This is a genomic window from Rummeliibacillus pycnus (genome assembly GCF_050459865.1).
In the GTDB taxonomy this organism is placed as follows: domain Bacteria; phylum Bacillota; class Bacilli; order Bacillales_A; family Planococcaceae; genus Rummeliibacillus; species Rummeliibacillus pycnus_B.
Genome location: NZ_JBCMNM010000026.1, coordinates 1 through 115,343 on the forward strand (window position 1 = coordinate 1; position 115,343 = coordinate 115,343).

The following is a 115,343-nucleotide window of genomic DNA, read 5'->3' on the forward strand; positions in this document are numbered from 1 at the left end:
CTCAACGCTCGCCCGCGGAAAGCGTAGCTAATTCCACATCATGCAGAAAATATATTAATACTATTAATTTTTGTATGTACACACTTTTTCAGTACCCTCCCGCTTTTCGCTGGAGGCGCCATCCTCCATTCCAATCGAATAAACGTAAACAAACAAAATTCAATAATGAAAGACTAAAACTTGCTAAATATAAGATTTAGTCTTTTCACTATTGACGATGTCATATTAAGTATAATTAATCGCCTCTTATAAAATATATTTTTAAAAATTATCAGTATTTATTCAGATTCATTTCATGATGTTTTTTTACACTGTACTTGAAGGGAGAGGATGAAGGTGAAGAAAAGCATAGGATTGTTTCTATTAATGCTGATTATTGGCACATCGGGTGGTGCTTATACTGCACATGCAGATGACGACCATCACGAATATTACGAAGAACATGAAAATCATGATGAAAAAGACCATGATGACGATGAAAATGAATATGAAAACAACTACGATAGTGGATATTCTGAAGATAATACGTTTACATCCGAACAAGGTCAATGGAATATTTGGACACGATCTCTAGTCCAAAATATTGATTTACTACCTTTTAATGAGGCAAAAAAGGTAACCTTTAAGATTGAAAATAAAGCTGTTGAAATCTACGTTATTCCCAAAAACGGAGAATTATTTGTCCCTGCTCAAAAACTAACGAAAGCTCTAGGGGGACAGTCAACTTATTATGAAACATCGAAGATTTTGGACACAAAGATGAAGGAGCATCAACTTATTTTCAGAGCAAATACAAATGTAGTCTTTGAAAACAAGTTTAAAACACCAATGCCAGCAAAAGCTTTTCATTTTAGTAAGGATATTTATGTGCCAGCAAGTGTCATCTTAAATTCATTTGGCTATTCCATAGATTGGAAAGAAGGACAACAGCAATTTATTTGTCAAATACTATAAGGAGGAATTGAAACATGAAAGATACCAAAAAAGCAAAGTGGCTTATCGGTTCATCTGCAGTTCTTTTATCAGCAGGATTATTGACACAAATGAACGACAAAGGACCTGCGGATGCTAATCACTTATCAAATAGCCAACTATCAAGAATTGATCAATCTAAAATAAGCAAAAAAGAAAAAGAGTTAATTCAACTTGATTGGACGAATTTTGACATAACAACGCAAGCTCCCACCGAAAAACACGATCGTCTAACGAGAAGATCATAAAGGTGAAACAAATGGAATCCACTTCATTGCACATGATGAATACCGACTTTTTTATAGAAGTACCCTCAACTTCTGAAAATTGGAAAGAACCCGTTTCAAAATGGCTTCAGTATGTGGCACAAGAATGGTCGCGCTTTATTCCAAATAACGAATTAGATCAGATTAATCAATTACCGATAGGAAAATCGTTAACAATTAATGCATCGTTGTACGACTGCTTAAAAAAGGCAAATGATTTTTATGAGCAAACAAAGGGGTTTTTTTCACCATATTTAAAAAATCAATTAGAAAAACATGGATACAATCAATCTTTTCCTTTCAATCCAGTTGAAAGTTATAAAGAAAGGTTAGATCTAATAGTGAAAGACCCATTGCTTTTTTTGGGGAACCAACAAATTTATAAAACTTCGAATCAACCAATCGATCTTGGCGGTTTTGCAAAAGGTTATGCTGTGGAACAAATAAAAAAGTGGTTGAAAATACATGGTTTTAGCTATGGAATTGTAGATGGTGGAGGCGATATGGCGATGTGGTCTGATGGGGAAAAAGAATGGTATATAGGCATTGCCGATCCCTTTGACAGAAAAAATATGGGGAGTATTAAAATACAAAATGGTGCTATTGCAACTTCTAACAGAGTATATAGAAGCTGGATTTTTCAGCATAAAGAAAGGCATCATATATTAAATGGACAAACAGGAAAAGTTGCAGAGACCAATATAATACAAGCAACAGTTATTACAGATAGTTTGTACAAATCTGAAGTAGCTGCCAAGTTATGTTTTTTAATGAACGAGCAGCAGCTAAATGAATGGTTAGTAAATAGTGGTTGGCGTGTGGCACGATTTATGGTCGATCAAGATGAGACGACCAAATGGATTAAAATAGGAGATGGAGAACATGTTTAATACTTGGGAATGGATTCGGATATGCGGATTTCTCTCCTATTTCTACTTTACTGTAGCAGTTATTTTTGGCTTATTTCGAAAAACACCTACCATTACAAAGCAAAAAAATCTATTATTTCATTTACATTTAAGTGCGGGTTGGATGGGGTTACTAGCTCTTGCTGCGCATGTTTTATTACTTTTAATTGATCAATATCAACCCTATCGTATAGTAGAGATTCTTGTACCTTTTACAGCCAACTATAAACCGATTTTATCAGCTATTGGAACAATTAGTTTATATGTATTTCTAATCGTAATCATGACTTCTGATCTTTTAATTAGTAAATTGAATCGAAAACTATGGAAATCGATCCATTTTCTTGCACTTCCAGCATGGGTTTTGATCTTCTTACATGGTGTTTTTATCGGCACCGATAGTGCAAATCCTATCATAGAAATATTTTATATTACAACAGGTAGTATCATTATTATTGCAAGCTGTCTCCGAGTCTATGGAACATATACAAAAACAACATCTCAAACTTTAAGCAAAAAAGAGTGAATATATAAGATAATATAGGGTAAATAGTATAATAAAATAAAACCACACCTTATATTTAGAGGATTTGAGTTTGATTATATGTAATCAAACTTTATAATCAAACTTTTATTTGTATATAAAAATACATCCATTAAATCTTTATTGAGATAATGGATGTATTTTTTATTGTGGTCTTTTAATAAAGATTGATAATTAATAATTAAGTTCGATTATTTATAATAAAGTTTGAAAAAAACCTGTATGGAATGCAGTTTTCTTATTCCACAATCGGGCCATATTGTTGAATAACGAGTGTGAGGAAAAATTCATATTGTGAAGATTTTCACTTAAAATAACGGGGCAGTTTAGTTGAATAAGAACAACTGTTAAAATAACAATAAATCAGTTAAAAAAGGTGTTGGTATTTTGGGGAATTACCTGTTGCTTATAGAAGTTTTACCTCATTTGGCAAACAAGATTAAACAGTATTTTATTAGTAAATCTCTATTTGAATTAGCAAACCAAGTTGATAATCTTCGAATTAAGGGACTTTGTGAATGTGGTGAACCTGATTGTGGTTCATTTTATCTTGCAGAATATGAAGAAAATGAGGATAAACTAGAAGGTTTTTCATTTGAAGAAATAGGAACAATCGAAGTTTATGAAGGTAAAATCGGTTTTGTTGAAATCTTTCCAAGTAATTTTGGTTACGAAATACGTTCAACACTAAAGAAAAACAATATATCTTGTTGAGCTTAACGGTTGCGTTAGTTAAAGATGAATTAAGTGATTTTAGGTTTGAGAACTTCTAATAGTTATTCCATTATAGGGCGCTTTTCTAAAATAGGAGAGCGTCTTTCTTCATAAATAGGAACTTAAATAACAATCCACAATTAACTGGATATTAATGTTAAAATACAGATGAGAAAAAAATAAACTTAAATTAATAGGTTAGTCGATTAAGGTACTTTTGACAAAGATATAGGGGGATACTATGAAGGGTACAAAAATCTCGGTAGATACAAATGATCGTCTTAAAAAGATTGAGTATACACATATTAAAACAGGTTCTAAAAAAATTTGCTTTATGTTTTCGGGTAGTGGTTATACCTACGATAAACCCTTGTTTTATTACGCAACAATGGTAATGCTTGAAAATCAATTTGATGTTGTTCAGATTCACTATTCATATAATAAAGAATTATTCGATCAATCATTCGAAGTTATAACTAATAACATCATGAATGATGTTAACCCTGTTATAAGCAATGTTCTTTCTAATTTTCAATATGATGAAACAATTTTCCTAGCGAAATCACTTGGAACAATTCCTGTTATTAATGAAATTATGAAAAGAGAAGTTTTTAATAAGTCGAGGATGATATTACTTACCCCTTTATTGAAACTTGATAGAATATATGAAGAAATTTTAAACAGTAATCATAAAGGATTGTTAGTGATTGGTGACAAAGATCCTCATTTTAACTCTGAACAAGTCGAACATATAGCACAGGAAACTTGTTTTAACATTGAGGTAATCAATGGGGCAAATCATTCGTTGGATAATGTTGAGTATGATACACTAACTACTATTTCATCTTTAATGAAAGTGATGAAAAAACTGAGAGAATTTATTTGATATATAAGGTAATATTAAAACTCCCTTTATGCAACAATCGGGCGCTATCCTTGAATAAGGATAAGCACTTATTTTCATTAAAGGGCGTGATTGTTTAATAAGCGTCTCGGTTCTTATTAAACTCCCATGAAAGAACTTAATCATCTTTCATTTTCTGTGGTGAAGTGCTGATTTTGGTGCTTCATGGGTGGCTAAAGGGGCAGTTTAGTACAAAAAAAGAATAGTTAGTAGTGGTTGCAAAGTAGATGTTAGAAGGCTGTGTCAAATTAATTTTGACACAGCCTTCGGATTTATTTAACGATACTTATCACAAAGCCATCGTACCCTTTATTGCCAACCGTTTGTATAGCTGTAGATTCAATACGAGGTTCTTTTTCTAATATATCCATAAATTTACGTACACCTTGCACGCGGTCATCTGCACTTCTTTCATCAATAACTTCACCGTTTCGAACGACATTATCACTGACTATCAGCGCCCCGTTATTCGCTAATTCTAATGCCCATTTTAAGTAATCGGGATTATTGGGTTTATCTGCATCAATAAAAATTAAGTCAAAAAATATACCTTTTTCTTTAAGGGTAGGCAAGGTTTCTAATGCTTTGCCTACTATGACTTCGACTTTACTCGTACAACATGCGTTCTGAATATTTTTAATAGCTATTTTTGCATACTCTGGTTCAATTTCAAGTGTATATACTTTACCAGTTTCAGGGAGTGCACGTGCAAGCCATATACTACTATAACCACCTAGGGTACCGATTTCTAATATGTTTTTAGCCCCTTTAATTTTAGCCAATAGGTATAGAAGTTTACCTTGTGTTGGTGATACATCAATTTCTGGAATACCAGCCTCTTTATTAGCTTGCAAAACTCCTTCAAGTGTTACATCAGATGGTATTAGTTTATCAATAAAATATTCATCTACATCTTTCCAAACGTTATTTAGCATAATGGTAACCTCTTTTCCATTTTATTTTTATTCTTCCAACAAAAGTGTATGATAAAATGAATAATAATAAAAATATATTATTATTATTCATCCATAACTTTAGGTTATAGATAGGGGTGAAACCATGAATATACATGGATTAAAATTGTTTTATCAAGTAGCGAGTACAGGTAGTTTCACAAAGGCAGCCAAATTGATGTGTATTAGTCAACCTGCAGTTTCTAGTCAAATTAAAAAATTTGAACATGAAATTGGAGTTCCGTTATTTAAGCAACAGGGACGAGGTGTTGTATTAACTGATTTCGGGGAAGCATTAGCAGAAAAAGCAAAAAATCTTGTTACTCTTGAAGAAAATATTGAATCTTTTATTGAGGATTATCGACTTGCCAAGGCAGGAACAATTCAAATTGTTGCTACGTATTTGCCTGCAAATTTTTTAATACCTAAATGGGCAGCTACGTTTAAAAGTGCAAATGAAGATGTCAATTTAGTCATTACAACTGCCAATACGAAAGATGCATTTGAGCAGCTCATACATTATAAAGCCGATATTGCTATTTATGGGGGTGGAGTATCGGAAAGACCAGAGGAAGTAGCGTGGGAAGAGTTATTTGAAGACGAACTTTGGTTTGTTGTATCTACTTCTCATCCGTTTGCTAATAAAACTATTTCGTTAATGGAGATGGTTAAAGAATCATTTATTATGCGTGAAGAAGGAAGTTCGATGAGAGAACATCTTTTTTCTTTATGCAAAACTCACCAAGTAAGATCACCCAAAATCTCACTTCAATTTAGTGGCATTAATGAAACAATTCGTTCTGTAATGGCTGGATATGGTGCAAGTTTTATTTCATCGCTCGCTGTTCGTGAATATGTAGATAATGGCCAATTAGCGAGAGTGTATGTACAGGGTATACATATTAAACATAAAATCGCTATTTGCACAAGAAAAGCTGAGAAGCATAGCTTACTTGTGCAAAAATTTACAGAAATTGCTAAAAACAATCTGTGAGTAAACTCCACCCTTCTGTCGTTAAAGACAGCGACTGTTAAATAAGTAAAAAGAAAAGAATTTAACATGTGATTTTTTTGGTCTCCTAAATCCTTTTACGTTAACAGAGCATTCTTCTTAAACTAAACCAGCTAATAGAAGGTTAATCGTTATTCAATTATAGGGCGCAATTCTTGAAAAAGAATTGTGCCTTCTTTAGCTAAAGGGCCAGATTGTTGAGCAACTCTTTTAAAGAAAATTAGATCTGTAAGTTGGTAGTAACGAGGGTGTTGATCCAACAAGGATTTACGCCTTTATTTGTTGAAGTAAATACACTATAGGGCAGTTTGTTTCATAAGATAAAATTTTTGTCTCGGAGGATAAATGGATAGACATAGAAAAATGGATAAGCATTTTAGTATTAAAGTTAATAGCAAATCAGTAAAAATACTTAAATATAAGAGAGATAGTTACTATGATGACCTTAATAATGAAGAGGTACATATAATTGAGTTAATCACTAAAATACCTACCAATGTATTAGACCATAAGGAAGTTATTATTGATATAGAAGGTGAAATCATAAAAGCTAAATGGGTTTCGCATTTCTCTCAACCAGGGCTACATAGATACAAGTACAGAGTATATAATGCCTTATTTCACTTTCGGATGCTTAACGATCTTCAATAATCGGGCGCGATTCTTCAAAAGCGAAGGATCGCATTTTTTTATTCATGTAAGGTGCAGGTTAGTGAAATCAGTGTTTTGAAACTTTTTTCAAAAATTAATGTCTAAAGAAAAGGGTGAATATTTTGAAAAAGATATTTATAATACTTTCTGTAATTAGTTTTGCATTAGTTGGCTGTTCTCAAGAACCAAAAATACCGAAGGTTGAAGAAGTAGTAAATAACCACGGTGATGTTCAAAATTTGGAGGGTTTAGACAGATTTGTTAAGAATGTAGAAAATCAAAAAGAAACAAAATTAAATTTTATTCAGTATGGGACAGAGGGGCAACGGGGAGTTAGGACATTAACGTTCGATGGAGAACAAGTGATTGTTTTTCATAGTGTTGATGGGAATATTATTGAGGAATACAATTGTAAAAAAATAATAGTTGAAGCAGAAGAAGAGATGAAAAGTTATATTCTTAGCGAATGTAAGGGAAGTTTTAATGGGGATTTTGAGTTACTATCAGTTCCAAATAAATAAAACTAAGATGCTTTAGATGGAGTATATATTTTGCAATTTTCGTGTTTTTCAATATTCAACAAACGGGCGCGTTTATGGAGTAATGTAGGTAGAAAATGATCAAACTTTTTTTAAAAACCAAACTTAAAAACTCAAAAGAAGAATCCATTTTGATCAATCTTTTTTTCAAAATGGATTCTTCTTATTAATCGTAAAATAATGATTTATGAAGTGTTTTGCTCAAACTTTATTTCAAAGCTACATTAATGGATGTATTTTTATATACAAATAAAAAGTTTGATTATAAAGTTTGATTATATATAATCAAACTCAAAACCTCTAAATATAAAGTCTGGTTTTATTTTATTATACTATTTACCCTATATTCCGAGTTTATATTTACTCTTTTTTCTTATCTTCATTCCTCGAAATTGATAATCCACAAAGTTGACACAATAAAATATCTTAAAGTTCCATTAAAAAATGAAATAACCTGAATCACAGTGTTAAATTAAAATAGGGATATATTTGAATCAATTTCATAATGCAAAACTTATATAAAATATACTAACATTTAATGATATTCATTATGGAGCGAAAGACGGCGAGTCCTCGAAAATGCATTCGCATTTTCTTCGTGCGGTGTGAATTCAGGGAAGCTAATTCATTGTCCTACAGGAAAAGCTTGAGCTGAAAACCCTCCAGGAACAATAAAATGGAGAGGACCGAAAAAGTAAAATAGATAAAAATTTATAATAAAAATTTTGTATAGCTATCTATGTTGATGTGGAATTAGCGAAGACTCCTGCGGGAAAGCGAGACAGGTGAGACCCCGCAGTGAAGCACGGTACGGGCTTCCGAGGAGGCTCATCGCTCGCCCGCGGAAAGCGAAGCTAATTCCACATCATGCAGCAAACAGATTAATACTATTTATATGTGTATTTAAAAATACAAAAGTATAATTCCTAATTTACGTTAACAAATTGAAAAATTAAAGAATCCATGATTTTAAACGATTCTTTAATTGTGCACAATAGATAGAAGTTGATACCATTACATTGGCAACTTAAAGGAGTGTTTAAATATGGAAAAACGAATTTTGGTAGTTGAAGATGAACTTCAAATTGCTAAAATATTGAAATTAGAGCTTGAATATGAAGGATATGAAGTAGTAGTTGCGAATAATGGCAAATTCGGATTGGAAGTAGCTCTTAATGGGAAAATTGATTTAATTCTATTGGATATTATGCTACCAGAAATGAATGGAATTGAGGTATTGAGAAGAGTAAGAAAAGAAAATGAGATGATGCCGATCATTCTACTAACAGCTCGTAATATGACAATGGATAAAGTAACAGGACTTGACCTTGGAGCCAATGATTATATTACAAAACCGTTTGAAATGGAGGAATTACTTGCAAGAGTTCGCTCTTGTCTTCGTCAAAGTTCCTTTATCTCTAATAGTTCAAATATTGAAGAATCGATTATGACAGTAAAAGATTTAACCATCAATAATGATACCCGTGAAGTTACAAGAGGTGATTCAGGCATCACTTTGACTCCTAAGGAATTCGACTTACTAGTGTATTTGGTTTCTCATAAAAACAAAATCGTCACAAGGGAAAATATTATTAAAGACGTATGGGATTATGACTATGAAGGCGATACAAATGTAATCGACGTTTATATTTGGCATTTAAGGAAGAAAATCGATGAAGGGTTCGAAAGTAATGCTATTATTCAAACCGTTAGGGGAGTGGGCTACATCGTAAAGGAGAGTTAAGTAAATGAAAATCACTACTAAAATTAATCTGATTACAACAGCATGGATCACTTGTGTATTGGTCATTGTGAATATTGCAGTATTTTATTCTTTTATGAATGTTACTGTGAATGTAGAAGAAAAAATAATGCTTCAAAATGCAGGCGAAATTTTAGAGGATATCAATCACGGTGATTCAGATGCAGTTATAAACGATAAATTATCGAAGTATTTAACAAATGGTTCATTTATTCGAATTATAGATCCTCAATCAAATATTAGTAATCAAGTAACAAACAATAAACAATTAGCGAATAAAATTAAAGGGAAATTCACTGCTAGTAAAGAATCTAAACGATATCTAGTAACACTAGCTCAAGGAGAAGAACAGATTCTTGTAGTAAGGATTCCAATCGAATCCAATGGAAAGGTAATTGAAACGCTAGAAATTGGGGAGAGATTGGTGGGACTTGAATTAGGTAAGGACGTTTTACTTTCTATTCTCGTTCTTTGTACCATTTTTGGAGCAATCATTTCATTACTAGGAGGTAAATGGTTAGCTAGTATCATTATAAGACCTGTATCTCATATGATTAATACAATGGAGGAAATTGAACAAAGTGGTATTACAAAAAGGGTGGTTATTGATCAACAGCCTAAAGACGAATTACAAAAAATGGCTGTAACATTTAATCGGATGATGGATCGATTAGATATCAATCTAGAAAAACAACAACAATTTATTTCTGATGCCTCTCATGAACTTAAAACACCGATTACTGTTATTAAAAGCTATGCAGATTTCTTACGAAGACGTGGTATACAAAATAAGGAAGTAGCACTTGATGCTGTCGAAGTCATTCATTCGGAAGCAACTAGAATACAACAAATGACAGAAAAATTTCTAGATTTAGCTAATACTGAATCAGAAAATGCTTTAGATAAGAAATCAATAGATTTAGTATTGTTAAGCGAAGAAATAGTGAAACAACTTCACAGCACTTATAAGAGAAATTTAGTATTGCATTATGAAGAAAAGCCAATTACGGTTATAGCAGATGAGTTAAAGTTAAAACAGGTGTTAATTATACTCCTTGATAATGCGATCAAATATAGTACAGATCAAATTGACATTTATTTAGAGAAAAAAGAAAACGGCACAGTTATTCGTGTAAAAGACCATGGAATAGGTATTCCAATGGACGAAATTAATAATGTCTTTGAAAGATTTTATCGAGTCGATAAGGCAAGAAATAGAGAAACTGGTGGTACAGGACTCGGTTTGTCCATAGCAAAAAATATTATGAAACAACATAATGGAGAAATTAAAGTAGATAGTGTTGAAGGAGTTGGAACAGAGATGGAGTTATTCTTACCAAAAGATTGATTCCAATGAAGCAAAAAAAACTATTGAAAAGAGCTGTTATTTAAGTGAACTATTTATTAATTTGTGGGGTAATGATTGTAATATTATTCCTTTGTTATGGGCCATTACCTACAGTGCTTATTCGAGTATTTGAGCGAGGTATTTCAAAAAGGATTCCTGAAAAAGGTATGGCCTTAACTTTCGATGATGGTCCAAATGCTGAATATACACCACAGTTGCTCGATTTGTTTAAAAAATATGATGTAAAAGCTACCTTCTTTGTTGTAGGCAGCAACGTTAAAAAGCATCCAGAAATTATTAAACGTATGGCTAAGGACGGTCACACAGTGGGAATCCATCATTATGACCATATTTCAAGTTGGATTATGTCTCCGTTTCGATTAAAGAAACAATTAGAAATGACTGAAAAAGTAATAACTGAATGTACAGGTGAAAAAGTTTCCTTTTATAGACCACCTTGGGGGCATTTTAATGTCTTCACCTTAGCAGTAAGTAAAAGGTATAATAAAATCATGTGGTCAAATATCTTCGGAGATTGGAAAGTAGAAAAAGCTAAACATGGCCTTCTAAACGAATTAAGAAATTCTTTAAAGGAAGGTGCAATTTTCGTTCTACATGATAATGGGGATACTTTAGGTGCTGAAGAACAAGCGCCAGGTTATATGATTCGAAATTTGGAAATTTTCCTAAAGGAATGTAAACAAAAAGACGTACGATTTATTACATTAAAAGAGCTAAAAGAATAGAGGGTGTTATGAGTATAGATACAATTGCACAATATATTGGTTCATATGGTTATTTAATTCTTTTTATCTGCTTATTCTTTGGGATTGTTGGAATTCCTGCTCCAGAAGAATCACTACTGTTTTTAGCAGGTATATTAATTAGCCATCATAAGCTTTCAATGGGACCAACTATTGTCTATACAGATTTAGGAGCTTTTATTGGAATGGTTGCCGCGTACATTTGTGGAAAGTATTTAGGGCTACCATTTGTAAATAAATTTGGCAAATACATTGGTCTATCATATGAAAGATGGAGTAACATAGAAAATAAGTACAAGAAAAGTGCCTACAGAACGATAACATTCGGTTTTTATTTACCAGGCATTCGTCAAATAAGCCCATACTTTGCTGGGATTGCAAAAGTTCCGTTTCTCCGTTTTTTCTTATTTTCCTTATTAGGCAGTACTATCTGGACAATTCCATTTATCTTAGCGGGATATTATACAGCGGAAACGATTTATATCAATCCTAAATACGTACCTTATTTTGGGGTTTTATTGTTCGTGCTATTTTTATTGTATATTTTCATAAAAAAATTGGTTTCCCGAAAATAACAAATGAATAAATCTAACATAAAAAGACGTTCATCAAGTAACCAAATTATCTAATGAACGTCTTTTATTTTGGAATTCAATTTCCAAAGGGATTTTAGTTAGATAATGTTTTGAGTGTAAGCCAAAAATTTTTTACGTAGAGTAACCATAGAAGAGGCACCGAACAGATGGTGAGAAAAAGAACTGAATTTTTATAATGTAAAAAATGTTGTAAATTCACATCTAAACGAAAGCTGAAAGTTAGATTAAAAATAAATTAAAAGAGAAGATTTTTACAATATCAGTGGTATTGTCTAATTGTTAAGTATAAGAATATTATTCTTTAAATTAACAACTAGGAATTGATCATCTTTTCTTAGTGAAAAAGGAGTTAATTAACATGAAAAAGATATTATTCTTTCCACTCTTACAAATGCAATCAGGTCATCATCAAGTTGCAGATGCAATCATGGATATGTTGAAAAATCGAACTGAAGAATATGAATTAAAGAAAATAGATATGATGAGTTATTCAAATAAAGCATTAGAAAAAATCATTTCAAGTAGTTATTTAAAATGGATCCGATATTCTCCAGAAACCTATGACTTTGTGTACAAAAAGCGTTTTTATGGTTCAAAACAAACAAAAAGTTCAAATAAATTTTATCAAGGTTTTTTCATTAAAAAAATGGAGCAATTGTTAGCTGATGAAAAACCAGATGTAATTGTTTGTACACATGGTTTCCCTTCTTTTCTTTTAAGTCATTTAAAAATGAATGGGAAATGTAATGTTCCGGTGATAAACGTTTATACAGACTTTTTTATAAATGATGTTTGGGCGAAGGAAGGCATCGATCTTCACCTTGTTCCAAGTAAAGAAGTAAAAGAAAATTTGATCAAAATGCATAAAATTCCAAGAGAAAAAATTATTGTTACAGGTATTCCAGTACATGAGGAAATTACGAAAACTACTAATAGAGAGATCCATTCAGAAAAACCTCAAATATTGATTGCTGGGGGAAATAGTGGACTTGGTGGGATATTAAAATTATCTACAGAGTTGAAAAAATCCTCACAATTTAATTTCATTGTACTTTGTGGCAATAATCAAAAACTTTATGATGAAATTATTTCATGGGATTTAGAGCATATTAAACCATTACCATATATTTCATCAAGAGAAGAAATGAACGAACTCTATGATGAGGTTGATGCAATTATTACAAAACCAGGTGGAGTTACGATAAGCGAGGTATTGAGAAAAAAACTACCTATTTTCGTTCATTCATATCTACCTGGCCAAGAAGAAATCAATCTAAATTATTTAAAAAAAGACCAACTTGTATTTGAGCTCGTACAAAATAGTTCATTAGAAAATCAATTATGTGCCATTTTAAGGGACTCTAAGAAAATGGAACAATGGCAACAAGCGATAAATCTATTTCAACAAGGCATAGAAATGGAAACTTCAGAACAAATAGTGGATGTAATAAATTGGATTTTAGACAAGGAAACAAATCGTATTCCTATATATTCTGTTGAACCAACCATTCAATTACAAATTGCTAGGGTATAGAGAAGAAAAATAAGGAGTACTCACTATGGGGAAATGATTGCCTATTTGAATCAGACTATTCGAAAAAAATTCAACTTTCGTATCGGACATTTGCGAAGTTCGAATATACTGGTTCTTTTATTTGGGTAACTTTATCCTTGCAGGAAATATATTGGGTACTCATTGGAAATTATTCCAAACAATCATATCAAAGGTTCTCATCATCGGCTGTATCATTGAAATTGTTATAGTAGCTAGGATTATAAATAGAGCGCAAATTAAAAATGTGATTACTCGTCTGATTAATGTACTTCGAAAGCAATTCCGTTTCGTTAAGTAATTTAACTGTTGAGGATGATGAATCATGATGGGATTGAAACAAAGCATACAGAAAATTTTTTAGAGATTAATAAAATAGTAGACATGCTTTACAATCACATCTATGCATTCGGTAACAGAAATTGATGTAATCTGTTATCTACATAGAGTAATTTAAAAGGGGAATATTCATTATGAAAATATCAAATTTAGTAATAAGTAAAATAGAGATTCCGATTCAAGAAGGCACATTAAGATTAATCGATTTTGGAGATGAAACGACTGTTGAAGTGGAAATAAATGTACACCCCACTGTAAGCAATTTTTTAAATTATTTGGATTATCGAAATGAACAAGTTATGTTACTCTCTGAAGATCATGAGACAATTGTTGGTGAATTTGAAATTCATACTGGTAAAGCTGGTATTTTACTTGTAGGAGATTCATGCAAGGTAAATGGAATTGATCAAATAGACGCTATTCCATATGAAAAAAGACCTTATCAAAAAGAAAAAGGTCAAGGGATATCATTAAATGAAGAGCTTCAAGTAAACCACAAACAATTATTCATTCATTTGGCAGAATCAATGTTGAACAATGAAATTCATGATAAGGAAAACCAACAGTTTATCCGTTCACTAATAGAAAAAATGAGAAACCGGGAAGAATTGAACGCTTTTGAGCTGTATTTAAAGGGAGAAATCAGTTATCTAATTGATGAAGTATCTTCATGAAAGTAAAAGAAAAAACACCCCATGGGGATTAATTCTTGAAAGCCAAGTAAAGAATTGATTCCTCTTTTTTATATCCTCGAAACCATCTTCAATTAAGTAATCGTATTAAGAAATTCATTTACCAGGGGCTTCGATTTCATAATTCAAAGATTTGAAAAAAATACGAACATTAAATGAGCCATTGTTATACGCCATATCTATTAGAACATAGTCTTTGAAGCGGAAGATGGCGACTCCTGCGGGAAAGCGAGATAGGTGAGACCCCGCAGTGAACGAAGTGAGCGAGGAGGCTCAACGCTCGCCCGCGGAAAGCGCCATCTGGAGCGGTATACTAAGTATATATTGGAAGTGAAATATTCCCCGAATTATTGAGCTTTTAACTATCGATAATTACGTTGAATAGAGCAATTCAATTTATATATTTTTTAAAAATAAAATTAGAATTTCAGACCTTTTTCAGTTTTAATCGGTATGATAATTATGAAAAAAGGAAGGAGATCATACAAATGCCTTTACATCCATCAATTGTCCATTTTCCAATTGCTTTGTTGGTACTTGGCGCAGTCCTCGAAATAATTAACACGTTTATGAAAAAAGAATCTTTGAACAAATTCGGTACATTTTTAATTATTATTGGTGTACTTTCAGGATTCCTAGCACTTGCTACTGGGGATCAAGCAGAAGAATTTGCATTCCAAAATTGGGGACGAGGTTTACATGATCAAGTAGAAACGCATTCATTATTTGCAGATATCTCGATAATTGTATTTAGTGCTCTAGCTGTTATCAAATTAATATTTAAGCATAAATTTTTCAAGTGGAGACCAAAGCAAATTAAAAACGGCCTTATTTCAACTCTTATTGTTATTCTAAGCGTTGCAGGTATTGTATCATTAACAATTACTGGACATTTAGGCGGTAAAATTGTATATGAACATAACCCTACCGCTGTAGAAAGCTCAACTAAATAAGATAATTAATAAAAGAAGGATGAACCCAAATGGTTGAAGATAACCATTTTTAGGTTCATCTTATTTCTAGTATTGTAGCAACTATTACTTATTTGATGAGACAACTAGAAAGCGTGTTGTTTCTTCTGAATAGTTGTACCAGTAATGCAAGAGGGAAGATTCGAACATTGTTGATTGTCCAGCAGTAAGAGTGATTTCTTCCTCTTCTATTCTTAATGTAAAAGTACCGGATAATACATAAATAAATTCGAAACCTTCATGGGTAAAAGCATTTCCTTCGTTTTCCCCTGGATGAAGTGTCACAAGAATAGGATCAAAGTCTGCACCGTGTACACCATTATTTAAATCTTGATAATGAAACTGTGAAAAGGTAGGGACGATTTCAATAGATTCTTTTTCAAAAAATAGACCTGGACTTACTTGTAAAGCGTCAGAAACTTTACGCAATGATTCAAGAGTTAAATTAGATTTTCCACGTTCTACTTGAGATAAGAAACTAATTGAGAAATCTGTCTTATTTGAAAGCTCCTTCAGCGTTAAACCACGTTCTTTACGTAAATTCTTTAGCTGCTCACCAATGTTAGGTGTATTCAATTGTTTCACTCCCTTGCTATATGTATATTATCCATCTTAAACAACTTAGGGTGAAAATCCAAATCCATAATTTAATTGACAGAAAATTCTCGTTATTTTAAACTGAAATTGAAGTGTCACTTCAATTTTTATTTCACAAAGGGGGAAAACAAAATGAATGCAAAACAAATGCGTAAGATTTGGATTGCTAGTCTAGTTGGAAGTGCAATTGAATGGTTTGATTATTTTTTATATGGAACTGTGGCTGGACTTGTATTTAACCAATTATTCTTTGTCAATGAAGATCCAACGATTGGTTTATTACTTTCCTATGCTTCATTTGCATTGGCATTTTTCATTCGTCCATTCGGTGGCGTTATTTTTAGTCATATAGGGGACAGAATTGGGCGAAAGAAAACATTAGTATTAACATTAAGTTTAATGGGGATTGCAACCTTTGGGATGGGATTACTTCCTACATATCAAGCAATCGGTATTTGGGCACCAATTTTACTTATTACTTTACGCCTTGTTCAAGGATTAGGTATTGGTGGAGAATGGGGTGGTGCCTTACTTTTAGCTGTAGAATATGCACCGAAAGAAAAACGAGGTCTTTATGGGGCGATTCCACAAATGGGTGTCACAATTGGAATGGTATTAGGAACAATTGCATTATCTATCATGACATTACTTCCAGAAGATTCTTTCATTACTTGGGGGTGGCGTGTACCATTTATTTTGAGCGCTTTATTAGTATTCTTTGGTTTATGGATTCGTAAAGGGATTGACGAAACACCATCCTTTAAAAAAGTTCAAGAATCTGGTGATATTCCGAAAATACCATTGGCAGAAACATTACGCTATCATTGGAAAGAAGTTTTAATTGCAATTGGAGCAAAGGTTGTAGAGACAGCTCCATTTTATATATTTGGCACATTCATTGTATCCTACGCTACATCAAACTTAGGATTTTCAAGAACTGCAACATTGAATTCAGTAATGGTAGCAACCATCATTACCACAATCTTAATCCCAATTATGGGAAGTCTTTCAGATAAATATGGTCGGAAGAAATTATATATTGCAGGTGTTATTGGCATGATTCTTTTCGCATTCCCGTACTTCTGGATCATCCAACAAGGCTCTGTAGCTATGCTTGCGATAGCGACAATTATCGGTCTTGGTATTATTTGGGCACCAATAACAGCTGTTCTAGGAACCATGTTTTCTGAGATTTTCAATGCACGTGTTCGTTATACAGGTATTACGTTAGGTTATCAAATTGGAGCTGCCTTAGCAGGGGGAACAGCACCATTAGTTGCAACAGCGTTACTAGTAGAATTTAATAACTCATATGTACCAATTGCACTTTATATTATTTTGACAGCAGTCATTTCACTAGTTGCTATCTTTGCTGTCCGCGATAGAAAATTAGAGCATTTAGACAACGATGTTAATGTACTTGAAAAACAGCTTGATACAAAGGTAAATAATTTACAAAAAGCCAAAGTAAACTAATCACAGCAGGATTCACTAGGAGGTCTCTATGTTAGTATTAGACGAAAAAACAATTATTTCTAATTATGATATGAAAGATGCAATTGAAGCAGTGCGTACTACTTTAAAAGCATTAAAAGCAGGGAACATTCAATCGCCACATCGCACGGTCATTAATATACCAAAAATCCAAGGCTCTGAACTTTACATGCCTTGCGCGAATTTGGAAAAGAGTATGGCTACTATAAAAGTCGTCTCGATTTTTCCACATAATCCAATTGAGGGAAAAGCAACTACACAAGGTATAATGCTTCTTACTGATACAACTGATGGAACACACTTAGCTGTTATGAATGCATCCTATTTAACTAGACTTCGAACCGGGGCATTAAGTGGATTAGCAACCTATTATTTAGCGCGTGAAGATGCTAAAACTCTTGCTGTCATTGGAACAGGAGGCATGGCATTCGAACAAGTATTAGGGGTTTTGGCGGTACGAGAAATTACTAAAATATATCTTTATAATAGAACGATTGAAAAAGCAGCTATTTTCAAAGATAAACTAAAAAAATTTGGCATTACTATAGAGATAGAAATTACCGAAAATGTTGATGCTGCCACTATACATGCAGATATTATTAACTGTGCAACACGTTCTGCAACACCAGTATTCAATGCGGATTATCTAAAGGAAGGTGTTCACATCAATGGTGTCGGCTCGTATTTACCCGAAATGCGCGAGATTGCCAAAGAAGCGATTTTGCAAGCATCTCAAATTATCGTAGATGATCTGGATGGTGTGAAAGTTGAAGCAGGTGAATTCATCGAAGCTGAGCGTAAGGGCATCTGGTCATTTAATCAAGTAAAAGGGGAAATTGCAGACCTCATAGTTGGAGAAATTACAGGAAGAAATAATAAGCAAGAATTGACTATATTTAAATCAGTAGGAGCAGCTTATTACGATCTTGCTGTTGCGATTGGAGTTTATGAAAAGGCAATTGAATTAGATATTGGTACGAAGGTTGAACTATAGAAAATGATGATATGACTAGTGTATGTTTACACAATTTATCAAAAATAGTGAAAAAATGATGGTGAATATCCTATATTCCTGCAATGTTGATTGAATCAAATATGAGTAATTTCTAGTAGTATAAATTAACTTCTTAATATTCATATTAAAAGCCTTAGTAGTGAATAAAAACTCACTCTAGGGCTTTTTTTGATGCACATTTGGTTGGTATTCATATAGTACTTCTTCATTTTCCATTAGTTTGAAGCCATTTCGTCCAGATTCTTTTATTTCGTATAAGAGAGAATCAGCTTTATGTAAGAAATCTTGAATGTCTTTTTGAGATTTTGCTTCACCACGATATGCACCGATACTAAACGTTACCGTGTTGGAAATGCTTGAAGCTTCATTTTGGAGTTCGTATTGATTAATTTCTCGGATGATACGATTATAAATGACGATTATTTCTTCGGGTTTTTTGTCTGGAGCAAGTAAAATAAATTCTTCACCGCCCCAACGTGCTGTGAAGCAATTGGTGGATGATGCAACTTTACTTAAAACAGTTGAAACTCGCGAAAGTACCATATCTCCATATGCATGACCATAGTAATCATTAAATTTTTTGAAAAAATCAATGTCTATCATAAAAACTGTAAGATAAAATGGTAAATTTCTTTTCTCTAAATAATCAACGTATTTATGAAAGCCTCTTCTATTGGCAATATGTGTTAGTTCATCTGTGTAAGAGAGTCTTCTTAGTTCTGCATTTGCTTTTGATAGATCGTATGCTAATTGATTGGCACGATTTGTTTCAAGACATAAGAATTTTTGTTGGTAATAGGATTCTTTAAATTTACGATAATTCATATTTGCAATTAAGGTTAGAATCGGGGTAAGCATGAAGACTAGCAGTAATTCAAAAATATAGTGATAAAAATCTTCTCGCTGATTAAAAAAATTAAGTGCTAATGCTATAATTGCAACGACAAATGGTGCTATAAAATAACGAGTACGCATGACGAAAAATGATGTACATACGACAGCTGCAATACAATAGACAATGGTATGTTGAAAGAATACTAGATCGAGCATTGAAATTCCTAGACTAATCATTAACATCCAACAAACATATAGCGCTACACTTTCTTCAAAATGCTTATAATATTCAATCGATGCATTTGTTTTAAAACGATTTGGATTGGCTAATACAAGAATGATACAGTTCGTTGTAAATAACAATGAATAAGGAATTAAATAGATGCGATAATTATATGTATTTCTATTAGACATCATAAAACTACCAATATTTAATAATACAAAAAAGAAAATGAGCAATAAGAAAATCTTAGATATTAAATACATTCGATTCAAATTTTGTTGAGCCAATTTTCGGTGAAAATTAATATCATTTTCTACAATAATAGGAGGTCCATCCTCATTATGAAACTTGTTTTTCAAAACATACACCTCGACCAGCTATTATCGCATTTAAGATAATACCGTCTTTCTAGAGATAGTAATAATATAATATTCAATTATAATAATATGCTTTAATTGACCTGAAAGGTAGTGGAAGATATTTCATGTTGACAGGAAAAGAGTAATAGGCTTTACAAGTAAATTGGTCATTAGAGAATAGATTGAGGAATAATTTATCTATACATTCATTAGATATAGTCAATTTAATGGAGGTCCTAAATTGCAGATAAATAACATTTAGGAATCTAATTTTGAGAAAAAACGAATACTCTTCTTGACCACGGTTACAATCTTACAATCATTACTAATGACCATATATATTTCCACCACCGATAAAAAAGAGAATTCGTTTTAATAATAACTGGTATTCAAGAACTATTTATTGGGAAATTCACCAAAAGATTCAGTGTAGTTTGGAACATTCAACTACGAATTTTTTTCAACGACAACATAATCTGCAGCGCTCATTCCAGCAATTCTTCCTGTGACAAGTGCAGAAGTGATATTATAGCCACCTGTATAGCCATGTATATCTAAAATTTCACCGCAGAAATATAAACCAGCTTTCTTCTTTGAGGCCATTGTTTTTGGTTCAATTTCTTTGATAGAGACACCTCCACCTGTGACAAATGCTTTTTCAAGAGGTTGTGTACCGTTTACTTTCATTTCAAAACCAACAAGGTTACCTGCAAGATGACGTGCTTGCTCAGCTGAAAGATCTGCGCCTGTCAATGATTCTTCAATATCAGCTCTACCCATTAAGAATAGTAACCAACGTTCTGGCACAAGTCCTTTCCAAACATTTTTTAAAGCTTTTTTTGGTTCCTCTTTTGCCATTTTGAAAATCAATTGAAAAGCAGATTCAGGATTGTAATCTGTTAATGATTGAATTCGTACAGATACAGGGTTACCACCGTTTTTCTTTATTTCTTTAACTACGAATTGACTACAACGTAAGACTGCTGGACCACTCAACCCAAAGTGTGTGAAGAGCATATCCATTTTATGAGTAACGATTGTTTTCCCTTTTTTATTTAGCACGGAAACTTCTGCATCTCGAAGTGCTAAACCTTGCAACTCTTTGTTTCGAATAAACGTCTCAGTTGAAAGCAGAGGAACTTCGGTTGGAAAAAGATCAGAAATGGTATGTCCAGCTTTTTCAGCCCAGGGGTAGCCATCACCAGTAGATCCAGTTTGAGGAACTGCTTTACCACCAACAGCGACTACGACTGCACCCGCTTTGATTTCATTTCCGTCATTAAGGCGAACGCCAATAATTTTCTCATCATTCATTAGTAATTTAGCGACAGGGGTGTTTTGACGAATTTCTACTTTTAAACGATCCAGCTCACGGAGCATTGCATCCACAACATCTTGTGCGCGATTTGAGACGGGGAACATGCGACCATGATCTTCTTCTTTTAATGCAACACCAAGACCTTCAAAAAAAGTAATAATATCTTCATTATTATAAACAGTGAAAGGACTATATAAAAAGCGACCATTTCCTGGTATATGTTTGACAATTTCATCAATTGGTAGACGATTTGTAACATTACAGCGTCCGCCTCCGGAAATTGCTAATTTGCGACCTAATTTATGCCCTTTCTCTAGAAGCAGGACTTTCTTTTTTGCAGTACCAGCAGCGATCGCGGCCATTAGACCTGACGGACCACCGCCGATGACGATTACATCATACATTTAGGGGAACTCACTTTCTGTTTTTAAATTTATTATACACGAAGTACAGAAACTATTTGAGTAATTGAACAACGAGTTGTAAACTAAAAATTAGTTTTATTAGATTTAGAAGGATTGGAAGGGTATTATGTCATCTTTAATGAAAGGGACTGCCATACTAACAATTGGCATGTTTTTATCGAAAGTACTTGGCCTCGTTTACATATTCCCGTTTTATGCCATCATTGGGCAAGAAAACGTGGCATTATATTCGTATGCCTATGTTCCATATACAATTATGCTATCGGTAGCAATCTCTGGTGCACCGATTGCAGTTTCAAAGTTTGTGGCAAAATATAACAGTATAGGTGATTATGAATCAGGAAGAAGACTGGCAAAATCAGGATTAATGATTATGACACTTACTGGCTTTTTATCATTTTTGGCATTGTATCTATTAGCAGATCCAATTGCACATTTAGTGATTAAAGATGAAGAGCAAGTGGTCACTGTTTCACAAATTGCAGGGGTAGTTCGGTGGATTAGTTTTGCTTTAATCGTCGTGCCGTTTATGAGCTTAGCTCGTGGATTTTTCCAAGGTTATGATCATATGGAGCCAACAGCGATTTCTCAATTAGTAGAGCAAGTTGTTCGTATTATCGTTTTATTAATAGGCTCTTTCCTTGTCATGCGTGTTTTTAACGGAACAGCACAAACTGCTATTTCATTTGCTGTATTTTCAGCATTTATAGGAGCAATAGGAGGGCTGATATCGCTTTGGTATTACTGGAGAAAGCTAAAGCCAGAGTTTGACTTAAAGTTACAAAGCAGTGTGTCATCAGGACAATTATCTTATAAAAGTATTTATACAGAAGTAATCACATATTCTATTCCATATGTATTTGTAGGGATTGCGAATCCACTTTTCCAATTAGTTGATATGCTAACATTCAATACAGCTATGTCCAATATTGGTTTAGCTAAAGTATCGGATGCTTACCTTGGTATGTTAAACTTTACTACACAAAAAATCGTTATCATTCCGGTAATGCTTGCAACTGGTTTTTCCATGGCACTTGTACCGGCTATTACAAATTACTATACAAAAAATCAACATGGTGCATTGATGAATGCTATGGATAAGACGTTTCAAGTTTTATTATTTGTTACATTGCCAGCTGTAGTAGGTATTTCATTATTATCAACAGATATTTACCACCTACTTTATTCAGAAGATGCAATGGGCTCTAGCATACTTGCATTTTACGCCCCAGTAGCGATTCTTTTTGCTCTCTTCCAAGTAACAGCTGCTTTATTACAAGGAATAGAATATCAAAAATGGATTGTCTTTAGTTTATTGACAGGAATTTTAGTGAAATTAGCCATTAATATACCATTAATCGAAGCATATGAAACGAAAGGTGCCATTATGGCAACAGCGATTGGGTATCTAATTTCAATTACTATAAATATGATTGTTTTGAGAAAGGCATTAAATTATAAATCGAAAATGGTAATAAGACGTTCAATTCTTATCATAGCATTAACAGTTATTATGGCAGCGTTTGTTATTGTGACACATAAATTATTAGTCATGATGTTTGGTGTTGCCCATACTAAAATGCTAGCTCTAGTATATTTAGTTATATGTATTTCAATTGCTATAGCTGTATATGCTTTCCTATCATTAAGAATTGGACTTGCACAAAAACTGCTAGGTTCTAGAATTACTAAAATCGCAAGCAAATTAGGTTTTAGGGGGTAACTATGCGTTTAGATAAATTATTATCCAATATGGGTTATGGTTCGCGAAAAGAAGTAAAACAACTTTTGAAGATGAAAGCAGTCTCTATAGATGGAGTAATTGCAAAAGATGTATCTCTTCATGTTGACCCAGATAAACAAAATGTCTCTGTTCTTGGTGAGCGAGTTCATTATCAAGAATTCATCTATTTGATGATGAACAAACCTGCAGGTGTCATTTCTGCGACAGAAGATTTGTATGATCAAACAGTTATTGATTTACTTAATCCCTACTATGTACATTTTGAGCCGTTTCCTGTAGGGCGATTGGACAAAGATACAGAAGGGTTTTTACTTATTACAAACGACGGTGTGTTAGCACATAATTTGTTATCCCCGAAAAAACATGTACCTAAAGTCTATTATGCGAAGATTGATGGCAGGGTAACAGAAGAAGATATTGAAGCATTTAATCACGGTGTTATTTTAGACGATGGCTATCATACAAAGCCAGGTAAATTAAAGATATTAAATTCTGGCGAAATATCTGAAATTGAGCTGGAAATCTCAGAAGGGAAATTCCATCAAGTGAAAAGAATGTTTGAAGCTGTCGGTAAAAAGGTAACGTACTTGAAACGATTATCGATGGGGAATTTACAACTAGATGAGGATTTACAACTCGGGGAGTACCGAGAATTATCAGCGGAAGAAATTGAAAGAATAAAATAACTTGTACTCTCACATTTAACATATAACCTTAAATACAACACAAAAAGAATGACCAAGCGACGCAGCATGGTCATTCTTTTATTAACCTATGATAATTTTCGGATTAACATATTAAGACGAATTTGCCACCAGCATATGGCTAGATGATCGTCTATTCAACGAAAAGCGTGAGATTCAACTCGTTGAACCTTTCTATGATGTCATTTTCACTTTCTTACGCGTCGTTGTCCATTTGCCCCGACTTGGACTTTCTACCAAATCGTTAAAGGCTAACACATTCAAATCTCTTTGAATGGTGCGAGGAGTGATGCCGAATTCATCGACTAAATCTTGCGTAGTCACAGTACCATTACTATGAATGTACATATACACATCTTTTATCCGATTGAGCATCCGATCAGTGGTTGGTTTCATTGTTGAACCACTCCTTCATCTTATTTCTCAAGACTAGCGGACGAAAATAATTGTGAGGTATTCAGGCTCCTAATTTAGTTTGCCTTAGACATCCCCTTTTCAATTTTGATTTGCAGACTTTTATTATCTGACAATTCCATTATAGCGAAAACACTTATTAATTTCCATACTTTTGTTTGACTTTTTACGATTGTAACAATATGTTTACATTTAAAAACGAATGATTTAAACTGTGTAGTTGTTTAATGTACGTATATTGGATAATCCTATGTGAAATGTATAAAAGGGTGTAAAATAATAAAGAGATTTATCAAGGAGGAATTTATATATGAATTGGATGAAACAAGCCCAAGAACGCCAAGGTGAGTTAATTGGTAATTTACAAGAATTAGTGCAAATCAACAGTGTGTTGGATGAAAGTACTGCTTCTAGTGATGCTCCATTTGGTGAGGGGCCAAAACAAGCTTTGGACTGGATGCTTCAACAAGGCGAAGAGCAAGGCTTAAAAACAAAAAACATTGATAACATGGTTGGGTATATTGAAATGGGTGAAGGTGAAGAATTAGTTGGAATTCTTTGTCATGTAGATGTTGTTCCTGCTGGTAGTGACTGGGTTCACCCGCCATTTGGTGCTGTTGTAGAAGATGGTAAGTTATATGGCCGCGGTTCAATTGACGATAAAGGTCCAACAATGGCAGCATGGTTAGCGATGAAAATGGTTAAGGATGCAGGAATAAAATTAGATCGTAGAGTACGTATGATTGTTGGCTCTGATGAAGAAAGTGGTTTCCGTTGTGTAAAACGCTATGTTGAAAAAGAAGAAATGCCAACATTAGGCTTTGCTCCAGATGCAGACTTCCCAATTATTAATGCTGAAAAAGGAATCGCCGAACTTTCAATCCGTCAACAAGCAAAATCATCAGAAAACGAACAATTAGTATCATTCCATGCAGGCCACCGAATTAACATGGTACCGGATTTTGCAGAAGCAATTGTACGAAATGTACCAGAAGAATTTGAAATAACTTTTAAATCATACTTAAAAGTAGCTGAATTAGAAGGTACTGTTGAAGAATTTAATAATGGTTATAAACTATCAGTCAAAGGACGCTCTGCACATGCAATGGAACCAAACGCAGGAATTAACGCAGCAGTGAAACTTGCCCAATATCTGAACACAGTATTTACAACACCACAATCTAAAGAATTCACCCAATTCTTAGTAACTGGTTTTGCGAACGAAACACGCGGTCATGCATTAGAACTAGCATTCACTGATGAAATTTCAGGAGATACTACATTAAATGCTGGAGTCGTTTCATTTGAAGAGGGTAAAGGCGGACAAGTAGATATAAGTATGCGCTATTCTGTATCATATCCTTATGAAGAAAAAATTACTGCTGGTGGTTTAGCAGTAGCAAAACTTGGATTTGCACTTGATGTAGTGGATGATTCTAAACCTCACTATGTGGATCCAAAAGAAGAATTAATTCAAAAACTTTCTAAAGTATATGAACGTAATACAGGAGAAAAAGCAGAGCTATTATCTATTGGTGGCGGTACTTATGCACGTGAATTACCTACAGGTGTGGCATTCGGTATGTTATTCCCTGGCGAACCAGACCTAGCTCACCAAGCAGACGAATATGTTGTCGTAGAAAACTTAGTAAAAGCTGCAGCTATTTATGCTGATGCAATTGTCGAATTAGGTACAAAAAAGTAGAATACTCTTTGATATATTTGTAAAAATTTGTTAATATAGAGTGAGTAGCCTCCATGCAACTAATAGATGGAGGCTTTTTAATTTAAGGGTATTTATCTGAGTGGTGCCTATCATTCTAAAGAGTGGCGTAAAAGAACCTCTCAATAATCTCAATCTAAGTCGAAATATTTAAAAAGGAGAATATTAATTTAAAATGTGCAACAAGAAATACATCTGGATTTTTACACTAGCAATTTCATTTTTAATAATCATTAGCATGGACAATGCAACCGAAGCGAAAGCTAAGACTATAGAAAAACCTACATATCAATTAAGCCCAAGTAGTAAGCCAATTGATTCAACATTTTTGAAATTATCTACTTATAATAGCCAAACAAAAAACTATTATATGTTGCGCTCATATCTAGAAAAATTAGAGAAAACAAAAGGCGGTAAACTGATATTAAATAAAGGAACATACATAATTAGTAATGTATTATATGTACCTTCAAACGTTACCATTCAACTTGAGGATGGAGCCAAAATCGTAAAAGGAAAAAGTACAGGTTCTTCAAAAATAAAACCTTCAAAATCCATTTTCCAATTTATTAGACCATCTAAATCGAAGGAAGAGAATGTTTATGGAAAATATGAAGGTGAAAAAAATATCAAAATAATAGGAAAAGGTAATGCAACTATTGACTTGCAATTCGATTTAAAAAGTATAGGAATAATTATAGGGCATAACCAAAATATCGTTATTGACAATATTCAATTCAAAAATATGAATGGTGGTCATTTTATTGAATTAGATGCTTCAAATAATGTGACCATAAAAAATTCTTCTTTTAAATTTTCAAAGCATTTAAAAGGACATGATAAAGAAGGCATTAATATCGATACACCAGATCACTCTACTGAAGGTTGGAGTGAAGCATGGAGCAAATTTGATAAACAACCGAATAACAATGTACTAATAGCAGATAATACATTTAAAGAATTAGACAGAGCAGTTGGCACACACAAATACTCTGGTGGTAAGCTGCATAACAACGTAACTATCCGTCATAATAAAATTCAAAATATGCGCTCTGATGCAATCCGAGTGATGAATTGGTCCAATACGATTATTGAACATAATTCAATTTCTGACGTAGGAAATGGAAAAAATAATTTGCGTGGAATATTAATAAGCGGAGCAAAAAATCCTACTATTCAATATAACGACTTCAATAACGTTGCACGTGCAATGCAATTTATCGTATGGAAAAATAATGGTCCAGGAAGTCAGTACAAAGCAATTTACAATACACTTAGTGACAAGAACAAAAAGGCTCTTAAAACGAACACAGTGAAAAATACAATTGAAAATTTTATAAGAATTACAAACAAATCATTCGGTAACTATTCAAATGCTGAAAAAATATATTTACATGTACAAAATCCACCTTTGTAAATAAAACTAAAAACATGATAATTTCAACAATTTCTAAAGAAGGAGTGATGAATACATGAAGAGAATCGTTAAAATATGCATTTACATAGGAGCGCTAACAATTTTATTTAGTATTTTGGCAATGAAAGATACCGTATTTAATGTGTCTGCAAAGCAAAATACTTATACCATTTCTACAAACACAACACCAATTAATAAAAACATGAAAAAGTATAAGACGTATTCATCTGAAACAAAAAATTATTACACGATTAGATCCTACCTAGAAAAAATGGAAATAGAAGGTGGGGGTACACTGATTTTAAAGAAAGGTACTTATCAGATTACTAATACATTGTTTGTACCTTCAAATGTCACCATACAATTAAATGATGGTGTGAGATTAGAAAAAAGTATGGATACAGGTAATGAATTAAAAGCATCCAAATCAATGTTCCAACTTGTAGCGCCTAGCGTCGTCAAAAATGTTGAAATGATCGATGAATACAGTAGTTCTGAAAATGTAACAATTACAAGCAATGGAAAAGCTACGATAGATTTACAAAACAATGAAAATATCAATGGTATTATTACAGGACATAATAAAAATCTAACCATTAGTAATATTCAATTTGAAAATGCAAATGAAGGATACTTTATCCAATTAGTAGCGACAAAAAACACCAAAATTCAAAATAACAGTTTTACAAATGAATTATCCTCTTCTAAACCAGCGATAAGCATCGAAGCAGCTGACTTTTCATACGGCACTTATAAAGTATCCTGGAGTATGTATGATGAGACCCCGAATACACAAGTTTTAATCGAAAAAAATAAATTTGATGAAGTATATCAAGCCATTAGTTCAAATAACTTTACTGTTGACACATATCATTCAAAAGTAATGATAGTGAACAACTTCATAAAAAATACCGAATCAAATGCAATCGTGATGAAAAATTGGAAATTACCAACTGTCGAAAATAACAAAATTCAATCTGTAAAAAATGATTATGGCATTTATGTAAAGGGTACGTATAAGCCAATCATCCAACATAACCAGTTTGAGGATATGAAAATTGCTGTTTTATTAGAAGCGCAAACTGGTACCAATGAGCCATCCAATGAAAATACTGTTACATTAGGTGTAAAAAAAGCACTTGCGTCAAATGAAGGAAAAGACTTACAGGAATACTACATGCATATCGAATATAAAGCAACTGAACCTGTTGAAAAAATAGAATTTACCGATATGAAAGATCTTGGCAAAGAAGAATATAAAGTAACACCAGAAACAGTCACACTGAATAAAGAATATCTATTGCGTTCATCGTATACGTCTCAAACAAAGCAATACTATGCATTAAGATCTTATATGGAACAACTTGAAAAACAAGGTGGAGGTAAAATAATTTTTACAAGAGGTGTGTATACAATATCAAATGTATTGTATGTACCATCAAACGTAACTTTAGAATTTGAAGATGGCACAGAAATTAATAAAGGAGATGAAACTGGTACTCCTAATATGAGTCCATCTAACTCCATTTTCCAATTAATTCGTCCATCATTATCTAAAAAAGAACGAGTAGTAAGTGGTTATGATGGAGAAAAAAATATCAACTTTATTGGAAAAGGTAAGGTCGTCTTCAATTTGAACTATAAGTTGAGTAGTTTTGCGATCATTATGGGGCATAATAAAAATGTCCATATATCCAATATTCAATTCCGCAATATGAATGCAGGCCATTTTATCGAAATGGATGCATCTGAAGACGTAACCATTTCAAACAACCAATTTGTTGATTCGAAACCGTCTGATCGATACATTAAAGAAGCTATTAATATTGATACACCAGACAAAACAACACTTGGTTGGAGCTCAAAATGGAGCAATTTCGATTGTACAGCAAACAATAGGATAAATATTGTTAATAACAAATTTTTGAATTTAGACCGGGCGATTGGTACACATAAGTATTCAGGTGGACATCTTCATACGAATGTTGTGATTCGTGGAAACACAATAGATACCACCCGTAATGATGCAATTCGAGTAATGAACTGGAAAACACCAATAATTGAAAATAATGTTATACGAAACGTAGCAGTTAATGACCCGAAAAAGAGAGGAATTCTTTCAAGTGGTGCAATAAATCCGAAAATCAGAAATAACACTTTTACAAATGTAGGACGAGCAATTCAATTCATTGCCTGGAAAAATTCCGGGCCAGGGGAACAATATGATGAAATTAAAGATGTGTTAACAGGGGAAGAAAAGGAATTATTGAAAACAAATCAGCTTTACAATACAACTGAAAATTTTATCCGAATTTCTTCTGTATACGCAGTGTATAGCAAACCAGAAAAAATAATATTAAAGCCATTTTAAGTAAAGGATGTGATGAACTTTTTGTTCACCACATCTTTTACTTATGTATAATGAAAAGGAAAGAAGGAGATGAAGTATGTTGGGGAAAATGCTTATTAATAATCGCTTAATTGATAAAGACGAGGTTTCACTTTCAATAAACGACAGAGGTTATCAATTTGGTGATGGTATATATGAAGTGATCAAAGTTTATGAAGGGTCGATGTTTACTGCAACAGAACATATTGACCGTTTATATCGAAGTGCGGATGAGATTCGTCTTGTCATCCCTTATACGAAGGATGTTCTACATAAAATGCTTTATGATCTTGTCGAAGATAATAAATTAACTTCTGGACATGTTTATCTTCAAGTTACAAGAGGAGTGGCACCAAGAAATCATGCTTTTCCAACAGAATTGACAGAACCTGTTCTTATCGCATATACGCAAAGCGCCGATAGACCAGTAAATAATCATCGCTTTGGTGTGAGTACAATCTTTGTAGAGGATATTCGTTGGCTGCGTTGCGATATAAAGAGTTTAAATCTTCTTGGAAATGTTCTTGCAAAACAACAAGCACATGAGGCTCATTGTTATGAAGCCATTCAACATCGAGGAGAAATTGTAACAGAAGGATCTTCGTCTAATATTTACGGGATAAAAGATGGAGTACTGTATACTCATCCAACCAATAACTATATTTTAAACGGGATTACTCGACAAGTTGTGTTGAAATGTTGTCAGGAAATTGGCTTACCTGTTGTAGAGGAAGCTTTCACAAAAGAACAAGCATTACAAATGGATGAGGTCTTCTTATCATCAACGACTTCTGAAATTACCCCAATTATTAAAATTAACGATACGGTGATTCATTCAGGAGAACCAGGTATTTATACACGTAAAATTCAACAAGCTTTTGAAGAAAAAGTACAGCAATTAACCATGTTGTAATATGTACTTTGATGTTTGATATATTATCTTATGGAGAAGTCGCCAACTTCTCCCTTTTTTTCGTCAAATTTCATGGTAAAATAGGAACATAGACCTTTAATAAATAATTTTTTGAAATGATTTTTGGGGGAGGGAAAGTTTTGGCACAGTTAGTTAAGCTACAAGATTATGTATCACGTTATCAAAAAGATTTAAAAAGATACCCAACCCAATTCGTAAGACTAAAAAAAATGCAGTGGACACGTATGAAAAAAGACTGGGAGTCTGGTGAAGAGATCACGGAGTGGGAACATGAAGAGGAAGTTGTTGAAAAAAAACATAAAAGTTTTCTGAAAAGAATATTGCCATTTACTCGCAAAAAGAAAATAGTTCCATGGGAAGAAGAGGACACTGATTTCGGTGATAAACAGGATTTTCTCAACCAAATGAGTGAAGAGAATACTGGTTTTGAACCAAACGAGACTAATGAAGAGGATATTCCAGAAGACTCGAACACATTATTGTTCAAACCAACAATTTTATATTATCCGCAAACAATAGAAGAATTAAAAAGAATGTATATTGATCAACTTTTTCAATTTCAAATTAAATGGGCCAGCTCAACATTACGAGAAAAATCATATGTGGATCCAAAATACTATCGTGATTCATTGCTAAGAGCATTTACACAACGTTTGCCAGATAGCTTCTTACTATTCTATTATCCGATTTTTCAAGTGAAGAAAGCGCCTATTGAAATGGGGATTATTATACTTACACCAACGGATTGTATATGCATTCAAATGTTAGAAGCAGAAGTACAAGCTGTATTTGTTGGAGATGGTAATAGGTTCTGGAAGAAAAAAGTCGGGAAGATTGATAAAAAAGTATTAAATCCAATAATTGGATTAAATCGTATGGAATCCATTGTGACACAAATTTTTAAACAACATGAAATCGATTTGCCTATTAGGAAAGTTGTTCTATCACGCAATGGTTATATTGACTATCCTGGATCAAGTTATGGCGTTGAGTTTATTGATAAAAAAACCTATACAGATTGGTTTGCGAATTTGAAGAAGAACCCTTCTCCGATGAAGCATATGCAATTTAAAGCGGCACAATTTCTTTTAGATAATGTCCAAACTACTTCTTATCATAGACTCGATCAGGATGATGAACCCAATACGCTTTCTGAACAAATAGAATCATTAGAGGAAGAGCGTACATGAAACTACTTTTCATCATAAATGAAAATGCGGGGAATGGATCGGTAATACAAAAATGGAATAAACTTAAATCTAAATTATCAGTACCTTATAAAGTAGAATTTACGGAATACCCATGTCATGCCACAGAAATCGTAAAGAAACACGCAAATGAGGATGAACAACCTCTTTTAGTAATAGCTATCGGCGGAGATGGTACAATACATGAGGTGATTCAAGGTGCCGTCTACTTCTCTCATACGATAGTTGGAGCAATTGCAGCAGGTTCAGGCAATGATTTCGGGCGAGGCTTCGAAAATTTTAATTCTGTTGAAGAGATTGAACGATTCTTGCAACAACCTATAACACAAGTTGAAATGGATATCGGAATTTTGAAAACTGAAGATGACAGAAAATATTTCATGAATAGTGCGGGATATGGTTTCGATGCAACAATTAGTAAACTAGTTAATCATTCAAAAGTTAAAAAGAATCTAAATAAACTTGGATTAGGAAAGCTATCTTACATCTATTTTTTAATCAAAACATTATTTACTTATAATAGATTTACATTAACTTTATTACATAATGGTGAAGAAGAAGTTTTTCATCATGTTTGGTTTGTAGTGGCTAGTAATCAACCCTATTATGGTGGAGGTATGAAAATTTCTCCTAAATCGATTCCGAATGATGGATTAATTGAATTAACAATTGTCAATGAAGTATCACGCTTGAAATTATTATTATTATTTATGACAGTATTCTTTGGACAACATACAAAACTGAAAGCCGTAAAACAATTTACAGCAAGTGAGTTTGAAATAATTATGGATGAGCACATCATTGCGCATACTGATGGAGAATATGCAGGTGAATCTACAAAAGACAAGCCTATTCGTTTCGAATTAAAGTCACAAGCATGGCGATTAGCGAGAAAGTCTTCTTGACTAAGTCATTGCTTTCTTGAATAATTAAATGTTGAATCGTGAAAAAAATTGAAATGAGGAAATACATTGAGAGTTCGTAACAAACCATGGGCAGGAGATTTTATCCAAGAACATCCGGAAATAATCGAGCCAAACCCAGAAAGTCATAAAGGGAAATGGAAAGAGTTCTTTGGAAACGATAATCCATTGCATATAGAAGTAGGTTCAGGTAAAGGTCAATTTATAACAGGCATGGCATTACAAAACCCAGATATCAACTATATTGGTATTGAATTGTTCGATAGTGTCATCGTAACAGCTGCTGAAAAAGTGATAGAGGCTGGATCCCCTAAAAACGTTCGTTTACTATGCGTAAATGGTTCGGATTTAGAAAAATATTTCGCAAAAAATGATGTTGATCGTCTATACTTAAACTTTTCAGATCCTTGGCCGAAATCACGACATGCCAAACGTAGGTTAACGCATGAGAATTTCTTAAAACTATATGAAAATGTTTTAGTAGACAATGGAGAAGTGCATTTCAAAACAGATAACCGTGGCTTATTTGAGTTTTCATTAGTAAGTACGTCACATTATGGCATGAAGCTAAACTATGTATCGCTTGATTTACATGCAGAAATGCCAGAAGATAATGTGATGACTGAATATGAAGAAAAATTCTCTTCCAAAGGTCAACCAATTTATCGCCTAGAATCACAATTCCAAACAAAAAAAGACTAACATGAGAGTTGTCCAATAACTATTTTGGACAACTCTTTACTATGAAATCGAAAATCATGAGTGTTTTATTAGAAGTTAATTAAATGAATTCTTTCTTAATGGCTGTGCTAATATTTCTTTTTCAAATTGTTTCAAGCGCTTTCCAATTTCTTTTTGGAAATCCAATGACAGGTCTTCTGAAATCTCTAACTCTTCAATCGAATTGAGTAGTTCTAAATATTGAATGCATTTTTCTTCATAATCGTTTTTACTCCTCATGTTTCTCCTCACTTAGTTATATAGTTTCGTTGCATTAGTATACCCTTCTATGATTTAAATAAACAGAAAAGGAATTTTGTTGATAAAAGTATTTAATTTATTCTATTATAGAAAATTTTGTCTTTTTATCATATAAAATAGTACAATATTTTTTAAACATGTTACAATTATGTGAAGCATCATTCATTAAATTATAGATGCAATGATTTAAACAAAGGGGGATCTTAAGTATGGATACATTTCAATTTCATGACATGAAACTAACTTGGCTAAATGGGGGTGCCACTTTTTTAGATGGTGGAGCAATGTTTGGTGTAGTGCCAAAGCCATTATGGTCACGAAAATATCCAGTGAACGACAAAAATCAAATCGAATTACGAACAGATCCAATTTTAATTCAATATCAAGGAAAGAATCTACTAATTGATTCTGGTGTTGGTAATGGAAAATTTACGGACAAGCAGCTTCGAAATTTTGGCGTAGCAGAACAATCAGATATTGAAGCTGGCTTAAAAGAGTTAGGTTTAACTACGGATGATATTGATTATGTCTTAATGACACATTTGCACTTTGATCACGCTTGTGGATTAACAAAATGGCAAAATGAAAAATTTGTGTCTACATTTGCAAATGCTGATATTTTTGTTTCACAAATTGAATGGGATGAGATGCGTGAGCCGAATATTCGATCAGCAAATACATATTGGGAAGTCAATTGGCAACCAGTAGTGGATCAAGTGAAGACATTTGATGGACAATTTGAAGTGTTACCAGGAATTTTAATGGTTCATACTGGAGGACATAGTGACGGCCATAGTATTATCCGATTAACACAAAAAGGAGAAACCATTTTACACATGGCAGACATCATGCCAACCCATGCACATCAAAACCCACTATGGGTACTAGCTTATGATGACTATCCAATGACATCCATATTTGCCAAAGAGAAATTAGTGAAAGAAGCGCTAGATAATGGATATTGGTTTAGCTTCTATCATGATGCTTTCAAACGCATAATTAAATGGGATCAAACAGGAAAAGAAGTAATTGATGAATTATCTTGTTCAATCGAATCCCGTACAACAGCCTTATAAAAAGAATATTATCCCTACACAATGTGTGGGGTGTTTTTGTGCTGAAATAGAAAAATCCTCAACTCATCCATAGAATAAGTCAAGGATTAAAATGTTTATCAATCAATTTACTTTTTCTTATACTCTAACCAAATCGACAACAGTTCCCGTTCTTGCATCAGCTGCAAATTCGAAATTTACAGTTTCACCTTGTTCAACTCGAGAAATGCCACCTTTGTAAATAGGAATTTCAATATTTTCTTTGTGGAATGTTTGAGGCTCCATGAAAATCCATGATCCATCAATAGGTCCTTGCGCTTTAAATGCATCTTTAATATCTTCTAAAACGCGATTGGCATTTTTATATGGATTCACCTTTTCACTTACTTCTTTAATGACATATGTTGCTGCAATTCCTGTTACTACTCCTAGTAAGAAATCGTTCAGTTTCATCAAATACGCCCCTTTCTGTATATGAACTTAGTTTACCACATCCATTTAAGAGTGTGACAATAAGAAGGCGTTAAGAGAGGCTTTTTTGTGAAAATACCATTTCGATATGCGAAGTATTGTGGTGGAATTTTTCCACTTTTTTGTCTACAATAGTAGGGAATGCTCTAAGGGAGGCTTATTAATGAGACAAGATACGTTAGAAATGTTTAAGACACTTACAGAATTACCAGGTGCTCCAGGTAATGAGCATGCGGTGCGCGCTTATATGCGACAAGAATTATCAAAATATGCTGACGAAATTGTACAAGACAATTTAGGTGGGATTTTTGGTTTAAAAAAAGGTGACGAAAATGGTCCGCGTATTTTAGTAGCAGGCCATATGGATGAAGTAGCATTTATGGTTACTCAGATTACAGATAATGGAATGATTCGTTTCCAAACACTTGGTGGTTGGTGGAATCAAGTTATGCTTGCTCAACGTGTTGAACTTTATACAACAAAAGGGCCTATTCCAGGCGTTATTTCTTCAGTACCAAAACATTTATTAACAGATGAAATGCAAGCAAAACCAATGGAAATTAGTAATATGCTAATCGATATAGGTGCAGATGATAAAGAAGATGCAATACGAATGGGAGTTCGTCCAGGACAGTCTATTATTCCTGTATGTCCATTCACTCCGATGGCCAATCCAAAGAAAATCATGGCAAAAGCATGGGATAACCGTTACGGCTGTGGTTTAGCAATTGAATTATTAAAAGAATTAAAAGGTGAAAAACTTCCAAATACATTGTATTCAGGCGCCAACGTCATGGAAGAGGTTGGATTACGAGGTGCAAAGGTCTCTGCTAACATGATTAAACCAGATTTGTTCTTTGCATTAGATGCAAGTCCTGCAAATGATGTTTCAGGTGATAAAAATCAATTTGGTCAATTAGGTAATGGTCCATTACTTCGCATCTTTGACCGTACTATGGTAACGCATAAAGGTATGCGGGAATATGTATTAGATACAGCTGAATCAAATAATATCCCATATCAATACTTTGTATCTCCAGGTGGTACAGATGCTGGTAATGTCCATATCTCAAATGATGGTGTACCAAGTACGGTAATCGGTATTTGCGCACGCTATATTCATTCACATGCGTCTGTTATTCACACAGATGATATTGATGCTGCAAAAGAATTAATCGTACGACTTGTAAAAAATGCAGATCGTTCAACATTAGAAACAATCCTTAACAGTTAATTGAAGAGGGTCTGGCATGTGGAGCTAGATAAAAAAATTTGATATATTAAAGGGAGATTTCCACCTGGAAATTTCCCTTAATTTTTATAGTTAGGAAGTGTCAAGATGAAAGTAGGAATTGGTACGACAAATAAAGCAAAAGTAGGTGCAGTACTTACCGTAGTCACTAAACATTTTCATGATATATTGACATTTGAACATATTTCAGTGGATTCAGGTGTTTCTTCACAACCAATGTCAACTGAAGAAACACGAATTGGTGCTATAAATCGTGCTAAAAATACATTGGCAGAAACCAATTCTGATATTGCCTTTGGTTTAGAAGGTGGCGTCACAATGATTGGTGACACGATGTACTTATGTAATTGGGGAGCATTAGCTATTACAAATGGACAAGTACTAACTGCTGCTGGAGCTCAAATCCCATTACCAAAGGAAATAGCAGTACAAATAGCCGGTGGTCGTGAGTTAGGACCTGTAATGGACGATTTTGTACATCAATTAGATACTCGTCAAAATGCAGGAGCTATTGGTATTTTCACAGATGGTATGATTGATCGAAAAGAAATGTTTGAACACATTTTACTACAGTTAGTTGGACAATATTTTTTCTATGAAAAATACGCAAAATAACCAGATAGTTCAGGATAGTTGCAAGGACCCATCAGGCATCTTACAATAAAGCTAGTCCAGATTGAATAGAGGAATTACATATGCTCAGTCATACCAAGCTAGCCTTTTTGAGTGTGTTGTTGATGAATATTGCAGCATGTGCCAATCAATAGATTCTCAAATGTTGTAACGATTTTCAGATGCAAATACTGTGTCTTCGAACATTTACAATTTTATCCACCAGGGACGTACTCGTTATCTATTAAACTGAGCGAATGAAAGAAAGCTAATTGCGCTTTCGATACAATAAAAATACAAGTGAGGCTATGAAAATGGAAAGTTTAAATTCAGTGGAACAATATAACTCATTAAAAAAACAAGGAAAACATGTCTTCTTATTTACAGCTGGATGGTGTCCAGATTGCCGATTTATCGAACCATTTATGCCTGAAATTGAAGAGAAATTTAGTGAATACACATTTATGTCTGTAGATCGTGACCAATTCATCGATTTATGTGGAGAACTTGATGTTTATGGTATCCCAAGCTTTATTGCTTATAACAACGGAGAAGAAACTGGACGTTTTGTTTCAAAAGATCGCAAAACACAAGCAGAAATTGAAACATTTTTACAAGCTCAATAATTAGTAAATAGAGGAGTGAGTTACCAGATGAGCGCACAAGAATTAGTCAATATTTTAAAAGAGCGTCTAGGAGAAGCTCACTTTGAATGGAAACTAGATTCAAAAACAAACAAATTAAGATTAGAGCATCTTGAAATTGGAAAAGGTATGGATCTTTTTTTAGGGGATGTTCTGACAAAGTATGATACACGTAAAGAAAAAGCAATTGATGAAGTGGTCTATACGATTGAGCAAACCTTTGCAGCGATGAAAAAGGAAAAAGAAACTGGCTTTCAAGAGTTGACGAATATTTACCCTGTTATTCGCTCGGGGTCTTTTTCGAAAAAATCAAAAGAAGGGCATGCCTTTATCACATCAGAACATACTGCTGAAACGCGAATTTACTATGCTTTAGACCTTGGAAATACCTATCGATTAATCGATGAAGAAATGGTTAGAAAACTTCAATTATCGGTTGAACAGATGAAAGAATCTGCACGTTTCCAAGTACGTAAGTTGCCAACTAATGTTAAAAAAGATGAAGTTGCAGGGAATGTCTTTTACTTTTTAAATGAAAATGATGGCTATGACGCAAGTCGAATTTTAAATGATGCCTTTTTAACAGAAATGCGTGGTAAAATTGAAGGTGACATGACCGTTTCGGTACCTCATCAAGATGTACTGATTATCGGTGACATTCGCAATAATACAGGTTATGATGTATTAGCTCAAATGACTATGCACTTCTTTACAGTAGGAGCAGTGCCAATTACATCACTGTCCTTTGTTTATGAAGAAGGTCGTTTAGAGCCCATCTTTATCTTAGCGAAAAACAGAGTGAAAAAGGAGCAAGAAAAACAATGATCGTATCGTATAACAAAGCGCATGTAGGTGACGTTTTACTCGTCCAGTTAATTACAGAAGCGATTGTCAAAACGGAATTAGAAAGACATGGAGATTTAGTATTACTTAAAGAGGAAGCAACAGGTGAAGTGAAAGGTTTTAACCTTTTTAATGCTAGTCAATATGTAACTATTGAAGAAGTTGGAAATATTGAAATAACAAAAGAGCTTATTGCAAAATTAGAAGAAGCCATTGCGAAAAATGGTGCAACATTAAGTCTAGATGTTGACTTATCACCTAAATTTGTAGTTGGTTTTGTTAAAGAAGTTGGAGAACATCCAAATGCTGACAAACTACATATTTGTAAAGTTGATGTCGGTGAGGATCAATCATTACAAATAGTTTGTGGTGCTCCTAATGTTGCAGAAGGACAATATGTAGTTGTTGCTAAAATTGGGGCAGTAATGCCATCAGGTATGGTAATCAAAGAATCTGCATTACGTGGAGTTGATTCTTACGGTATGTTGTGTTCAGCACGTGAATTAGCTATCCCAAATGCTCCTCAAGTTAAAGGGATTATGATTTTAGATAATGATGCAGAAGTAGGTTCAGCATTTAAATTTTAAACTAAATATTTTTAAATAATGAAATACAACAAACAAAAAAGTGTCTTACTTACAAAAAGAGTAAGACACTTTTTGTATATTTCAATAGAAATACTAAATCCCTCATACTAAATGACTCTTTCAGGATAGTGAAATATTCCCGCAGATTTTTTCGAATTAACAAATTCCAAGTAAAAAAATAAGGATATCTGACAGAATCGTCTCAAACGCATTGCATGAAAGCCTTTATTACTGCTAAAATGGAGGCAATGATTTAGAAAAGAGTGGTGCGTAATATGAGTTGGTATAAAAAAATCATCTCTCGAGTTTTAGGCGACGAGATCGAAGAAACTTCAACAACAAATAATGCTAATTACAATGACAACAAAGAACAACTATATAAATCATTTGATGAATTTGAAAATGACTATGAAGAAGAAATTCCATATATAGATGATCAATATGAACAACAACCAAGACAACAAGTACATAGTGCTGAACCCAATTTTTTGCGTAAAAGAGAATCATTTAAATTTCCAATGATTCCTGATGAAAATAATAGAAAAGAGCAGAGGATAAGCCCTACTGAACGAACTGACATTGAATCGCAGAATAGAAGCGTAGATCTACCTGAATGGATGCAAAGTGAAGAATCAATTCATCCTGTTCGACAACAGCAATCATCACAGGCTCTATATCAGGAACCACTACAGCCTACAAACCGGCGCCCAGAGCAGTATTCTCCATTTGCCCGAGAACCACATGGCTTAAAAGGGGTAGTGGAAAAGCCGAGTAGGGAAAACTATAATCCATTTAATCCGAGTGGAACAAAAAATGTAAAACCTCAAAGGAAGAATGCGAAACCAAGTGTGGAGCCAAAAATAAAACCAAGTACGAAATCAACCACAAAACCTAATACTAGGGTTGCTGATGATCAGGTAAAAGAATCAATTGTACCAATAAAGAAAAAATTTGTACCTACAGAAGTTCCTTCACCCATTTATGGCTTCCAAAAACCGCCTAAACGAGGGCGAAATATTTTTGACTTATTAGACGAAAAAGAGAAGGAAATAGACAAAAGTAGTGAACAAAATAGCTCAGAACAAGCTGCATTTGAAGAGGTAGCTGCTACAACTCTACAAATAGAAAATAAAGTAGTGGCATCATCTATTCTTACAAGTTCTCATAATAGTTCAGACGTATCCAGTGAAAATATAGAAACGATATCAGTAAATGAAAGCGTTACGAAAGTAGTAGATGACATTTTAATTTCTAGACAAGATGATGAAAAAACAGTTGAACAAATAAAAGAAATTGAAACCGACCAAGTAGTACAAATGGAAGAAAAGGATGGACAGGTTCAAAATGAAGAGGTTCAACATATAGTTGAAGAAACAACTGAATTTCATCCTCAGTCTCAAATTCTTATAGAAGAAAAGGTGGTTGAAGAAGAACCGTTTGATGAAGCGTTGGATTCGACGTCGATTACAGTTCAAAGTGCTATAGAAAACAGTGTTGAAGCTGCTAATCCTATTTCACTATCAATCAATCCAGAAGAAAAAAATACAAGTGTTAAAGAAGGATTATCGGAAATAATTTCTGAAGCAGATGAAATAATGAAAGAACTAGATGGAATGATTGAAGAAGAGTTAAGTTTAGAAACAGAACTCTTAGTTGATGATCATGACCATCATGTGGAAGAAATTTTTGAAGATAATATAACTAATGCAGAAAAAAGCGAAATAAAAAGCGATTCTGAAAATAGGGAAGAACAACAAGAAGAACTTAAACAAACTGGAAGTCGAGTACCTTTTAATGTCGTAATGTTAAAATCTGATAAGAAAAAAATGGAACAATCCATCACTCAGGCCATCGCATTACCTGGTACAAAATCTTGGGGTATAGCTTACACACCCCCAGTTGCTAGCTCACCCGTCATTGAAGAGAATCATACTTCAAATGATGAACATAAGGATTCTTACATCGCAGAGCAAGGAATCAACGAAAATGATGTCATGCAAGATGACGAATCAGCGGCTACTACGATAGAACCACCTTCAATGCAAATAGAACAAGAAGAACATGAGGAACAAGAAGAACAAGAAGAACAAGAAGAACAAGAAGAACAAGAAGAACAAGAAGAACAAGAAGAACAAGAAGAACAAGAAGAACAAGAAGAACAAGAAGAACAAGAAGAACAAGAAGTACAAGAGGAACAAGAAAAACAAGAGGAACAAGAAGAAAATCTAGATACTTTAGAACAACAAAGTAATATTATAGAAGAACAAAAACCATCTATTTTAAATGAGCACCTTGAAGAAGCTCTTACTTATCTTGAACTTCCAGAAGAACAAACAGAGGATTTTGAATGGATGGATGCACAGGGTGAAAAATTGATTGAGGCATTATCTTATTTCCAAATTGAAGGGGAAATTGTACAAATCGTTCAAGGACCAGCAGTAACCCAATTTGAGATCACTGTTGGACACGGGGTTAAGGTAAGTAAAATACGAAACTTAGCTGATGACTTAAAATTAGCACTTGCTGCAAAAGACATTCGTATTCAAGCACCAATTCCAGGGAAAAGTTCAATCGGTATTGAGATACCAAATCGTACTTCTCGACCTGTCAGACTTTCAGAAGTGGTGACCAGTGAATCTTTTGTTGATTCCAAATCACCTCTTGAAGCGGCACTAGGATTAGACTTAACTGGGGAACCTGTTACTATTGATTTACGTAAAATGCCACATGGAATGATTGCTGGAGCTACTGGTTCAGGAAAATCTGTGTGTATAAACTCACTTTTAATTAGTTTACTCTTGAAAGCTAGTCCGCAAGATGTAAAATTGATGTTAATTGATCCAAAAATGGTGGAACTTGCACCTTTCAATCATATTCCCCATCTAGTAAGTCCGGTTATTACAGATGTCAAGGCAGCGACTGCTGCACTTAAATGGGCTGTAGAAGAAATGGATCGTCGTTATCAACTGTTTGCTCATGTTGGTGCACGTGATATTACTCGTTATAATAAAATGGTAGAAAATGATCGTAAATTCTCTTTGAAAATGCCTTATCTTGTAATTGTGATAGATGAATTAGCAGATTTAATGATGATGTCTCCACAAGAAGTGGAAGAGTCGATTTGCCGTATTGCACAAAAAGCTCGTGCATGTGGTATTCATCTTGTATTAGCAACACAACGTCCGTCTGTTGATGTCATTACTGGCCTGATTAAATCTAATATTCCAACACGAATTGCATTCTCTGTATCATCAAATGTGGATTCTCGTACGATTTTAGATAGTCAAGGTGCTGAACGATTATTAGGTAGAGGAGATATGCTATATTTAGGTAATGGTATGTCTGCACCAGTTCGCGTACAAGGTACTTACGTCACAGATGAGGAAATTGAAGCTGTGACAAATTTTGTTCGCACACTAGGTGAACCTGATTATATTTTTGAACAAGATGAGCTACTCAAAAAAGTAGATTCTATTGAAGATCAAGATGAACTGTTCGAAGAAGCTTGTCGTTTTATTTGTAGTGAAGGTTCAGTATCAGCATCATCTCTTCAACGAAAATATCGTATTGGTTATAATAGAGCAGCTAGATTAGTGGATATGATGGAGGCTCAAGGGTTTATATCAGAATCTAAAGGAACAAAGCCAAGAGACGTATTTTTAACAGAACAAGATATAAATGAAATATTTGGTTCTAACAACGCATAAATTTTATGGATTTAAGCATATTTTCTCTAATTTAAGTAGAAAATAATAAGGAATTAGTGTTTATTTTAGAACAGGGAAAAATCGTGCTATAATGGTAGATGTTTTAATTTAGAAGATAAAGAATAGAACTTACTATATTCGTAGTTTGAAAACAAAGGTAAGTTTCATAGGTTAGGGTAAACCAATCAATGGATATTCGAGTCATTGATAAAGTCTAGTGACAACTCAAAAACTTGAAGAACAAGAGGGTTTGCTTGATTGGATGTGCTTATGAAGCTAATCTAATCAAGAAGTCACCGTTTAAAGGTGAGCAGTTCATAGATTTGATTATTCAAGGGTAAGGAAACTTTCCCAGGAGGTTTCAACATGACAGTTTATCATTTTACAGGAATTAAAGGTTCAGGAATGAGTTCACTTGCTCAAATTTTATTTGATTCAGGAGAACAAGTACAAGGATCAGATATAGAAACATATTTTTTCACTGAAGAACCACTAAGACAACGTAACATTACAATTTTGCCATTTAACGAAGATAATATTAAACAAGGTATGACAGTTATTGCAGGAAATGCTTTTCCTGACAGCCACCCAGAAATTGTGTACGCTAAAGAATTAGGCGTTGAAGTAATTCGTTATCACGAATTCTTAGGTAGCTATTTAGAAAAATTCACCTCTGTTGCTATTACAGGTGCTCACGGTAAAACTTCTACTACAGGTTTAATGGCTCATGTATTAGAAGGTGCTAATCCTACATCATACTTAATCGGTGATGGTACAGGTGGCGGCGCTAAAAATGCACAAAATTTTGTTATGGAAGCTTGTGAATATCGTCGCCATTTCCTTGCATATCATCCAGACTATGCAGTTATGACAAATATCGATTTCGATCACCCAGACTACTACAAAGATGTAGAGGATGTTTTTGATGCATTCCAATCAATGGCACTTCAAGTTAAGAAAGCTATTATTGCATGTGGTGATGATGGGCATTTACAAAAAATTAAAGCAAACGTTCCAGTAGTATACTACGGTTTTGGAGCTGAAAATGATTTCGAAGCACGTAATGTGGAAAAAACGACATCAGGTACTTCATTTGAAGTTTATGTTCGTAACGAGTTTTATAACAAATTCTTTATCCCAATGTTCGGTGACCACAATGTGTTAAATACTTTGGCTGTTATTTCACTTTGTCATTATGAAGGACTTCCAGCAGAGCTAATTCAAGAACGCCTTCATACTTATCATGGTGTAAAACGTCGCTTTACAGAAACAGATTTTGGTGAACGTACATTAATCGATGACTATGCACATCACCCAACTGAAATTAGTGCAACGATTCAATCTGCACGTCAGAAGTTCCCAGATCGTGAACTAGTGGCAATTTTCCAACCACATACTTTTACTCGTACACAAGCTTTCTTGCAAAACTTTGCAAATAGCTTAAGTCAAGCTGATTGTGTATATTTATGTGATATTTTCGGATCAGCACGTGAAAAAACGGGTGCTTTATCAATCCAAGATTTAGCTGATTTAATTGAAGACAGTCAATTATTATCAATGGATCGTATTCCAGAATTACTAGAACATAAAGATTCTGTGTTCTTATTCATGGGAGCTGGAGATATTCATAAATTCCAAGAAGCATTTGAGGAATTATTAAAAGTAAAATAGAGTGACAATGGTCATCTATTAAGCGAAACTGTAGAAAACAAATTGTTATATGTTTTCTACAGTTTTTTATTAATTTCTATGTTAAATTAGAATTGTAGCCAATTTTTTTAGTAAAACTCATTAACTCAATATGTACTTCTAAGAATTAGCATATTACAAAGATTAAGCATACATACTACATGAATTTTGGAATATTAATTAGAAGAATATTTCAAGGAATCAATTTCATCATGCAAATATAAAATATCAATTTTTATTAGTGTTTTATTGGGATAATATTTACTATGGCAGGATATAGAAAAAATTTGTAGAATGTAATTAGGTAAGTGATGTTTAAATACACTTATTTTGTGGAAAAATCCATATAGAGAGAATGGGGGTATTAAAAATGATAGTTATTCTATACATTGCAGCACTGGTAGCCGCTCTTGGTTTTCTAGTATTATGTATAAGTTTAGCAATGACATTGAATTCATTGAAAAAGACAATGAACAATGTTGCAAATACAATGGCGGGCATTGAAGGCCAAATGGAAGGAATCACTCGAGAATCAACAAGCCTATTAGAAAAAACAAATACGCTTGCTGATGATATTCAAGAAAAGTCTCAACAATTGAATTCAGTAGTGAATGCTGTTAAAGGTTTTGGGGATTCTGTAAATGGATTAAGTGATTCAGTGAAGAATGTAACTTCATCTATTAATACAAATGTAACGAAAAACAGTGATCAAATTGCTCAAGTAATCCAATGGGGAAATGTATTTATGGGAATTCGTGAAAAGATGAAAAAGCAAAAAGCCACTGAATTCGATACAATTGACCAGGATGCACCAATGAAAAGAAAACGTAAATAATAAGGGGGTACAAGCATGGTACAACAAAAACCAAATTACAGTGAAGTTAGAAATGTAGGCTATGAAGAAAACGGCCAAACATATTTACCACAAACATATGAAAGACGATCTGAATCTTTATATTCAAATGATGATGGAAGCGTTAATATAAAAGATTTTATTATCGGTGCTTTTGTTGGGGGAGTAGTTGGCGCAGCAACTGCATTATTCTTAGCTCCAAAGGCTGGGAAAGAATTGCGTAGCGATGTAGCTGTTCAAGCAAGTCAACTAAAAGAAAAAAGTGCTGGCTTTACTTCATCAGCAAAAGAAAAAACAGTGGAACTATCTAAAAAGGTTCAAGCGCAATCTGGTCAATTGGTTGATAAAGTGAAATCTTTAAAATCAACTACAACTCCTCCATTTGATGATGGTACTGTTTCATATGAAGGTGAAGAACCATTAGATATCATGGAAACAATGGAAAAAACAATTGCTGAATACGAAGCTGAAAACAAAGAACATACAACTGTCAGCGCTGCAATTGAAGAAGCTTTAACAGAAACAACTGAAAAAGAAGAAAAAGAAACAAATTAATACAAAGGAAAAAAGCACTACAGAGAATACTCTGCAGTGCTTTTTCTATGGAGTTATGGTAGCAGGGATAAGATGGATTGTTAGTTGATCCCCACCAAATATTTCAGCATCAAATTGAGAAGGTTCACCATTTCGCAATATTTCAAATGTACCTTTGAAATTTGTAGGTAATTGCCAATTTGAGAAACGGAAGACATCTTGATAAATCCAGTTAGATACTTCAGCTACTAAAAACTGAATTTGATCTTCACTATGAATTACTGACATTACATTTGCGTGCTGGCCGTTTACTAGTAAATCGAAGCATTGTTTTTTTAACTCCAATTGTTCATTTTGGAATGATATGAAGATTCGATTTTCTATTAACATATTTAAATGTTCAGCTATTTCACTTACAGTTGGATTACTTCGATAGTGAATACTAATCTTATCTCCATTCTGTATTTGGAAATAAGGTTTCACAGGTTGATTGTTTACGAGAATTTCGTTATTGAAAATTGGTAATTGTATAGCTTTACCATCTATTGAAATTGAAAATGGTTTAAGCTGATCTAGTATTTTTTCTTTCCCTAACCATTTTAAAATTTGCTCTACATTCTTTGCTGTTTCTATTTTTAAATCATCACCATCTTGAAGCTCAGTATCCAATTCAGCAGGTTGTCCATTTAATGTTAATCTTGGCCCAATTGAAAATAGTTGGTCATTAACGTATATATTACATTTTTCTTCATATTCGATCATTTCTTGAATGGTTGCCTTTGCCGGTTCACCATTGATTCCTTCAATCAGTTCTATTACATCGCCGTTTTGAATAGAATGTGTAGTTGTAGTTTTTTCTCCGTTTACAAAAATTTCGGTAGGGCTGCCATGTCCACCAGGTACGAAGATATCTTGCCCATTCACTTTAACACACATAGCCAATCCAGGTTTTCCATATAATTTATTAATACTAACATTTGCTGCTAATAGTGCATCTGCCACAGTCATTTCTTTTAATTCGAAAAGTCGAATGATTTGATTATTTACTTTTACAGCCATGTATTTGATCGGTGAAGTTTTTGCGGAAATAGCAATACCAATTGGCGTGACAAGTTCAGGTGAAGCTGGAACATAATCTTCACGAGTAAGTTGTTGGATTGCATCGATTCCTCGAACTGCTGCGCGATTTTTTGGGATTTCAAGCGCTTTACATATTTCATCTGTAATTTCTGGAGTTAAACTGCCTCCACCTACAAGTAAAACTGCTTTTGGCGCTACATTGCTATTCAGACGGAGAATTTCATTGCCGATTGCTGTTGCAAGAGATGTGACTGCAGGACGTAAAACATCTATTATTTCATTTTTAGAGAAAAGTTGCTCAAAACCCAAAATATCTGAGATGGTAATTTCCTCGTTTGTAGACAAGTCACGTTTTACTTTTTCTGCAACGGGGAAATCTAATAGATAGTGATCACTTAATGCCTCTGTAATTTCATCACCAGCTGTTGGTACCATTCCATATGCTGTTACAGTTCCCTTATTTGTAATTGCAATATCGGATGTTCCAGCACCGATATCTACAAGTGCAATATTTAATCGACGCATTGTCGAAGGAATTAAAGCATTAATTGCTGCAATAGGTTCTAACGTTAATCCTTCCATTTCCAAATCAGCACGTTTTAAAGCTGCTAGTAGCGATTCTACGACGACTCTTGGTAAGAATGTAGCAATTACCTCTACTTCTACTTCCTCGCCCTGTTGATCCATTAAACTCCCAATTTCTTCATTATCCAATCGGTAGTATAAAACAGAATAACCAACGCAATAATAATGATTACCGTTATTGTTTTCTTTATGTTCAAGTAATTGTTGTTGTGCCTTTTGTACAGCTGCTAATTCTAAGCGATTAATATCATCTTCTGTAATTGCTGGGCGATTTTTAATATCTAATGTAACCGACGCTTGTTCCGTTTTTAAAGCCCTTCCGGCAGCTGCTACACTAACTGAGTGAAGAGGGCCATGTTTTTCTTCTAATTGTTCTTTAATATGTTGGATGACTGTAGCAACGTGAAGTATATTATGTATTTGGCCATCTACCATAGCGCGTTCCTTGTGTTCTTCTGCAATTAAATCTACTACATGGAACTGGTTATCTTGTTCCTCTAAAATAATACCAACAACAGAACGAGTTCCTATATCCAATGCAAAAAGCTTTGAAGCCACATTTACACAACCTTTCTAGCATAAAATAAGTACACTAACTTTATCGCGTTGAAGCGCTAAAGAAAAAATGCGTGACATTCATGGTGGAATTGATTATAATGTTCCTAATATCATAAAATGTATCATAGTTTTCAGACTTCTGAAAGTACCTGATACGAGGAAGAGAGGAGAAACGGCAATGAGTCATCAAAATTTAGATCACTTACGTGGCCGCGTCGATGAATTAAACCTTGAAATTTTACGTTTAATCAACGAACGTGCTGAAGTAGTACAAGAAATTGGAAAAATCAAAGAGAAACAAGGTGTCAACCGTTATGACCCTCTTCGTGAGAGACATATGTTGAATCTATTGAAAGAAAATCATCAAGGTCCGTTAAGTCAAGGTACAATTGAACACATTTTCAAAGAGATTTTCAAATCGGCTTTAAAACTACAAGAAACAAATCATAAGAAAGAATTATTGGTATCACGTAAACGTAAACCTGAAGATACAATTGTTACAGTAAACGGTGAACCAATTGGTAAAGGAGCACCTTCATTTGTCTTTGGTCCATGTGCTGTAGAGTCTTATGAACAAACAGCTGCTGTAGCAGAATCTATTCAAGCGAAAGGCTTAAAATTAATGCGTGGGGGTGCTTATAAACCTCGTACATCACCATATGATTTCCAAGGTCTAGGTCTTGAAGGATTGAAAATTCTGAAAGAAGTTGGACAAAAATTTGGTTTAGGTATTGTTTCTGAAATCGTTACACCATCTCACTTAGAAGAAGCTTTAGACTACATTGATGTAATTCAAATCGGTGCACGAAATATGCAAAACTTTGAATTATTAAAAGCTGCAGGTGCTACAAATAAACCAGTGTTATTAAAACGTGGGATTGCTGCAACAATTGATGAATTCATCAATGCGGCTGAGTACATTATTTCTAAGGGGAATGACCAAATTATCCTTTGCGAACGTGGTATCCGTACTTATGAAAAAGCAACACGTAATACATTAGATATTTCGGCTGTTCCAGTTTTAAAACAAGAAACACATTTACCAGTCTTTGTAGATGTAACTCACTCAACTGGTCGTCGTGATTTACTTCTACCTTGTGCAAAAGCGGCTATTGCAATTGGTGCTGATGGTGTTATGGCAGAAGTTCATCCAGATCCAGCAGTTGCATTATCTGATGCTCAACAACAAATGAGTATTCCTCAATTTGATGATTTTTATAATCAAATCCAAAATTTCATGAAAAATTATCAAGTTCAAGCGTAAATTTAATAAATGACTTTATAGGTGACGATTCGAATTACCAGAATCGTCACTTTTATTTTCTTGAAAATCGCTTCCAATTTATCGTATCATTAAAAGAAGATAAGAAAAGGGGTGTCATCAAGTGACCGTAACAATTTATGATGTTGCACGAGAAGCAAATGTTTCAATGGCAACGGTTTCTCGCGTTGTGAATGGAAATCCAAACGTTAAACCAACTACAAGAAAAAAAGTGCTCGATGTTATTGCACGATTAGAGTACAGACCTAATGCGGTCGCTCGTGGCTTAGCAAGTAAGAAAACGACAACTGTTGGCGTTATTATTCCAGACATTTCAAATATTTTCTATGCAGAATTAGCTCGTGGTATTGAAGATGTTGCGACAATGTATCATTATAACATCATTCTTTCAAATTCAGATCAACGAGAAGAAAAAGAATTACAACTATTGGACAATATGTATGGAAAACAAGTAGATGGAATCGTAATGATGAGTGATCAAGTAAATGAAGAATTACAAAACAAAATGAGTCACTCACCAGTTCCAATCGTTTTGGCAGGTTCTATTGATGAATCAAAGACAGTGTCTTCAGTGAATATAGACTATTTACATGCTGCATATGAAGTAGTTAAACGATTTATCGATAATGGTCATAAACGAATAGCCTATGTATCTGGACCATTTACATCTACCATTAATAAGAAATATAAATTTGAGGGCTATAAAAAAGCATTAGAAGAAGCTGGTATTGAATTAGATGAAAATTTAGTAATTGCTTCTGAGGATTCTTATGATAGTGGACTAGAGGACTTTAATACTCTAAATAATCTTACAGAACCACCTACAGCATTTTTTGCAGGTAGTGATGAGTTAGCAATCGGCATTATTCATGGTGCACAAGATTTGGGTAAAAAAATTCCTGAAGATTATGAAGTCATTAGTTTTGAAAATACAAAATTAGCGCGTATGGTACGCCCGCAACTAACGAGTGTTGTACTACCACTTTATGATATTGGTGCAGTTTCAATGCGTTTGCTAACAAAATATATGAACAAAGAACATGTAAATGAAGCAAATGTTATTTTACCACATCGTATAGAAGATAGAAATTCAACAAAATAAAAAAAAGACTGTTTCATTTTCCATTTACTAATGGGAAAGAATCAGTCTATTTTATTTTTATACTAAAATATCACTTATCAGTATAAATTGAGGTTAAAGTTTTTTAGTAAAACATATAATCCGATTTGCCTCTGTAAATCCTAATTTTAAGTGCATGACTAGACTTTCTTCGTTATGTAATTCGCAATCACTTGCAAATTCCATACATCCTTTTTGTTTTGCCCATACTTCACAATGAGTTACTAGTAATCTTGCATAGCCTTGCTGACGAAATGATTCTTTAACAAAAAGTCCTTCTAAGTAACCTACTGGATTAGATTCCGTTCCTTCAACATAATCATTTCGTAATTGACATTGTGCAAAGCCAATCGCTTCATCCTTATAGAAAGCCAAAAAAATTGCTGCATCTTTAGAAGAAATATATTGTCGCATATCAATTGTAAATTTCTCTATAGAATTATTTGGCCAAAGAAGTAATGCTAAATCTGCAGCAATATTAGCTTCCTTTATTGTTGCTTGTTTGAGCATAAAATTGCTCCTTTTAAATTCATTTCTTTATGATAAGTTTAAATAAATGTCTGGTTGTCGTACTTAAATCGATTCTCTTTTTTCTGATCGAATTTGATATAATGCTTTCTCGAGAACTTGATGATTTTTTTCCGTGATTTCAGCTTTTCGAGGTATGGGCTCATAAAGTTTTTCGGGATCCATCCAAGTAGGAATGAGTGTCACTGGTGCTTCTTGTTGCCATTTATCAATCCAATTTTCAGGAAGTTTCCCTGTTGGTACTGGCTGATCAGTCATCTCTGTCCAAATTAATGACCATGCACGAGGTACCACTCTCCAAATATCATAACCGCCGCCACCAACTGCAATCCATTTACCACCACAAAATTCATGAGCAAGTTCATGAGCAAGCTTGGGAATCTCTTTATAAATATTCATCGTTCCATAAAGATGCGTTAATGGATCAAAATAATGAGCATCTGCACCATTTTGAGATAGGATGACATCAGGTTTAAAGAAAGCTGTAATTTCACGAAGGGCGGTTCTATAGACATCTAAAAATGATTCATCTTCTGTGAATGCATCAATTGGAAAATTAAAAGATGTTCCATAGCCTTGTCCACTACCTCTTTCAGTAACAGCTCCTGTACCTGGAAATAGATATCGACCTGTTTCATGAATCGATACAGTGCAAACATTTGGGTCATCATAAAAACTCCATTGTACACCATCACCATGATGTGCATCTGTATCAATATATAGAACCCGTGCGTTATATTTCTTCTGCATATATTTAATCGCTACAGTACTATCATTATAAATACAAAAACCTGAAGCTCGACCTTTGAAACCATGATGAAGACCTCCCCCAAGGTTCAATGCGTGCTGTGATTTGCCTTGCATGACATAGTCACAAGCTGTAAGTGTACCACCAACAATCATTGCACTCGCTTCATGCATATTGGGGAAGATTGGAGTATCTTCAGTTCCAATTCCAAAAGCCTCGCCCTGTTTGCCTGTCAGTTCTCCATGACCTGCTAATTTAACAGCTTCTATGTAACGAAGATCATGCCCCAAAAGTAGCTCTTCTAAGGTAGCTGTCCTTGGCTTTACAATATCCGCTTCGTCTAGTGCATTAATACTTGTTAGAAGGTCTATTGTTAATTGAAGTCTTTTTTGGTTAAAAGGATGAGTATCAGAAAATTTATAGTCTAATTGATCTGCAGAATAAACAAAAATCGCTTTTTTTATTGGCGATTGATGCCCGGCATATTTGGCCATAGCACATCAAATCCTTCCTTGCGTAAATCATCAATGATTGATAGAGGATTCATGATTGTTACACGAATTGATAGAATTTTTTGTTTCTCATCTTGTTTATCAGGATAAACTAACACACTTAAAATACTTGCATGATGGTTTGTGAAAATTTGGGTAATTTCATGAAGTGTACCAATTTTATCGCTAACGCGGATCTCAATTTGAGAACTAGGTTTTGTGGCACCTGTAATTTCAATGTATGCGTACAATAAATCGGTTCCTGTAATTATACCGACTAACTCCCCTCCGCTTACGATAGGCATGCAACCAATCCGGTGTTCATATAAAATCAATGCTACTTCTTCGATAAAATCAAGTGGATGTCCTACAATTGGTTGGGAAATCATCACGGTTTCTAATGTTTGTTCGTATACCCTCTCATCTTTATTTTTTAAAAGAGAGGAAGGGAGTGCGTTTTTCAGATCTCTTTCTGTAATAAGTCCCACTAATTTGTTATGATTATCAGTTATTGGTAAATGTCGAATTTTATGTTCTTTCATAATTTTGACAGCATCTTTTATCGTATGAGATGGCTGCAATGTAATAACATTGGTATTCATTATTTCTTCAACTAACATCATATCACCCCTTCTTTAATCATCAGTACATATAACGATTCATAAAACGTAATTGATCAAACTTTTCAATTGAATCTTGATCGACTCGCCTGCCGATTCTTACCATTAAACAGTTAGCGGGATGAGAGGAAATCTCAGGATCATCCGTTGCGGCTACTTCCAAACCACCAGCTTGCATCATTTTCTCCATTACTTTACGGTATTCCCACACATTAAGACCCGTTCTTTTTAGATCCCAATGCCAGTAATATTCTGTTGTGATCACAATGTAATCTTCCATCGCATCATCCATCATTGATACTTGGAGTATACTTTTTCCCACTCCAGTTCCACGGAATTCATGTGCTACTTCGATAGCGCCTAATTCTATTAAGTTATCCATCTTCCCCTCTGACCAACGTTCCAGAGGATCTGGATAAAGAAAAGTAGCATAAGCAATAATTGTCTGATCCAATCGAGCAATAATCATTCGTCCCTCAGGTAGTTTTGAAATCTCTACAATAGCGGAAAATTGTTGTTCTGGTATACGAAAAGCTGTCAATCCGTCATGAAATTTGAGCTTTTGAAGACTTTCGGTTGCAACAGGGCCTTCCACTATAATTGTTCCGAGGGGAGATTCTAACTTTTTTGAATAATATGTTCGATGATGTTCCATTCATTCACCTCCTCATCCATTTTTAATTTATTATACATGAGCGAAGTAGAAAAAAATCTCCTAAATGAGAAATTTATGTGTATTTATATTATTCTATAAAATTATTAAATTATCTATTAATTTTTGTTATACAATAGATATTAACTGTTATATAATAGATGGTAATAGTTGAAATAAGGGGGTATTGATATTGAGGATTGAACCGTTAGTGGTAACAAAAGGTGAATATCAATTACATGACTATGATGAAGTAAAAGCAACCTTTGATTGGAAGGAGACAGAACAAGCCTTTAGTTGGTCAAGTACTGGTCGAGTTAATATGGCATATGAAGCCGTAGATCGCCACGCTGAATCCGAACTACACAACAAAGTTGCACTTTACTTTGAAGATGGGACGAGAAAAGAATCTTATACTTTTCAAGACGTTAAGAAATGGACCAATAAGGCTGCAAATGTATTTCAACAAGCAGGTTTAGAAAAAGGGGATCGTCTATTTGTCTTTATGCCACGTTCGCCAGAATTATATTTTTCAATTTTAGGTAGTATTAAAAAGGGGATTATTGTAGGGCCGCTCTTTGAGGCTTTTATGGAGGGGGCAGTATATGATCGATTAAGTGATAGCGGAGCAAGTGCATTAGTAACAACACCATCATTATTAAAACGAGTGCCACTAGATCGTCTCCCTCTTCTTAAGACAGTATTTCTTGTAGGTGAAAACATTGAAGAAACTGAACAAATTAAGGATCTTCAAAAACTTTTAATTGAGGCTGAATATGAAACTGAAATTGAATGGGTTAATAGAGAAGATGGTATGGTATTACATTATACATCTGGTTCAACTGGAAAACCTAAAGGCGTATTGCATGTGCACAATGCAATGCTTCAACAATTTCAAACTGCTAAATGGGTGCTTGATTTAAAAGAAGATGATATTTATTGGTGTACCGCAGATCCAGGATGGGTTACTGGAACAGCGTATGGCATTTTTGGTCCATGGTTAACCGGAACAACAGTTGTAGTGATAGGTGGTCGCTTCTCACCACAATCATGGTATAAGGCATTACAAGATTATGGTGTGACGGTTTGGTATAGTGCGCCTACTGCTTTTCGTATGTTAATGGGTGCAGGGAATGATATTCTTAAAGACTATGATTTATCTGCTTTACGTCATGTATTATCTGTGGGTGAACCGCTAAATCCAGAAGTAGTTAAATGGGGAAATCAAGTACTTCAACATCGTATTCATGATACATGGTGGATGACTGAAACAGGTGCCCAAATGATTTGTAACTATCCTTGTTTGGAAATTAAACCAGGTTCTATGGGTAAACCAATTCCAGGTATTAAGGCAGCAATTGTTGACGACCAAGGAAATGAGCTACCACCATTTACAATGGGGAATTTAGCATTTAAAAAAGGATGGCCATCAATGATGCGTCAAATTTGGAATAATCCTGAGCGTTATCAATCCTACTTTTTAACAGGGGAGTGGTATGTATCGGGTGATTCTGCATATATGGATGACGATGGTTATTTTTGGTTCCAAGGGCGAATCGATGATGTAATCATGACATCAGGTGAGCGAGTTGGCCCATTCGAAGTTGAAAGTAAGCTCCTAGAACATCCGCTAATCGTTGAAGCTGGGGTAATTGGTAAACCAGATCCTGTGCGAGGAGAAATTATTAAAGCATTTATTTCTTTAAAAGAAGGGGTTAAACCATCTGCTGAACTTGAAGATGAAATTAAACAATTTGTGAAAACTGGTTTGGCAGCACATGCAGCACCTCGCGAGATTGAATTTAAAGATAAATTACCTAAAACACGAAGCGGAAAAATTATGCGACGTGTTCTAAAGGCATGGGAACTTGATCTCCCAACCGGTGATTTATCTACAATGGAAGATTAGAAAACAAAGCAAGAACTTAATGTTGAACTTATGATATAGGGATGTAGAGAGAAAAGTTCAAATAAAGGGGTATATTTTCAAATATAACAAATAGACATATTGATTTAATGTCTTAGTATAAAGGGGCATCTCAAAGTTTGGGGAGACTGTTGAGATGTCTTTTTTGCTGCCTTTTTTCTTTTTCAATTCGTTCGAGTAGTTGGGAGAATTAAACCAATTATCTATCAAAAAAAGACTGAACTAATTCAGAAATAATTAGTTCAGTCTTAATTGTTCTTTTAATATGTGTTGTCTTTAACGAATAGTAATAATTCGTCCTGTTTTATTTTATATTATTCACTGTTTGATTCAGAATCATTACCATTTCCTGGTTCTCCGTTATTGGATCCACCAGTACCAGAATTACCCGAATTACCTGAGTTACCCGAGTTATTTGAATTGCCTGAGCCATTCGAATTATTGTTGTTCGAATTACCTGAATTTGAATTTCCGGCATTATTATTCGAATTATTTGAGCCGTTTGAGCCATTGGAATTATTCGAATTGTTGTTGGTGTTCTGATTTCCTGAACTATTTCCGGAATTATTTTTTGATTCCTCTTTTTTCTTATCTTTTTCCTTTTGTTTTTGTTTTTCTTTTTCTTTTTCTTTTTGTTTTTCTTTTTCTTCTTTTTCTTTAGCTCCAAATAGTTTTGAATAATCCCCACCAAATGGACTTAGCATACTTTGCTTAAACGCATCTGTTAAACCACCACCGGAGAATGCTGTTTCAGGACCTGGAAGCATGACATTTGCATTAAACAAATCTGTTCGTGCATTTCCAGCACATGCAGCTGTATAAGCGTGACCTGTAATTCCACAGAATGTTTGGCTAACAACACCAGGTGGTTGCTTAAAGGTTTTACCATTTGCAGTTGCCAATTTCGGATTTGTATCATAAACAGCATTCATCAAACGTGCCCACATTAAGTTAATACGCGTACTTGGCTGACCATAAACACCATTTGCTTGATACAACGTTTTGGGTTGATCGTACCCCATCCAAACCCCTAAAGAAATATCGGGATTGTAGCCTACAAACCATACATCATTATATAGTTGAGAAGTACCGGTTTTAGCAGCAAAATCCGCACGGAATTTTAAATTACTATTGGCTGTTGTTCCTGTACCTTGCTTTAATACATCTCGAAGCATATCAGTCGTAATATATGCTGTTTGTTTACTATAGACTTGTTTTGCTTTTGACTTGTGTTTGTAAACTACGTTGCCTTTACTGTCAACTATTTTAGAAATCATATAGGCATCGACGAATTTGCCACCATTAGCGAACGTTGCGTATGCATTAGTGTTTTCTTCTACAGTAACACCATTCTGTAATGCGCCAATTGATGTAGCGTAGTTGGTGTAATCATCTGGAGTTAAGCTTGTAAAACCATTCTTAACTAGTAAGTTTGCTGGTCGACGATTGATGATTTGAGCATATAAACGAATAGCTGGCAAGTTTTGTGAATCCTTTAATGCTTCACGAGCTGAAATCAAACCTCGCTCATCTGTTTCAGTATAGTTAGATGGAGACCACCCAGGTATACTAAATTTCACGTCTGCTACGGGACTACCTGCACCAATGACACCATATTCAATAGCTGGTGCATATACAAGTAATGGTTTCATAGTAGAACCATTAGAACGTTCAGCTTGTGTTGCATGATTCACTTCTACTAAGTCATGATCACGACCGCCGACAAAACTTAAAATTTTACCGGTTTTGTTTTCAATTACAATACTACCAGTTTGAACTGGATCATCAACAGTGCTTACCTTTCCCGTCTCAGGATCAGTTACTTCTCTAGTAAAGGTAGTACCGTAATAAGGGAAATTGTCTTTTACCTTTTGCATTGCATCATACATTTTCTTATCAATTGTTGAGTAAATTTTATACCCTTTAGAACGTAATTCGCGGTCAGCTAAGATTGTATATTTATCTTTAAGTTTCTTTTCATTTTTTAATCGATCCGTATCGATACCATCTTTTTTCGCTAAAATCTCAGCCATAATATCTTTTGCTCGATTTTCAATTTCGTATGTTACATATGGATATTTTTCTTCAGGACGAACTTCTGGTTTACGGAAGTCTTTTATAATATTATATTTTAATGCTTTTTTATATTGTTGATCTGTGATATAACCTGTTTCATGCATTCGATATAAAACCGTTTTCATCCGGTTAACACCTAGTTGAAGACTCTCTTTGTCCTTTAGCACACCTTTTTGTGTAAAAGGTGTATATGCAAATGGAGATTGAGGAATCCCTGCGATGTATGCAGCTTGTGCTAAGTTTAAATCCTTAGCGCTCTTGTTAAAAATCCCTTCGGCAGCAGTCTCAACTCCTGCAATGTTACGACCACTAGAATTTCTACCATATGGAATGACATTTAAATAAGCCTCTAATATCTCATCCTTCGACATAAAGTGTTCCAAACGCATTGCTAAAAGTAATTCTTTTGCTTTACGTTCATAAGAAACCTCATTGGTTAAGATTTGGTTTTTAATCAATTGCTGTGTTAATGTGGATCCACCTGTTTGTGTGTTTGAGTTACTCACATCTTGTAAAACACCACGTAATACCGCCTTTGGAACAATCCCATTATGCTTGTAGAAATATTCATCCTCTGTAGCTATTACGGCATTTATAACATTTGGTGAAATCTTATCCAAGGTCGTTTCTTGTCGTTCAAGGTCGGTCCGCATTTTACCTAGAAACTTATTGCTAGCAAAATAGAGTGTACTGGTTTCATCGTAATTGAAAATCGCACTTCGCATTTCATCACTTGATCGTAATGGTTCATCCTTTACGAGTGAAGCGAAGTAACCAGCACCAATCGAGCCGACAAATATAGTACCCATTGCAACAAAGATGATGAAAATTAAAATTAAATTCCAAATAACACTAGATGTAATGCGAAAATATTTCATCCCTGTTGTTCGTGATAACTCATCGAGCTTTTGATTTATATTGGCTATCCATTCTTTCATCTTTTCGATCACACACGACCATTGTCAAAAATCTATATCTCTACAATAAAGTAATAAAGATAGGATGGTGCGCTCTTGACAATTGGCCTACCTCCTTTATAAGTTTTCGAGGAAATAGCCATTGTTGCATCCGCCAATGGTCTATTTCTATGTGGCTACTAAAGACTAGTAGCATGCGATATCTTAGTTGGTCAAGATCATGGAGTATAAGGTTATTCATGTAGTTCGCTGCTAAGTAGAATAATCATCCAATATTGAGTATGTAACAAACAATCATCATAGCTATTAAAAAATAGAATAGATATATGTTTAAAACTTACCCTTCTTTTGTAGTTTTTATTCTTTTTATGTGGGATATTATCCTCTTTTTAGCTTGTTTTAATTCAAGACAGCAGTATTTGCTTGTAGATCAAATAAAAACAGTGCGGATACTAACAACCTTCTAAAATATTGTCTATTATACCATAATACAAAACCACAATAATAATACTTATTGACAACTATTCAAAATGAAGTACAATAGTCATAATAGTTTCTGGCATTGAAGAATGCGCAGTAGTGAACATATTCCCTGTTTAGAGAGCTAGCGGTTGGTGTAAGCTAGTCATAGTATGGACGCGAATTACACATTTGGAGCGAGAGCGTAGCCGCTGCGATAAAGCGAATGAAGCGGGAGAATATTCTATTCTTCAAGCTGGGTGGTACCGCGTTAAATTTGTAATTAACGTCCCTGCATACTGTTTGCAGGGGCGTTTTTATTTTTGTCTGAAGTGGCTCAATCAGATCCAAAGTGTATTGGAAGGCCTGAATCGAAAGCATCTTAATAACCTTTCGACCGAGGGACTGATTTAGAAAAGAAAACCTAGGTTTGCGATATCCTGTGCATCAACGAGGGTCTAGCAGATGAAGCCGGAAAAATTTTTTAGGAGGAAAAATTATGACAAATGCACTAATTGAAGATTTAAAATGGCGTGGTTTGCTATACCAACAAACGGACGCTGAAGGTATGGAAAAATTATTAAATGAAGAGAAAGTTTCACTATACGTTGGTGTTGACCCAACTGCAGATTCCATGCATATTGGTCATATTGTGCCAATGTTAACTTTACGTCGTTTCCAACAATCTGGTCACCGTCCTATTTTGTTAGTAGGGGGTGCAACAGGTATGATTGGTGACCCATCAGGTCGCTCAACTGAACGTAACCTACTTACTGCAGAACAAATCGACCATAATGTTGCAGGTATCAAAAAACAACTTGAACGCATTTTCGATTTCTCTGGTGACCAAAATGGTGCGCATTTAGTGAATAACTATGATTGGGTAGGAAAACTAAGTGCAATCGAATTATTACGCGACTACGGTAAACTAATCAATATTAACTACATGTTAAACAAAGATACTATTTCATCTCGCTTAGAAACAGGTTTATCTTTTACTGAATTCACATACACATTAATCCAAGGTATTGATTTCAATCATTTATACGATAACTACAATGTACGTATTCAAGTAGGTGGTTCTGACCAATGGGGGAACATTACTACAGGTCTTGAAGTTATCCGTAAAACACATGATGAAAATGCAAAAGCATTTGGTATTACAATCCCATTAGTTACAAAATCCGATGGTACAAAATTCGGTAAAACAGCTGGGGGCGCAGTTTGGTTAGATCCTGAAAAAACATCACCATATGAGTTCTATCAATTCTGGTTAAACACTGCTGATGCAGATGTTGCGAAATACTTGAAAATCTTCACATTCTTAAGTCGCCCTGAAATTGAAGCTTTGGAAGAGAAAGTAGAAACTGAGCCACATTTACGTGAAGCTCAAAAAACATTAGCTGCTGAAATGACAAAACTTATTCATGGTGAAAAAGGGTTAGACCAAGCGCTACGTATTACTGCTGCACTATTCTCTGGTGACCTAAAATCACTTTCAGTAGACGAAATGAAAGTTGCTTTCTCAGGTGTTCCATCTGTAGAAGTGGCAAAAGAAGACAAAAATATCGTGGATCTATTGGTAGAAGCTAATATTTCATCATCAAAACGACAAGCACGTGAAGATGTTACAAACGGTGCGATTTCAGTCAACGGAGAAAAGGTAAAAGAACTTGAATATGTAATCGAGGCAAAAGACCGTATGGAAGATGCTTTCGCAATTATCCGTAGAGGTAAAAAGAAATACCATATGGTAAAATTTAATTAATTTTTGGACTGGGTAGTACATATCCAAATTTGAGTAGCCTAAATATAGTTAGGTTAACCTTGTTAAGGATTCTACTCTCAGAAATATGATGACCATTTAACGACAAACGAAAAAACGCCTATCCTGTTCACAATCAGGAATAGGCGTTTTTTATATTTATCATCTAATAATAAAAGAACAGTTATTTTTCGCTCACCCTATTTATCACTAACCCAGTTAGGAAGTTCTAATTTACTATATTCTTCAGGATGTAGGATCTTCGCTAATTTCAATGCCCCTTCTAACAAACGAGGTGATGGTCTGCAATAAAGCCATTCTTCCATAACATGAGTGCGTTCTTCGCTTATTGCAGAAAGTTCTGGCCAATCTGGTCTTTTCATAATAAGAGAAGGCTTAATTCTATTATAAGGCACCCCAACCCATGCAAGGAAAATATAATCGGGATTACGTAAACGAACGTCCTCCCAATCTGTTTGTACACTAGCAAGTTCTACATCGCGAAAGAGATTATAACCCCCAGCAATCTCACTAATTTCAGTCAGCCAATTTACATTTCCGGGGGTGAAGATTGGATTAGGCCACCATTCCCAATAACAAGACGGAAATGAAGTGCAGCTTTTTGCAATCGATCGCATCTGATTGATAAAATCTTCAAACTGAGAAGCCCTATCTATACCTAGGTCTGGAATATGACAGGCTTGTGCCACAACTCTCAAATCATTGGCGATTTCTGCTAGACTATTAGGATTTAATACAAGATGTGGAATGCCTCGTCGTTCGAGTTCAGCTACATTTTTCTCCATCCCTGGAACACTTAATGAGGCTAATACTAATTCGGGTTCCATTTTTTCAAGGATATCCATATCGATTGATAAATCTGGACCTAATTTAGGTAAATCTGCCACACCAGAAGGCCAATCAGAGAAGTCGTCAACAGCAATAAGGTCATTTTCCAAACCTAAATAAGCCAAAATTTCAGTGTTACTTGGACAAATAGATATTAGTTTCATTAGCTACGCTCCTCTCAAACAAAAATCCATTAGTTATGCGTCATTATAACATAACTAATGGATTTGAAAATTATGACCAACGACTCATGCCGCCTTTAACATTATAAACCTGTTGGAAGCCTGATTTTGCTAAAATACCTGCTGCCCGAGAACTACGCATACCGCTCTGACAAATAACAACGACATCTTTCCCACTGTTTAATGTGCTTAATTTGCCAGGTAGTTGGTCAAGCGGGATATTTTTAAATTCTGGGATATGGCGCGCTTTAAATTCGCCAGGTGTGCGCACATCGATGAATTGTATATTCTTTTTTGATAGCAATTCTTTTAAATCCTGTGTAGAAATATTTTGTACGCCTTTTGCTGTTTTCGTACGGAAGTAGAAAAAGATAACAACAACAAGTAATATAAGTATCCATTCCATAGTTTTAGTCTCCATTCATTGTTGAGAAGTGTTTATATTTTTCAATAATTTTCATAGCTGTATTTGGATCATATCCCAGCACCCATTCACCGTTAATCGATGTTTGAGGCGCACCAAGGCGACCTGTTTGTTGCATTAAGAACTGAGCCATATCAGGATTATGATGAATATTAATGACATCATATTTTATCTTTTGTTCTTGCAAAAAATTTTTCATCAATTCACAATAACCACAGTTAGTAGTTGAATAGATCGTTACATCTAATTCCATCAATTTTTCTCCTTTGTAAATGATTAATAATCTAGAATTAATAGTAGATTCTAAAATTCATTACTTTCCTTTTGTATACCCTGTTAGGTATATTTTTAATATACTACCAGGGGTATTAGATTTCAAGTGTTTTGTTTTTATTCAATTTCCTTGACATGATACCTTAAGGGGTATAATATCGTAACGAGTTCTACGTTATATATAAAAGGAGTGAAGCAAATGGAATATAACGATCAAATTCGCAATCGATTAAAAAGAATTGAAGGACAATTAAAAGGTGTTATTCGAATGATTGATGAAGAAAAAGATTGTAAAGATGTCATTACACAACTATCCGCTTCACGATCAGCAATCGATCGTACAATTGGTCTCATTGTAAGTACTAATTTAGTACACTGTATGTCTAATGAACAACTTCTACAAGATAAAGATAAAGAAACACTCATTAAAGAAGCAGTTGATCTATTAGTGAAAAGCCGATAAAAATAAAGAGAACGTGCACGTAAAGACAAGAGGAGATAATATAGTATGAAAACTATTACGCCTAAGGAAGTATTAAATCTGATTGATGAAGGAAAAGAAATTAATGTCATCGATGTTCGTCAACCGGAAGAAGTAGCAGAAGGGAAAATTAGTATTGCTCAAAATATTCCATTAGGATTACTTGAATTCCGGATGAATGAATTAGATAAAAATCTTGAATATATTATGGTTTGCCGTTCAGGTGGCCGCAGTTCACAGGCAACAATGTTTCTAGAAGACCAAGGATATAAAGTAGTTAATATGGATGGCGGCATGTTAGCATGGGAAGGTCCTATAGAATAAAATGAATGTAGAAGAGGAGTATGCTATTACAGAGCATACTCCGTTTTAATTTAAGGAGATGTTAAAGAAAAATTGTTGACATATTTATCTGCTGTACAAGTAGACTATGTAAACTTCTTGCAGTCTTCTTATTAATAATCGGGTTTAGAAACAATTTAAGTTATAATAAAAAGCGTTAGCGAATAAAGATGCTCGTTGGTTGGTCATTTTTCATTTGCGAGTAGACAGGGAGTGGAGACACGTATACGTTTCGTTAGATGTTTTCAATGTCTTACCCAAACATTTGACTTTTTTCAAAGATCAAAAATAAATTTAACAGTGCTTAATTTAAAAACTATGTCACTTGAGCAATGTATCTTGATTATGTAGGAGAGATTCATTTGAATTTAATTATATTACTTATTCTTTTAGGCCTAATAGGTTCCTTCTTTTCAGGTTTAGTAGGAGTTGGTGGAGCTATTGTTATGTATCCTTTACTCTTATTTATTCCTCCTTTACTAGGATTCGAAAGCTTTACGCCATTAGAGATTTCTGGATTAACATCATTTCAAGTTTTCTTTTCGACTTTAAGCGGTGTCATTACACATAAAAAAGGAGGAGAGCTACAATCGATTCTAATATGGGCTATTGGGATACCAGCATTGATTAGTAGCTTTGTAGGTGGATCAGTATCAAAATTTGTTCCGGATCACTATTTAAATATGTTGTATGGTGTATTAGCAATTGCTGCGGTAGTTTTAATGTTCTTACCTAAAAAAGATAGTAATCATATGGAAATACCTAAAAAACAAAAAATTGTTTTGTCCATTTTATTAGGAACTACAGTTGGGTTTGTAGCTGGAATGATTGGAGCAGGTGGAGCCTTTCTATTCGTTCCATTAATGATCCAAATGATTAAAATACCTACTCGTGAAGCGATGGCAACTTCACTTGCCATCACGTTTTTATCATCTATTGGAACAGTTATTGGCAAAATTTTTACCCATAGCATTGACTATCATTTAGCTATTTGGTTAGCAATTGCTGGTTTAGTTGGTGCTCCAATTGGTGTTCGTATAAGCAAAAAATTGTCCGTGCAAAAGCTTCAATGGATTTTTGCTGCACTTTTAATCATAACTGCAATGAAAATTTGGTGGGGAGTATTGATGTAAAGAAAAAAGCCTAGCCAGGCAGGGGTAGCCTGGCAGGATAGATCCGCTCGAAAGTAATAGGAGAGGGATTGAGGGCTCTAATTGCAAGAAATTCATTGATTAATCAATAGAGATTATCCACCTATCTCCATCGATTGTGATGTTTTGGGCAGCAACAACGTTTATGATGCTGCATTCCACAAATAGTATGGTTCTCGTAGCGTTCATTGACCACGGACTCTGTGTGTGGGAAATAGTGTTGGTGATTAATCATGTGTTTGTTGACCGTAGTAGTATGAGAAGGATGAATATGTGGAACGATTGTGTTGAATTGATTTGTTCTTACAAATTGTTGTGTTGGTGAGATACGTGGTGGATCGTATTGGCTAGGAAAAGTTCTAGGAGGAAAATAATGTGGTTGCATTCCACAGCCAGTTCTGCCGCAGTTTGAATAATCCCAATTTAGATTAGTCATTTTATGACCTCCTTTGTAATAAGATTACTATCATTAATAACATATGAGATTTAAGGACGAGGGAATAGTGATATGCCTACTCGGTCTTAAATTAAACCCGATTCAAGTAGAAATGTGATTATATGTAATAATTCAAAGCAAAAAAGCCATGTAACCGTTGAAATAACGGATACATGGCTTCTGTAGATATCTTTTTGAAATACTCGAAGACTAACGAGAGTAGTATTCGACGATGAATGCTTCGTTGATTTCAGCAGATAATTCGCTGCGTTCTGGAAGACGTACGAAAGTACCTTCTTTTTTGTCAGCATCTAATGAAAGATATTCTGGTACAAAGTTGTTAACTTCGATAGCTTCTTCAACGATAGCAAGGTTTTGAGATTTTTCACGAAGAGAAATCACTTGACCTGCTTTTACGCTGTATGAAGGGATGTCAACGCGTTTGCCATCAACTAAGATATGACCGTGGTTTACTAATTGGCGAGCAGCACGACGAGTGCGAGCTAAACCAAGACGGTAAACTAGGTTGTCTAAGCGAGTTTCAAGAAGGATCATGAAGTTTTCACCATGAACACCACTCATTTTACCAGCTTTAACGAATAAGTTGTGGAATTGGCGTTCGTTCATACCAAACATATGACGAAGTTTTTGTTTTTCTTGTAATTGTTGACCATACTCAGATAATTTTTTACGTTGAGTTGGGCCGTGTTGTCCTGGAGCGTATGGGCGTTTTTCGATTTCTTTACCAGTACCGCTTAAAGAAATACCTAAACGACGAGATAGTTTCCAAGATGGACCTGTATAACGAGACATTTGAAGTCCCTCCTGTTGGTTTTTTATTTGGTATAAAATAAAAACCAGATGTATTTAGCTTAGAAGTCATTTTGTTTTCATGTATGTTCGTTCATGCAGCCGACGAATTACTTATACCCCGTCTACAAAAAATAGAGGAACAAAATGAAACAACAAAACCATACAACCGCTGCGTTTATTTTACACAAGCTACATTTTATCTGTTAGAAGAGGGAGTGTCAAGTTAAATTGCTTTTTATTTATAGTAAATAAATTTCATAGTAATTTATAATGTATTTTGTGTTAATTTAATAAAAAACATGAAATGTTAATAGTGTAAAAGGCTTATTTGGTGTATAATGTAAATAGTAATAAATATTTATATATTGTATCGAAAAGGTGATGGAAAATTGCAAAGTCTACAAATAATGCAAAATATTAAGTGTCAACTGCTTGATTTGTGGATGGATTGTGCTGAAAAGTCAATTGCCGCAATTGAGTATTTGGAACTATTTAAAGGGATAGTATTCCAAGAGTTTGAAATAGAAAACGTAGAATTTTTGAATTTTGAACATGATATGCTTTTTCCACTAACAACTTCCAGTGAGGGATGTTACTTATCTAATGGAATTCCTTATTTGTCTGTTGCACCTTATTTCGAGCATAGACATCAAACTCCAAATTTATTAGTAGAAACATTGAAAGGGAATTTTGAATTTGCAGGAGATGTTCTTGTTTTACATAGGGATAATAGCTCAATTTCAGGGATACTTGTCCTAGAAGAAACAAAATTATGGAAAGCTTTTGCACAAACCCCTTATGTAGAGGAATTGGAAAAACTTCTATCTGATACGGTTAATATGATTAAGTGTAATCGAAAAAATACCTTTGAGAAAAAGCTAAATCGTGAGTTGTTTGAAATGACAGAGATATTTCATTCTACAATGGATGTCAACCATATATTAGAAGCAATGATCCATGGTGTTAAAAGAATCTTTCCAAATTTCAACTCGAAGTTGATTTTATCGAATGACCAAGATCGCAGACATATTGAAGATGTATTTGTCTTTGATTATTTGTTAGAACGACCTTCAACGATCGAAGCATTTGTATCAGGTGAAACGACGATTGAACAGGCAACAGATATTAATCATCGTCTATTAAATGCACCTATTATAGGAAAACAAGGTATATATGGTGTACTCCAAATCTTTGCTCCTGCTGATTATGTATTTAGCTCGAGGGAAAAGAAGTTCATCCAACATTTAGCGCAAACTTCTGGCAATGCACTTGAAAATGCAAAACTTTATCATCAGTCTCATCGACTAGTGTCTGATTTACAGTTGATTAACGAAACGTCACAGAGATTAAATATGAAACTAAACAAAGAAGAAATACTCTCATTTCTTATCAAACAACTAAATAAATCATTTACGCCTTCTGCAATTTGCTTTATGTTAATTGAAAATAATGAGTATCAAAAGGCGAACGGAACTTCATCATTTTTCTATGAGGATGAAGCAAAATTATATAACACCTATATTACAAATCATTTTGAGAATTCTGTAGATCCATTATTTGTAGCAGATTTCGAGAATTTAGTTGATCAAAAAGTAAAATTCAATTCTATGATGGTTGTTCCTATCGTTATTAGAGAAAATGTACAAGGATATTGTGCTATATTGCATAATGAACCTTATTATTTCTCATTTGATAGTTTTAAGTTAATGCAATCCATTATTCGTCATTCTTCCTTAGCCATTTCTAACATTCTATTACGGGAACAGTTGCAAGAAATGGTAGATAGTGACCATTTAACAAAGTTATACGCAAGAAAATATTTAGAGCGCTATGTTGAAAATTCAATGGAAGATGATGATTTCGGGACTTTTATATTATGTGATATTGATAATTTTAAAAAGATTAATGATACATTTGGACACCAAACTGGGGACTATATTTTGAAAACAATAGCAGAACATTTGCAACAAAATATACAAAATGAAGGTATATGTGCACGGTGGGGTGGAGAGGAAATGGCGATTTATCTACCAAATAAAGAATTAGATATAACAATTGAAATGGTTAATCGTATAATTCATATGATTCCTAAAGTAACCACTCCTTCGGTAACTGTATCTTCTGGTATTGCAGTTTGGGAAAAGAATTCAGGAATAACTTATCAAGGATTATTCCAAAATGCAGACATTGCCTTATATGAAGCAAAAAATAGTGGGAAGAATCGCTATTGTTTATTTAACGCAGTTAACTCTTAAACGAATTCAAGTTTTAATAAATAAAAATGGATGTCTGAAAAGTGAGCATACACTTATCCGACATCCATTTTCTGGTTCTATACTAATTATTGAGGTGTCTACGCATTCTAATATGAATTCATGATATATATTATAGATGAATATGTTTAGTTAATACTTCAACAAATTGTTCGAGTCCGATTTGATCTTCTTTTGTGAAACGATTTTTAGTTGGACTATCGATATCAAGTACACCGTAAAGTGCATTATCTACAATGATTGGTACAACAATTTCAGATTGAGACGCACTATCACAAGCTATATGTCCTGGAAAAGCATTTACATCTTCAACTACAAGTGTCTGTTCAGATTGTGCAACAGTTCCGCATACACCTCTTCCAATAGGAATATGGACACATGCAGGTAATCCTTGGAATGGTCCTAATAATAATTCGTTATTTTTCATTAAATAAAATCCACACCAATTGATATTCTCAAGAAATTGGTTGAGTAATGCTGAGGCATTACTTAAATTCGAAATTGTATCCATTTCCCCTTCAAGTAAAGCATCTAATTGTTTAGCCAATAAATTGTATCGTGCAGTTAAATCACCATTATAATTTGTTTTTTGAAACATGATATTACCTCCGTTTTAATCTTCAATTAAAAAAGTTCATCGTAATATTGATGAAGGTCTTCAACTTGATGAGCATCTGACCCAAAAACTAATGGGATATTTAATGATTTTGCATGATTAATATATGGTAAAGGTGGATAAGGCTCTTTACAATATTTTTTTGCAAGTCCAGCACTATTAACATCAAGTTCATTATGTCGTTCTGCCATAAGTTGAAGTATTTCTTTAATGTTGGCATCATCATCAATATGTTCACCATGAGCAAGTTGGAATTTGTGAACAAGTGTTGGATGCCCGATTCGTTTTGGTTTATATTGACCAAGGTCAGCTAAAATGGCTTTTTTTAATGTTGCATAATATAAATCATAAACAGCTTGAACAGAACCAACTTTTTTAGCAAATGTCAAAAAGGATTCGCTAGAATAGTCAATACATGAATATTCATCGTTATATTTTAAGAAATGAACAGATAAAATGGCATCGTCGATTTGTGGACCCACAAGATTTAAAAAGCTAGTCGTTTCTATTTCATATCCAACGATATAATCAACTTCAAAACCAATTCGGATATGTATATCTTCTTTATATTGTGCCTTTAATGTATTTAGTTCATCTAAATAAGCAACTAAAAGATGAGGATCCATTCCACTATCTTTTTCAGGCGTTGGATCGGAAAAGTTGGTAGGTAATGGTGCATGTTCAGTAAAAGTTATATCTTGGAATCCTAATTTAATAGCTTTATTGATATAATTTTCTAAAGAGTCTTTAGTGCCATGTGGACAATACGGGGTATGAATATGACCGTCACGTTTCAACAAAAATCCCTCCAATTTCTTAAAATTTGATTAAATAGTAGATAATTTTTAGATAAATCTCTCATAAAGGTAAACAAAATACCCTAAAACATGGTACTATTAATTTTAACTAGAAGCTGAAAAACTGATTTTGTGACAGGAGGCTTACGATGAAGTATATCATTCCTATCATCATCGTACTATGTGTAATTATAGCAATTGTTTTTGTTTTTCGAAAAAAACATAAAAATGAAATTCAAAGACTTGACCAAAAGAAGCTACAAATTCAAAATAAGCCAGTGTTAGAAGAATTGATGAAAGTTAAGTCATTGAATATGAATGGTCAAACTGAAGAAATGTTTGAACGTTGGCGAAATAAATGGACAGAGTTAATGGATATTGAAATGCCAAAAATTGACGTCCTTTTATTTGATGCAGAAGAACAAGTAGATAAATTTAATTTTGGTAAAGCTACAGAGATTGAAAGAGAAATTGAATCTCTAATTGCAGAGTATGATCATGAAATGGTAAAAATTTTAAAAGAATTAGATGAATTAATCGGTAGTGAAGAAAAGAATCGAATTGAAATTGAACAACTGAAAGAACAATATCGTTCGGCTCGTAAAACGTTATTGGCTCACCAATATTCTTATGGACCAGCGGCAGAACCATTAGAAAAACGATTGGAAACATTTAACCCTCAATTTGAGGAATATGATCAGTTGACTGATTCTGGAAACTATTTAAAAGCAAGAGAAATAGTTGTGAATCTAAACGATGAAGGACAAAATATTTTCAAACTTATCAATGAAATTCCAACGCTATTAACGGAAATTCAACATAAAATCCCTTCAGATATTCACGAAATTCGAAATGGCCACCGTGAAATGGAAGCTCAATCTTATTTTCTGGTCCATCTTGAAATTTTAGAAAAGCTAGATCAAATAGAAGAAAGTTTAGTTGAGTTTAAACAAAAAATAGCTGAGTTAGATATTTCTTTAGTGCAACATCGTGTAAACGAAATAAAGGATGAAATCGAATCATTCTACGATGCATTAGAAAAAGAAGTAATCGGCAAAAAATTTGTTGATGATCATTTTGTAGCAGTAGGTGAACAACTTGATTTTGCCATCGAAGCAACAGAAAAAACTGCTAAAGAAGCAACTGATGTACAAAAAAGCTATCGTCTTTCAGAAAAAGAAGCAGAAGTACCAGCAAGTTGTAAGCAACAACTACTTTCTATGCGTCAACGTTATGAATTATTAGCAGTTGAGGTACAAGAAGAAAAATCTGCATATTCGAGTATGGAAGAAGTATTAAAAGAATTAAAAGGATCCATTGAGCAATTGTTTGAAGAACAAGAACAATTCGCGGATCGCATGAAAAGCTTACGTATAGATGAAAATAAAGCAAGAGCAACCTTAGATAATTTGAAAAAATTACTTCACGATACAGAACGTATGCTACATAAAGCCAATTTACCTGGTATACCTGAAGAAATGGATGCACGCTTAGAAGAAGCAGCGGAGAGAATATTCGTTGTGGTCAATAATCTTCAAGAAATACCATTAAATATGGATACCGTTTACAAAAATCTTGAAATTGCAGAAAAATGCATAGAAGATGTACATAACACAGCAATTGAAATGCTAGAAAATGTACAATTAATTGAACGAATTATTCAATATGGTAATCGTTACAGAAATACAAACCCTGCAATGCATCAACGGCTTTTAGAGGCAGAAGACGCATTCCGTGATATGCGTTATACAAAAGCCCTTGAATATGCCGCAACCGCCGTTGAAGCAGTCGAACCAGGTGCCATGAAAAAGATTCAGGTACTTGCCAAAGATGAGGTTTGACGTTCATAATAAGAAAAGCATTAAGCCACCGCACGGTACTGTGCTGGTGGTTTTCTTTTGGAAGGAAGGAGAAACAATGATTTACTTAGATCATAGTGCTACAACAAAACCAGACCCAGCTGTTTTGCAAACATTTATTCAAGCAAATGAACGATATTATGCAAATCCAGCATCTCTTCATCAAATGGGTGTCGAAGCTAATGCATTATTAACTCGAGCAAGGGAACAAATAGCTGATATAATAAAAACTTCATCAGATCAAATTATTTTTACTTCAGGTGGTTCTGAATCAAATAATTTTGCTATAAAAGGATTTGCAAGAGCAAATAAGCATCGCGGTACGAAAATTCTTGTTTCATCAATTGAACATGCATCTGTATTAGAAAGCGCTAAAGCTTTAGAAAAAGAAGGATTTACCTTTGATACTGTTGACGTTGATGAACACGGTGTAATCGTTTTAGAAGATTTAAAGAAAAAACTAACTAAAGACACAGTTGTCGTAAGTATCATGCATGTGAACAATGAAATGGGTGCAATTCAGCCAGTATCAGAAATCGCGAAAATGGTGCATCAAAATAGTCGTGCATTTTATCATGTGGATGCTGTTCAAAGCTTTGGGAAAATTCCTTTACAATTTAATGAGGAAAATGGTCCAGATGCGATTACTGTTTCAGGTCATAAAATAAATGCATTAAAAGGTTCTGGATTTTTAGCTTTACGTAAACAAGTGAATATTAACCCAATTATCCACGGTGGTGGCCAAGAAATGGGATTCCGTAGTGGAACAGTGGCGGTTCCACAAGATGTGGCTCTTGCAAAAGCGGCCCGTTTAGCAATAGAAAAACAACCACAGAAAGCTTTGCAATATAGTAAATGGCGTGATGAATTACATGAATTCTTTAAACAGTTTCCTTATGTGCATGTTATTTCCAGCAATGAAGGAGCACCACACATTGTTAGTTGTGCAGTACAAGGATTAAAAGGGGAAATACTAGTTAATGCCATGCAACATGAAGGTATTATTATCTCTACTTCTAGTGCATGCTCATCAAAAGAACATACAATCAGCCATGTAGTACATGCAATAAAGGTTGACCCATCTTATGAAAAAGGTGTTATTCGTATGAGTCTAGGTGAAGGAATAACAGATACCGATATTGAAACTTTTAAAACTGCTTTTAGCAAAGTGATGCATCAAGTAAAGGAGATGTAACAACATGAAATGGCATGAAATTTTAATTCGTTACGGAGAAATTACGACAAAAGGACGTAACCGTAAATTATTTATAAATCGTTTGAAAGAAAATTTACGTTATACATTTGCAGATATTCCAAATCTTCGTATTCGTTCAGAAAGAGATCGCATGTATCTAAGTAGTAATGTTGATGCTGAAATGGAAGAACTAATCGAACGTTTACCACATATTTTTGGGATTCATTCATTTAGTCCGGTGGCACAATGTGAACCAACAATTGAGGCGATGAAAGAATTAGCAGTAGAAATTGTAAGGGGAATGGATTATCAAGGGAAAACATTTAAAGTAAATGCAAAAAGATCTTATAAAAAATTTCCGATGGACACATACGAACTTCAACAAGCTATAGGCAGCCATGTATTAGGATCGCTTCCTGGTATGACAGTTCAAATGAAAAATCCGGATATCGAATTGCGCATTGAAGTTCGAGAAAAAGCTGTATATATGATGGTCGAAGTTATTCCTGGTGCTGGCGGTTTACCGATCGGTTCGAATGGTAAAGCATTATTACTTTTATCTGGTGGTATTGATAGTCCAGTTGCAGCTTATTATATGATGAAACGTGGTGTAAGAGTTGAAGCAATTCATTTCTTCAGTCCACCATTTACAAGTGATCAATCATTAGGCAAAGTAAAAGAGCTTTGCGAAAAAATCAGCCGATTTGGCGGGAATATTCGCTTGCATGTAATACCTTTTACAGAAATCCAACAAAAAATTCAAAGTAGTGTTCCTGAAAATGTAACGATGACTTCAACACGACGTATGATGATGAAGGTAGCGGATATTGTTCGTAAAGAGATAGATGCAATGGCAATTGTTACAGGTGAAAATTTAGGACAAGTTGCTAGTCAAACATTAGAAAGTTTAGCAGCAATTAATGATGTAACAACTACTCCTATTTTACGACCGTTAATCACATTTGATAAATTAGAAATCATTGAAGTGGCTCAAAAAATCGGTACTTATGATATTTCAATTCGTCCATTTGAAGATTGCTGTACAGTATTTACACCAGCAAACCCAAAAACAAAACCACGAGTTGAAAAAATGAATTATTACGAAAGCTTTACTGATTTTGATGAAATGATTGAAAGAGCCGTAAAAAATCGTGAAATTCATTCATTTCCTAAAAAGAAAACAGATGAATTTCTAGATTTACTCTAATAGAAGAATATATTTCCTGAATTTTTGTTGTATGTTTTTTCTCCTCCAGCACATTCTATGTTCACAAGGAGGTGATTCACATGGCAAACAACAACACAGGAAGTTCTAATCAATTAGAAGTTCGTGGCGCAAAACAAGCAATTGACCAAATGAAGTACGAAATCGCACAAGAATTTGGTGTACAGCTAGGCGCAGATGCATCAGCGCGTGCTAACGGATCCGTTGGCGGAGAAATCACTAAGCGCTTAGTTGCAATGGCTGAACAACAGCTGAATGGTTATTCAAAATAAAAAATCTTGAGTAATAGTATACTCAAAAAGCAGTAAAAAAACCGGGGGAAAATTCAAATGAGTTTTTCCTCGGTTTTTCATTTTTTTAATGAAGTTATTTTGAATTGAAAAGTTATAAAGCACTTAAAATGAGTTCTCGAAAATTGAAAAGATATAATAAAATAAGATGTATGATTTAATCACTCCAGCACATTCTATATGTACAAGGAGGTGATACACATGGCAAATAACACAGGAAGTTCTAATCAATTAGAAGTTCGTGGTGCAAAACAAGCAGTTGACCAAATGAAGTACGAAATCGCACAAGAATTTGGTGTGAGTCTTGGAGCAGATGCATCGGCGCGTGCTAACGGATCCGTTGGCGGAGAAATTACGAAGCGTCTTGTTGCAATGGCTCAACAACAAATAAGTGGATCAGGAAAATAATTAAATATATAACGAATTAACAAAGCCGGGGGAGAATTTATAAGAATTCTTCTTCGGTTTTTCATTTAAACAAGCCAGTTTAGCTACGAGCGTCAATTTAGTTTTGATTTGTAATATCCTTTGAACACTATTTGATTTAGCCAATTGTTTTTTCATACTACAACCATTATGTAAGCTTTAACATCTATTTATACAAGAAGAAAAATATATCTTTGTAAATTTTTCTTTTTTCATCTAAAGCATAATTAAAAAATCAATTATTTGATATTAGTACCAGGTACTAATAATTGATATTGGCAATTGGTTGTAATTTAGAAATACATTCGATATAATTAATTTGCTATTCCAATTCGTTATTCAAGGGGGATTTTTTATGAAACGAGAGGATTTAATTGCACCTGAAGATTACAACTTAGTGGGGGAAATTGAAAAATTTGCAAAGAATCCAGAAAAACTAGCTATTCTTTTTGAAAATGATCTTGGCAGCAAAGAATCTATCACATATGACGGTTTAATAAGAAGAGCCAATCAAGTGGCAAATGTTTTTGTAAATCATGGTTTACAAAAAGGAGATGTGGTACTTATAATGGTGCCACGTTTAATCGATGCCTATATTACATATGTAGCGGCATTAAAAGCAGGTTTAGTTGTTATTCCAAGTTCTGAAATGTTAAGAGCCAAGGAAATTGACTATCGTATAGTGCATAGTAATGCAAAAGCAGTCATTGCTTATGAACCATTTATTGACCAATTTGATCAAGTGCAACATTTACAAAATGTACAACAATATGTAATCGGACAAGCACATGCACCTTGGATTCCAATGATACAAGAAGCTGAAAAAGAGTCAGAAAAATTTGAAAATGCAAAAACTAAAAGAGAAGATATGGCATTCTTGTCTTATACAAGTGGTACTACAGGAAATCCAAAGGGCGTTGTCCATACACATGGCTGGGCATATGCTCACTTAAATACGGCTGCAGCTCATTGGTTAGGTATTAATGAAGGTGATGTTGTTTGGGCTACAGCAAGTCCAGGGTGGCAAAAATGGATTTGGAGCCCGTTCTTATCAGTTTTAGGTAGTGGAGCAACTGGATTTGTCTATAATGGCCGTTTCGAAGCCGATAAATATTTATCATTACTTGAAAAATACAAAATTCAAGTACTATGTTGTACACCTACTGAATATAGGGTTATGGCTAAAGTCGATCACTTAGAAAATTATAATTTATCATCTTTGCATAGTGCTGTATCAGCTGGTGAACCATTAAACCAAGAAGTAATTAACATTTTTAAACGTGCATTTGATCTTGATGTTAGAGACGGATATGGTCAAACAGAAAATACACTTCTAATAGGAAATTTAAAGAATGTGCCAACAAAACCAGGTGCAATGGGTAAACCTACACCAGGTAATGTCGTTGATGTAATTGATGAAGATGGACAACCTTGTCCTCCAGGAGTAGTTGGAGACATTGCAGTGCATCGTTCGACACCAGCACTATTTAAAGAATATTTAAATGATCCTGAACGTACTGCAAGACAATTCCGTGGAGATTATTACGTAACAGGAGACCGTGCAAAAAAAGATGAAGATGGTTATTTCTTCTTTGAAGGTAGAAATGATGATATCATTATTAGCTCAGGTTATACGATTGGACCATTTGAAGTAGAAGATGCACTTGTAAAACATCCCGAAGTTCAGGAATGTGCAGTCATTGCAAGTCCTCATGAAGTGCGAGGAAATATCGTGAAGGCGTTCATTGTCTTAAAAGATCCTTCAAAAGCATCTGATGAATTAATGAAGGAATTACAAGATCATACTAAGGAGCTAACTGCTCCTTATAAATATCCACGCTCTATCGAGTTTGTAAAAGAATTACCAAAAACATCTTCAGGTAAAATTCGTAGAATAGAGTTACGAGAACTAGAAAAAAACAAACAACATAGTTAAATAGAATTTTAGAATTGATCTAAAAAAACGTAAGAGTGTGAAGTGAATTCTTACGTTTTTTTGTTTGAATCAATTTCATAAATCCATTTTCGGTTTTTAAATACGAGCATTTAAACACATGAACTTTTCACTATTCAGATTTGGATGTAACATTACAAACGGTCTTTCCACGGGCTTGGCTTCAATCTCCTCGCTGAATTAACAGCGCATGAAGGAAATACGAATGCATTTTCGAGGACTCGCCGTCTGCAACGAAACAATAGACAAAATTGGGTATTATTAAATGTCCGTATATTTTAGACATTTACTTTCTCTTCTTAAAAAATTATAATAATTGGAATGATTACTAAAGGAGGGAGAAAACTGTGCAAAATGAAAGAAAAGGTATAATTGCTTCAATTGGAGCATATTTTTTATGGGGGTTATTTCCACTTTATTGGAAAGTGATTCAACATGTTTCAAGTGAGGAAATATTAGCTAGCCGTGTAATCTGGTCATTTATATTAACGTTAATCTTTGTATTGATTTTAAAACAAGGTAGAACATTAATGTCGGATTTCAAAGAATTATGGCATAACAAAAAAGCGTTTTGGTCTTTATTCTTTGCCGCTTATTTAGTTTCGATGAATTGGTTTATTTACATATGGGCAGTAAATCATGATCATATTGTACAAACAAGTCTAGGATATTATATGAATCCAATTATTTCTGTATTATTAGGGATAATATTCTTGAAAGAAAGATTATCCAAATCACAAATTTCCGCATTTTCACTTGCAGCAATTGGTGTGGTTATTTTATTTGTTTCGTATGGGCAAATACCATGGGTGGCAATTAGTTTAGCTTTAACCTTTGGTATTTATGGTTTATTGAAGAAACAAATTGTAATAGATGCAACTCGAGGTTTAGTAATCGAAACGATGTTTATTCTTCCAATCGCTATAATCTACTATGTATATCTTTATTTCCAGGGAAATATGTCGTTTTTACATGTCGATATGAAAACTAATTTGTTTTTAATTGGAACTGGGATTGTAACGGCTATTCCGTTAATTTTATTTGCAACGGGTGCTCAAAATATCCCGTTATATTTAGTTGGGTTTATTCAATATATTGCCCCAACTATGACACTTATTTTAGGGGTAATAGTATATCATGAATCATTTGGCGGAACTGAATTAGTTTCATTCTCATTTATATGGCTTGCTTTAATAATTTTCTCTATTTCCACTATTGCAGAAGTGAGAAAATCACATAGAATTCATCAAGAAGATGAAACATTCGAAAATTTGAATCGTATAAATAATTAATACAAAAGGAGGTTCAATAATGACAGCAAAAAGATGGATAGCTTTAGGAATTGCAGCATTATTATTTGTCGTATCTACCATTGCGAGTATTATGTGGTCTTTCGCAAAGTTAGATTTTAAGAAGAGTATCGATTCTGCGATAAATGTTAGCAGTACATATGAAAGACAGGTACTAGGAACTGGGAATCCTGCAAAGAAAATCGCTGTATTAACTGTTAACGGCACAATCCAAGATACAGGAGATTCATCATCAATATTTAGCTCTGAAACAACATACAATCATCAAAATTTCATTAAACAATTAGATGATATATTAGATGACCACCAAGTAAAAGGGGTACTTTTAAAAGTAAATTCACCTGGTGGAGGTACCAATGAATCCAAACAAATCTATGAAAAACTTAAGCAAATTAAAAAGGAACGAAATATCCCAATCTACGTTTCAATGGGATCAATGGCTGCTTCAGGTGGTTATTATATTTCAGCACCAGCCGACAAAATCTTTGCTGATGAAGAAACAATTACTGGATCAATCGGTGTTATTATGCATGGGATGGATTATAGTAAATTAGCGAAAAAATATGGAATAGAATTTAACACGATCAAGACAGGACCATACAAAGATATTATGAGTGGTTCACGAGAAATGACAGATGCAGAGAAAAAACTACTACAAAATATGGTTGATGATTCATACAACCGCTTTGTTAAAGTTGTTGCTGATGGCCGTGGTATGTCTGTCAAAGAAGTTAAAGCCATTGCTGATGGTCGTATTATGAATGGATCACAAGCAGTAAAAGCAGGGTTAGTTGATGAGTTGGGCTATAGTGAAGATGCACTCTATGCTCTTAAAAAGGAAAATCAACTTGAAGATGCAGAAGTATATGAATATACATCTTCACAAGATTGGACATCTGTGTTCTCTTCGAAAGTCAATACATTATTGGGTGGCTCAGTTGAAAAAGAAGCGATAAGTAAATTGTTATTAAAAAATAGTGCACCACGTATGATGTACTTGTATGGTGAAGAATAAGGAGGGATTAGGACTATGTCAGAAGCAATTGATGTCAGAACACTAAGCCCTGAGCCGATACAAGTTAAAAAGGTTATAGATTATCACTTGAAATCTGCTGGATTTTGGACTAGATTTTGGGCATATTTGATTGACTTAATCATTATTTCATCCTTAACCGCAATTACAGTAAAGCCACTATTTCTCTTTACAGGTTGGGAAGATATTAAGATTATGTATATCGCACCTTATGGCTTTGCTACAGGTATCATTTTTTATGGCTATTTCGTTATTATGACGAAAATCTGGGGGCAAACTGTAGGGAAGATGGTACTTGGTATACGAGTTGTTTCAGAAAATGAGCAGCCTTTAACGTGGGGAACTGTACTATTCCGTGAATGGATTGGTCGATTTATCTCCGTTACAATTAAACTTCTTTATATTGTTACGGCATTTACGCCAAATCATAAAGCGATTCATGATTATATAGCAGATACAAGAGTTGTTCATGAAGGAACTTTTGAAAAAATGGAAAAAGTGATTGCAGTAGAGACAAAAGAAGAACAGACCTCTAATAATGAAATAGTAAATAAAGAGACGAATAATGATGAGCCTTCACAGTTGCAAGAGCCAGAAAGATTCGAGTAATATAATAAACGAGGAGGCGTTGAAATGGTACAAGTAACATTTATTAACAACCCAGTAACATTAGTAGGACCAGAAATTAAAGTAGGTGACAAAGCACCTGACTTTACAGTATTGTCAACAAGTCTAGAAGAAAAACATTTATCAGATTTTGCAGGTAAAACTGTCTTAATCAGTGTCGTTCCTTCATTAGATACAGGTGTATGTGATGCACAAACTCGTCGCTTTAACGAAGAAGCAACAGGTTTAGGTGAAGATGTAGTCATTTTAACTATCTCTTGTGACCTTCCATTTGCTCAAAAACGTTGGTGTGGCGCGAATGGTATCGAAAATATTTATACTTTATCAGATCATCGCAATTTATCATTTGGGGATGCATATGGTGTACATATGCAAGAATTACGACTGCTTGCTCGTTCAATTTTTGTTGTTGATCAAGATGGCAAAATCTCTTATGTTGAATATGTATCCGAAGGTACACAGCATCCAGATTATGACAGCGCATTAGCAGCTGTAAAATCACTTACAAAATAAGCACGATTAACCAATGAACCTATGGGAAACCCACTCGAACCTGAAGAGTGGGTTTCCGTTTTGAAGGAGAACAAAATGGAAAACATTGAAAAGTTATTTTCATTTATAGATGAATATGCAGAAAACATAGCAAAAGAGCATGATTTAACTTACTTAGATAGTGTTCTAGAAACTTTAAATACATGGTTAGATGGTGAAATAAAACCAGTGGGATTCGAACCATCTAAAGAAGAAATAAGAAAAGCAATCCAACTTACCCTTTTAAAAGGGATGCGTCAAAGCGCACAACCGAATCACCAAATGACACCTGATTCACTTGGCTTATTACTTGGCTATTTTGTTGAACAATTTTATGAAGAAGAGTTTAAATCTAATAATAAAATTACAATGTTAGATCCAGCAATCGGAACAGGTAATTTACTTTTAACAGTGATGAATTTAGTAGGAGATAAAATTGAAGGTGTTGGAGTTGAAATAGATGAGTTATTGATTCAACTAGCAGCAGCATCAGCAGAATTAGAAAAACAACCAGTTTCCTTATATAGACAAGACGCACTAGAAAACTTGATGATTGACCCTGCAGATGCGGTTATTTGTGATTTACCAATAGGATTTTACCCAAATGATGAAGTTGTGAAAGAATATGAGGTAAAAGCACAAGAAGGTATGACTTTTGCTCATCATTTATTTATCGAACAATCTCTAAAATACGTTAAAGATGGTGGCTATCTGTTCTTCCTTGTACCAGACCATATTTTTGAATCTGAACAATCCTCATTATTAAACAAATTAATTACACAAAAAGCTTGGATTCAGGCAGTAATTCAATTGCCTGATGAATTGTTCTCAAGTAAAGCTCATGCGAAAAGCTTATTTATCTTACAAAAGAAGAATGAAACAGATAAACCAGTAAAAGAAGTGCTTCTTGCGAAAGTTCCTAATATGAAAAATATGAAAGCATTAGAATTGTTCTTTGCAAAAGTCCGAAAATGGAAAAAAGAAAAGAAGTAATAAAAACAAAAAAGCTTACAGAACAATCATACGTTCTGTAAGCTTTTAAGATTTAATGATGAGTTATACTATTTTTCAACAACTGCTGAATCTGTACGAACAACAAGAACATCACATTTTGCTGAGCGTACAATACTTTCAGAAACACTACCGATTAAGAATCTTTCAACAGCATTAAGACCTGTAGCACCACAGATTATTAGATCTGCTTCCACTTTTTGAGAGACATCTTTTGTGATAATTGTCTTTGGTGAACCATATTCAATTAATACGTTAACGTTTTTAACGCCTGCAGCTTCAGCTTCTTTTTTGTATCCTTCTAACAATTCTTCAGCAAACTCTTGAGCGCGTTCTTGGATTGAACGATCATAAGCTTCAATTGCAGCAAATGAACGAGTGTCAATAATGTTAACTAAGTTAAGAGTTGATTCGTTACGATTTGCTACTGCAATTGCTTTTTTGAACGCATATTCTGCTTCTTTTGAACCGTCTACTGCCACAACGATGTTATTATAAGTTAATGCCATAATGGATTCCTCCTTTTTTATATGTCCATTATAACATTCTTTGTTTATAAAAAAATCCCTTTAATTCCAAGTTTGAAAATTTGTAAAATATCTATGAAACTGCAAATATAAAGGGATTCTGTGTGCTTTTTTAGATAAATTGATTTCCAACATTTTGATAGTGTTATCTTAAAAAAGATAATTTTCCAAATAATCAACAAAATCATTTAAAAATCTGATACAATGAACTTGTTTTTATGTAAGGTAATAAAATATACATAAAAAACAATAGATTACTTTTTTATAATGAGGAGGATGGGGTATGAAAATTGGTGTTCCAAAGGAAATAAAAAACAACGAAAACCGTGTAGCAATGACGCCAGCCGGTGTTGTGAACTTAACAGTGTTTGGGCACGAAGTATTTATTCAGACAGGTGCAGGTCTTGGTTCTGGCTTTTCCGATGAGGATTACAAAGCCGCAGGCGCTCATATCGTAGAAACAGCCGAAGAAGCTTGGAAACAAGAAATGGTGATGAAAGTAAAAGAACCAATTTCTTCTGAATTTGATTATTTTTATGAAGGACAAATTCTTTTCACTTATTTACATTTAGCTCCTGAGCCAGAACTAACTCAAGCTCTGCTAGATAAAAAAGTAGTAGCAATTGCTTATGAAACAGTGCAATTACCAAACCGTTCATTACCATTGTTAACACCAATGAGTGAAGTAGCAGGCAAAATGGCTACTCAAATTGGTGCACAGTATTTAGAAAAACAAGAAGGCGGTAAAGGAATTTTACTTGGTGGCGTGTCAGGGGTGCCACGTGCTAAAGTGACAATAATCGGTGGCGGTATGGCAGGTGCTAATGCTGCAAAAGTTGCAATTGGCATGGGTGCTGAAGTAACAATTATCGATTTAAGTCCAGAACGCTTACGTCAATTAGATGATCAATTTGGACGTGATGTACAAACATTAATGTCAAATCCATATAATATTGCAGAGTCAGTGAAAAATTCTGATTTAGTAATCGGTGCAGTGCTAATTCCAGGCGCGAAAGCACCAAAACTAGTTACTGAAGAGATGATTAAGTCAATGACTCCAGGTTCAGTAGTTGTAGATATTGCGATTGACCAAGGTGGTATTTTCGAATCATCTGATCGTATTACAACTCACGATGACCCAACTTATATTAAGCATGGTGTTGTTCACTATGCAGTTGCGAATATGCCAGGTGCTGTACCTCGTACATCAACAATTGCATTAACAAATAACACAGTGCCATATGCATTACAAATTGCAAATAAAGGCTATAAACGAGCATGCTTAACAAATGAAGCCTTGAAAAAAGGATTAAATACTTTAGATGGACAAGTTACATTTGAAGCTGTAGCAGAAGCTTTGAATTATCCATATGTCTCAGCTGATAGTCTTTTATAAAAAGTATAAGATGTAACTACCTGAAAAACTAATTTCGTTGACCTCTCAAATTTACTTTGAGAGGTCTATTTTATTTATAATGTTAGTTAACCTATTTTCTGAAAAATTTTCCTTCGAATTAGCTTCAAAAATATAAAACCCGCAAACCTTTGATCTGGTTGCGGGTTTCAATGTATCTATGAAATTATTTTGGTTCAATAATTTGTAGTTCTTTAGGGAAGCTTGTTAGCACTTCTACGCCATTCGCTGTTACGTAAACATCGTCTTCGATACGAACGCCTGCTGTATCACCTTTGTAGATACCTGGTTCGATTGTGAAGACCATACCTTCTTTTAGAGCCATTTCGTTTGCACCATGCACAGAAGGGAATTCATGTACTGAGATTCCTAGACCATGACCAAGACGGTGAGTGAAATATTCGCCGTATCCAGCATCACTGATGACATCGCGAGCCACTTTATCTAAATCCATAGCGCGAACGCCTGGTTTTACAGCAGTAATTGCAGATTCATTTGCATTTTTAACAGCTTCGTAAACAGCTTTTTGTACGTCAGAAGGTTCGCCAAATGCTACTGTACGAGTAATATCTGAGCAGTAACCTTCGTAAACAACTCCAAGGTCAAATAATACTAAATCGCCTTTTTGGATTTTTTGAGTACCTGGAGTACCATGTGGTGAAGCGGCATTTAAACCAGTTAGAACTATTGTATCGAATGACATGTATACGCCTTTTTCTTTCATTGCAGATTCGATAGCAGAAAGTACTTCAATTTCAGTTTTACCTTCAGCTAATTCGTTGCAACCAACTTCAATAGCATAGTCAGCTAATTTAGCAGCTTCACGTAATTTTTCTAATTCATCTTCAGATTTTACTAAACGCATATTATTTAATTGTTCGTCTAGGCCAACGAATTTTGTAGTTGGGTAAAAGCCTTGTAGAGCTTCTAGACGTTCAACTGTTAAGTGAGTTTTTTCAATTGCAATACTGTTTAATTGCATATTACGAGCTTTAGCGGTGTTATAGAAAATTTCCCATGCGTTTTCAGTATCGTCATGTCCAACTGTTTCGAATGACCAGCCTGCAGCTTTTGCATCAGGAACTTCCATTTTAGGGCAAATCATAAATGGTTCTGCCTCTTTAAATACCATTACGCCAAGGAGACGCTCATGAGGATCGCTGCTGAAACCTGAAAGATAAAAAACATTATCAGGTGTTGTAATGAATGCAGCATCGATATTTTTTTCTTGTAAATAATTTTGAATAATTTGTACTTTGTTCATAAGTATCCTCCTTAGAATTTCAGAGCTCTTGAAATAACGATACGATAATAAATCTTTAATTTAAGTAACTCTTTTCAACTATAGTCTATCAAAAAAGAGGATAATAAGTAACAATAACGAATAGAAATGATGAAACGATTCATTGAAAGGATGATACTTCATGCAAATTTCTTATCATGGGCACTCAGTTGTGAAAGTTAAAACAAATGGCTATACAATTTTATTTGATCCGTTTATTACAGGTAATAGTCTAACGGATTTAAAAGTGGAAGAGCAAAAACCGGATGTGATTTTGTTGACGCATGGTCATAACGATCATGTTGGGGATACTGTTGAAATTGCCAAACAATCTGGAGCTCTCGTTATAGCACCTTATGAATTAGCTGTGTATCTTTCATGGCAAGGCATTGAAACACACCCAATGCATATTGGCGGTACACATCAATTCGACTTCGGTAAAGTGAAACTAACACAAGCTTTTCACGGTTCATCATATACAACGGATGATCAACAAATCATCTATACAGGTATGCCCTCCGGAATATTACTATTCGTAGAAGGTAAGACGATTTATCATGCTGGAGATACTGCGCTATTTAGTGATATGAAGCTAATTGGGGAAAATCATCCAATTGATGTGGCGTTTTTACCAATAGGAGATAATTTCACAATGGGGCCAGAAGATGCAGCTAGAGCAGCGCAATTTTTGAAGCCAAAAGAAATTGTACCAATCCATTACAATACATTCCCTCTAATAGAACAAAATCCAGAAGAATTTGCTGAAATGGTCTCAACAACTTCCGTTCGTGTGATGAAATCGGGAGATAAATTTGACATTTAATTGAAATAGATGTAAAAATGTTTATTTCAGCATCAAAATACTAAAGAAAATTGATGAAATATGTTACACTTAAGCCAGAATGATGTTGGAAATTAGGTGATTTTTTGGCTACAAAACATGAAAAGATTCTTCAATTTATTGAATCGTTACCTGTAGGCGATAAAATTTCAGTACGTCAAATTGCAAAAGAAATGTCTGTTAGTGAAGGAACAGCTTATCGTGCGATTAAAGAAGCTGAAACAAGACGTTTAGTTAGTACAATTGAACGTGTAGGTACTATTCGGATTGAAAAGAAGAAAAAAGAAAATATTGAACGACTAACATTTGCAGAGATTGTCAATATAGTTGAAGGACAAGTATTGGGCGGTAAAAGTGGACTTCATAAAACATTGACGAAATTTGTTATTGGCGCTATGAAGCTTGATGATATGATGCGTTATACAGATGCAGGTAGTCTCTTAATAGTTGGGAATCGTGAACAATCACACGAGTATGCGCTCCAAGCGGGTGCTGCTGTTCTGGTTACCGGTGGTTTCGACACAACTGAAGAAGCAAAGAAACTAGCGGACCAATTAGAGCTGCCTATTATCTCGACGAGCTATGATACGTTTACAGTTGCAACGATGATTAACCGAGCTATTTATGACCAATTGATTAAAAAAGAAATTTTATTAATCGAAGATATTGTGGTTCCAATAAAAAACACATCTTATTTAAAATCAACGGACACAGTCAAAGATTATAATCTACTCAATTCTGAAACAACCCATGGAGGTTACCCAGTAGTTGATAAACACGACAAAATAGTCGGGATTGTTACGTCACGCGACTTAATCGGAAAACACGACAATGATCAAATTGACCGTTTGATGACACGCAATCCAATTACAGTTTCGATGAAAACAAGTGTTGCAACAGCTGGTCATCGAATGATTTGGGAAGGTATTGATCTATTACCTGTTGCAGATGACCATGGGATTTTGCAAGGGGTTGTTAGTCGTCAAGATGTACTGAAAGCATTGCAAATGGCTCAAAGACAACCACAACATGGTGAAACAATTGATGATTTAGTAAAAAATGAAATGTCAATGGAATCATCAGAAGAAGAAGTAAGTGTACAATTCTCTGTAACTCCTCAAATGACAAATCAATTTGGTGCTATATCATATGGTGCATTCACAACACTAGTTGTCGAATCCGGTTCCTTCACATTGAAAAAGGTAAAACGTGGTGAAAGTGTTTTAGAAAACATGTCCATCTATTTTATCAAACCGATTCAAATGGAAACTTTAGTTACAGTAAAACCACGCATACTAGATATGAGTCGTAAGTTTGCCAAAATGGACTTTGAAGTATTTAGTGAAGAAATGCTAGTGGGGAAAGCTATGGCAACATTCCAATTACTTGAACGTTAATAGGCAATGCATGCAAACACTAAAAAAGTGATGCACATTTTTGTGCATCACTTTTTGTTCAATTCTTCTTCTTCTGCAATATACTGAGCATAATGGTGAACGCGTTTATTATAATTGATGCAAGCAAATAAACCAAAGACAATCATAATCGCGCAAACTACATATGTAAGAACAGTATGATATAAAATTATTTGGTTAATCCCAAATAGAATCAATAGGATACCAAGTGCAACACCTGCACGGTTAGCATACCATTTTTTGCGAATTGGTAAGTTTGTGCGGAATTGTTTTGTTTTAAAATAAAAGTAAAACACAAATGTAATGATGATCAAAAATGCTAAAATAATATTAAAGATATTACTCATGGTGTTCCTCCTAAAAAGCAAATAGGCAAATCTACCTTTATTTTAACGATATTGGTAAAAAAAAGATAGTAGAAACTAGGAGACATTACGGTTAGTAAAAAAACAAATCATTGGAGGGGTATTCTTGAAAAAAGATATAATTGAAACCATTTCATCGTACGAAACGATTATTTTGCATCGTCACGTTCGTCCTGATGCTGATGCTTACGGTTCACAATTAGGTTTACAAGCAATATTAAAAACAACTTTCCCTGAAAAAAAGATATATGCAGTTGGTGAGCATGATTTAGCATTTGATTATTTAGGACACCCTGAAAATATTGCTGATGAAGTTTTTGAGAACGCATTAGTCATTTGTACGGATACTGCAAATACAGAACGTATAGATGACCAAAGATATAACAAAGGGAAATTATTAATCAAAATAGATCATCATCCAAATGATGATGCTTACGGTGATTTGCTATGGGTGAATACAGCCGCAAGTTCATGCAGTGAAATGATTTACGAATTATTTAAAGAGGGACAAGAAACTGCTGGATGGAAAATGGATTCGACGGCGGCACGTTTACTGTTTGCAGGTATTGTTGGTGATACAGGACGTTTCATCTATCCAAGTACAACTGAAACTACATTTAAAGTAGTTGGAGAGCTTATTCAGTATGATTTTGATCGTGCAGCATTATTCGATAGCATGTATGAACTTGATCGTTCTCTATTACATTTACAAGGATATATTTATCAAAACTTCTCTATTGATGAAAATGGGGCAGCTTTCATAAAGTTACCAATAAATATTTTAGAGGAATTCGGAGTTACAGCAAGTGATACTTCAGCTTTAGTTGGATCACTCGGAGATGTCAAAGGGATTAAAGCATGGGTGATGTTCGTAGAGGAAGCGGATCAAATTCGTGTTCGTTTACGTTCTAAAGGACCAGTGATTAATACTTTGGCAAAACAATATCGTGGTGGTGGTCACCCTATGGCTTCTGGGGCTACAATCTATAAATGGGCTGAAGCGGATGAAGTTATAAATATTTTACAATCGCTATGTAAGGAAGCTTAGAAAAGAAAGGAAGAGATAATGATGCAACCCGTATACTCACAAGTTGTTACAGCTGCGGACATGCTCAATAGTACAATTCGTATAAGTGAACTCATTTCCTTCCTTCATCAAGAAAATGCTAAGGCTTGCGCCATTACGAATTCAAAATTGTATGGGGTGCTGCCTTTTTGGCGTACTCTGAAAAAAACAACAATACACCCTGTAATAGGTTTAACAGTCCAGGTGGAATTTTCTGCAGAGGATATCAGAACTCTCGTGTTATATGCTCGAAATTTGGATGGATATCATAATCTATTGAAAATTACCTCGTCAACTTCTTTACGTGACAATGAAACCTTACCACTTCGCTGGCTAGAAGGGTATCACAAAGGCTGTATAGTATTAGTACCAATAACTTCAGATACTTGGCAACAAGATCAAACTTTTAATGCAATAGAAAAACTGCAGAGGATTTTTGGCAGTGATCATTTAATGATGGGGATTGATCGTCCTGGAGGGATCAAACATCATGCGGAAGAAAATATAGTTACATATTGTGAAGAAAATTGTATTAAAATTTGTGCGACACATTTAAGTACTTTTGTTAAGGAAGAACATTCATTTACATTTGAAGTTGCAAAAGCGATATCAACAGGTGCTAAAATGGCAGATCAGGAAAAAATATCTTTGAGAGAAAGTAAGCAATTTTTGCCGACCTCTCAAAATTATAGTGACTGGTTTGATGACCATCCTGATTGGCTAGAAGCGACAGAGGAAATGCTATTATCCTGCCATGTTGAATTAGATTACAATCAATTTTATATGCCGAAATTTCCTGTTCCAGAAGGAAAAAACACATCAGAAATTTTGAAAATAAACTGTTTAGAAGGATTACAGAATCGAATTCCAAATGCAGCAACAGAATATCAAGAGAGGTTGTCCTATGAATTAGACGTAATTACGAAAATGGGCTATGCTGATTATTTTCTAATAGTTGCAGACTATATACAATTTGCAAGGAGTAAGAACATATTAACTGGTCCAGGGCGTGGATCTTCAGCAAGTTCTCTAGTTGCTTATGCTCTTAGAATAACAGATGTAGATCCTCTGAAATATGGTTTATTATTTGAACGATTTTTAAATCCTGAACGTATTACATTGCCTGATATTGATGTCGATTTTGCAGATTATCGTAGACAAGAAGTTATTCAATATGTTGCGGATAAATATGGAGCCAATTACACATCTCAAATCATCACATTTGGAACATTATCTGCGAAAGCAGTAGCTCGTGATGTAGCACGAGTTTTTGGCTTTAGTAATGAAGACCTTGCTCAGATTTCAAAGCTTATACCTGGTAAAGTAGGGATCACACTGCATGAGGCAATAGATCAATCAGAAGCTTTAAGAAGATTTGTCAATTCAAGTGAAATTCGTCAACAGTGGATGCAAGTAGCTATGAATTTAGAAGGGCTACCAAGAAATGCATCTACTCATGCAGCGGGAGTCGTTTTATGTCCAGAGCCATTAGTAAATATCGCACCTATTGAAAAAGGAAATGAAGGACTCTATTTAACTCAATGGCCGATGCAAGAAGTAGAATCTGTTGGTTTATTGAAGATGGACTTTTTAGGATTGCGTAACTTAACGATATTAGAGGGAATTCGTTCGATGATTTACTATGATCAAAAACGATACTTGCAATTTGAGAAAATTCCATTACATGATCAAAAAACATTTGAATTGCTCCAAAGTGGTGATACTACAGGAGTATTTCAATTAGAATCAGACGGTATGAGACAGGCTTTACGTGAGATAAGACCAACTGTATTTCAAGATATTGTAGCGGTCAATGCATTATATCGCCCAGGTCCAATGGATTTTATCCCTGTATATAGTAGAAGGAAGCATGGACAAGAAAAAGTAGAAATGCCACATCCGGTATTAGAGCCAATTTTAAGTGAGACTTATGGTGTCATCGTGTACCAAGAGCAAATTATGCTCATTGCATCACAAATGGCTGGTTTTACAATGGGAGAAGCAGATATATTGCGTCGTGCAGTAAGCAAGAAAAAAAAGGAAGTACTTGATGCTGAAAAAGAACATTTTGTAAAAAATTCTATTGCCAATGGGTTTTCTGAACAAACTGCAGTGGATGTATATAACTTAATCGTTCGGTTTGCAAATTATGGTTTTCCAAAAAGTCATGCAGTAGCATATAGTATGATCTCTTATCAAATGGCGTATTTAAAAGCACATTTTCCTGCCTATTTTTATGCAGCGATGCTGACTTCAACTCTGGGGAACCGTGATAAGTTAAATAAAATATTGCAGGAAGCAAAACAAAAGGGCATTATCCTTTTACCACCTTCTATTAATGATAGCGGGCGATCTTTTCGAGTTCAAAATGGTGCCATTCGATTTGCACTATCAGCAATCAAAGGTGTGCCACAAACCTTTTTGAGTAAAGTAATGGAGATTCGTAAAACGGATCACCAGAAGTGGCAAGATATATTCGATATGGCTCTCGATTTAACAGCAGTACATTTCACTCGTAAAGCTGTAGAACCGTTAGTCAAAGCCGGTGCTCTTGATGAATTTGGAAGAGATAGAGCAGAACTTTTGGCTACGATTGATGCAGCTGTTAAGCATGCGGAACTGTATAGACCAGATGAAGAGGATCAACTATTAGATGATCTATCATTCTTCTTTGGTAAACCTAAGCATGCAAAAGCAAGTCCAATTCCAGAAAAAATTAAATTACAATTTGAAAAGGAAGTGTTAGGATTCTACATTTCTACACATCCGGTACAAAAAGTGAAGCAAGAACAGCAAATTCAGTCAGAAACTGCAGATATGATTCGACATATGACAGGTAGACAATACGTCAAAATGGTAGGGCTAGTAGCTTCTATTAAACAAATCAGAACTAAAAAAGGCGAATTAATGGGTTTTATAGAATTAGAAGATGAGACGGGGAGTATCTCTGTAACTATTTTCCCGAAAGAATATTTAGCGATAGTTGAATGGATAAAAGAAGAACAAATGATGCTTGCTGAGGGGATTGTAGAGATGAGAAATGGACAACCTCAAATTATATTAAAAAAATGTACAGTTATTTCGTCATAAATATAACTAAAAATAAATAGGAAATTTGTCTAAACTGTGTGTCCATCGCACAGTTTTATTATTTTTTACTTTACTAATGAAAACAAATTCTGTATTATATAACTCAAAAGTGGTCAGACCACTTTTGGGCGATATTTTGAACATTGAGGAGACTAAGTATGAGCGTAGAAAAACCTGCTTCGAAAATGTTTATACAGATTGTACGTGAATTACGTGGGATCATTCAGGATGAGAAAATTCCACCTGGAGGTAAAATTCCGTCTGAACGTGTTCTTGCAGAGCGTTTAAATGTTGGACGTTCTTCTATTAGAGAAGCACTACGCAGTCTAGAATTATTAGGCTTGATTGAAACCCGTAGAGGTGGGGGTACCTTTGTAGCGGATTTTCATAATCATCAATTAGTTGAAGTGTTATCAACGTTTATTTTACAAGAGGAAAAGGATTTAAGAAATGTTCACGAAACAAGGAAAATTTTAGAACGGGATGCCATCCGTATTGTGACGGATGATGAAGTGCTTCGGAATTTACCGGTGTGGGAGAGTTTGTTAAAGAATGTGATTGCAGTGGGACGAATTGCACGTGAGGATTTGATGCGGGAAGTTATAATCACATCAAATAATCGACTTGTGCTTAAAATTTGGATACTTTTAAAACAATATGGAAAAGAACCATATAGTGGGCTATCGACAGAAGAAGAGCAGCCATTACTACAAACTTTAATAAGTGAAATAATGCTTGGACATACCAAAAAGGCTATTCGGGCCTTTGAAGATTGGACGAAGTTACTACATAAAGGGAGAGAATAGTTATGAGTATTCGAGATATATTTAAAAAAAATAAACCAAATAAAAATATAACAATTACAAGAGAACAGCATGATGTACCGGAGGGTATCATGACAAAATGTCCAGAATGTAATCATGTCATGCTAACAAAAGATCTACAAAAGAATCAAAAGGTTTGTCCAAACTGTCAATATCATCATAAAATGACTGCGAAGGAACGAATTGATAACTTTTTAGATGAAGGATCATTCCAATCGTTAGATGATCATTTACAAACAGTGAATCCATTAAATTTCCCAGGATACGTTGAAAAAGTCAATTCAGATATAAAGAAAACCGGACTAAATGAAGCTGTTTTAACAGGAGTAGGAAAACTAGAAGAGCAACAAGTTGTTGTTGCAGTAATGGATTCTTTTTTCCGTATGGGTTCTATGGGATCTGTAGTCGGAGAAAAAATTACGAGAGCAATCGAAAAGGCTACAGAGCTTGGCGTTCCATTTATTATTTTTACTGCTAGTGGTGGAGCTAGAATGCAAGAGGGTGTAATCTCACTTATGCAAATGGCAAAAACAAGCGTAGCTCTTGAACGTCATAGTGAAAAGGGAAATCTATTTATTTCTATTATGACTAACCCAACAACTGGTGGTGTTTCTGCTAGTTTTGCTTCAGTTGGTGATATCAATTTAGCAGAACCAAACGCTTTAATAGGTTTTGCAGGTCGTCGAGTAATTGAACAAACCGTTAGAGAAAAACTACCAAATGATTTCCAAACATCAGAATTTTTATTAGCACATGGCCAATTAGATGCAGTTGTATCACGTCATGATATGAGAAAAACAGTTTGCAAAATTGTAAAATTGCATGTAAAGGAGGCTATCTAAATGGTCAAAACATTACCTTTTGAAGAGCCGCTAGTTCAATTACGTTCAAAGATTACAGAACTAAAAGAATTTACATCGAATGCAGATGTAGATTTGACAAAAGAGATTGAACAGTTAGAGCAACGTTTTACAAACCTTGAAAAAGACATTTATCATAATTTGAAACCATGGGATCGAGTTCAAATTGCGCGTCATCCAGAACGCCCAACAACACTCGATTATGTACATCAACTTTTTAATGATTTCATCGAGCTTCATGGTGACCGTAACTTTGGTGATGATGAAGCCATTGTTGGTGGTATCGCTTCTTTTGAAGGAACTCCAATTACAATAATTGGTCATCAAAGAGGAAAAGATACAAAAGAAAATATTCGACGTAATTTCGGTATGCCTCATCCAGAAGGATATCGAAAAGCATTACGTTTAATGAAACAAGCAGAGAAATTTAAACGACCTATTATTTGTTTCATCGATACAAAAGGTGCGTATCCTGGTAAAGCAGCTGAGGAACGAGGTCAAAGTGAAGCAATCGCTAGAAATCTAGTAGAAATGGCTGGATTAAAAGTTCCGATTATAAGTGTAGTAATAGGAGAAGGTGGAAGTGGCGGCGCATTAGCGTTAGGTGTTGCAAACCACGTGCATATGCTAGAGAATTCAACGTATTCTGTAATCTCACCTGAGGGAGCAGCATCAATTTTATGGAAAGATGCAACCCTTGCACAAAAAGCAGCGGAGGCTATGCGAATCACAGCTCCAAATCTAAAAGAAGAAAATATTATTGAAGAAATTATACCTGAAGTATTAGGTGGAGCTCACAAAGATGTTCAAAAGCAAGCACAATTCTTGAAAGAAGTTTTGCTTCATTCTTTAAAAGAATTGAAAAATATGTCAGAGCTAGAATTAGTTGATCAACGCTACAACAAATTTAGAAAAATTGGCGTTTTTTCAGAATAAATGGTGTTCAAAAGAGGTCTGACAAGTTAAAATAATGTTATATTAGGATAAAGGGCTGTTTTAAACGAATGATTACAATCGTTTGAATCAGCCTCTTTCTTTCAGACCATGGGACATTTTGGAATGCCATACATATAAATATGGCACTATACTGAATGTTGGAGTAAAGAAATAATTAATGTAAAAATAATATTTTGTTCGCTATTATATTTTGGAGTGTTCATTTTTTAGGAAACAGTAAAAGGGGAAGGCGCCGAAATGGATAGGTAAATTATTTTGCATTTATTACCTCAACATTAGTCGAAATGGATAAATGTTCTAATGAAGAATTGGCAGGAGGTTTGGTACAGATGAAAAAAATAGGCGTATTAACAAGTGGTGGAGACGCTCCTGGTATGAACGCTGCTGTACGTGCAGTTGTCAGAAAAGCACTTTATCATGGAATTGAAGTTGCTGGCATTTATCATGGTTATCAAGGCCTTATCGAAGGGAATATTAAAGATTTAGGCGTAGGTGATGTGGGTGATATTATTCAACGAGGCGGAACCATGTTATACTCAGCTCGATGCCCTGAATTTAAAACAGCTGAAGGTCAAGAAAAGGCTATCGAACAATTAAGAAAACGTGGAATCGAAGGACTTGTTGTTATTGGTGGTGACGGTTCTTACCGTGGGGCGCTTGAACTAACTAATAAAGGTTTCCCATGTATCGGTGTACCGGGAACAATTGATAATGATATTCCAGGCACAGACTATACAATTGGTTTTGATACAGCATTAAACACTGTGATTGATTGTATCGATAAAATTCGTGATACAGCAACTTCTCATGAACGTTCATTTATCATCGAAGTAATGGGACGTGATGCAGGTGATCTAGCGCTTTGGGCAGGGCTTGCAGGAGGTGCTGAAACAATCATCATCCCGGAAGTACCAAACGATATAGATGGCTTAGTAAAACGATTAGAACAAGGTCATGAACGTGGTAAAAAGCATAGTATTATTATTGTTGCAGAAGGTGTAATGTCAGGCGGAGAACTAGCAAAAATATTAATAGAAAAAGCCAACATTGAAACACGTGTCTCAGTCTTAGGACATATTCAACGTGGAGGTTCACCGACTGCAAGAGACCGTGTACTTGCAAGTCAACTTGGTGCAAAAGCGGTTGAAGTTTTAATGGAAGACCGCGGAGGTGTAGCTATTGGCATTCGTAATCATGAGGTGGTAGACTATGATTTGAAAGAGGCCTTTAACAAAGAGCATAAAGCGGAGTTATCAATGTATAGCTTATCGAAAGAATTATCGATCTAATAAAATGGAGTGGTATATCAATGAGAAAAACAAAAATTGTCTGCACAATTGGACCAGCAAGTGAATCACAAGAAACATTAGTTTCATTAATCGAAGCAGGTATGAATGTTGCCCGCTTGAACTTTTCACATGGTAGCCATGAGGAACATGCAGTACGTATTCAAGCGATTCGTGAAGCAGCGAAAAATACTGGCAAAGTTGTAGCTATTTTACTCGATACTAAAGGACCTGAAATCCGTACACATAATATGGAAGATGGAGCAATTGAACTTGTTACAGGACAAAACATTGATATTTCAATGACAGAGGTTCTTGGAAACAAAGAAGTTTTCTCAATTACTTATGAGAGACTAATCGAAGATGTACAAGTTGGCTCTGTTATTTTACTCGATGATGGGTTGATTGAATTACATGTAAAAGGTATTGATAAACAAGCAGGAATAATTCATACATCGGTTGAAAATGCAGGTGTATTAAAAAATAAAAAAGGTGTTAATGTTCCAGGTGTTTCTGTTCAACTTCCAGGTATTACAGAAAAAGATGCTCAAGATATTTTATTTGGTATTGAACAAAAAGTAGACTTTATTGCTGCATCATTTGTACGTCGTCCATCAGATGTTATGGAAATCCGTAAACTACTTGAAGAAAATGGTGCTACTCATATTCATATCATTCCGAAAATCGAAAACCAAGAAGGTGTCGATAATATCGATGAAATTATCCAAGTATCGGATGGTTTAATGGTTGCTCGTGGTGATCTAGGAGTAGAAATTCCAGCAGAAGAAGTACCAGTTGTTCAAAAAGGCTTAATCCATAAATGCAATAAAGCGGGTAAACCAGTTATTACTGCTACTCAAATGTTAGATTCGATGCAACGTAACCCACGCCCAACTCGTGCAGAAGCAAGTGACGTAGCGAATGCTATTCTTGATGGTACAGATGCAATCATGCTATCTGGTGAAACAGCAGCAGGACTTTATCCTGTAGAATCTGTAAAAACAATGGATAAAATTGCGAGCAGAATTGAAGAAACTTTAGATCATAAACGAATTGTAAATGAACGAAGTAAAGAAAAAGGCTCCAACATGACTGAAGCAATCAGTCAAGCTGTTGCCCATACATCTTTGAACCTTCAAGTATCGGCTATTTTAGCACCTACTGAAAGTGGAAATACAGCTAAAATGATTGCAAAATATCGTCCAGGTGTACCAATCATCGCAATGACATCTTCAGATGAAGTATGCCGCAACCTTGCACTAGTATGGGGCGTCATTCCAATTGTAGCTCCTCAAGTGACTTCGACAGATGAAGTATTAGAACAAGTTGTCCAACAAAGTTTAGATAAAGGTTATGTAAAACACGGCGATTTAGTTGTAATCACAGCAGGAGTACCAGTCGGAGAGGCAGGTACAACAAACTTGATGAAACTACATGTAATTGGAGATATGCTTACAAAAGGTCAAGGTATCGGTAAATCTACTGCAATTGGTAAGGCACTTGTTGTTCGTAATGCAGCAGAAGCATTAGCAGAAGATACTACAGGCCGAATTATTGTGACTATTGGATCGGATCGTGATATGATGCCTGCTATTTCGAAATGTGCAGGTTTGATTACAGAAGAAGGCGGATTAACAAGCCATGCCGCAGTTGTCGGATTAAGCCTAGGTATCCCTGTAATTGTAGGCGTAAAAGATGCGACTAAACTTATAAAAAATAATCAAGAAGTTTCAATGGATGCCGTATCAGGCGTAATCTACTATGGATCTTCCAGAATTCTTTAATTCAAACCGCATTCATATAGATTTTATATCTATTTGAAACCTAAAGAAGAGGTGAAAACAATGCGGAAATTTTTGATGTTATTAATATTAGTACCTATTATTGAAATTACTGTTGTTTTAATATCTGGAAAGCTAATAGGGGCATTTCCAACCCTATTATTAATTGTCTTAACAGGTATGCTAGGTATATATCTAGCTAAAACAAAAGGTATTAATGCCTTCCGACAATTAAAAACCACAATAGAAAGAGGGCAAGCGCCAGGAGATGCGATTATTGATGGTGTGTTAATATTTATCGGTTCCATTGTACTCGTTCTACCTGGTTTTATCTCAGATATTATTGGTATATTATTGGTAATTCCAGCAACTAGGAAGCTATTTAAACCAGCTATTTATTATTGGCTTCGTAAAAAAATGAAAAAAGGACAAATTATTTTGATGCAAAAATAGGATGTCTTTGCAATTTAACTGCAATCAATAATATAAATGGGCTTATGATTATTCCTGCTACACCAAATAGTAGTAAGCTAATCGCACTTAAGATGAAGGCGTGTACCGAGCGAATTTGCATGGTAGACGCCCACATCATAGATTCAGCAAATTGTCTTGTAAGTTGAATTACTGCAAATAAAATGAGTAATTGAATCCCAAGTGCAATTTTCCCTGTCGTCATGAAAATAATACTAATTGGGATTAAGAAGATTCCGATACCTAAAAAAGGCAAGAAATCACAGATTGAAACAAGTAAAGCTTTGCCAACAGGTTGAGAAAAATCGAGAATATAAAATCCTATTGATAGTAACGCAAATGTAATTAATAATAAGCGTACTTCAACTGAGATGAAATAACTAAATAATGTTGTAGCCTCTTCGAAAATATTACGAATCGGTTTTCTGAAACGAGCAGGAATATAGACAAAAAACCAATGTCTATTCCTGCTCGTTTCGTATAATGCGAAGTAAAATGCAACGATAAAAATAGTGATTTCTACAAGATGTTGCATTATATCTTGTATAGATTGAAAAATTTTGCTCAACATTATATCGAATAGTTCAAATAATTGCTCTCTTATTTGAATTATGATTGCAGTAGGAATATGAATGAATGAAGAAGCTTCAGATAAATTTTCTTTTAGGACAGGAAGTGTATCTATGAGTACCGTGGCGAGGAATAATAGTACCACTGCTAACCCTATGACCATTAATATTTCGATTAGAAGTGCAGAAATAAATGAAGGTAATTTTAATCGTTTATGGAATAATTGAAGCATAGGTGACAGAAAATAAGCGAAGACAATAGCTAATGTTACTGGAAGTATAAGCCAAGCAAAAAGAATTAAAAAAAGCACAAAACTCCATAACTTTATGTTATTTATGATGTTTTTATCCGAAAACTTAAAAATATGGACACCAGCTTCCTTGTTTACCAATTTATGTTTTCTTAATAATTTTAATATCTTCTAAAAAAAACTGTAATATTCTTCATAAAGTCGTTTTTCTATAAAATGAGGGTTTTTCATTCACAAAGCCGTCAAAATTTATTATAATAGCAATTGTAAGCGATTTACTTATAGGTTCATATTGATTATTGAAGTGTCAAAATTTGATTTTTACACTACTTTAAAACCGAAAAAGGAGCGAGATATAATGGCAACAACTAAAGGTTTAGAAGGCGTTGTAGCAGCAGAAACTAAGATTAGCTCAATCATTGATGATACTCTTACATATGTAGGCTATAACATTGATGATTTAGCAGAAAACGCATCTTTTGAAGAGGTAGTTTACTTACTATGGCACACACGTTTACCAAAAGCAGACGAATTAGCTGAGTTAAAACAACAACTAGCTGAAAATATGGAAGTGCCACAAGCAGTATTAGACCACTTCAAAACTTACGATCTTAAATCTGTTCATCCAATGGCAGCTCTACGTACAGTAGTATCTTTATTAGCTTTATATGATGAAGATGCAGAAGTTATGTCAGATGAAGCTAACTACCGTAAAGCTATCAAATTACAAGCTCGTATGGCAACAGTAGTTACTGCATTTGGTCGTATCCGTGCTGGTAAAGAACCAGTTGCACCGAAAAAAGATTTATCATATGCGGCTAACTTCTTGTACATGCTAACTGGTAAAGAACCACAACCAATCGAAGAAGAAGCTTTCAACAAAGCATTAGTTCTTCATGCTGACCATGAATTAAATGCATCTACATTCACTGCTCGTGTATGTGTAGCTACATTATCTGATATGTATTCTGGTGTTACTGCAGCAATTGGTGCTCTTAAAGGACCTCTTCACGGTGGCGCAAATGAACAAGTGATGAAAATGTTGTCAGAAATCGGTTCAGTTGAAAACGTTGAGTCTTATATCCAAAACAAATTAGACAACAAAGAAAAAGTCATGGGATTCGGACACCGTGTATATCGTAAAGGTGACCCTCGTGCAAAACACTTACGTTTAATGTCTGAAAAATTGACTAAACTAACAGGTAAACCTGAACTTTACGAAATGTCAGTTAAAATCCACGACATGATCGTAGAACAAAAACATTTACCTGCAAACGTAGACTTCTTCTCAGCATCAGTTTACGATTCACTAGGTATTGATCATGATTTATTCACTCCAGTATTCGCTGTATCACGTGTATCTGGTTGGGTAGCACATATCTTAGAACAATATGCTAACAACCGTTTAATTCGTCCACGTGCAGAATATGTTGGACCTGGTATGCAAAAATATGTACCAGTTGAAGAAAGATAATTGTTATAATGGTAATATCGAAGGGCAGCGCTAATTTAGCTCCTGCCCTACGTGTATGAATATAGGAGGCAAGGAACAAAATGTCTAACGAGAAAATCGTAGTAGAAAACGGTGTACTAAACGTACCAAACAACCCTGTTATTCCATTTATTGAAGGTGACGGAATCGGTCCTGATATCTGGGCAGCTGCTTCACGTGTAATTGATGCTTCAGTAGAGAAAGCTTATAATGGCGAAAAGAAAATTCAATGGCTTGAAGTTTTAGCTGGTCAAAAAGCATTCGACACAACTGGCGAATGGTTACCTCAAGAAACTTTAGATAAAATCAATGAATATTTAATCGCTATTAAAGGACCTCTTACAACACCAATCGGTGGAGGTATCCGTTCACTTAACGTAGCATTACGTCAACAACTTGACTTATATGTTTGCTTACGTCCAGTGCGTCACTTTGAAGGTGTTCCATCTCCAGTTAAACGCCCAGATGATATTGACATGGTAATCTTCCGTGAAAACACTGAAGATATCTATGCTGGTATCGAATATCAAGAAGGTTCAGATGATGTGAAAAAAGTTATTAACTTCCTTCAAAATGAAATGGGAGTAAACAAAATTCGCTTCCCAGAAACTTCTGGTATCGGTATTAAACCAGTATCAAAAGAAGGTACAGAACGTCTTGTACGTGCTGCTATCAACTATGCAATCAAAGAAGGCCGCGAATCACTTACTTTAGTACACAAAGGTAACATTATGAAATTCACTGAAGGTGCATTCAAAGGCTGGGGTTATGCTGTAGCTGAAAATGAATTCCCTGATCAAACTTTCACTTGGAACCAATATGATGCTATTAAAGCTGAACAAGGTCAAGAAGCTGCTGACAAAGCTCAAGCAGATGCTTTAGCTGCTGGCAAAATCTTAGTTAAAGATTCAATCGCTGATATCTTCTTACAACAAATCTTAACTCGTCCAAAAGAGTTCGATGTTGTTGCAACAATGAACTTAAACGGTGACTATATCTCTGATGCACTTGCTGCTCAAGTTGGTGGTATTGGTATTGCTCCAGGAGCTAACATTAACTATGTAACTGGTCATGCTATTTTCGAAGCTACTCATGGTACAGCTCCTAAATACACTGGTTTAGATAAAGTAAACCCATCTTCAGTACTTCTTTCAGGCGTACTTATGCTTGAACACTTAGGATGGAAAGAAGCTGCTGACATGATCACTGCTTCAGTTGAAAAAACAATTGCTTCTAAAGTCGTAACTTATGACTTTGCACGTCTAATGGATGGCGCTACTGAAGTAAAATGTTCTGAATTCGCTAACGAATTGATCAAAAATCTTTAATTCAAATTAGCTTGAACTTGAAAAAGGGAAAAGGGATTTAATCCCTTTTCCCTTTTTACATTATAAATAAAAGGGAGAGTTTTTATAATGGCTTCTAATCGTAAAAAGATTTCTGTAATCGGTGCCGGCTTCACTGGTGCTACTTCTGCATTCTTATTGGCTCAAAAAGAACTTGGAGATGTTGTTCTTGTTGATATCCCTCAAGCTGAAAGCCCAACCAAAGGTAAAGCTTTAGATATGGCTGAAGCTGCTCCAATACAAGGTTTTGATTCTCACATCATCGGTACTTCAAATTACGAAGATACTAAAGATTCTGATGTGGTCATCATTACTGCTGGTGTTGCGCGTAAACCTGGTATGACACGTGATGACTTAGTTCAAATCAACCAGAAAGTGATGAAGTCTGTAACTGGCGAAATTGTTAAATATTCTCCAAATACAACAATCATTGTATTAACAAACCCAGTTGATGCTATGACTTACACTGTTTACAAAGAATCGGGTTTTCCTAAAAACCGCGTAATCGGTCAATCAGGTGTACTGGATACAGCTCGTTTCCGTACTTTCGTAGCAGAAGAATTAAACTTATCAGTTAAAGACATAACTGGCTTCGTGCTTGGTGGTCACGGTGATACAATGGTACCGCTTACTCGCTTCTCTTATGCAGGTGGTATTCCACTAGAAACTTTAATTTCTAAAGAACGTTTAGATGAAATCGTTGCTCGAACTCGTACTGGTGGTGGAGAAATCGTAAACTTACTAGGTAACGGTTCTGCATACTATGCTCCATCAGCGGCTCTAGTAGAAATGGCAGAAGCTATTCTTAAAGATCAACGTCGTATATTACCATCAATTGCATACTTAGAAGGCGAATATGGTTACGATGGTATTTACCTAGGTGTACCAACAGTTCTAGGTGGAAATGGTATCGAACAAATCATTGAATTAGAATTAACTGCAGAAGAAAAAACAGCTCTAGACAACTCTGCTGAAGCAGTTAAAAACGTAATGAATGTTCTTGCTTAATTATTTCTCTCCAATTGATCGGAAAGGTTGTTGCCTTTCCGATTTTTTTTATATAGTTTCTTTAATGTTGTTAACTGAGGTGTTCAAATAATTTAGAGCGAACTAAAATTAATCTCGTCTTCACACTCGATTTTTCCTCTGTTTATTGATACTATAAACTTACTGAATACTTCAAAGGGGGAATCCTGTGTTACTTGATAAAAAAAGAAAGCTGGGCAAACAGCTTGAAGAATTATCAGTCGGGGAATCGATTCAGCTTACAGAAAAAATTGAGGATAAAGATTTGTTATTATACTTGGGAATAACAAATGATAATAATCCTTTGTACATACAACATGACTATGCTGCTCAAACCGCTTATGAAAAACCAGTAGTACCAACTGTGATGTTAATAGGAATTGTGACATCAGCCGTTTCAAAGTATTTACCGGGTGCTGGATCGTATATCCGGGAACAATCGTTTCAATTTCCAAAACCTTTGTACCACTATGAAACGGTTCAAATACAACTAATTGTAGAGCAAATTGACTTAGTTAGTCGTGATATAATAGTAAGGGTAGAAGGAATAAATAGTAATGAAGAAATCGTGTTAGAGGGAACAGTTATAGCAGTCCCACCAATTCATCCAAAATAATTTACAACTGAGAAGCAACAGATTTGAGATGGGGGTTTCAAATCAACTGCGGAGGCATATAAAATGACTAATAAAATTTTAGTAGTAGAAGATGAAATATCTATTGCGACATTATTACAATATAATTTAAAACAAGCAGGTTATGAAGTCGTTACAGCAAACGATGGACAAGATGGATTAAACAAAGCGATTACAGAAAAGCCAGATTTAATCCTGCTAGATTTAATGTTGCCGAAATTAGATGGTATGGAAGTTTGTAAAGAATTACGTATGAAAAAAATCAATACACCTATTATTATGCTTACAGCAAAAGATGACGAATTTGATAAAGTACTTGGTCTTGAGCTGGGTGCAGATGATTATATGACTAAACCATTTAGTCCTAGAGAAGTAATGGCACGTGTAAAAGCTGTATTAAGACGTTCAAAAGTAATTGATGAACCTCAAGTAGAAGAACAACATACAGGTGAGAAATCATACCATATTGGTCATTTAAATGTTTATCCAGATCGTTTTGAAGCGTTTTTAGATAACAATTTATTAGAATTTACACCTAAAGAGTTTGAATTATTGTTATACCTTTTAGAAAATAAAAATCGAGTTTTAACACGTGATCAATTATTAAGTGCTGTGTGGCATTATGACTTTGCGGGTGATACGCGTATAGTAGATGTGCATATTAGTCATTTGCGTGATCAAATTGAAGAAAATAGCCGAAAACCGAAGTTTATTAAAACAATTCGCGGACTAGGTTATAAATTTGAGGAGCCAAAAAATTGATACAGTCATTACGATTCCGTTTATTATTTTCTTTTAGTTTATTGTACATTATTACGTTAGCTGGCCTTGGTTTTACTTTAGGTCAGCTTTTCCCTCTTTTAGTGAAAGATTCTATAGGAACAAATATGGAACAATCAAAAGAAAATGTTCTTCATGTTTTAGAAGAACAACATATCGATTTTACAAGTTCACAAAAAAATGAAATTCTAAACTCCTTAACATTTCAAACAAAAGTTCAAGATCTAAGTGATATACGACTACAACTATGGATTTTACTTGCTATAGTCTTTGTTATCACCTTTATCATATTAATTGTTGTTACAGCTCGTCTTATCAAAAATTTATCGCAACCGATTGATAATGTCATGATGACTGCTTTTGAGCTAGCAAAAGGGAATTACCGTGCTCGTGCATTTGAGATAACAGGCTCTCCAACTTTACGGTTAAGTAAAGCAGTAAATGGATTGGCTAGAAACTTGCAAGATATCATGATTGTACGTGAAATTGAACAGGAACGATTAAAGACATTAATTGAAAATATGGGTAGTGCACTGATCATGATTGGTAGAGAAGGGGATATTACTATTGTCAATAGATTCTTCACTGAGTTATTCGATCAGCAATATGAAGATGTACAAAGCCAGCTTTTTCGTGAATTAGGGTTGCCTCATGAGTTAGAAGAATTCGTGGATTATGTCTTCATGACAGAAGTACCCTATAGAAAACAAATACACATTAAAATTCAACAGGAATATCGTGATATGGAAGTCTATGGTGCTCCAGTCGTAGGTGAGCATGGACTATGGCTTGGCGTCGTAATTGTTATGCATGACATAACTGACTTGAAAATGTTGGAACAGATTCGAAAAGATTTTGTAGCGAATGTATCTCATGAGCTTAGAACACCTATTACATCAATCAAAGGTTTCTCTGAAACACTTTTAGATGGAGCGTACAAAGACCAAGAAACTTTACTTAGCTTTTTAGAAATCATGAACAAAGAAAGCAATCGTTTACAGATACTCGTGAATGATTTGCTAGATTTATCCAAGATTGAAAAAACAGGTTTTACGGTTAATATGGAAAAGACAAATTTACGTGATGTGATTGTTAGAACAATAGAAATGACACATCAAAGAATAGAAGAAAAAAATATGCAGTTTGAAGCACAAATTGATGAGGAAGTCTTTATTAATGGTGATCCCTATCGCTTAGTTCAAGTATTTATGAATTTAATGGCCAATGCGATCAACTATTCACTGGAGAACACGAAAATTACTGTTCATCTATATGAGAAAGGTCAGAATGCGATTTTGGAAATCTCCGATGAAGGAATTGGTATTAGCAAGGAAGAAATTCCACGTATATTTGAACGATTTTATCGTGTAGACAAAGCGCGAAGTCGAAACTCTGGTGGAACGGGATTAGGATTAGCAATTGTGAAACATTTAGTAGAAGCACATCATGGGAAAATTCAAGTTGATAGTGTTGTTGGAAAAGGAACAACAATGCGTCTTATTTTTCCGAAAGTCTAAATAGAGAATCAATTACTCAATTTGGATATACATCCATAATTCCCTATACAATTAATCAATAAAAGCAATTAAAAGCTTTGAATTATAAAAGCCTTTACAATGTCTTAACAATTGATTCATATACACTTCAAAGTGGGGCTTTATACTAATAATCGAAGCCCCCTTCAAATTTATTTTTTTTAAGAGAGTCGCTGTTTTATAGCGCTCTCTTTTCTTTTTGACAGAAAACCGAACGTTTTTTCGTGTTTTATATAGCCACTCTTTTCCTTTCCTATTACATGCATGGTAAAATATATAATGAGAAATAACTAATGTATATCTAAATTAGGACAAAAAATGAATTGAAAGAATAATCGATTCAATTATTTTAGGAGTGTGCCATTATGACAAAGGAAAAATTGCTTTTATTAGATGGTAATAGTTTGGCGTATCGAGCGTTCTTTGCGCTGCCGTTATTAACAAATGATCATGGCATCCATACAAATGCAGTTTATGGATTTACAACAATGCTACAAAAAATATTAGAGGAAGAAAAACCAACAAAAATGCTAGTCGCATTTGATGCTGGAAAAACAACCTTCCGACATAAGACATATTCAGAATATAAGGGTGGAAGACAAAAGACACCACCTGAATTATCAGAGCAATTTCCATACTTACGAAAATTACTAGATGCTTATCAAATCAAACAATACGAATTAGAAATGTATGAAGCAGATGATATTATTGGTACATTAAGTAAACAAGCTGATGAACAAGGTCTTGAAGTAATTATCGTGTCGGGTGATAAAGACTTAACACAATTAGCGTCAGATAATACAACTGTTTATATTACCAGAAAAGGTATGACAGATATTGAACACTATACGCCTGAACATATAGGTGAAAAATATGGTCTGACACCACATCAAATTATCGACATGAAGGGATTAATGGGCGATTCATCTGATAATATCCCTGGAGTTCCTGGTGTCGGAGAAAAAACAGCGATTAAACTACTGACTCAATTTCCAACAGTTGAAGAAGTATATGACCATATTGATGAAGTAAGTGGAGCAAAATTAAAAGAAAAGCTTGTGAATAACGAGGCACAGGCGAAAATGAGTAAACAACTTGCGACGATTAACCGTGAAGCACCTATCGAAGTTAATATTGATGATTTATCATATGAAGGACCAGACGTCGATACATTATTTGCTCTATGGCAAGATCTCTCTTTCAAATCTTTAATTGAAAAAAGTAGTTATGAATCAGAAGCTAAAGAAACTGCTGAGTTAAATTTCGAAGTCGTAGAAGAATTATTGGAAAATCAATTAACGAGTCCTATGGCTATGCATTTAGAATTAGAGGACGAACACTATCACACTTGTGAAAGATTTGGAATTGCTCTTACAGCAGGAGAAACAGCTTTTTACATTCCTTTTGAAAAAGCGTTAGAATCTCAAGATTTCGTCTCATGGCTTGAAGATGATACAAAGAAAAAGTTCCTATTCGATTCAAAAGCAACACAATCTGCCCTTTTACGCAGTGGTATCAAATTAAAGGGTATTGAATTCGATCTATTATTAGCTGCATATATAGTTAATCCTGCAATGTCTTCAGACGATGTAGCTGCCGTTGCAAAAGAATTTGGTTATACAGATGTTCATTCAAATGATGTTATCTACGGCAAAGGTGCGAAAAAAACAATCCCTGAACAAAATGTTATTGCAGAGCATACAGGCCGTAAAGCAACAGCTGTTTTTAATTTGCAATCAAAACTTGAAGGGCGTTTAAAAGAAAACGAACAATATGATTTGTTCCGCAATCTAGAATTGCCTTTAGCATCAATCCTTAGCCAAATGGAAAGCTATGGTGTTTCAGTAGATCGGAATCGTTTAGTTGCAATGGGCGCAGAACTAACTTCTAAGTTGAAAGACTTTGAAGAAGATATTTACAAAAGCGCAGGAGAAAAATTTAATATTAATTCGCCTAAACAACTAGGTGTTATATTATTTGAAAAACTTGGATTACCTGTTATCAAAAAAACGAAGACAGGTTATTCAACAGCTGCTGATGTATTAGAAAAACTAGCGCCTGAGCATGAAATTATTCAACATATTTTACAATACCGTCAATTAGGAAAGTTGCAATCAACATATATTGAAGGATTATTGAAGGTAATTCATGAAGAGGATCAAAAAATTCATACCCGCTATCAACAAGCATTAACTTCAACAGGCCGCCTAAGTTCAACTGATCCAAACTTGCAAAACATTCCAGTACGATTAGAAGAAGGTCGTAAAATTCGCCAAGCGTTTGTACCTTCTCATGATGGTTGGAAAATGTTCGCTGCCGATTATTCACAAATTGAATTACGAGTACTTGCAGATATGTCTAATGATGAAAACTTAATCAGTGCTTTTAATCATGGAATGGATATTCATATGAAAACAGCAATGGATGTTTTCCATGTAGCGGCTGAAGATGTCACCTCGAATATGAGACGTGCAGCAAAAGCAGTTAATTTTGGAATAGTGTATGGAATTAGTGATTATGGGCTATCACAAAACTTGAACATCACACGAAAAGAAGCAGCTGATTTTATCGAACGCTATTTCGAAAGTTTCCCAGGTGTTCAGAACTATATGAAAAATATCGTAGAAGAAGCAAAGAAAAATGGTTATGTTACAACCATATTAAACCGTCGTCGTTATTTACCTGATCTAAATAGTTCAAATTTCAATTTACGTAGTTTCGCGGAACGTACAGCGATGAATACACCAATCCAAGGCAGTGCTGCAGATATCATCAAAAAGGCTATGATTGATATGGCAAAAGCGTTAGAAGAACATCAATTACAAGCAAAAATGCTATTACAAGTACATGATGAATTAATTTTCGAAGCGCCAGAAGAAGAAATTGCAACATTGGAAAAACTGGTGCCTGAAGTAATGGCAAATTGTATCCAATTACAAGTACCGTTAAAAGCAGATTTTGCTTCAGGACCAACATGGTATGAAACCAAATAAAGGAGTTGTAATCGCATGCCCGAATTACCTGAAGTAGAAGGAGTTGTGCGTGAACTTCAACCTGTCGTGACGGGGAAAATAATCCGTCACGTACAGGTTTCTAATACAATTTGTACGTCTATTCGGGAAGGAAAAGCGTGCATTATAAAAGGAATGAAACCCGAAATTTTTTCGGATTTACTGGAAAATATGCAAATTAGAGAGGTCAAAAGACGTTCAAAATACATCCTTTTCCATTTGGAAAAAGACAATTTAAGCTATGTTCTAGTGAATCATCTAGCGATGACGGGTGCATGGTTCTATGTACGTTCATTAAACGAAATTACGGAAGCTAAATTTCAAAAGCACATTCATATTGTATTCACTTTTGAAGAAGATGAATTTCTTGTATATGCGGATATACGTCGCTTTGGGGAAATGCGTCTCCTACATTCGATTGAAGAATACCCTCCGCTTCTAGAAATAGCGCCAGAACCCTTTTCGAAAGAAGCACTGCCGTATTTTATTGCTAAATCAAAACTTCCAAAATATTCGAATAAACCTGTTAAAGAAGTAATCATGGATGGTCAAGTCATTGCAGGTTGCGGCAATATTTATGCGACAGAGTCCTTATTCCGTATGAAAATCCATCCTGCGAGGAAACTTTCACGAATAAGTGACAAAAGAAAATCAGAGTTATTTCATACGATTGCAGCAATATTACATGAGAGTATTAATGCTGGTGGTTCGAGTATTTCTGATTATCGTAATATTAATGGAGAAGCAGGCGGAATGCAAGATCGCTTACAAATGTATGGTAAGAAAGCGTGCCCAATATGTCATACTAATACAAAGCAAATGGTAATTTCAGGGCGGAACTCAGTGTTTTGTCCGAAATGTCAACATTAAAGGTGTGTGAACAAGATGATTATAGGTTTAACTGGGAGTATCGCAAGTGGGAAAAGTACGGTTGGAAAAATGTTACAAGAATTAGGTCTAAAGATTGTCGATGCTGATATCGTTGCGAGAGATGTTGTAAAACCAGGAACAGAAACATTGGGTAAAATTGTGGAAGTATTTGGAGAAGATATTTTAATGAAAAATGGAGAAATGAATCGTCCTAAATTAGGAGAAATCATTTTTCATGATCCTGCAAAAAGAAAAGAATTAAACGCTATTATTCATCCAGCAATTCGTAAAGAAATGTTGCGACAAAGGGATGAATGGCTTGAAAAAGGAGAAAAACATGTAGTATTGGATATTCCTTTGCTATTTGAGAGTCGTTTGCAACATTTTGTAGAAAAAATTTTAGTTGTTTCAGTTTCAGAGGATACACAACTAACAAGATTGATGGAAAGAAATCACTTATCAGAAGAAGAAGCGGAAGCAAGAATCGCTTCTCAACTTCCTTTATCTGTAAAAGAAGAGGGCGCGGATGCTGTCATTTATAATAACGGAAACTTAGAAAAAACACGCGCTCAACTATTGAAAACACTGGATTTGTGGGACGTTATATGATAATAGAACATAAAATTCTGAAAATATAAACATTAAAAGATAGTTTAGAATATGTTTTACTTTCTGAGAAATGTGCTATACTATTTTGAGAATAAAACAAAGTATAACGGAGTAACAGGGAGGATTTTATTCATGACAGTCTCAATTGCTATTAACGGATTTGGCCGAATTGGTCGTATGGTATTCCGTCAAGCGATACTGCAAGATGATTTAAATATTGTAGCTATTAATGCAAGTTATCCAGCCGAAACTTTGGCTCATTTGATAAAGTATGATACAACTCATGGCAGATTTAATGGTGAAGTAAAAGCAGAAGAAGATGCTTTAGTTGTAAATGGTAAACGCGTTCAGCTTGTAAATGATCGTAACCCTCAAAACTTACCTTGGAAAGAAATGGGCGTCGATATCGTTATTGAAGCAACAGGTAAATTTAATGAGCGTAGTAAAGCAGCATTACACCTTGAAGCAGGTGCGAAAAAAGTTATTTTAACAGCACCTGGTAAAAACGAAGATGTTACAATCGTAATGGGTGTTAATGATGATAAATTAGATCTTTCAAAACATGACGTTATCTCAAATGCAAGTTGTACAACAAACTGTCTTGCACCAGTTGCGAAAGTTTTAAATGATACATTTGGAATTGACAACGGTTTAATGACTACAGTTCATTCATATACAAACGATCAAAAAAATATCGATAATCCACATAAAGATTTAAGACGTGCACGTGCATGTGCTGAATCTATTATTCCAACTTCTACAGGTGCAGCGAAAGCATTAACACTTGTATTACCTGAATTACAAGGTAAATTACATGGTATGGCGCTACGTGTTCCAACACCTAACGTTTCATTAGTAGACTTAGTTGTAGACTTACAACGAGATGTAACAGTTGAAGAAGTAAATGAAGCATTCAAAAAAGCTTCTGCAGGCCCATTAAAAGGTATTTTAGATTTCACAATGGAACCACTTGTATCTCGTGATTTCAATACAAATCCTGCATCAGCAACAATCGATGGTCTTACTACTATGACAATTGGTTCTCGTAAAGTAAAAGTACTTGCTTGGTATGACAATGAGTGGGGTTACTCTTCACGTGTTGTAGATCTTACTAAAAAAGTTGTAGCTGAATTAAAAGAAACAGTAAATGCATAAATAATCGATTGGCTAAATCCTTCTAACTGATTCAGTTGGAAGGATTTTTTTTCTAAAAATGCACAAAATTATACTAAAGAATCGAAATATGACGAATTTCGATATAGTTTTTTGATGTAAAGGGGAATTTCTACTCTTTTTTTCGATTTATATCATTATTTTTTGATATAATAGGTAAACTAATATGTTTCGAAATCAGGAGAGAAAAATTATGAAATGTCCAGCTTGTCAATATAATGGAACGAAAGTCATTGATAGTAGACCTGTTGATGATAACAAAGCAATTCGCAGGCGTAGAGAATGTGAATCATGTAGTTTTCGTTTTACGACTTTTGAAAAAGTTGAAGAAATGCCACTCATTGTAGTTAAAAAAGATGGTTCACGTGAAGAATTTAGTCGAGAAAAAGTTCTTCGTGGTCTTATTCGTGCATGTGAAAAACGCCCTGTTGCATTAAGCGTTTTAGAGGATTTAGTGTTTAATATTGAGCAAGATTTACGAAGAATTGGTAATGCTGAAGTAAAAACAGAAGAGGTTGGAGAAATGGTTATGGACCGACTTTCTAAAATTGATGAAGTATCATATGTACGTTTTGCTTCTGTATATCGTCAATTCAAGGATATTAATGTATTTATCGATGAGCTAAGAGAGTTAATCGAAAAACAATCCAAAGAACGTGAAAGAGAACAGTAAGTTAAAGTTTTGGAGGGAGAATAGTTGGTGAATTTATATAATGAATTGCAACCTGTTGATCGCCTATCCATTCGGGTACCTTTCCCTCTATCTAGTTATGACCGAAAGTTGATTACTTTGCTGTATCAACCTCTAATTGGGGCAGAGCCAATAAGTCTCTATTTTTTATTGTGGGCTGAAGGGGAAAATATAGATGATAATATGATGTCACATTATCATTTGATGAATGCATTAGATATGCCAATAGGCAAAATTTTCGAATCGCGTATAGCACTTGAGGCAATTGGTTTATTACGAACATGGCGTAAAGACCAACAAGAAATGCGTTCTTTCTTATATGATGTGATGCCGCCTCTTGATGCCGCCACCTTCTTTGATGACCCCCTACTATCGATGTTTTTATATAGTAAAATAGGGGAATCAGCATACCGTAATTTAAGACAGCGTTTTGTTTCAAAGGGATTGTCCAATTATGGCTATCAGGAAGTATCTAGAACATTTACAGATGTTTATCAGCCTGTTAAGCATAATTTGCCATCTGATGAAATACAACTTACAGGATTACAAGAAAAGCCAAAAGAATTACCTTTTCATTATGAGGATTTTGATTTTAATCTCTTAAGAGTGGGTTTATCTGAGCAACTAGTTCCGTCATCTGTATTAACAGCAGAAGCAAAAGCAACAATTGCAAAATTAGCTTTTCTTTATCATTTGACACCATTTGATATGCAGAAAATTGTATTATTAGCACTTGACGATCAAATGGTATTAAGTGATTTAAGATTAAAAAAAGAAGCGGCTGATTATTATAAATTGACAGTATCAAAAGAACCTCCTGAAATGCAATCTGTTATCAAAAAAGAGCAGCAAAAGCAAGAAGTATTTACACAAACAGCGGTAATAGATGAGGATATGGATCCTATGGAAGCAGAACTGATACGCTGGTTTGAAGCATCTTCTCCAATAGATGTATTGACAGCTGTGGCAGGAGGACAAGAACCATTTCCTAATGATCGCCAGTTAGTAGAAGATTTAGTGATGCAATATGGCATAACAACGCCTGTAGTTAATGTACTGATTCATTATGTCTTTTTACGTAATAATGGGAAATTAAATAGAAAATATATTGAAACAATTGCATCACATTGGCGTAATACAGGCGTAAAAACGGCAAGAGAAGCCATGAAGTTAGCAAGAGAATTTGAAGAAAATAACACAACTGATTCTAAAACAGCAGCAACGAAAGAGACAAAAGATTATTCAAAAGAATACAAGATACTAAAAGCTGGAGCAGGCGTTTTTTATCAACTACCACAATTTTTGGATTCGGATTATTCAAATATAGATCAACTAAAAAAAGAGTTAATCCCTATTTTCGATAGTGTAAAATCAATTGACTTATTATCAATGCTTATAAAAGGGAAGGTGCCATTTGAAAAGGATGTCAAAGTGGTCCAGGATTTTACTACAAAGTATGATATCCCAACACCTGTCGTGAATGCCTTAATTCACTATGCTTATTATTTAAGCAATGCCAATTTAAATAGTGCATTCCTGCAAGCTATTGCTTCCAACTGGCAAAAAAACAATATTCAAACAGCAGAGCAAGCGCTGAATTTTGCTAGAGAATATCAAATTCAAAAGAATCGTAAGCAATACTCGTCAAAAGGTAAACAAACTGGCAAACCTCAAAATGTGCCAGATTGGTACTATGAAAATAAATTAAAGCAACAAAAGAAAAAAGACGAAAAACCATTAGAAGAAAAACAAACAGATTATGAAAAGAAACGCAAAGAAATATTGAAAAAACTAGGTATGAATGAAGGAGAGGTGGATTCATAATGGAACCAATCAACAATGAATTAAAAAAAATGATGGATTCACAGTTTCAAGCTCGTTACGATGAAATGCAAAGAGAAATCCTAGAAAATAAAGGGGTTCAAAAATTCCTAGCAGAAAACGATCAAGTAGCAAACCGTGAAATGGTGGAACGAGGATTAGGAAAGCTTTATGAGTACGTCAACCAACAACATGATTGTAGCCAATGTGAATCTGTCGCTACTTGTAAAAATGCTATTAAAGCTATTAACGGATTTGTTCCGAAATTAGCCATTATTCGTGGGCAAATAGATGTGGAATATGTTCCTTGTCAAACGAAAAGAATGGAAGATGCACGCCGCAAAGCAGCTTCTATGATTTCTAGTATGCATATGCCAAAAGACGTTCTAAAGGCAAAAATTAGTGATGTAGATACAAGCAATGAGTCCAAAAAAGCAATCCGTACTTTTGCAGAATTATTTATCCAAAAAGTACGAAATACAGGAAATTTACCGAAAACTGGTTACTACATTTATGGTAATTTCGGTGTAGGTAAATCCTATGTGCTCGGTGCAATAGCAAATGAGCTTGCTACGATGGAGATTAAAACAGTAATGGTCTATGTACCTGATTTTCTAAGCGAATTAAAAAGTTCTATTCAAGATCAATCTCTTCAAGAAAAGGTTGAATTCGTTAAAAAAGCACCCGTTCTAATGTTAGATGACTTAGGTGCAGAAAATTTATCTCAATGGACAAGAGATGAAATAATTGGGACTATTTTGCAATATCGCATGAATGAAGGTTTACCTATCTTCATCACATCTAATTTTAATTACGAACAGCTTGAAAATCATTTCGCTACAACTCAAAAAGGTGAGGTAGACGTGATAAAAGCAGCAAGAATTATGGAACGTATTAAGGCTTTAACGACTGATTTTGAAATGATTGGTGAAAATAGAAGACTTTATCAAGCTGATTAAGCCTTAAATTGATGCTTGATTTTTAAAACAATTCAGTATATAATTTCAACCATAATCTAAATATGAAATGCTTGGAAAAGGACAATAATTTTTTTGCACGACTCAAAGAGAGAGAAGCCATGGCTGAAAGCTTCTTAGTAACGGCATGAAATTTACCGCCTTGGAGCAGCGACAGTGAAATGTGAGTAATTGTCGACGGTAGCGGCCCGTTAGCCGATCTGGAGCTTCATCTACGCAAGGCTAACTTTAGCTTGCATAGAAGGAAGAAGGGTGGAACCACGAGTACAATCTCGTCCCTTTGCGGACGGGATTTTTTTTGTGCTCTTTTTTAAGTGCTGAGGGATCTTGTCTTAAGGTTGATAGTCTAAGTGCGTCGCGTCCTGTGGCAACGACTATTTGACTCACATCCTGTGTGCCTCCAACTTGTGGCCCAGAGCTCTTGAATATAAAAAAAGGAGAGATTATTATGGCAGACATGATTAAATTAACATTTCCTGACGGCTCAGTAAAAGAATTTGAAAAAGGTATTACAACTGATGCAGTTGCGCTATCTATTAGCCCAGGACTTCGCAAAAAAGCAATCGTTGGTAAATTCAATGGTGTTTTAGTTGATACTAAAACTCCACTTGAAGCAGACGGTACAATTGCTATTATTACACCAACTGATGATGAAGCACTTGAAGTATTGCGTCACTCAACTGCTCACCTTTTAGCTCAAGCTGTTAAACGTGTATTCCCTGGTGTAAAACTTGGTGTTGGTCCTGTAATTGAAGGTGGTTTCTACTACGATATCGATTCTCCAGAACCAATCACTTCTGACGATTTTCCACGAATCGAAAAAGAAATGAAAAAAATCGTTGCAGAAAATATCGAAATCGTACGTCATGATGTTTCTCGTGCAGAAGCTAAAAAACGCTTCGAGAAAATTGACGATGAATATAAACTAGAACTACTTGAAGCAATTCCAGAAGATGAACAAGTTTCAATCTACGAACAAGGTGATTTCTTCGACTTATGCCGTGGGGTACACGTACCTTCTACAGGTAAAATTAAAG

Annotated in this window: 105 protein-coding genes and 2 other annotated features (1 of these 107 running past the window's edge); of the genes, 81 read left to right on the plus strand and 24 right to left on the minus strand. The window is 34.5% G+C overall.

Translation table 11 applies throughout. From position 1 onward, the window contains the following. Nucleotides 1–336 precede the first annotated feature (336 nt). The 6 genes from ABE048_RS06990 to ABE048_RS07015 all read left to right on the plus strand — a co-directional run bounded on the left by ABE048_RS06990 (nt 337) and on the right by ABE048_RS07015 (nt 4,290). Nucleotides 337–954 (plus strand): stalk domain-containing protein, encoded by a 618-nt coding sequence (locus ABE048_RS06990; protein WP_430310171.1) that lies wholly within the window; start codon nt 337–339, stop codon nt 952–954. 14 nt (nt 955–968) lie between these two features. Next, nucleotides 969–1,220 carry a hypothetical protein gene (locus ABE048_RS06995; RefSeq protein WP_430310173.1) on the plus strand — a complete coding sequence of 84 codons (252 nt, stop codon included), beginning with the start codon at nt 969–971 and terminating at the stop codon, nt 1,218–1,220. Between the two features lie 11 nt (nt 1,221–1,231). Further along, nucleotides 1,232–2,128 (plus strand): FAD:protein FMN transferase, encoded by an 897-nt coding sequence (locus ABE048_RS07000; RefSeq protein WP_430310337.1) that lies wholly within the window; start codon nt 1,232–1,234, stop codon nt 2,126–2,128. Beyond that, nucleotides 2,121–2,672, plus strand: a complete 552-nt coding sequence (locus ABE048_RS07005) for a ferric reductase-like transmembrane domain-containing protein (protein ID WP_430310175.1) — start codon at nt 2,121–2,123, stop codon at nt 2,670–2,672. Before ABE048_RS07000 ends, ABE048_RS07005 begins: the two co-directional genes overlap by 8 nt. A gap of 420 nt (nt 2,673–3,092) precedes the next feature. After that, nucleotides 3,093–3,404: a hypothetical protein gene (locus tag ABE048_RS07010; RefSeq protein ID WP_430310176.1), complete on the plus strand. Its 312-nt coding sequence runs from the start codon at nt 3,093–3,095 to the stop codon at nt 3,402–3,404. A 241-nt stretch (nt 3,405–3,645) separates the two neighbouring features. Then, a complete protein-coding gene (locus ABE048_RS07015; protein ID WP_430310178.1) occupies nt 3,646–4,290 on the plus strand; it encodes an alpha/beta family hydrolase in 645 nt (214 codons plus the stop codon). Between the two features lie 290 nt (nt 4,291–4,580). Here the strand turns inward: ABE048_RS07015 and ABE048_RS07020 are convergent, their stop codons facing one another. After that, nucleotides 4,581–5,243: an O-methyltransferase gene (locus tag ABE048_RS07020; RefSeq protein WP_430310180.1), complete on the minus strand. Its 663-nt coding sequence runs from the start codon at nt 5,241–5,243 to the stop codon at nt 4,581–4,583. A gap of 124 nt (nt 5,244–5,367) precedes the next feature. On the opposite strand from ABE048_RS07020, the gene ABE048_RS07025 reads away from it, so the two are divergent. The 10 genes from ABE048_RS07025 (at nt 5,368) to ABE048_RS07070 (ending at nt 15,469) form a co-directional block, all read left to right on the plus strand. Next, nucleotides 5,368–6,255, plus strand: a complete 888-nt coding sequence (locus ABE048_RS07025; RefSeq protein ID WP_430310181.1) for a LysR family transcriptional regulator — start codon at nt 5,368–5,370, stop codon at nt 6,253–6,255. A 363-nt stretch (nt 6,256–6,618) separates the two neighbouring features. After that, nucleotides 6,619–6,924 (plus strand): hypothetical protein, encoded by a 306-nt coding sequence (locus tag ABE048_RS07030; protein WP_430310182.1) that lies wholly within the window; start codon nt 6,619–6,621, stop codon nt 6,922–6,924. Nucleotides 6,925–7,046: 122 nt separating this feature from the next. Next, nucleotides 7,047–7,445, plus strand: a complete 399-nt coding sequence (locus tag ABE048_RS07035; RefSeq protein ID WP_430310183.1) for a DUF4362 domain-containing protein — start codon at nt 7,047–7,049, stop codon at nt 7,443–7,445. A 1,063-nt stretch (nt 7,446–8,508) separates the two neighbouring features. After that, nucleotides 8,509–9,207, plus strand: coding sequence for a response regulator transcription factor (locus tag ABE048_RS07040; protein ID WP_430310184.1), 699 nt, complete (start codon nt 8,509–8,511; stop codon nt 9,205–9,207). A 4-nt stretch (nt 9,208–9,211) separates the two neighbouring features. Further along, a complete protein-coding gene (locus ABE048_RS07045) occupies nt 9,212–10,573 on the plus strand; it encodes an ATP-binding protein (protein WP_430310185.1) in 1,362 nt (453 codons plus the stop codon). A 71-nt stretch (nt 10,574–10,644) separates the two neighbouring features. Next, on the plus strand, nt 10,645–11,319 hold the full coding sequence (locus tag ABE048_RS07050; protein ID WP_430310186.1) for a polysaccharide deacetylase family protein: 675 nt from the start codon (nt 10,645–10,647) through the stop codon (nt 11,317–11,319). A gap of 8 nt (nt 11,320–11,327) precedes the next feature. Continuing rightward, nucleotides 11,328–11,912: a DedA family protein gene (locus ABE048_RS07055; RefSeq protein ID WP_430310187.1), complete on the plus strand. Its 585-nt coding sequence runs from the start codon at nt 11,328–11,330 to the stop codon at nt 11,910–11,912. 379 nt (nt 11,913–12,291) lie between these two features. After that, complete coding sequence (locus tag ABE048_RS07060) at nt 12,292–13,467, plus strand: MGDG synthase family glycosyltransferase (protein WP_430310188.1); 1,176 nt, start codon at nt 12,292–12,294, stop codon at nt 13,465–13,467. A gap of 491 nt (nt 13,468–13,958) precedes the next feature. Continuing rightward, nucleotides 13,959–14,498, plus strand: coding sequence for a hypothetical protein (locus ABE048_RS07065; protein WP_430310190.1), 540 nt, complete (start codon nt 13,959–13,961; stop codon nt 14,496–14,498). Nucleotides 14,499–15,004: 506 nt separating this feature from the next. Beyond that, entirely contained in the window at nt 15,005–15,469 is a 465-nt protein-coding gene (locus tag ABE048_RS07070) for a DUF2231 domain-containing protein (protein WP_430310191.1), read from the plus strand. Nucleotides 15,470–15,553: 84 nt separating this feature from the next. Here ABE048_RS07070 and ABE048_RS07075 read toward each other — a convergent pair whose 3' ends face one another. Then, nucleotides 15,554–16,063 carry a helix-turn-helix domain-containing protein gene (locus ABE048_RS07075; protein ID WP_430310192.1) on the minus strand — a complete coding sequence of 170 codons (510 nt, stop codon included), beginning with the start codon at nt 16,061–16,063 and terminating at the stop codon, nt 15,554–15,556. A gap of 153 nt (nt 16,064–16,216) precedes the next feature. On the opposite strand from ABE048_RS07075, the gene ABE048_RS07080 reads away from it, so the two are divergent. Further along, nucleotides 16,217–17,560: an MFS transporter gene (locus ABE048_RS07080; protein WP_430310194.1), complete on the plus strand. Its 1,344-nt coding sequence runs from the start codon at nt 16,217–16,219 to the stop codon at nt 17,558–17,560. A gap of 28 nt (nt 17,561–17,588) precedes the next feature. After that, on the plus strand, nt 17,589–18,572 hold the full coding sequence (locus tag ABE048_RS07085; RefSeq protein WP_430310195.1) for an ornithine cyclodeaminase family protein: 984 nt from the start codon (nt 17,589–17,591) through the stop codon (nt 18,570–18,572). 177 nt (nt 18,573–18,749) lie between these two features. Here the strand turns inward: ABE048_RS07085 and ABE048_RS07090 are convergent, their stop codons facing one another. Further along, nucleotides 18,750–20,009 carry a GGDEF domain-containing protein gene (locus ABE048_RS07090; protein WP_430310197.1) on the minus strand — a complete coding sequence of 420 codons (1,260 nt, stop codon included), beginning with the start codon at nt 20,007–20,009 and terminating at the stop codon, nt 18,750–18,752. A gap of 447 nt (nt 20,010–20,456) precedes the next feature. Beyond that, entirely contained in the window at nt 20,457–21,731 is a 1,275-nt protein-coding gene (locus tag ABE048_RS07095; RefSeq protein WP_430310198.1) for an NAD(P)/FAD-dependent oxidoreductase, read from the minus strand. Nucleotides 21,732–21,858: 127 nt separating this feature from the next. Here ABE048_RS07095 and ABE048_RS07100 point away from each other — a divergent pair, with 127 nt between their 5' ends. Continuing rightward, nucleotides 21,859–23,475 carry a putative polysaccharide biosynthesis protein gene (locus ABE048_RS07100; protein ID WP_430310199.1) on the plus strand — a complete coding sequence of 539 codons (1,617 nt, stop codon included), beginning with the start codon at nt 21,859–21,861 and terminating at the stop codon, nt 23,473–23,475. A gap of 2 nt (nt 23,476–23,477) precedes the next feature. Next, nucleotides 23,478–24,182, plus strand: coding sequence for a pseudouridine synthase (locus ABE048_RS07105; protein ID WP_430310200.1), 705 nt, complete (start codon nt 23,478–23,480; stop codon nt 24,180–24,182). Nucleotides 24,183–24,374: 192 nt separating this feature from the next. Here the strand turns inward: ABE048_RS07105 and ABE048_RS07110 are convergent, their stop codons facing one another. Further along, entirely contained in the window at nt 24,375–24,596 is a 222-nt protein-coding gene (locus ABE048_RS07110) for a DeoR family transcriptional regulator (RefSeq protein ID WP_430310202.1), read from the minus strand. 328 nt (nt 24,597–24,924) lie between these two features. Between ABE048_RS07110 and pepV the strand changes: the two genes are divergently transcribed. The 7 genes from pepV (at nt 24,925) to trmB (ending at nt 33,910) form a co-directional block, all read left to right on the plus strand. After that, on the plus strand, nt 24,925–26,319 hold the full coding sequence (gene pepV / locus ABE048_RS07115; RefSeq protein ID WP_430310204.1) for a dipeptidase PepV: 1,395 nt from the start codon (nt 24,925–24,927) through the stop codon (nt 26,317–26,319). A gap of 193 nt (nt 26,320–26,512) precedes the next feature. Beyond that, nucleotides 26,513–27,754 carry a right-handed parallel beta-helix repeat-containing protein gene (locus ABE048_RS07120; protein WP_430310205.1) on the plus strand — a complete coding sequence of 414 codons (1,242 nt, stop codon included), beginning with the start codon at nt 26,513–26,515 and terminating at the stop codon, nt 27,752–27,754. Nucleotides 27,755–27,809: 55 nt separating this feature from the next. Continuing rightward, a complete protein-coding gene (locus tag ABE048_RS07125) occupies nt 27,810–30,125 on the plus strand; it encodes a right-handed parallel beta-helix repeat-containing protein (RefSeq protein ID WP_430310206.1) in 2,316 nt (771 codons plus the stop codon). A gap of 88 nt (nt 30,126–30,213) precedes the next feature. Further along, nucleotides 30,214–31,056, plus strand: coding sequence for a D-amino-acid transaminase (gene dat / locus ABE048_RS07130; protein ID WP_430310338.1), 843 nt, complete (start codon nt 30,214–30,216; stop codon nt 31,054–31,056). A gap of 140 nt (nt 31,057–31,196) precedes the next feature. Then, entirely contained in the window at nt 31,197–32,267 is a 1,071-nt protein-coding gene (locus ABE048_RS07135) for an NERD domain-containing protein (RefSeq protein WP_430310207.1), read from the plus strand. Beyond that, entirely contained in the window at nt 32,264–33,190 is a 927-nt protein-coding gene (locus tag ABE048_RS07140; RefSeq protein ID WP_430310208.1) for a diacylglycerol/lipid kinase family protein, read from the plus strand. Before ABE048_RS07135 ends, ABE048_RS07140 begins: the two co-directional genes overlap by 4 nt. A 66-nt stretch (nt 33,191–33,256) precedes the next feature. Beyond that, on the plus strand, nt 33,257–33,910 hold the full coding sequence (gene trmB / locus ABE048_RS07145) for a tRNA (guanosine(46)-N7)-methyltransferase TrmB (protein WP_430310210.1): 654 nt from the start codon (nt 33,257–33,259) through the stop codon (nt 33,908–33,910). A 75-nt stretch (nt 33,911–33,985) separates the two neighbouring features. On the opposite strand, the gene ABE048_RS07150 is transcribed toward trmB, so the two are convergent. Continuing rightward, nucleotides 33,986–34,168, minus strand: coding sequence for a hypothetical protein (locus ABE048_RS07150; protein WP_430310212.1), 183 nt, complete (start codon nt 34,166–34,168; stop codon nt 33,986–33,988). A gap of 230 nt (nt 34,169–34,398) precedes the next feature. On the opposite strand from ABE048_RS07150, the gene ABE048_RS07155 reads away from it, so the two are divergent. Continuing rightward, on the plus strand, nt 34,399–35,265 hold the full coding sequence (locus tag ABE048_RS07155) for a YtnP family quorum-quenching lactonase (RefSeq protein WP_430310214.1): 867 nt from the start codon (nt 34,399–34,401) through the stop codon (nt 35,263–35,265). Between the two features lie 117 nt (nt 35,266–35,382). Here the strand turns inward: ABE048_RS07155 and ABE048_RS07160 are convergent, their stop codons facing one another. Further along, on the minus strand, nt 35,383–35,697 hold the full coding sequence (locus ABE048_RS07160; RefSeq protein ID WP_430310215.1) for a hypothetical protein: 315 nt from the start codon (nt 35,695–35,697) through the stop codon (nt 35,383–35,385). A 181-nt stretch (nt 35,698–35,878) separates the two neighbouring features. Between ABE048_RS07160 and ABE048_RS07165 the strand changes: the two genes are divergently transcribed. The 9 genes from ABE048_RS07165 to ABE048_RS07205 all read left to right on the plus strand — a co-directional run bounded on the left by ABE048_RS07165 (nt 35,879) and on the right by ABE048_RS07205 (nt 46,457). Next, nucleotides 35,879–36,949: a M42 family metallopeptidase gene (locus ABE048_RS07165; protein WP_430310216.1), complete on the plus strand. Its 1,071-nt coding sequence runs from the start codon at nt 35,879–35,881 to the stop codon at nt 36,947–36,949. Between the two features lie 105 nt (nt 36,950–37,054). Next, entirely contained in the window at nt 37,055–37,582 is a 528-nt protein-coding gene (locus ABE048_RS07170; protein WP_430310218.1) for a DUF84 family protein, read from the plus strand. A gap of 311 nt (nt 37,583–37,893) precedes the next feature. Then, complete coding sequence (locus ABE048_RS07175; RefSeq protein ID WP_430310220.1) at nt 37,894–38,205, plus strand: thioredoxin family protein; 312 nt, start codon at nt 37,894–37,896, stop codon at nt 38,203–38,205. A gap of 27 nt (nt 38,206–38,232) precedes the next feature. After that, the gene (locus ABE048_RS07180) at nt 38,233–39,048 is read left to right on the plus strand and encodes a DUF1444 family protein (RefSeq protein ID WP_430310222.1); all 816 of its coding nucleotides are present in this window, start codon (nt 38,233–38,235) and stop codon (nt 39,046–39,048) included. Then, complete coding sequence (gene ytpR / locus ABE048_RS07185) at nt 39,045–39,653, plus strand: YtpR family tRNA-binding protein (protein WP_430310224.1); 609 nt, start codon at nt 39,045–39,047, stop codon at nt 39,651–39,653. Before ABE048_RS07180 ends, ytpR begins: the two co-directional genes overlap by 4 nt. Nucleotides 39,654–39,928: 275 nt before the next feature. Further along, nucleotides 39,929–43,360: a DNA translocase FtsK gene (locus ABE048_RS07190; protein ID WP_430310225.1), complete on the plus strand. Its 3,432-nt coding sequence runs from the start codon at nt 39,929–39,931 to the stop codon at nt 43,358–43,360. Between the two features lie 366 nt (nt 43,361–43,726). Further along, nucleotides 43,727–45,031, plus strand: coding sequence for a UDP-N-acetylmuramate--L-alanine ligase (murC, locus tag ABE048_RS07195; RefSeq protein WP_430310227.1), 1,305 nt, complete (start codon nt 43,727–43,729; stop codon nt 45,029–45,031). 388 nt (nt 45,032–45,419) lie between these two features. After that, nucleotides 45,420–45,884, plus strand: coding sequence for a DUF948 domain-containing protein (locus tag ABE048_RS07200; RefSeq protein WP_430310229.1), 465 nt, complete (start codon nt 45,420–45,422; stop codon nt 45,882–45,884). 15 nt (nt 45,885–45,899) lie between these two features. After that, entirely contained in the window at nt 45,900–46,457 is a 558-nt protein-coding gene (locus ABE048_RS07205; protein ID WP_430310230.1) for a YtxH domain-containing protein, read from the plus strand. A gap of 45 nt (nt 46,458–46,502) precedes the next feature. Here the strand turns inward: ABE048_RS07205 and ABE048_RS07210 are convergent, their stop codons facing one another. Then, nucleotides 46,503–48,659 (minus strand): cell division protein FtsA, encoded by a 2,157-nt coding sequence (locus tag ABE048_RS07210; RefSeq protein WP_430310231.1) that lies wholly within the window; start codon nt 48,657–48,659, stop codon nt 46,503–46,505. Between the two features lie 178 nt (nt 48,660–48,837). On the opposite strand from ABE048_RS07210, the gene ABE048_RS07215 reads away from it, so the two are divergent. After that, a complete protein-coding gene (locus ABE048_RS07215; protein ID WP_430310232.1) occupies nt 48,838–49,923 on the plus strand; it encodes a bifunctional 3-deoxy-7-phosphoheptulonate synthase/chorismate mutase in 1,086 nt (361 codons plus the stop codon). Between the two features lie 121 nt (nt 49,924–50,044). After that, nucleotides 50,045–51,043: a catabolite control protein A gene (gene ccpA / locus ABE048_RS07220; protein WP_430310233.1), complete on the plus strand. Its 999-nt coding sequence runs from the start codon at nt 50,045–50,047 to the stop codon at nt 51,041–51,043. Between the two features lie 93 nt (nt 51,044–51,136). Here the strand turns inward: ccpA and aac(6') are convergent, their stop codons facing one another. The 4 genes from aac(6') to ABE048_RS07240 all read right to left on the minus strand — a co-directional run bounded on the left by aac(6') (nt 51,137) and on the right by ABE048_RS07240 (nt 54,103). Continuing rightward, the gene (aac(6'), locus tag ABE048_RS07225) at nt 51,137–51,571 is read right to left on the minus strand and encodes an aminoglycoside 6'-N-acetyltransferase (protein ID WP_430310234.1); all 435 of its coding nucleotides are present in this window, start codon (nt 51,569–51,571) and stop codon (nt 51,137–51,139) included. A 63-nt stretch (nt 51,572–51,634) separates the two neighbouring features. Beyond that, nucleotides 51,635–52,831 (minus strand): acetoin utilization protein AcuC, encoded by a 1,197-nt coding sequence (locus ABE048_RS07230; protein ID WP_430310235.1) that lies wholly within the window; start codon nt 52,829–52,831, stop codon nt 51,635–51,637. After that, nucleotides 52,798–53,448, minus strand: coding sequence for an acetoin utilization AcuB family protein (locus tag ABE048_RS07235; RefSeq protein WP_430310236.1), 651 nt, complete (start codon nt 53,446–53,448; stop codon nt 52,798–52,800). The genes ABE048_RS07230 and ABE048_RS07235 overlap by 34 nt, the downstream gene beginning before the upstream one ends. Nucleotides 53,449–53,470: 22 nt before the next feature. Next, nucleotides 53,471–54,103, minus strand: a complete 633-nt coding sequence (locus ABE048_RS07240) for a GNAT family N-acetyltransferase (protein ID WP_430310237.1) — start codon at nt 54,101–54,103, stop codon at nt 53,471–53,473. A 187-nt stretch (nt 54,104–54,290) separates the two neighbouring features. On the opposite strand from ABE048_RS07240, the gene acsA reads away from it, so the two are divergent. After that, complete coding sequence (acsA, locus tag ABE048_RS07245; protein ID WP_430310339.1) at nt 54,291–56,009, plus strand: acetate--CoA ligase; 1,719 nt, start codon at nt 54,291–54,293, stop codon at nt 56,007–56,009. A gap of 332 nt (nt 56,010–56,341) precedes the next feature. Here acsA and ABE048_RS07250 read toward each other — a convergent pair whose 3' ends face one another. After that, a complete protein-coding gene (locus ABE048_RS07250; RefSeq protein ID WP_430310239.1) occupies nt 56,342–59,041 on the minus strand; it encodes a transglycosylase domain-containing protein in 2,700 nt (899 codons plus the stop codon). 532 nt (nt 59,042–59,573) lie between these two features. After that, nucleotides 59,574–59,776, plus strand: a binding site (T-box leader). Nucleotides 59,777–59,978: 202 nt separating this feature from the next. Between ABE048_RS07250 and tyrS the strand changes: the two genes are divergently transcribed. Continuing rightward, on the plus strand, nt 59,979–61,247 hold the full coding sequence (gene tyrS, locus ABE048_RS07255; RefSeq protein WP_430310240.1) for a tyrosine--tRNA ligase: 1,269 nt from the start codon (nt 59,979–59,981) through the stop codon (nt 61,245–61,247). Between the two features lie 197 nt (nt 61,248–61,444). On the opposite strand, the gene ABE048_RS07260 is transcribed toward tyrS, so the two are convergent. The 3 genes from ABE048_RS07260 to ABE048_RS07270 all read right to left on the minus strand — a co-directional run bounded on the left by ABE048_RS07260 (nt 61,445) and on the right by ABE048_RS07270 (nt 62,952). Next, nucleotides 61,445–62,257, minus strand: coding sequence for a cobalamin-binding protein (locus ABE048_RS07260; protein ID WP_430310241.1), 813 nt, complete (start codon nt 62,255–62,257; stop codon nt 61,445–61,447). Nucleotides 62,258–62,327: 70 nt separating this feature from the next. Next, a complete protein-coding gene (locus tag ABE048_RS07265; protein WP_430310242.1) occupies nt 62,328–62,681 on the minus strand; it encodes a rhodanese-like domain-containing protein in 354 nt (117 codons plus the stop codon). Nucleotides 62,682–62,685: 4 nt separating this feature from the next. Further along, nucleotides 62,686–62,952: a glutaredoxin family protein gene (locus ABE048_RS07270; protein WP_430310243.1), complete on the minus strand. Its 267-nt coding sequence runs from the start codon at nt 62,950–62,952 to the stop codon at nt 62,686–62,688. A 219-nt stretch (nt 62,953–63,171) separates the two neighbouring features. Between ABE048_RS07270 and ABE048_RS07275 the strand changes: the two genes are divergently transcribed. From ABE048_RS07275 to ABE048_RS07285, 3 genes are all read left to right on the plus strand, one after another. Continuing rightward, nucleotides 63,172–63,435 carry a metal-sensitive transcriptional regulator gene (locus tag ABE048_RS07275; RefSeq protein ID WP_430310244.1) on the plus strand — a complete coding sequence of 88 codons (264 nt, stop codon included), beginning with the start codon at nt 63,172–63,174 and terminating at the stop codon, nt 63,433–63,435. 45 nt (nt 63,436–63,480) lie between these two features. Further along, nucleotides 63,481–63,777, plus strand: a complete 297-nt coding sequence (locus tag ABE048_RS07280; protein ID WP_430310245.1) for a rhodanese-like domain-containing protein — start codon at nt 63,481–63,483, stop codon at nt 63,775–63,777. A 380-nt stretch (nt 63,778–64,157) separates the two neighbouring features. Next, nucleotides 64,158–64,928 (plus strand): sulfite exporter TauE/SafE family protein, encoded by a 771-nt coding sequence (locus ABE048_RS07285; protein WP_430310247.1) that lies wholly within the window; start codon nt 64,158–64,160, stop codon nt 64,926–64,928. Nucleotides 64,929–65,049: 121 nt separating this feature from the next. On the opposite strand, the gene ABE048_RS07290 is transcribed toward ABE048_RS07285, so the two are convergent. Together ABE048_RS07290 and rpsD are read right to left on the minus strand one after the other, a co-directional pair. Further along, nucleotides 65,050–65,382, minus strand: a complete 333-nt coding sequence (locus ABE048_RS07290; RefSeq protein WP_430310248.1) for a CotD family spore coat protein — start codon at nt 65,380–65,382, stop codon at nt 65,050–65,052. 210 nt (nt 65,383–65,592) lie between these two features. Next, complete coding sequence (gene rpsD, locus ABE048_RS07295; RefSeq protein WP_430310249.1) at nt 65,593–66,195, minus strand: 30S ribosomal protein S4; 603 nt, start codon at nt 66,193–66,195, stop codon at nt 65,593–65,595. A gap of 389 nt (nt 66,196–66,584) precedes the next feature. Here rpsD and ABE048_RS07300 point away from each other — a divergent pair, with 389 nt between their 5' ends. Then, entirely contained in the window at nt 66,585–68,450 is a 1,866-nt protein-coding gene (locus ABE048_RS07300) for a sensor domain-containing diguanylate cyclase (RefSeq protein WP_430310250.1), read from the plus strand. A 130-nt stretch (nt 68,451–68,580) separates the two neighbouring features. Here ABE048_RS07300 and ABE048_RS07305 read toward each other — a convergent pair whose 3' ends face one another. Both ABE048_RS07305 and hisJ read right to left on the minus strand, forming a co-directional pair. After that, on the minus strand, nt 68,581–69,066 hold the full coding sequence (locus tag ABE048_RS07305; protein WP_430310251.1) for a GAF domain-containing protein: 486 nt from the start codon (nt 69,064–69,066) through the stop codon (nt 68,581–68,583). A gap of 26 nt (nt 69,067–69,092) precedes the next feature. After that, a complete protein-coding gene (gene hisJ / locus ABE048_RS07310) occupies nt 69,093–69,881 on the minus strand; it encodes a histidinol-phosphatase HisJ (RefSeq protein ID WP_430310252.1) in 789 nt (262 codons plus the stop codon). Between the two features lie 149 nt (nt 69,882–70,030). On the opposite strand from hisJ, the gene ezrA reads away from it, so the two are divergent. From ezrA to ABE048_RS07365, 11 genes are all read left to right on the plus strand, one after another. Beyond that, nucleotides 70,031–71,722, plus strand: a complete 1,692-nt coding sequence (gene ezrA / locus ABE048_RS07315; protein WP_430310253.1) for a septation ring formation regulator EzrA — start codon at nt 70,031–70,033, stop codon at nt 71,720–71,722. Nucleotides 71,723–71,798: 76 nt separating this feature from the next. After that, nucleotides 71,799–72,935, plus strand: a complete 1,137-nt coding sequence (locus ABE048_RS07320; RefSeq protein ID WP_430310255.1) for a cysteine desulfurase family protein — start codon at nt 71,799–71,801, stop codon at nt 72,933–72,935. Nucleotides 72,936–72,939: 4 nt separating this feature from the next. Then, nucleotides 72,940–74,142 carry a tRNA uracil 4-sulfurtransferase ThiI gene (thiI, locus tag ABE048_RS07325; protein WP_430310256.1) on the plus strand — a complete coding sequence of 401 codons (1,203 nt, stop codon included), beginning with the start codon at nt 72,940–72,942 and terminating at the stop codon, nt 74,140–74,142. A gap of 80 nt (nt 74,143–74,222) precedes the next feature. Beyond that, entirely contained in the window at nt 74,223–74,432 is a 210-nt protein-coding gene (locus ABE048_RS07330; RefSeq protein ID WP_430310258.1) for a small, acid-soluble spore protein, alpha/beta type, read from the plus strand. Between the two features lie 219 nt (nt 74,433–74,651). Continuing rightward, complete coding sequence (locus ABE048_RS07335) at nt 74,652–74,858, plus strand: small, acid-soluble spore protein, alpha/beta type (protein WP_430310259.1); 207 nt, start codon at nt 74,652–74,654, stop codon at nt 74,856–74,858. A gap of 373 nt (nt 74,859–75,231) precedes the next feature. Further along, nucleotides 75,232–76,812 (plus strand): acyl-CoA synthetase MbcS, encoded by a 1,581-nt coding sequence (gene mbcS, locus ABE048_RS07340; protein ID WP_430310261.1) that lies wholly within the window; start codon nt 75,232–75,234, stop codon nt 76,810–76,812. Between the two features lie 365 nt (nt 76,813–77,177). Further along, nucleotides 77,178–78,122 carry an EamA family transporter RarD gene (rarD, locus tag ABE048_RS07345; RefSeq protein WP_430310262.1) on the plus strand — a complete coding sequence of 315 codons (945 nt, stop codon included), beginning with the start codon at nt 77,178–77,180 and terminating at the stop codon, nt 78,120–78,122. Nucleotides 78,123–78,141: 19 nt separating this feature from the next. Further along, a complete protein-coding gene (sppA, locus tag ABE048_RS07350; RefSeq protein WP_430310264.1) occupies nt 78,142–79,155 on the plus strand; it encodes a signal peptide peptidase SppA in 1,014 nt (337 codons plus the stop codon). 15 nt (nt 79,156–79,170) lie between these two features. After that, nucleotides 79,171–79,782, plus strand: coding sequence for an RDD family protein (locus ABE048_RS07355; RefSeq protein WP_430310265.1), 612 nt, complete (start codon nt 79,171–79,173; stop codon nt 79,780–79,782). Between the two features lie 24 nt (nt 79,783–79,806). Next, nucleotides 79,807–80,313, plus strand: coding sequence for a thiol peroxidase (gene tpx, locus ABE048_RS07360; RefSeq protein ID WP_430310266.1), 507 nt, complete (start codon nt 79,807–79,809; stop codon nt 80,311–80,313). A 75-nt stretch (nt 80,314–80,388) separates the two neighbouring features. After that, nucleotides 80,389–81,324, plus strand: coding sequence for a class I SAM-dependent methyltransferase (locus tag ABE048_RS07365; protein WP_430310267.1), 936 nt, complete (start codon nt 80,389–80,391; stop codon nt 81,322–81,324). 68 nt (nt 81,325–81,392) lie between these two features. On the opposite strand, the gene ABE048_RS07370 is transcribed toward ABE048_RS07365, so the two are convergent. Further along, on the minus strand, nt 81,393–81,851 hold the full coding sequence (locus tag ABE048_RS07370) for a universal stress protein (protein WP_430310269.1): 459 nt from the start codon (nt 81,849–81,851) through the stop codon (nt 81,393–81,395). A gap of 301 nt (nt 81,852–82,152) precedes the next feature. On the opposite strand from ABE048_RS07370, the gene ald reads away from it, so the two are divergent. After that, nucleotides 82,153–83,265: an alanine dehydrogenase gene (gene ald / locus ABE048_RS07375; protein WP_430310270.1), complete on the plus strand. Its 1,113-nt coding sequence runs from the start codon at nt 82,153–82,155 to the stop codon at nt 83,263–83,265. A 184-nt stretch (nt 83,266–83,449) separates the two neighbouring features. Here ald and ABE048_RS07380 read toward each other — a convergent pair whose 3' ends face one another. Continuing rightward, a complete protein-coding gene (locus tag ABE048_RS07380; RefSeq protein WP_430310272.1) occupies nt 83,450–84,547 on the minus strand; it encodes a M24 family metallopeptidase in 1,098 nt (365 codons plus the stop codon). Nucleotides 84,548–84,707: 160 nt separating this feature from the next. Between ABE048_RS07380 and ABE048_RS07385 the strand changes: the two genes are divergently transcribed. Continuing rightward, the gene (locus ABE048_RS07385) at nt 84,708–85,388 is read left to right on the plus strand and encodes a metal-dependent hydrolase (RefSeq protein ID WP_430310273.1); all 681 of its coding nucleotides are present in this window, start codon (nt 84,708–84,710) and stop codon (nt 85,386–85,388) included. 104 nt (nt 85,389–85,492) lie between these two features. Then, nucleotides 85,493–86,803, plus strand: a complete 1,311-nt coding sequence (locus tag ABE048_RS07390) for a DRTGG domain-containing protein (protein ID WP_430310274.1) — start codon at nt 85,493–85,495, stop codon at nt 86,801–86,803. A gap of 47 nt (nt 86,804–86,850) precedes the next feature. Here ABE048_RS07390 and ABE048_RS07395 read toward each other — a convergent pair whose 3' ends face one another. Then, nucleotides 86,851–87,168 (minus strand): YtpI family protein, encoded by a 318-nt coding sequence (locus ABE048_RS07395; RefSeq protein WP_430310275.1) that lies wholly within the window; start codon nt 87,166–87,168, stop codon nt 86,851–86,853. Nucleotides 87,169–87,292: 124 nt separating this feature from the next. Between ABE048_RS07395 and ABE048_RS07400 the strand changes: the two genes are divergently transcribed. The 8 genes from ABE048_RS07400 to ABE048_RS07435 all read left to right on the plus strand — a co-directional run bounded on the left by ABE048_RS07400 (nt 87,293) and on the right by ABE048_RS07435 (nt 97,503). Next, nucleotides 87,293–88,234, plus strand: a complete 942-nt coding sequence (locus tag ABE048_RS07400; RefSeq protein ID WP_430310276.1) for a DHH family phosphoesterase — start codon at nt 87,293–87,295, stop codon at nt 88,232–88,234. Between the two features lie 21 nt (nt 88,235–88,255). Next, nucleotides 88,256–91,342: a DNA polymerase III subunit alpha gene (gene dnaE, locus ABE048_RS07405; protein WP_430310341.1), complete on the plus strand. Its 3,087-nt coding sequence runs from the start codon at nt 88,256–88,258 to the stop codon at nt 91,340–91,342. A gap of 158 nt (nt 91,343–91,500) precedes the next feature. Further along, entirely contained in the window at nt 91,501–92,148 is a 648-nt protein-coding gene (locus ABE048_RS07410) for a FadR/GntR family transcriptional regulator (protein WP_430310277.1), read from the plus strand. Between the two features lie 2 nt (nt 92,149–92,150). Beyond that, nucleotides 92,151–93,008: an acetyl-CoA carboxylase, carboxyltransferase subunit beta gene (gene accD / locus ABE048_RS07415; protein ID WP_430310278.1), complete on the plus strand. Its 858-nt coding sequence runs from the start codon at nt 92,151–92,153 to the stop codon at nt 93,006–93,008. Beyond that, nucleotides 93,009–93,962 carry an acetyl-CoA carboxylase carboxyl transferase subunit alpha gene (accA, locus tag ABE048_RS07420; RefSeq protein WP_430310279.1) on the plus strand — a complete coding sequence of 318 codons (954 nt, stop codon included), beginning with the start codon at nt 93,009–93,011 and terminating at the stop codon, nt 93,960–93,962. Nucleotides 93,963–94,312: 350 nt separating this feature from the next. Further along, nucleotides 94,313–95,272 carry a 6-phosphofructokinase gene (pfkA, locus tag ABE048_RS07425; RefSeq protein ID WP_430310280.1) on the plus strand — a complete coding sequence of 320 codons (960 nt, stop codon included), beginning with the start codon at nt 94,313–94,315 and terminating at the stop codon, nt 95,270–95,272. Between the two features lie 20 nt (nt 95,273–95,292). After that, entirely contained in the window at nt 95,293–97,053 is a 1,761-nt protein-coding gene (gene pyk, locus ABE048_RS07430) for a pyruvate kinase (protein WP_430310282.1), read from the plus strand. Between the two features lie 60 nt (nt 97,054–97,113). Continuing rightward, the gene (locus ABE048_RS07435) at nt 97,114–97,503 is read left to right on the plus strand and encodes an FxsA family protein (protein WP_430310283.1); all 390 of its coding nucleotides are present in this window, start codon (nt 97,114–97,116) and stop codon (nt 97,501–97,503) included. Here the strand turns inward: ABE048_RS07435 and ABE048_RS07440 are convergent. Continuing rightward, a complete protein-coding gene (locus ABE048_RS07440; protein ID WP_430310285.1) occupies nt 97,484–98,401 on the minus strand; it encodes an AI-2E family transporter in 918 nt (305 codons plus the stop codon). The two genes, ABE048_RS07435 and ABE048_RS07440, sit on opposite strands and share 20 nt — an antisense overlap. A gap of 298 nt (nt 98,402–98,699) precedes the next feature. On the opposite strand from ABE048_RS07440, the gene citZ reads away from it, so the two are divergent. From citZ to thrS, 14 genes are all read left to right on the plus strand, one after another. Beyond that, nucleotides 98,700–99,815: a citrate synthase gene (gene citZ, locus ABE048_RS07445; protein WP_430310286.1), complete on the plus strand. Its 1,116-nt coding sequence runs from the start codon at nt 98,700–98,702 to the stop codon at nt 99,813–99,815. A gap of 80 nt (nt 99,816–99,895) precedes the next feature. Then, nucleotides 99,896–101,161, plus strand: coding sequence for an NADP-dependent isocitrate dehydrogenase (gene icd, locus ABE048_RS07450; protein WP_430310288.1), 1,266 nt, complete (start codon nt 99,896–99,898; stop codon nt 101,159–101,161). Between the two features lie 87 nt (nt 101,162–101,248). Further along, a complete protein-coding gene (gene mdh, locus ABE048_RS07455; RefSeq protein WP_430310289.1) occupies nt 101,249–102,187 on the plus strand; it encodes a malate dehydrogenase in 939 nt (312 codons plus the stop codon). Nucleotides 102,188–102,374: 187 nt separating this feature from the next. After that, nucleotides 102,375–102,821 carry a MaoC/PaaZ C-terminal domain-containing protein gene (locus ABE048_RS07460; protein ID WP_430310291.1) on the plus strand — a complete coding sequence of 149 codons (447 nt, stop codon included), beginning with the start codon at nt 102,375–102,377 and terminating at the stop codon, nt 102,819–102,821. Between the two features lie 63 nt (nt 102,822–102,884). After that, complete coding sequence (locus tag ABE048_RS07465) at nt 102,885–103,601, plus strand: response regulator transcription factor (RefSeq protein WP_430310293.1); 717 nt, start codon at nt 102,885–102,887, stop codon at nt 103,599–103,601. Further along, entirely contained in the window at nt 103,601–105,136 is a 1,536-nt protein-coding gene (gene pnpS, locus ABE048_RS07470) for a two-component system histidine kinase PnpS (protein WP_430310343.1), read from the plus strand. The genes ABE048_RS07465 and pnpS overlap by 1 nt, the downstream gene beginning before the upstream one ends. Before the next feature lie 383 nt (nt 105,137–105,519). After that, entirely contained in the window at nt 105,520–108,147 is a 2,628-nt protein-coding gene (gene polA / locus ABE048_RS07475; protein ID WP_430310294.1) for a DNA polymerase I, read from the plus strand. Between the two features lie 15 nt (nt 108,148–108,162). Beyond that, a complete protein-coding gene (gene mutM, locus ABE048_RS07480) occupies nt 108,163–109,035 on the plus strand; it encodes a bifunctional DNA-formamidopyrimidine glycosylase/DNA-(apurinic or apyrimidinic site) lyase (RefSeq protein WP_430310295.1) in 873 nt (290 codons plus the stop codon). 15 nt (nt 109,036–109,050) lie between these two features. After that, entirely contained in the window at nt 109,051–109,644 is a 594-nt protein-coding gene (coaE, locus tag ABE048_RS07485) for a dephospho-CoA kinase (RefSeq protein WP_430310296.1), read from the plus strand. Nucleotides 109,645–109,776: 132 nt separating this feature from the next. Beyond that, nucleotides 109,777–110,799: a glyceraldehyde-3-phosphate dehydrogenase gene (locus ABE048_RS07490; RefSeq protein ID WP_430310298.1), complete on the plus strand. Its 1,023-nt coding sequence runs from the start codon at nt 109,777–109,779 to the stop codon at nt 110,797–110,799. A gap of 211 nt (nt 110,800–111,010) precedes the next feature. Further along, nucleotides 111,011–111,490 carry a transcriptional regulator NrdR gene (gene nrdR / locus ABE048_RS07495; protein WP_430310299.1) on the plus strand — a complete coding sequence of 160 codons (480 nt, stop codon included), beginning with the start codon at nt 111,011–111,013 and terminating at the stop codon, nt 111,488–111,490. 27 nt (nt 111,491–111,517) lie between these two features. Continuing rightward, on the plus strand, nt 111,518–113,332 hold the full coding sequence (locus ABE048_RS07500; RefSeq protein WP_430310345.1) for a DnaD domain protein: 1,815 nt from the start codon (nt 111,518–111,520) through the stop codon (nt 113,330–113,332). Then, the gene (gene dnaI, locus ABE048_RS07505) at nt 113,332–114,288 is read left to right on the plus strand and encodes a primosomal protein DnaI (protein WP_430310301.1); all 957 of its coding nucleotides are present in this window, start codon (nt 113,332–113,334) and stop codon (nt 114,286–114,288) included. Before ABE048_RS07500 ends, dnaI begins: the two co-directional genes overlap by 1 nt. A gap of 63 nt (nt 114,289–114,351) precedes the next feature. Next, nucleotides 114,352–114,589: a binding site (T-box leader), on the plus strand. A 165-nt stretch (nt 114,590–114,754) separates the two neighbouring features. Then, a protein-coding gene (thrS, locus tag ABE048_RS07510; protein ID WP_430310302.1) for a threonine--tRNA ligase crosses the window boundary here: on the plus strand, nt 114,755–115,343 show its start. It continues 1,349 nt past the right edge of the window; only the first 589 of its 1,938 coding nucleotides appear in the window; the start codon lies at nt 114,755–114,757; the stop codon falls past the right edge of the window.

Excerpts from the sequence above, each read along its gene's own strand:
- ABE048_RS06995 (WP_430310173.1), top strand. The coding sequence starts at position 969 with ATGAAAGATACCAAAAAAGCAAAGTGGCTTATCGGTTCATCTGCAGTT.
- ABE048_RS07000 (WP_430310337.1), top strand. The coding sequence starts at position 1,232 with ATGGAATCCACTTCATTGCACATGATGAATACCGACTTTTTTATAGAA.
- ABE048_RS07005 (WP_430310175.1), top strand. The coding sequence starts at position 2,121 with ATGTTTAATACTTGGGAATGGATTCGGATATGCGGATTTCTCTCCTAT.
- ABE048_RS07015 (WP_430310178.1), top strand. The coding sequence starts at position 3,646 with ATGAAGGGTACAAAAATCTCGGTAGATACAAATGATCGTCTTAAAAAG.
- ABE048_RS07020 (WP_430310180.1), bottom strand. The coding sequence starts at position 5,243 with ATGCTAAATAACGTTTGGAAAGATGTAGATGAATATTTTATTGATAAA.
- ABE048_RS07025 (WP_430310181.1), top strand. The coding sequence starts at position 5,368 with ATGAATATACATGGATTAAAATTGTTTTATCAAGTAGCGAGTACAGGT.
- ABE048_RS07030 (WP_430310182.1), top strand. The coding sequence starts at position 6,619 with ATGGATAGACATAGAAAAATGGATAAGCATTTTAGTATTAAAGTTAAT.
- ABE048_RS07040 (WP_430310184.1), top strand. The coding sequence starts at position 8,509 with ATGGAAAAACGAATTTTGGTAGTTGAAGATGAACTTCAAATTGCTAAA.
- ABE048_RS07045 (WP_430310185.1), top strand. The coding sequence starts at position 9,212 with ATGAAAATCACTACTAAAATTAATCTGATTACAACAGCATGGATCACT.
- ABE048_RS07050 (WP_430310186.1), top strand. The coding sequence starts at position 10,645 with ATGATTGTAATATTATTCCTTTGTTATGGGCCATTACCTACAGTGCTT.
- ABE048_RS07055 (WP_430310187.1), top strand. The coding sequence starts at position 11,328 with ATGAGTATAGATACAATTGCACAATATATTGGTTCATATGGTTATTTA.
- ABE048_RS07060 (WP_430310188.1), top strand. The coding sequence starts at position 12,292 with ATGAAAAAGATATTATTCTTTCCACTCTTACAAATGCAATCAGGTCAT.
- ABE048_RS07065 (WP_430310190.1), top strand. The coding sequence starts at position 13,959 with ATGAAAATATCAAATTTAGTAATAAGTAAAATAGAGATTCCGATTCAA.
- ABE048_RS07070 (WP_430310191.1), top strand. The coding sequence starts at position 15,005 with ATGCCTTTACATCCATCAATTGTCCATTTTCCAATTGCTTTGTTGGTA.
- ABE048_RS07080 (WP_430310194.1), top strand. The coding sequence starts at position 16,217 with ATGAATGCAAAACAAATGCGTAAGATTTGGATTGCTAGTCTAGTTGGA.
- ABE048_RS07085 (WP_430310195.1), top strand. The coding sequence starts at position 17,589 with ATGTTAGTATTAGACGAAAAAACAATTATTTCTAATTATGATATGAAA.
- ABE048_RS07095 (WP_430310198.1), bottom strand. The coding sequence starts at position 21,731 with ATGTATGATGTAATCGTCATCGGCGGTGGTCCGTCAGGTCTAATGGCC.
- ABE048_RS07100 (WP_430310199.1), top strand. The coding sequence starts at position 21,859 with ATGTCATCTTTAATGAAAGGGACTGCCATACTAACAATTGGCATGTTT.
- ABE048_RS07105 (WP_430310200.1), top strand. The coding sequence starts at position 23,478 with ATGCGTTTAGATAAATTATTATCCAATATGGGTTATGGTTCGCGAAAA.
- ABE048_RS07110 (WP_430310202.1), bottom strand. The coding sequence starts at position 24,596 with ATGAAACCAACCACTGATCGGATGCTCAATCGGATAAAAGATGTGTAT.
- pepV (WP_430310204.1), top strand. The coding sequence starts at position 24,925 with ATGAATTGGATGAAACAAGCCCAAGAACGCCAAGGTGAGTTAATTGGT.
- ABE048_RS07120 (WP_430310205.1), top strand. The coding sequence starts at position 26,513 with ATGTGCAACAAGAAATACATCTGGATTTTTACACTAGCAATTTCATTT.
- ABE048_RS07125 (WP_430310206.1), top strand. The coding sequence starts at position 27,810 with ATGAAGAGAATCGTTAAAATATGCATTTACATAGGAGCGCTAACAATT.
- dat (WP_430310338.1), top strand. The coding sequence starts at position 30,214 with ATGCTTATTAATAATCGCTTAATTGATAAAGACGAGGTTTCACTTTCA.
- ABE048_RS07140 (WP_430310208.1), top strand. The coding sequence starts at position 32,264 with ATGAAACTACTTTTCATCATAAATGAAAATGCGGGGAATGGATCGGTA.
- ABE048_RS07150 (WP_430310212.1), bottom strand. The coding sequence starts at position 34,168 with ATGAGGAGTAAAAACGATTATGAAGAAAAATGCATTCAATATTTAGAA.
- ABE048_RS07155 (WP_430310214.1), top strand. The coding sequence starts at position 34,399 with ATGGATACATTTCAATTTCATGACATGAAACTAACTTGGCTAAATGGG.
- ABE048_RS07160 (WP_430310215.1), bottom strand. The coding sequence starts at position 35,697 with ATGAAACTGAACGATTTCTTACTAGGAGTAGTAACAGGAATTGCAGCA.
- ABE048_RS07165 (WP_430310216.1), top strand. The coding sequence starts at position 35,879 with ATGAGACAAGATACGTTAGAAATGTTTAAGACACTTACAGAATTACCA.
- ABE048_RS07170 (WP_430310218.1), top strand. The coding sequence starts at position 37,055 with ATGAAAGTAGGAATTGGTACGACAAATAAAGCAAAAGTAGGTGCAGTA.
- ABE048_RS07175 (WP_430310220.1), top strand. The coding sequence starts at position 37,894 with ATGGAAAGTTTAAATTCAGTGGAACAATATAACTCATTAAAAAAACAA.
- ABE048_RS07180 (WP_430310222.1), top strand. The coding sequence starts at position 38,233 with ATGAGCGCACAAGAATTAGTCAATATTTTAAAAGAGCGTCTAGGAGAA.
- ytpR (WP_430310224.1), top strand. The coding sequence starts at position 39,045 with ATGATCGTATCGTATAACAAAGCGCATGTAGGTGACGTTTTACTCGTC.
- ABE048_RS07190 (WP_430310225.1), top strand. The coding sequence starts at position 39,929 with ATGAGTTGGTATAAAAAAATCATCTCTCGAGTTTTAGGCGACGAGATC.
- murC (WP_430310227.1), top strand. The coding sequence starts at position 43,727 with ATGACAGTTTATCATTTTACAGGAATTAAAGGTTCAGGAATGAGTTCA.
- ABE048_RS07200 (WP_430310229.1), top strand. The coding sequence starts at position 45,420 with ATGATAGTTATTCTATACATTGCAGCACTGGTAGCCGCTCTTGGTTTT.
- ABE048_RS07205 (WP_430310230.1), top strand. The coding sequence starts at position 45,900 with ATGGTACAACAAAAACCAAATTACAGTGAAGTTAGAAATGTAGGCTAT.
- ABE048_RS07215 (WP_430310232.1), top strand. The coding sequence starts at position 48,838 with ATGAGTCATCAAAATTTAGATCACTTACGTGGCCGCGTCGATGAATTA.
- ABE048_RS07230 (WP_430310235.1), bottom strand. The coding sequence starts at position 52,831 with ATGGCCAAATATGCCGGGCATCAATCGCCAATAAAAAAAGCGATTTTT.
- ABE048_RS07235 (WP_430310236.1), bottom strand. The coding sequence starts at position 53,448 with ATGTTAGTTGAAGAAATAATGAATACCAATGTTATTACATTGCAGCCA.
- ABE048_RS07240 (WP_430310237.1), bottom strand. The coding sequence starts at position 54,103 with ATGGAACATCATCGAACATATTATTCAAAAAAGTTAGAATCTCCCCTC.
- ABE048_RS07250 (WP_430310239.1), bottom strand. The coding sequence starts at position 59,041 with ATGAAAGAATGGATAGCCAATATAAATCAAAAGCTCGATGAGTTATCA.
- tyrS (WP_430310240.1), top strand. The coding sequence starts at position 59,979 with ATGACAAATGCACTAATTGAAGATTTAAAATGGCGTGGTTTGCTATAC.
- ABE048_RS07260 (WP_430310241.1), bottom strand. The coding sequence starts at position 62,257 with ATGAAACTAATATCTATTTGTCCAAGTAACACTGAAATTTTGGCTTAT.
- ABE048_RS07265 (WP_430310242.1), bottom strand. The coding sequence starts at position 62,681 with ATGGAATGGATACTTATATTACTTGTTGTTGTTATCTTTTTCTACTTC.
- ABE048_RS07270 (WP_430310243.1), bottom strand. The coding sequence starts at position 62,952 with ATGGAATTAGATGTAACGATCTATTCAACTACTAACTGTGGTTATTGT.
- ABE048_RS07275 (WP_430310244.1), top strand. The coding sequence starts at position 63,172 with ATGGAATATAACGATCAAATTCGCAATCGATTAAAAAGAATTGAAGGA.
- ABE048_RS07280 (WP_430310245.1), top strand. The coding sequence starts at position 63,481 with ATGAAAACTATTACGCCTAAGGAAGTATTAAATCTGATTGATGAAGGA.
- ABE048_RS07290 (WP_430310248.1), bottom strand. The coding sequence starts at position 65,382 with ATGACTAATCTAAATTGGGATTATTCAAACTGCGGCAGAACTGGCTGT.
- rpsD (WP_430310249.1), bottom strand. The coding sequence starts at position 66,195 with ATGTCTCGTTATACAGGTCCATCTTGGAAACTATCTCGTCGTTTAGGT.
- ABE048_RS07305 (WP_430310251.1), bottom strand. The coding sequence starts at position 69,066 with ATGTTTCAAAAAACAAATTATAATGGTGATTTAACTGCACGATACAAT.
- ezrA (WP_430310253.1), top strand. The coding sequence starts at position 70,031 with ATGAAGTATATCATTCCTATCATCATCGTACTATGTGTAATTATAGCA.
- ABE048_RS07320 (WP_430310255.1), top strand. The coding sequence starts at position 71,799 with ATGATTTACTTAGATCATAGTGCTACAACAAAACCAGACCCAGCTGTT.
- thiI (WP_430310256.1), top strand. The coding sequence starts at position 72,940 with ATGAAATGGCATGAAATTTTAATTCGTTACGGAGAAATTACGACAAAA.
- ABE048_RS07330 (WP_430310258.1), top strand. The coding sequence starts at position 74,223 with ATGGCAAACAACAACACAGGAAGTTCTAATCAATTAGAAGTTCGTGGC.
- ABE048_RS07335 (WP_430310259.1), top strand. The coding sequence starts at position 74,652 with ATGGCAAATAACACAGGAAGTTCTAATCAATTAGAAGTTCGTGGTGCA.
- mbcS (WP_430310261.1), top strand. The coding sequence starts at position 75,232 with ATGAAACGAGAGGATTTAATTGCACCTGAAGATTACAACTTAGTGGGG.
- sppA (WP_430310264.1), top strand. The coding sequence starts at position 78,142 with ATGACAGCAAAAAGATGGATAGCTTTAGGAATTGCAGCATTATTATTT.
- ABE048_RS07355 (WP_430310265.1), top strand. The coding sequence starts at position 79,171 with ATGTCAGAAGCAATTGATGTCAGAACACTAAGCCCTGAGCCGATACAA.
- tpx (WP_430310266.1), top strand. The coding sequence starts at position 79,807 with ATGGTACAAGTAACATTTATTAACAACCCAGTAACATTAGTAGGACCA.
- ABE048_RS07365 (WP_430310267.1), top strand. The coding sequence starts at position 80,389 with ATGGAAAACATTGAAAAGTTATTTTCATTTATAGATGAATATGCAGAA.
- ABE048_RS07370 (WP_430310269.1), bottom strand. The coding sequence starts at position 81,851 with ATGGCATTAACTTATAATAACATCGTTGTGGCAGTAGACGGTTCAAAA.
- ald (WP_430310270.1), top strand. The coding sequence starts at position 82,153 with ATGAAAATTGGTGTTCCAAAGGAAATAAAAAACAACGAAAACCGTGTA.
- ABE048_RS07380 (WP_430310272.1), bottom strand. The coding sequence starts at position 84,547 with ATGAACAAAGTACAAATTATTCAAAATTATTTACAAGAAAAAAATATC.
- ABE048_RS07385 (WP_430310273.1), top strand. The coding sequence starts at position 84,708 with ATGCAAATTTCTTATCATGGGCACTCAGTTGTGAAAGTTAAAACAAAT.
- ABE048_RS07395 (WP_430310275.1), bottom strand. The coding sequence starts at position 87,168 with ATGAGTAATATCTTTAATATTATTTTAGCATTTTTGATCATCATTACA.
- dnaE (WP_430310341.1), top strand. The coding sequence starts at position 88,256 with ATGCAACCCGTATACTCACAAGTTGTTACAGCTGCGGACATGCTCAAT.
- ABE048_RS07410 (WP_430310277.1), top strand. The coding sequence starts at position 91,501 with ATGAGCGTAGAAAAACCTGCTTCGAAAATGTTTATACAGATTGTACGT.
- accD (WP_430310278.1), top strand. The coding sequence starts at position 92,151 with ATGAGTATTCGAGATATATTTAAAAAAAATAAACCAAATAAAAATATA.
- accA (WP_430310279.1), top strand. The coding sequence starts at position 93,009 with ATGGTCAAAACATTACCTTTTGAAGAGCCGCTAGTTCAATTACGTTCA.
- pfkA (WP_430310280.1), top strand. The coding sequence starts at position 94,313 with ATGAAAAAAATAGGCGTATTAACAAGTGGTGGAGACGCTCCTGGTATG.
- pyk (WP_430310282.1), top strand. The coding sequence starts at position 95,293 with ATGAGAAAAACAAAAATTGTCTGCACAATTGGACCAGCAAGTGAATCA.
- ABE048_RS07435 (WP_430310283.1), top strand. The coding sequence starts at position 97,114 with ATGCGGAAATTTTTGATGTTATTAATATTAGTACCTATTATTGAAATT.
- citZ (WP_430310286.1), top strand. The coding sequence starts at position 98,700 with ATGGCAACAACTAAAGGTTTAGAAGGCGTTGTAGCAGCAGAAACTAAG.
- icd (WP_430310288.1), top strand. The coding sequence starts at position 99,896 with ATGTCTAACGAGAAAATCGTAGTAGAAAACGGTGTACTAAACGTACCA.
- mdh (WP_430310289.1), top strand. The coding sequence starts at position 101,249 with ATGGCTTCTAATCGTAAAAAGATTTCTGTAATCGGTGCCGGCTTCACT.
- ABE048_RS07465 (WP_430310293.1), top strand. The coding sequence starts at position 102,885 with ATGACTAATAAAATTTTAGTAGTAGAAGATGAAATATCTATTGCGACA.
- polA (WP_430310294.1), top strand. The coding sequence starts at position 105,520 with ATGACAAAGGAAAAATTGCTTTTATTAGATGGTAATAGTTTGGCGTAT.
- mutM (WP_430310295.1), top strand. The coding sequence starts at position 108,163 with ATGCCCGAATTACCTGAAGTAGAAGGAGTTGTGCGTGAACTTCAACCT.
- coaE (WP_430310296.1), top strand. The coding sequence starts at position 109,051 with ATGATTATAGGTTTAACTGGGAGTATCGCAAGTGGGAAAAGTACGGTT.
- ABE048_RS07490 (WP_430310298.1), top strand. The coding sequence starts at position 109,777 with ATGACAGTCTCAATTGCTATTAACGGATTTGGCCGAATTGGTCGTATG.
- nrdR (WP_430310299.1), top strand. The coding sequence starts at position 111,011 with ATGAAATGTCCAGCTTGTCAATATAATGGAACGAAAGTCATTGATAGT.
- dnaI (WP_430310301.1), top strand. The coding sequence starts at position 113,332 with ATGGAACCAATCAACAATGAATTAAAAAAAATGATGGATTCACAGTTT.